This is a genomic window from Paraburkholderia sejongensis (assembly GCF_020880815.1).
GTDB classification, from domain to species: Bacteria; Pseudomonadota; Gammaproteobacteria; order Burkholderiales; family Burkholderiaceae; genus Paraburkholderia; species Paraburkholderia sejongensis.
This window is the reverse complement of record NZ_JAJITD010000003.1, coordinates 341,326-456,668: the sequence shown is the minus strand read 5'-3', so window position 1 is coordinate 456,668 and position 115,343 is coordinate 341,326. Positions and strand designations below refer to the sequence as shown.

General features: G+C 64.2%; 96 protein-coding genes and 4 pseudogenes (2 of these 100 only partly in view). 41 read left to right on the top strand and 59 right to left on the bottom strand.

The genetic code is table 11. The features are described 5' to 3' along the window. Positions 1-145, top strand: partial view of a methyl-accepting chemotaxis protein gene (locus LJ656_RS08215; protein ID WP_230508767.1) — the end only. The gene continues 1,424 nt to the left of window position 1, outside the view; the window shows 145 of its 1,569 coding nt (coding positions 1,425-1,569); the start codon falls outside the window, past its left edge; its stop codon occupies positions 143-145. A 61-nt stretch (positions 146-206) separates the two neighbouring features. On the opposite strand, the gene LJ656_RS08210 is transcribed toward LJ656_RS08215, so the two are convergent. The 4 genes from LJ656_RS08210 to phbB form a co-directional block, all read right to left on the bottom strand. Further along, complete coding sequence (locus LJ656_RS08210) at positions 207-437, bottom strand: hypothetical protein (protein ID WP_230508766.1); 231 nt, start codon at positions 435-437, stop codon at positions 207-209. Positions 438-718: 281 nt separating this feature from the next. Further along, positions 719-3,688, bottom strand: coding sequence for a hybrid sensor histidine kinase/response regulator (locus tag LJ656_RS08205; RefSeq protein WP_230508765.1), 2,970 nt, complete (start codon positions 3,686-3,688; stop codon positions 719-721). Between the two features lie 86 nt (positions 3,689-3,774). After that, positions 3,775-4,368 (bottom strand): ParB-like protein, encoded by a 594-nt coding sequence (locus LJ656_RS08200; protein WP_230508764.1) that lies wholly within the window; start codon positions 4,366-4,368, stop codon positions 3,775-3,777. 149 nt (positions 4,369-4,517) lie between these two features. Next, positions 4,518-5,261, bottom strand: coding sequence for an acetoacetyl-CoA reductase (phbB, locus tag LJ656_RS08195; protein ID WP_230508763.1), 744 nt, complete (start codon positions 5,259-5,261; stop codon positions 4,518-4,520). Between the two features lie 672 nt (positions 5,262-5,933). Here phbB and LJ656_RS08190 point away from each other — a divergent pair. Next, a pseudogene (locus tag LJ656_RS08190) lies at positions 5,934-7,939 on the top strand (putative bifunctional diguanylate cyclase/phosphodiesterase). A 76-nt stretch (positions 7,940-8,015) separates the two neighbouring features. On the opposite strand, the gene LJ656_RS08180 reads toward LJ656_RS08190, so the two are convergent. Further along, on the bottom strand, positions 8,016-9,683 hold the full coding sequence (locus LJ656_RS08180) for an alpha-amylase family protein (RefSeq protein WP_230508761.1): 1,668 nt from the start codon (positions 9,681-9,683) through the stop codon (positions 8,016-8,018). Positions 9,684-9,730: 47 nt separating this feature from the next. Between LJ656_RS08180 and LJ656_RS08175 the strand changes: the two genes are divergently transcribed. Further along, on the top strand, positions 9,731-11,305 hold the full coding sequence (locus LJ656_RS08175; protein ID WP_230508760.1) for an alpha-amylase family glycosyl hydrolase: 1,575 nt from the start codon (positions 9,731-9,733) through the stop codon (positions 11,303-11,305). A gap of 42 nt (positions 11,306-11,347) precedes the next feature. On the opposite strand, the gene LJ656_RS08170 is transcribed toward LJ656_RS08175, so the two are convergent. Then, entirely contained in the window at positions 11,348-11,569 is a 222-nt protein-coding gene (locus tag LJ656_RS08170; RefSeq protein ID WP_230508759.1) for an FmdB family zinc ribbon protein, read from the bottom strand. A 210-nt stretch (positions 11,570-11,779) separates the two neighbouring features. On the opposite strand from LJ656_RS08170, the gene LJ656_RS08165 reads away from it, so the two are divergent. Continuing rightward, positions 11,780-12,280 (top strand): NUDIX domain-containing protein, encoded by a 501-nt coding sequence (locus LJ656_RS08165; protein ID WP_230508758.1) that lies wholly within the window; start codon positions 11,780-11,782, stop codon positions 12,278-12,280. A gap of 39 nt (positions 12,281-12,319) precedes the next feature. Here the strand turns inward: LJ656_RS08165 and LJ656_RS08160 are convergent, their stop codons facing one another. The 5 genes from LJ656_RS08160 to LJ656_RS08140 form a co-directional block, all read right to left on the bottom strand. Continuing rightward, positions 12,320-13,000, bottom strand: a complete 681-nt coding sequence (locus LJ656_RS08160; protein ID WP_230508757.1) for a DUF4410 domain-containing protein — start codon at positions 12,998-13,000, stop codon at positions 12,320-12,322. A 63-nt stretch (positions 13,001-13,063) separates the two neighbouring features. Then, positions 13,064-13,477 carry a hypothetical protein gene (locus tag LJ656_RS08155; protein ID WP_230508756.1) on the bottom strand — a complete coding sequence of 138 codons (414 nt, stop codon included), beginning with the start codon at positions 13,475-13,477 and terminating at the stop codon, positions 13,064-13,066. Positions 13,478-13,584: 107 nt separating this feature from the next. Next, on the bottom strand, positions 13,585-15,024 hold the full coding sequence (locus tag LJ656_RS08150) for an MFS transporter (RefSeq protein ID WP_230508755.1): 1,440 nt from the start codon (positions 15,022-15,024) through the stop codon (positions 13,585-13,587). Between the two features lie 73 nt (positions 15,025-15,097). Beyond that, positions 15,098-16,246 carry a CaiB/BaiF CoA transferase family protein gene (locus LJ656_RS08145; RefSeq protein ID WP_230508754.1) on the bottom strand — a complete coding sequence of 383 codons (1,149 nt, stop codon included), beginning with the start codon at positions 16,244-16,246 and terminating at the stop codon, positions 15,098-15,100. Positions 16,247-16,253: 7 nt separating this feature from the next. Next, complete coding sequence (locus LJ656_RS08140) at positions 16,254-17,201, bottom strand: hydroxymethylglutaryl-CoA lyase (RefSeq protein WP_230508753.1); 948 nt, start codon at positions 17,199-17,201, stop codon at positions 16,254-16,256. Between the two features lie 132 nt (positions 17,202-17,333). Between LJ656_RS08140 and LJ656_RS08135 the strand changes: the two genes are divergently transcribed. After that, positions 17,334-18,245, top strand: coding sequence for a LysR substrate-binding domain-containing protein (locus LJ656_RS08135; RefSeq protein WP_230508752.1), 912 nt, complete (start codon positions 17,334-17,336; stop codon positions 18,243-18,245). A gap of 62 nt (positions 18,246-18,307) precedes the next feature. On the opposite strand, the gene LJ656_RS08130 is transcribed toward LJ656_RS08135, so the two are convergent. Then, positions 18,308-19,081 (bottom strand): IclR family transcriptional regulator domain-containing protein, encoded by a 774-nt coding sequence (locus LJ656_RS08130; protein WP_230508751.1) that lies wholly within the window; start codon positions 19,079-19,081, stop codon positions 18,308-18,310. A 107-nt stretch (positions 19,082-19,188) separates the two neighbouring features. Between LJ656_RS08130 and LJ656_RS08125 the strand changes: the two genes are divergently transcribed. From LJ656_RS08125 to LJ656_RS08115, 3 genes are all read left to right on the top strand, one after another. Continuing rightward, positions 19,189-20,034, top strand: coding sequence for a shikimate dehydrogenase family protein (locus tag LJ656_RS08125; RefSeq protein WP_329958832.1), 846 nt, complete (start codon positions 19,189-19,191; stop codon positions 20,032-20,034). A 96-nt stretch (positions 20,035-20,130) separates the two neighbouring features. After that, entirely contained in the window at positions 20,131-21,513 is a 1,383-nt protein-coding gene (locus LJ656_RS08120) for an MFS transporter (RefSeq protein ID WP_230508749.1), read from the top strand. Positions 21,514-21,610: 97 nt separating this feature from the next. Further along, positions 21,611-22,735, top strand: coding sequence for an ATP-binding protein (locus LJ656_RS08115; protein ID WP_230508748.1), 1,125 nt, complete (start codon positions 21,611-21,613; stop codon positions 22,733-22,735). Positions 22,736-22,744: 9 nt separating this feature from the next. On the opposite strand, the gene LJ656_RS08110 is transcribed toward LJ656_RS08115, so the two are convergent. Then, positions 22,745-23,017: a hypothetical protein gene (locus LJ656_RS08110; protein ID WP_230508747.1), complete on the bottom strand. Its 273-nt coding sequence runs from the start codon at positions 23,015-23,017 to the stop codon at positions 22,745-22,747. 253 nt (positions 23,018-23,270) lie between these two features. On the opposite strand from LJ656_RS08110, the gene LJ656_RS08105 reads away from it, so the two are divergent. Both LJ656_RS08105 and LJ656_RS08100 read left to right on the top strand, forming a co-directional pair. Continuing rightward, the gene (locus LJ656_RS08105) at positions 23,271-23,702 is read left to right on the top strand and encodes an HU family DNA-binding protein (RefSeq protein WP_230508746.1); all 432 of its coding nucleotides are present in this window, start codon (positions 23,271-23,273) and stop codon (positions 23,700-23,702) included. 137 nt (positions 23,703-23,839) lie between these two features. Next, positions 23,840-24,673, top strand: coding sequence for an H-NS family nucleoid-associated regulatory protein (locus tag LJ656_RS08100; protein ID WP_230508745.1), 834 nt, complete (start codon positions 23,840-23,842; stop codon positions 24,671-24,673). A gap of 104 nt (positions 24,674-24,777) precedes the next feature. On the opposite strand, the gene LJ656_RS08095 is transcribed toward LJ656_RS08100, so the two are convergent. Next, positions 24,778-24,981 carry a hypothetical protein gene (locus LJ656_RS08095; protein WP_230508744.1) on the bottom strand — a complete coding sequence of 68 codons (204 nt, stop codon included), beginning with the start codon at positions 24,979-24,981 and terminating at the stop codon, positions 24,778-24,780. A 147-nt stretch (positions 24,982-25,128) separates the two neighbouring features. Between LJ656_RS08095 and LJ656_RS08090 the strand changes: the two genes are divergently transcribed. Further along, complete coding sequence (locus LJ656_RS08090) at positions 25,129-26,952, top strand: ABC transporter transmembrane domain-containing protein (RefSeq protein WP_230508743.1); 1,824 nt, start codon at positions 25,129-25,131, stop codon at positions 26,950-26,952. Between the two features lie 187 nt (positions 26,953-27,139). Next, complete coding sequence (locus LJ656_RS08085) at positions 27,140-27,820, top strand: ferredoxin reductase domain-containing protein (protein WP_230508742.1); 681 nt, start codon at positions 27,140-27,142, stop codon at positions 27,818-27,820. 9 nt (positions 27,821-27,829) lie between these two features. Here the strand turns inward: LJ656_RS08085 and LJ656_RS35265 are convergent. Together LJ656_RS35265 and LJ656_RS08075 are read right to left on the bottom strand one after the other, a co-directional pair. After that, positions 27,830-27,931 (bottom strand): annotated as a pseudogene (locus LJ656_RS35265) (hypothetical protein); the annotation flags it as partial. A 15-nt stretch (positions 27,932-27,946) separates the two neighbouring features. Then, positions 27,947-28,861: a LysR family transcriptional regulator gene (locus LJ656_RS08075; RefSeq protein WP_230508741.1), complete on the bottom strand. Its 915-nt coding sequence runs from the start codon at positions 28,859-28,861 to the stop codon at positions 27,947-27,949. A 169-nt stretch (positions 28,862-29,030) separates the two neighbouring features. On the opposite strand from LJ656_RS08075, the gene LJ656_RS08070 reads away from it, so the two are divergent. Together LJ656_RS08070 and LJ656_RS08065 are read left to right on the top strand one after the other, a co-directional pair. Continuing rightward, on the top strand, positions 29,031-30,413 hold the full coding sequence (locus LJ656_RS08070; RefSeq protein WP_230508740.1) for a nucleobase:cation symporter-2 family protein: 1,383 nt from the start codon (positions 29,031-29,033) through the stop codon (positions 30,411-30,413). 91 nt (positions 30,414-30,504) lie between these two features. Beyond that, complete coding sequence (locus LJ656_RS08065; RefSeq protein ID WP_425605913.1) at positions 30,505-30,966, top strand: nucleoside deaminase; 462 nt, start codon at positions 30,505-30,507, stop codon at positions 30,964-30,966. 89 nt (positions 30,967-31,055) lie between these two features. Here LJ656_RS08065 and LJ656_RS08060 read toward each other — a convergent pair whose 3' ends face one another. From LJ656_RS08060 to tssJ, 11 genes are all read right to left on the bottom strand, one after another. Continuing rightward, positions 31,056-31,430: a VOC family protein gene (locus LJ656_RS08060; RefSeq protein ID WP_230508739.1), complete on the bottom strand. Its 375-nt coding sequence runs from the start codon at positions 31,428-31,430 to the stop codon at positions 31,056-31,058. Positions 31,431-31,462: 32 nt separating this feature from the next. Further along, complete coding sequence (locus LJ656_RS08055) at positions 31,463-32,185, bottom strand: helix-turn-helix transcriptional regulator (RefSeq protein WP_230508738.1); 723 nt, start codon at positions 32,183-32,185, stop codon at positions 31,463-31,465. Between the two features lie 225 nt (positions 32,186-32,410). Then, positions 32,411-33,223, bottom strand: a complete 813-nt coding sequence (locus tag LJ656_RS08050; protein WP_230508737.1) for a hypothetical protein — start codon at positions 33,221-33,223, stop codon at positions 32,411-32,413. Between the two features lie 337 nt (positions 33,224-33,560). Then, entirely contained in the window at positions 33,561-34,316 is a 756-nt protein-coding gene (locus LJ656_RS08045; RefSeq protein ID WP_230508736.1) for a hypothetical protein, read from the bottom strand. 69 nt (positions 34,317-34,385) lie between these two features. Continuing rightward, positions 34,386-36,188, bottom strand: coding sequence for a murein transglycosylase A (mltA, locus tag LJ656_RS08040; protein WP_230508735.1), 1,803 nt, complete (start codon positions 36,186-36,188; stop codon positions 34,386-34,388). 70 nt (positions 36,189-36,258) lie between these two features. Beyond that, positions 36,259-38,166 carry a serine/threonine-protein kinase gene (locus tag LJ656_RS08035; RefSeq protein WP_230508871.1) on the bottom strand — a complete coding sequence of 636 codons (1,908 nt, stop codon included), beginning with the start codon at positions 38,164-38,166 and terminating at the stop codon, positions 36,259-36,261. After that, positions 38,163-38,909, bottom strand: a complete 747-nt coding sequence (gene tagF / locus LJ656_RS08030; RefSeq protein WP_230508734.1) for a type VI secretion system-associated protein TagF — start codon at positions 38,907-38,909, stop codon at positions 38,163-38,165. The genes LJ656_RS08035 and tagF overlap by 4 nt, the downstream gene beginning before the upstream one ends. Next, complete coding sequence (tssM, locus tag LJ656_RS08025) at positions 38,906-42,529, bottom strand: type VI secretion system membrane subunit TssM (RefSeq protein ID WP_230508733.1); 3,624 nt, start codon at positions 42,527-42,529, stop codon at positions 38,906-38,908. Before tssM ends, tagF begins: the two co-directional genes overlap by 4 nt. 32 nt (positions 42,530-42,561) lie before the next feature. Further along, entirely contained in the window at positions 42,562-43,842 is a 1,281-nt protein-coding gene (locus LJ656_RS08020) for a DotU family type VI secretion system protein (protein WP_230508732.1), read from the bottom strand. Between the two features lie 50 nt (positions 43,843-43,892). Further along, complete coding sequence (gene tssK, locus LJ656_RS08015) at positions 43,893-45,224, bottom strand: type VI secretion system baseplate subunit TssK (RefSeq protein ID WP_230508731.1); 1,332 nt, start codon at positions 45,222-45,224, stop codon at positions 43,893-43,895. Positions 45,225-45,388: 164 nt separating this feature from the next. Continuing rightward, positions 45,389-45,967: a type VI secretion system lipoprotein TssJ gene (gene tssJ, locus LJ656_RS08010; protein WP_230508730.1), complete on the bottom strand. Its 579-nt coding sequence runs from the start codon at positions 45,965-45,967 to the stop codon at positions 45,389-45,391. A gap of 364 nt (positions 45,968-46,331) precedes the next feature. Between tssJ and LJ656_RS08005 the strand changes: the two genes are divergently transcribed. From LJ656_RS08005 to tssC, 6 genes are all read left to right on the top strand, one after another. Continuing rightward, the gene (locus LJ656_RS08005) at positions 46,332-48,431 is read left to right on the top strand and encodes a CHAT domain-containing protein (RefSeq protein WP_230508729.1); all 2,100 of its coding nucleotides are present in this window, start codon (positions 46,332-46,334) and stop codon (positions 48,429-48,431) included. Positions 48,432-48,534: 103 nt separating this feature from the next. Further along, entirely contained in the window at positions 48,535-50,217 is a 1,683-nt protein-coding gene (locus LJ656_RS08000; RefSeq protein WP_230508728.1) for a ShlB/FhaC/HecB family hemolysin secretion/activation protein, read from the top strand. After that, positions 50,192-55,708, top strand: a complete 5,517-nt coding sequence (locus LJ656_RS07995) for a two-partner secretion domain-containing protein (protein ID WP_230508870.1) — start codon at positions 50,192-50,194, stop codon at positions 55,706-55,708. The genes LJ656_RS08000 and LJ656_RS07995 overlap by 26 nt, the downstream gene beginning before the upstream one ends. 15 nt (positions 55,709-55,723) lie before the next feature. Then, positions 55,724-56,782 (top strand): type VI secretion system protein TssA, encoded by a 1,059-nt coding sequence (gene tssA, locus LJ656_RS07990; protein WP_230508727.1) that lies wholly within the window; start codon positions 55,724-55,726, stop codon positions 56,780-56,782. A gap of 96 nt (positions 56,783-56,878) precedes the next feature. Beyond that, positions 56,879-57,388, top strand: coding sequence for a type VI secretion system contractile sheath small subunit (gene tssB, locus LJ656_RS07985; RefSeq protein ID WP_230508726.1), 510 nt, complete (start codon positions 56,879-56,881; stop codon positions 57,386-57,388). Between the two features lie 42 nt (positions 57,389-57,430). Then, entirely contained in the window at positions 57,431-58,936 is a 1,506-nt protein-coding gene (tssC, locus tag LJ656_RS07980) for a type VI secretion system contractile sheath large subunit (protein WP_230508725.1), read from the top strand. A gap of 86 nt (positions 58,937-59,022) precedes the next feature. On the opposite strand, the gene LJ656_RS07975 is transcribed toward tssC, so the two are convergent. From LJ656_RS07975 to LJ656_RS07945, 7 genes are all read right to left on the bottom strand, one after another. Continuing rightward, entirely contained in the window at positions 59,023-59,802 is a 780-nt protein-coding gene (locus LJ656_RS07975; protein WP_230508724.1) for a PP2C family protein-serine/threonine phosphatase, read from the bottom strand. Positions 59,803-59,845: 43 nt separating this feature from the next. Further along, positions 59,846-61,342, bottom strand: coding sequence for a type VI secretion system-associated FHA domain protein TagH (gene tagH / locus LJ656_RS07970; RefSeq protein WP_230508723.1), 1,497 nt, complete (start codon positions 61,340-61,342; stop codon positions 59,846-59,848). Between the two features lie 25 nt (positions 61,343-61,367). After that, the gene (gene tssH, locus LJ656_RS07965; protein ID WP_230508722.1) at positions 61,368-64,124 is read right to left on the bottom strand and encodes a type VI secretion system ATPase TssH; all 2,757 of its coding nucleotides are present in this window, start codon (positions 64,122-64,124) and stop codon (positions 61,368-61,370) included. A gap of 105 nt (positions 64,125-64,229) precedes the next feature. Next, positions 64,230-65,363, bottom strand: a complete 1,134-nt coding sequence (gene tssG / locus LJ656_RS07960; RefSeq protein WP_230508721.1) for a type VI secretion system baseplate subunit TssG — start codon at positions 65,361-65,363, stop codon at positions 64,230-64,232. Beyond that, complete coding sequence (gene tssF, locus LJ656_RS07955; RefSeq protein WP_230508720.1) at positions 65,339-67,225, bottom strand: type VI secretion system baseplate subunit TssF; 1,887 nt, start codon at positions 67,223-67,225, stop codon at positions 65,339-65,341. The genes tssG and tssF overlap by 25 nt, the downstream gene beginning before the upstream one ends. Positions 67,226-67,243: 18 nt before the next feature. Further along, a complete protein-coding gene (tssE, locus tag LJ656_RS07950; protein WP_230508719.1) occupies positions 67,244-67,750 on the bottom strand; it encodes a type VI secretion system baseplate subunit TssE in 507 nt (168 codons plus the stop codon). A 33-nt stretch (positions 67,751-67,783) separates the two neighbouring features. Next, complete coding sequence (locus LJ656_RS07945; RefSeq protein WP_230508718.1) at positions 67,784-68,380, bottom strand: type VI secretion system tube protein Hcp; 597 nt, start codon at positions 68,378-68,380, stop codon at positions 67,784-67,786. Between the two features lie 180 nt (positions 68,381-68,560). Here LJ656_RS07945 and LJ656_RS07940 point away from each other — a divergent pair, with 180 nt between their 5' ends. The 8 genes and pseudogenes from LJ656_RS07940 to LJ656_RS07905 all read left to right on the top strand — a co-directional run bounded on the left by LJ656_RS07940 (position 68,561) and on the right by LJ656_RS07905 (position 76,620). Then, positions 68,561-69,043, top strand: a complete 483-nt coding sequence (locus LJ656_RS07940) for an Hcp family type VI secretion system effector (RefSeq protein WP_230508717.1) — start codon at positions 68,561-68,563, stop codon at positions 69,041-69,043. Positions 69,044-69,077: 34 nt separating this feature from the next. Beyond that, the gene (locus tag LJ656_RS07935) at positions 69,078-71,420 is read left to right on the top strand and encodes a type VI secretion system Vgr family protein (protein WP_230508716.1); all 2,343 of its coding nucleotides are present in this window, start codon (positions 69,078-69,080) and stop codon (positions 71,418-71,420) included. Positions 71,421-71,445: 25 nt separating this feature from the next. Next, the gene (locus LJ656_RS07930) at positions 71,446-71,988 is read left to right on the top strand and encodes a DUF6484 domain-containing protein (protein WP_230508715.1); all 543 of its coding nucleotides are present in this window, start codon (positions 71,446-71,448) and stop codon (positions 71,986-71,988) included. A 110-nt stretch (positions 71,989-72,098) separates the two neighbouring features. Beyond that, positions 72,099-72,541 (top strand): annotated as a pseudogene (locus tag LJ656_RS07925) (transposase); the annotation flags it as partial. 230 nt (positions 72,542-72,771) lie between these two features. Continuing rightward, a complete protein-coding gene (locus tag LJ656_RS07920; protein WP_230508714.1) occupies positions 72,772-74,025 on the top strand; it encodes a TIGR02270 family protein in 1,254 nt (417 codons plus the stop codon). Positions 74,026-74,333: 308 nt separating this feature from the next. Next, on the top strand, positions 74,334-75,209 hold the full coding sequence (locus LJ656_RS07915; RefSeq protein ID WP_230508713.1) for a hypothetical protein: 876 nt from the start codon (positions 74,334-74,336) through the stop codon (positions 75,207-75,209). A 114-nt stretch (positions 75,210-75,323) separates the two neighbouring features. Further along, a complete protein-coding gene (locus LJ656_RS07910) occupies positions 75,324-75,917 on the top strand; it encodes a DarT ssDNA thymidine ADP-ribosyltransferase family protein (RefSeq protein WP_230508712.1) in 594 nt (197 codons plus the stop codon). Between the two features lies 1 nt (position 75,918). Beyond that, positions 75,919-76,620, top strand: a complete 702-nt coding sequence (locus tag LJ656_RS07905; protein ID WP_230508711.1) for a DarT1-associated NADAR antitoxin family protein — start codon at positions 75,919-75,921, stop codon at positions 76,618-76,620. 30 nt (positions 76,621-76,650) lie between these two features. Here the strand turns inward: LJ656_RS07905 and LJ656_RS35090 are convergent. Together LJ656_RS35090 and LJ656_RS07895 are read right to left on the bottom strand one after the other, a co-directional pair. Beyond that, a pseudogene (locus LJ656_RS35090) lies at positions 76,651-76,818 on the bottom strand (citrate synthase); the annotation flags it as partial. A gap of 206 nt (positions 76,819-77,024) precedes the next feature. Beyond that, positions 77,025-77,756, bottom strand: coding sequence for an SDR family oxidoreductase (locus LJ656_RS07895; protein WP_230508709.1), 732 nt, complete (start codon positions 77,754-77,756; stop codon positions 77,025-77,027). Positions 77,757-77,828: 72 nt separating this feature from the next. On the opposite strand from LJ656_RS07895, the gene LJ656_RS07890 reads away from it, so the two are divergent. Continuing rightward, on the top strand, positions 77,829-78,479 hold the full coding sequence (locus tag LJ656_RS07890; RefSeq protein ID WP_230508708.1) for a TetR/AcrR family transcriptional regulator: 651 nt from the start codon (positions 77,829-77,831) through the stop codon (positions 78,477-78,479). A 126-nt stretch (positions 78,480-78,605) separates the two neighbouring features. Here the strand turns inward: LJ656_RS07890 and LJ656_RS07885 are convergent, their stop codons facing one another. Continuing rightward, complete coding sequence (locus LJ656_RS07885; protein ID WP_230508707.1) at positions 78,606-79,307, bottom strand: glutathione S-transferase; 702 nt, start codon at positions 79,305-79,307, stop codon at positions 78,606-78,608. Between the two features lie 144 nt (positions 79,308-79,451). On the opposite strand from LJ656_RS07885, the gene LJ656_RS07880 reads away from it, so the two are divergent. Next, a complete protein-coding gene (locus tag LJ656_RS07880; RefSeq protein ID WP_230508706.1) occupies positions 79,452-80,027 on the top strand; it encodes a TetR/AcrR family transcriptional regulator in 576 nt (191 codons plus the stop codon). A gap of 17 nt (positions 80,028-80,044) precedes the next feature. Here LJ656_RS07880 and LJ656_RS07875 read toward each other — a convergent pair whose 3' ends face one another. From LJ656_RS07875 to LJ656_RS07865, 3 genes are all read right to left on the bottom strand, one after another. Beyond that, on the bottom strand, positions 80,045-80,944 hold the full coding sequence (locus LJ656_RS07875) for an MBL fold metallo-hydrolase (protein ID WP_230508705.1): 900 nt from the start codon (positions 80,942-80,944) through the stop codon (positions 80,045-80,047). A gap of 182 nt (positions 80,945-81,126) precedes the next feature. Next, positions 81,127-82,014, bottom strand: coding sequence for a LysR family transcriptional regulator (locus LJ656_RS07870; RefSeq protein ID WP_230508704.1), 888 nt, complete (start codon positions 82,012-82,014; stop codon positions 81,127-81,129). A 97-nt stretch (positions 82,015-82,111) separates the two neighbouring features. Then, on the bottom strand, positions 82,112-82,990 hold the full coding sequence (locus tag LJ656_RS07865) for a LysR substrate-binding domain-containing protein (protein ID WP_230508703.1): 879 nt from the start codon (positions 82,988-82,990) through the stop codon (positions 82,112-82,114). Positions 82,991-83,100: 110 nt separating this feature from the next. Between LJ656_RS07865 and trpB the strand changes: the two genes are divergently transcribed. From trpB to LJ656_RS07845, 4 genes are all read left to right on the top strand, one after another. Then, positions 83,101-84,318 (top strand): tryptophan synthase subunit beta, encoded by a 1,218-nt coding sequence (gene trpB / locus LJ656_RS07860; protein WP_230508702.1) that lies wholly within the window; start codon positions 83,101-83,103, stop codon positions 84,316-84,318. Then, positions 84,315-85,118, top strand: a complete 804-nt coding sequence (trpA, locus tag LJ656_RS07855; protein ID WP_230508701.1) for a tryptophan synthase subunit alpha — start codon at positions 84,315-84,317, stop codon at positions 85,116-85,118. Before trpB ends, trpA begins: the two co-directional genes overlap by 4 nt. Positions 85,119-85,343: 225 nt before the next feature. Continuing rightward, on the top strand, positions 85,344-85,979 hold the full coding sequence (gene acuR / locus LJ656_RS07850) for an acrylate utilization transcriptional regulator AcuR (protein ID WP_230508700.1): 636 nt from the start codon (positions 85,344-85,346) through the stop codon (positions 85,977-85,979). Between the two features lie 187 nt (positions 85,980-86,166). After that, a complete protein-coding gene (locus tag LJ656_RS07845) occupies positions 86,167-87,171 on the top strand; it encodes an MDR family oxidoreductase (RefSeq protein WP_230508699.1) in 1,005 nt (334 codons plus the stop codon). Positions 87,172-87,210: 39 nt separating this feature from the next. On the opposite strand, the gene LJ656_RS07840 is transcribed toward LJ656_RS07845, so the two are convergent. The 9 genes from LJ656_RS07840 to msuE form a co-directional block, all read right to left on the bottom strand. Next, complete coding sequence (locus LJ656_RS07840) at positions 87,211-89,229, bottom strand: glycoside hydrolase family 28 protein (protein ID WP_230508698.1); 2,019 nt, start codon at positions 89,227-89,229, stop codon at positions 87,211-87,213. A gap of 372 nt (positions 89,230-89,601) precedes the next feature. Continuing rightward, positions 89,602-90,507, bottom strand: a complete 906-nt coding sequence (locus LJ656_RS07835) for a sterol desaturase family protein (RefSeq protein WP_230508697.1) — start codon at positions 90,505-90,507, stop codon at positions 89,602-89,604. A gap of 233 nt (positions 90,508-90,740) precedes the next feature. Then, on the bottom strand, positions 90,741-91,511 hold the full coding sequence (locus LJ656_RS07830) for an ABC transporter ATP-binding protein (protein ID WP_230508696.1): 771 nt from the start codon (positions 91,509-91,511) through the stop codon (positions 90,741-90,743). A gap of 3 nt (positions 91,512-91,514) precedes the next feature. Continuing rightward, a complete protein-coding gene (locus tag LJ656_RS07825; protein ID WP_230508695.1) occupies positions 91,515-92,879 on the bottom strand; it encodes an ABC transporter substrate-binding protein in 1,365 nt (454 codons plus the stop codon). A gap of 45 nt (positions 92,880-92,924) precedes the next feature. Then, positions 92,925-93,983, bottom strand: coding sequence for a branched-chain amino acid ABC transporter permease (locus tag LJ656_RS07820; protein ID WP_230508694.1), 1,059 nt, complete (start codon positions 93,981-93,983; stop codon positions 92,925-92,927). Between the two features lie 10 nt (positions 93,984-93,993). After that, on the bottom strand, positions 93,994-94,875 hold the full coding sequence (locus LJ656_RS07815; protein ID WP_230508693.1) for a branched-chain amino acid ABC transporter permease: 882 nt from the start codon (positions 94,873-94,875) through the stop codon (positions 93,994-93,996). Positions 94,876-94,886: 11 nt separating this feature from the next. Next, positions 94,887-95,702 (bottom strand): ABC transporter ATP-binding protein, encoded by an 816-nt coding sequence (locus LJ656_RS07810; protein ID WP_230508692.1) that lies wholly within the window; start codon positions 95,700-95,702, stop codon positions 94,887-94,889. After that, the gene (gene sfnG / locus LJ656_RS07805) at positions 95,699-96,805 is read right to left on the bottom strand and encodes a dimethylsulfone monooxygenase SfnG (RefSeq protein WP_230508691.1); all 1,107 of its coding nucleotides are present in this window, start codon (positions 96,803-96,805) and stop codon (positions 95,699-95,701) included. The genes LJ656_RS07810 and sfnG overlap by 4 nt, the downstream gene beginning before the upstream one ends. 47 nt (positions 96,806-96,852) lie before the next feature. Further along, positions 96,853-97,440 (bottom strand): FMN reductase, encoded by a 588-nt coding sequence (gene msuE, locus LJ656_RS07800; protein ID WP_230508690.1) that lies wholly within the window; start codon positions 97,438-97,440, stop codon positions 96,853-96,855. Positions 97,441-97,908: 468 nt separating this feature from the next. Between msuE and LJ656_RS07795 the strand changes: the two genes are divergently transcribed. Together LJ656_RS07795 and LJ656_RS07790 are read left to right on the top strand one after the other, a co-directional pair. Continuing rightward, complete coding sequence (locus tag LJ656_RS07795; protein ID WP_230508689.1) at positions 97,909-99,156, top strand: acyl-CoA dehydrogenase family protein; 1,248 nt, start codon at positions 97,909-97,911, stop codon at positions 99,154-99,156. Further along, positions 99,153-100,280 carry a sigma-54 interaction domain-containing protein gene (locus LJ656_RS07790; protein ID WP_230508688.1) on the top strand — a complete coding sequence of 376 codons (1,128 nt, stop codon included), beginning with the start codon at positions 99,153-99,155 and terminating at the stop codon, positions 100,278-100,280. The genes LJ656_RS07795 and LJ656_RS07790 overlap by 4 nt, the downstream gene beginning before the upstream one ends. A 96-nt stretch (positions 100,281-100,376) precedes the next feature. Here the strand turns inward: LJ656_RS07790 and LJ656_RS07785 are convergent, their stop codons facing one another. The 5 genes from LJ656_RS07785 to badH all read right to left on the bottom strand — a co-directional run bounded on the left by LJ656_RS07785 (position 100,377) and on the right by badH (position 106,355). Beyond that, a complete protein-coding gene (locus LJ656_RS07785; protein ID WP_230508687.1) occupies positions 100,377-101,684 on the bottom strand; it encodes an acyl-CoA dehydrogenase family protein in 1,308 nt (435 codons plus the stop codon). 181 nt (positions 101,685-101,865) lie between these two features. Then, positions 101,866-103,530, bottom strand: a complete 1,665-nt coding sequence (gene aliA, locus LJ656_RS07780; protein WP_230508686.1) for a cyclohexanecarboxylate-CoA ligase — start codon at positions 103,528-103,530, stop codon at positions 101,866-101,868. 48 nt (positions 103,531-103,578) lie between these two features. Beyond that, the gene (aliB, locus tag LJ656_RS07775; protein WP_230508869.1) at positions 103,579-104,730 is read right to left on the bottom strand and encodes a cyclohexanecarboxyl-CoA dehydrogenase; all 1,152 of its coding nucleotides are present in this window, start codon (positions 104,728-104,730) and stop codon (positions 103,579-103,581) included. A 38-nt stretch (positions 104,731-104,768) separates the two neighbouring features. Continuing rightward, positions 104,769-105,551 (bottom strand): 2-ketocyclohexanecarboxyl-CoA hydrolase, encoded by a 783-nt coding sequence (badI, locus tag LJ656_RS07770; protein WP_230508685.1) that lies wholly within the window; start codon positions 105,549-105,551, stop codon positions 104,769-104,771. Positions 105,552-105,587: 36 nt separating this feature from the next. After that, positions 105,588-106,355, bottom strand: coding sequence for a 2-hydroxycyclohexanecarboxyl-CoA dehydrogenase (gene badH, locus LJ656_RS07765; RefSeq protein ID WP_230508684.1), 768 nt, complete (start codon positions 106,353-106,355; stop codon positions 105,588-105,590). 221 nt (positions 106,356-106,576) lie between these two features. Between badH and LJ656_RS07760 the strand changes: the two genes are divergently transcribed. After that, positions 106,577-107,005, top strand: coding sequence for a MarR family transcriptional regulator (locus tag LJ656_RS07760; RefSeq protein WP_230508683.1), 429 nt, complete (start codon positions 106,577-106,579; stop codon positions 107,003-107,005). Between the two features lie 57 nt (positions 107,006-107,062). On the opposite strand, the gene LJ656_RS07755 is transcribed toward LJ656_RS07760, so the two are convergent. After that, positions 107,063-107,974, bottom strand: a complete 912-nt coding sequence (locus tag LJ656_RS07755; protein ID WP_230508682.1) for a LysR substrate-binding domain-containing protein — start codon at positions 107,972-107,974, stop codon at positions 107,063-107,065. A 254-nt stretch (positions 107,975-108,228) separates the two neighbouring features. Here LJ656_RS07755 and LJ656_RS07750 point away from each other — a divergent pair, with 254 nt between their 5' ends. After that, positions 108,229-109,701, top strand: coding sequence for an amidase (locus LJ656_RS07750; protein ID WP_230508681.1), 1,473 nt, complete (start codon positions 108,229-108,231; stop codon positions 109,699-109,701). A gap of 80 nt (positions 109,702-109,781) precedes the next feature. On the opposite strand, the gene LJ656_RS07745 is transcribed toward LJ656_RS07750, so the two are convergent. Continuing rightward, complete coding sequence (locus LJ656_RS07745) at positions 109,782-110,309, bottom strand: GNAT family N-acetyltransferase (RefSeq protein ID WP_230508680.1); 528 nt, start codon at positions 110,307-110,309, stop codon at positions 109,782-109,784. A 137-nt stretch (positions 110,310-110,446) separates the two neighbouring features. Here LJ656_RS07745 and LJ656_RS07740 point away from each other — a divergent pair, with 137 nt between their 5' ends. Both LJ656_RS07740 and LJ656_RS07735 read left to right on the top strand, forming a co-directional pair. After that, positions 110,447-110,935: a cation diffusion facilitator family transporter gene (locus tag LJ656_RS07740; RefSeq protein ID WP_230508679.1), complete on the top strand. Its 489-nt coding sequence runs from the start codon at positions 110,447-110,449 to the stop codon at positions 110,933-110,935. Continuing rightward, positions 110,932-111,384 carry a cation diffusion facilitator family transporter gene (locus LJ656_RS07735; protein WP_230508678.1) on the top strand — a complete coding sequence of 151 codons (453 nt, stop codon included), beginning with the start codon at positions 110,932-110,934 and terminating at the stop codon, positions 111,382-111,384. The genes LJ656_RS07740 and LJ656_RS07735 overlap by 4 nt, the downstream gene beginning before the upstream one ends. A gap of 42 nt (positions 111,385-111,426) precedes the next feature. On the opposite strand, the gene LJ656_RS07730 is transcribed toward LJ656_RS07735, so the two are convergent. Continuing rightward, positions 111,427-111,855, bottom strand: coding sequence for a YciI family protein (locus LJ656_RS07730; RefSeq protein WP_230508677.1), 429 nt, complete (start codon positions 111,853-111,855; stop codon positions 111,427-111,429). Between the two features lie 245 nt (positions 111,856-112,100). Between LJ656_RS07730 and LJ656_RS07725 the strand changes: the two genes are divergently transcribed. Continuing rightward, positions 112,101-112,625 carry a PRC-barrel domain-containing protein gene (locus LJ656_RS07725; RefSeq protein ID WP_230508676.1) on the top strand — a complete coding sequence of 175 codons (525 nt, stop codon included), beginning with the start codon at positions 112,101-112,103 and terminating at the stop codon, positions 112,623-112,625. A gap of 52 nt (positions 112,626-112,677) precedes the next feature. Here the strand turns inward: LJ656_RS07725 and LJ656_RS07720 are convergent, their stop codons facing one another. Next, a complete protein-coding gene (locus LJ656_RS07720) occupies positions 112,678-114,393 on the bottom strand; it encodes a ShlB/FhaC/HecB family hemolysin secretion/activation protein (RefSeq protein WP_230508675.1) in 1,716 nt (571 codons plus the stop codon). Positions 114,394-114,570: 177 nt separating this feature from the next. After that, positions 114,571-115,343 carry the final stretch of a two-partner secretion domain-containing protein gene (locus LJ656_RS07715; protein WP_230508674.1) on the bottom strand. Its footprint extends 1,489 nt past the window's final position, so 773 of the gene's 2,262 nt are visible here — the last part of the coding sequence; the start codon falls outside the window, past its right edge; it ends in the stop codon at positions 114,571-114,573.

Sequence of the window (115,343 nt, the reverse complement as noted above, 5' to 3'; positions counted from 1 at the left end):
GGCGATTACGCATCTGGACAGCGCGACCCAGCAGAACGCCGCGCTGGTCGAGCAGGCGGCGGCGACCGCGCAGCGGCTGATCGACTCCGCGCATGTGCTCGACGAGACGGTGCGGTTGTTTACCGTCGCGAAGGCGCCGGCCTGAACGGCCGGGGGCTTGAACGGACGGCGGCGGGGCGCTCGGACCGCGCCGGTTTCACCGGCCGTCAGCGATGCATCCGCGCCGCACGCGAACTGCGGTGAAGCTCGCGCGCCGAATAGACCAGCACGAACACGCCGGCGAGCAACGCGGCGACCGCGAGCACATCTTCCGCGGGGTCGAGTGCTGCATGCGCATGAAACCACAGCCCCACGCCGGCCACGGTCAAAACCAGACCGAGCAGCAAACCCCACGCGGGGCCCGCCGGAGATGATCTGAGCTTGTGGGACATTTTCATTGCTTCACCTGCCAGTACTTCGAGATGCACGACGCGTTCATTTGCATCGTAGGCGAATAGCAGGTCAGGTTCCGCTATGCACCGAACGAAAGTGGCGAGTTCCCAACGAAAAAGGCGACCGGCCGACGAGCGGCCCGGTCGCAATACGCCTATGGGAACCTTACTGCTACCCCAAATGGGGCACAACCAGTATAAGCAGACGGTGCCGTGAGCAGAGATGTACGAAACGCGGGCCAATCGGACGGACAGCGCAAGTGCTCGACAAGACGGCGGATCGCGGCCTAAACCTCGTCGCTGAAGTCGGCGAGCAGCGCTTCCAAACCCGCGAACGTGTACGGCTTGGGTAAAACCCTGCCGAGGCGATCCGCGCCAGCGCCGATCGCGTGCCCGTACCCAGACGCGTAAATGACGCGCAGCGCGGGTTGCACGGTGACGAGCCGGCGCGACAGCTCGACGCCGTCGATGCCCGGCAGACCGACGTCGGTCAACAGCACGTCGAAGCCGCTCCGTGCGAACAACTCGATCGCTTCTTCGCCGCTCGCGCCCGCTTGCGCCTGATGGCCCATCATTCTGATCAGCTCGACGGCCATCTCGCGCAGGTCCGGCTGATCTTCCACGACGAGTACCCGCAGCGCGCGGCGCGGTGCCGGCGCCGCTGCGGTTTCGGCGGCCGGCGGCGCGACGGGGGCGGGCCCCAGCGGTTTCGCATTCGACAGCAGATGCCTGATCTTGCGCGCCAACTGCTCGCGCCGGTACGGCTTGGTCAGCAGATGCACGCCCGCGTCCAGACGACCGCCGTGCACGATCGCGTTCTGCGTGTAGCCCGACGTGAACAGCACCTCGATGTCCGGCAGCAGCGCCTTCGCGCGTCGGGCCAGATCGGGACTGCGCATCGCGCCGGGCATTACCACGTCCGTGAAAAGAAGGTCGATCGACAGGCCGCTTCTGAGGATCCCCAACGCGCTTTCGGCGTTGTCGGCTTTCAGCACGTGATAGCCGAGTTCGCGCAGCATTTCGACGACCGTCGCCTGGACCGCGAGATCGTCTTCGACGACGAGGATCGTTTCGCAGCCGCCGACCACCGCGGCGGTGACCGGCGGCGCGGTTTGCACCACCGCTTCATGCGAGCGCGGCAGATAGATCTTGATCGTCGAGCCGTGCCCGGGTTCGCTATAGATCTTGAAGTGCCCGCCGCTTTGCTTGACGAAGCCGTACGCCATCGACAGCCCGAGCCCGGTGCCCATACCCTCGGGCTTGGTCGTGAAGAACGGATCGCAGGCCCGCTCGATCACTTCGCGCGTCATGCCCACACCGGTGTCGGAAATCGCCAGCAGCACGTATTGACCGGGCAGCAGATCGTCGTCGGAGGCGACGTAATCGTCGTCAAGCATCGAGTTGCCGAGTTCGATGGACAGCTTGCCGCCGTCCGGCATCGCATCGCGCGCGTTGATCGCGAGATTCAGCACGACGTTTTCGAGCTGGTTCGGATCGACCAGCACGTTCCACAGCCCGCCGGCCAGCACCGTTTCGATCACCACGGATTCGCCCAGCGCGCGGCGCAGCATGTCGTCCATGCCGGTGATCACCGGCGCGAGATTGGTGGCGACCGGCTGCAACGGCTGGCGCCGCGCGAACGCGAGCAGTTGCGACGACAGTTTCGCGCCGCGCTCCACCGCGCTGGTGGCCGTAAGCACACGGTTCAGCGCCGGGCCGTCGTCGCTCAGCTGCGATTGCAGCAGCTGAAGATTGCCGCCGATCACCTGCAGGATGTTGTTGAAGTCGTGCGCAATGCCGCCGGTCAGCTTGCCGATCGCCTCCAGCTTCTGCGACCGTTGCAGCGCGGTTTGCGTATGTTCGAGTTCGCGCGTGCGTTCCTGCACCAGTGCTTCGAGGCTCGTCTGGTAGCGCTGAAGTTCGTCTTGCGCGAGCTTTTGCGCGGTGACGTCGTGCCCCTGCACGAAGATGCCGATCACCTCGCGATCGGGACCGCTGATCGGCTGATAGACGAAATCGAGGAAGCGCGTTTCCAGTTTTGCGCTGTCGCGCGGTTGAATCTTCACCGGTACCGAGGTGCCGACGAACGGTTGGCCGGTGCGAAACACGCGATCGAGCAGTTCGATAAAGCCCTGTTCCGCCACTTCCGGCAATGCGTCCTGAACCCGCCGGCCGATCAATTCGCGTTCGCCGACGAGGCTCCGGTACGCCGAATTGGCCAGCTCGAAGACGTGCTGGCCGGATTTCAGCACGCAAATAAAGCCGGGGGCCTGTTCGAACAGTTGCAGCAAATGCGCCTTGTCGAGATGGAGTTCTCTGACCAGTTGCAGCGTCTGGCTGGTCTCTTCCAGTGCCGCGGTGCGTTCGAGCACGAGCCGTTCGAGCTCTTCCTGCTTGCGTTCGAGCGCCCGCTGCGCGAGCACCTGGTCGGTGACGTCGTTACCCTGCGAGAAAATGCCGACCACCGCGTCGTTGTCGTCGACGATCGGTTGATATACGAAGTCGATAAAACGCACTTCGCCCGATGCGCTTTGTTCGCCCGCGAGCGGATCGACACGCAACGGCAGCGCGCGGCCGACAAAGGCCTTGCCGCTGCGGTACACCTCGTCGAGCAACTCGAAAAAGCCCTGGCCGACGAGTTCGGGCAACGCTTGCCTGACCGGCTTGCCGAGGATGTCGCGAAAGCCCGCGAGGCGGTGATGGGCGCTGTTCTGCAACTGATAGACATGCTCGGGACCGCGAAAGAAACAGACGAATCCCGGTGCCTGTTCGAACAGGCGCAGCAGTTCCTGATACTCGCGGGTGCGCGCGTCGAGCGCGAGTCGATTCTGCTGTTCGGCGTGGCGGCGCGCTTCGTATTCGGCGGTGATGTCGCGTGTGATCTTCGCGTAGCCGATGTGGTGTCCGGCATCGTCGAACAGCGCGTCGAGCACGACATGGGCGCGAAACCGCGAGCCGTCTTTACGTACCCGCCAGCCTTCCGACTCGAATTTGCCTTCACGCGCGGACACCTCCAGCGCGCGGCCTGGCAGGTCGGTTGCGCGATCCTCGGCGGTGTAGAACAGCGAGAAGTGCTGGCCGATGATTTCGGCGGCCGAGTAGCCCTTGATGCGTTCGGCGCCTTCGTTCCAGCTTTTTACGAGGCCCGCCGGCGTCAGCAGATAGATCGCGTAATCCCTCACGCGCTCGATCATGAGCTCGAACTGGCCGTTGCCGGGCGAGCTCGCGCCGGCGACGCTCTGATCATTAACCTGCATGGGTAGGCACCTTGCGCCGACGACTGTCGATTGGGCGCTCATTTTAATGCACGCGCAAGCGATTGCGCCGCGCGGGTGCGAGCCGATTAGCGGCCCTCGCCGAGATAGCCGGGCAGGCCGAGCGCGACCGGCGATTTCGCCAGCGCGACGGCCCGGCTAACGAGCGCGTCGAACTCGGCATCGCTGGCAGGCGGGTCGAACTGTCGACGGAACAGATCCGCCCAACGGAATTCCGCCAATGGAACCTGCGTCTTCTCGTAACCGCCCGCGTCGCGCACGGCCGCCGACAGGCTGCGGAATTCGTCGTCGATCAGGTCCCACACGTGGCGGAACATCTCGGAGTAGGGCACGCGCTGGCCGTGGGCATCGTACGGATAGGTCCAGCGATTGTTTTCGAGGGTGAGCCAGAAATCCGCGCTCGTCAGCGTCGACAGATCTTGCACGAGAACGACGGGCACGGTTTTGATGCCGGCTTGCCATAGTGCGTTGGCGACGTGGTGGTGGTCGATCAGATGCGCAATTTCGCCGGGGCCGTACACGATCGGCACCGGCTTTTCAGCGATCGCCATGTCGAGATCGTGGCCCGACAGCGCGCGGTACTGTTCGGTCTTGCCGCGCACTTCCCTCAGGCCGTGCGTGCATTGAGTCGGTCGTAGTTGCTTGATGTCCAGCGTTTTCATTCGATATCCCCCGGTCGCGGGCCGGCGCGCGCGGACATCTGCTGCCGCGACGCGCCGGCCACTTCAAGTCGTGCAACCGTGCGTTAGCAGGCGGCGTGCCGCGACCGGCCGAACGCGACGCGTGACGCACAACGTGTGAAGCGTCAGGTTCAATGCATGTGCTGGCCGCCGTTGATCGCGATGTTCGCGCCGGTCACGAAGCCGGCGTCGTCCGAGCACAGAAAAGCGACCAGCGCGGCCACTTCTTCAGGCTTGCCCAGGCGCCCCATCGGAATTTGCGGCAGGATTTTCGTTTCGAGGATCTGCTGCGGAACCGCGGTGACCATTCTGGTCGCGAGGTAGCCCGGCGAAATCGTGTTCACGGTCACGCCTTTGCGCGCCACTTCGAGCGCCAGCGATTTGGTAAAACCGTGCATCCCGGCCTTGGCCGCCGCGTAGTTGGTCTGCCCGACCGAGCCTTTCGAACCGTTGACTGACGAAATATTGACGATGCGCCCCCAGCCGCGCGCGACCATCTCTTCGCACAGCGGCTTGGTCATGTTGAACACGGAGTCGAGATTGGTGCGGATCACCGCGTCCCAGTTGACCTTGTCCATCTTGCGCAGCGTCATGTCCTGGGTGATGCCGGCGTTGTTCACCAGAATGTCGACCGGGCCCACGTCGGCGCTGATTCTGGCCGCAACGTGCTGGCAGGAATCGTAATCGGCCACGTCGACTTCATACGCGAGAAAATTGTGGCCCTGCTGTTCCATTTGCGCCAGCCACTCAGCCGCGTGGCGATTGTTCGGCGAGTGTGTGACGACCACCGCATGACCCGCATCGTGCAGTTTGATACTGATTGCCTGTCCGAGGCCGCCCATACCACCCGTCACAACGGCAATTCGCTTCGTCATCCTGTCCATCCGTAATAGTCATAGCTGCGAGGATCATGAAAACCCAATGGCTGCCTCGCACGACCCGCCATTGCGTTGTCGCAACACAGTGCCGGCGCTTTCCTCGTGAGAGGCGTCGGCTTTCTGCGTTGATGCAACTGCGCGGGTTTTTGTAGGCTTTGCTATTGCGCGAAGAGAGTTTCGGCGTACGGCGAGCGACGGCTATTCGCGCCGTGCGCTACCGACAGCCGCCAGAAACGAGCGGCCTGCCTGCAAGTTCCAGTCGGTCAGATTGCGTGCCCATGCGAATGCGTTGTCAGCGGACGCATAAAAGGGCGCGACGACCGCTTCATAGAAGAGCGTCATCGCCGCGGGCGGCAAGGCGTTCGCCGGTTGTGCGCGGCGCGGGGGAAAGTAGATAACGACCTGCATCGGGAAGAGAGATTTTTAGGCTAAAACGAGCGTACCATCCGGCCGCAGTTTTGGGACACTGTCCACAACTTGAGGGATTCGGACAGACCGATGTTTACGGTTGTTGGCGCGGCAGCCAGTGCGTGAAAGTGACGTTTCTTCTGAAGAAATGCACTGAGAACGCAATAAGTAGGGCCGCCTGGGCGTTTTCACTGCGTGGCCGCTCAAGAATGCAAAACGCATGCCGTTATAGCGCGCAAGCGCCGCACGCGCAGCCTCACGATGGCTGTTCCGTCGCGGGCGCGCCACCACCGGCACTGTTGTCAAGCGATGACCCCTCACTCCGTTTTCCGCCGGTTGCGATCGCTGGCTTCGATCCCACGCGGCAACCCCGGGCTACTGACCGCGCAGTTCGACGCGTTCCGGCATCAGATGCCGCTGATGTACCTGATGCTGATCGCCAACAGCTGGGCGCTCGTCATCACGCATTACCGGTGCGCGCCGGCGTGGCTGGTCGTCCACGTGCCCATTGCGTTTACCGGGTTCAGTGCATGGCGGGCGTGGCAATGGGCGCGCTCGAACCGCGTGCGGCCGTCGCTCGCCGTCGCCGAGCGGGCACTGGCGCGCACCAACCGGCTAGCGGTGGCGATGGCCGTCGGCTTCACCGCGTGGGCACTGTCGCTGGCCCGCTATGGCGACGCGTATGCGCAGGCGCATGTCGCGTTCTATATGGCGATTACCGTGATCGGCGTGATCTTTTCGCTGATGCATCTGCGGCCCGCGGCGATTACGGTGGCGATCATCGTCAATGGCGCATTCTTCGTGTTTTTCCTGTTGTCGGAGAACATCGTGTTTCGCGCGATCGCCGTCAATACCGCGCTGGTGTCCGCGGCGATGCTGGTGTTCCTGCTGAACCACTACCGCGATTTCACCCGGATGGTCGACGCGCGCGCGGAAAACGAGCGGCTCGCGAATCTGGACAGCCTGACCGGTCTGCCGAACCGGCGCTCGTTCTTTCACGAACTCGACGCGACCTGCGCGGCGGCGGTGGCGAGTCAGAGCGCGCTCGCGGTCGGCATCATCGATCTGGACGGCTTCAAGCCGGTCAACGACATCCACGGTCATGCGATCGGCGACAAGGTGCTGGAGCAGATCGGCGAGCGTCTCGCACTGCTGATCAGCCCGCGTTTGCGGCTTGCCCGTCTGGGCGGCGACGAGTTCGGGCTGCTGGTCTCGGAGTTCCGTTGCAGCGACGACTTGCTGGCGCTCGGCGAGCGGGTGTGCCGGGTGCTGCGCGAACCGGTCGTCGCCGGCGACGTAGCCGTGCAGATTTCCGGCTCGATCGGCTTCGCGATGTATCCGGACCATTGCTCGACGGCGGTGCAGCTGTATGAGTTCGCCGACTACGCGTTGTATGCGGGCAAGCGCAACCGGCGCGGCAGCGTGGTGATTTTTTCCGCGGCTCACGACGCGGCGATCCGGCGCGCTTCGCTGATCGAGCAGGCGTTGCAGATGGCCGATCTGGAACGCGAACTATCGGTCGTGTTCCAGCCGCTCATCTATATCGCGACGGGGCGCGTGTTCGGTTTCGAAGCGCTGGCGCGGTGGTCGCATCCGGTGCTCGGCAATGTTGCGCCCGACCATTTCATTCCGGTCGCCGAACGGATCGGCGTGATCAGCGCGCTGACCCGCGTGCTGTTGCGCAAGGCGCTCGCCACCGCGTCGCGCTGGCCGCATCCGGTGCGGCTGGCGTTCAATCTGTCGACGCTCGATCTGGCGTCGCGCGAAACGATGTCGGAGCTTCTCGGGCTGATCCGCGACAGCGGTTTCGATCCGTCGCGGCTCGACTTCGAGATCACCGAAACCGCGCTGGCCCGCGAGATCGAGCTGGTGCAGGAGGCGGCCGCGCGGCTGCGGGCGCTCGGCTGCGGCGTGTCGCTCGACGATTTCGGCGTCGGCTATTCGAGCCGTCGTATCTGCATACGCTGCCGCTCGCGAAGATCAAGATCGACCGCAGCTTCGTGCGCGGGATGGACGCGGTCCGCACCAGCCACAAGATCGTGAAGTCGCTGCTCGCGCTAGGTCGCGACATGGGCGTCGAAACCATCGTGGAGGGCGTCGAGACCGACGACGAACTGGCCGCGCTGCGGGCGGCCGGTGCCGAACTGGCGCAGGGATTTCTGTTTGCGAAGCCGGTCGAGCCGGCGCAGACCTGTGCTCTGGCGCACGCGTGTCTGTTGCCGGCAGCGGTGGCCGCGGACGCTGGCGAGGTGGTTGCGCTCGGCTGAGCGTCGCTCGTGCCGAGCGGCGCGGCACAGCGGCGCTTCAAGAGCGGCGCGACCACGCCGCGAGCGGGCCGCGCGGCTACACCTCGGTTCGCCTGAGCAGATAGTCGAGCCCGCCGACCCGGTACCAACGGTAGCCGAACGGCTCGAGCACCACCGTGTGGCGGCCGGCGGCGTCCGGTTCGCTGTGGTCGTCGGACAGCAGATTGATCAGCGGCGCGGTATCCGGCTCGCGCGCGCCGACCCGGCGGAACTTCACCGTGCACGCCGCGGCGCTGAAGTTGTGCAGGAACAGCACCGAGTTGTTGCGCCAGTGGTAACACAGCGCGAGTACCTCGTTGCGCGACGTACGCAGCACTTCGAAGTCGCCCCAGCTGATTTCCGGCACTTCGCGTCGCATCCGGATCATCCGCTCCATCCAGTTCAGAAACGATTGCGGATCGCGTCGCTGGCTCGCCGCATTGACCCGCTCGAAGCCGTAAGCGCCGCCGCTGATCGTCGCGACCGGGGGCTTCGGATGTTCGGTAAAGCCGCCTTGCGGTTCGTCCGACCATTGCATCGGCGTGCGCGCGCATTCGCGCTCGGGCCGGCGCAGGTCGTCGCCCATACCGATTTCATCGCCGTAGCGGATCACCGGCGTCCCCGGCGAGCTCAGCATCAGGCTGTACGCGAGTTCGAGGCGGCGCCGGTCGCCGGCCAGCATCGGCGCGAGCCGGCGGCGGATGCCGCGGTCATACAGCTGCATGTCCGGCTGCGGCGCGAACGCGGCGAACACCGCTTTGCGTTGCGCGGGCGTGAGCCGCCCCAGATCGAGTTCGTCGTGATTGCGCAGAAATACGCCCCATTGCGCGCTTGGCGGCCGCGGCTTCGTCGCCAGCAGCGCGTCTTTCAACGGCTTCGTGTCGGCCGTCGCCAGCGTATAGAAGGTGTGCTGATTGAGGTGGAAGTTGAACATCATCGGCAGGCGCTCGCCAGCGTCGCCGAAATACCGCAGGTCCGTGTCGGGCAGCACGTTCGCTTCCGCGAGGATGATCGCGTTGCCCTCGCGCCATTGCAGAAACTCGCGAAAGGTGCGCAGCATGTCGTATTGCTCGACGGGGCGGCGCACCTTCGGCCCCTTCGTCGCGATGACGAACGGCACGGCGTCCATCCGGAAGCCGGACACCCCCAACTGGATCCAGAAGCCCATGATTTTCAGCAACTCGGCCTGCACGTGAGGGTTCGCGGTGTTCAGGTCCGGCTGAAAATCGTAGAAGCGATGGAAGTACCAGCGTTTGGCCCGCTTGTCGAAACTCCACGTCGATTTCTGCACGCCCGGAAACACGACGCCGCGATTCGCATCGGGCGGCTTGCTGTCGGACCATACGTACCAGTCGCGAAACTTCGATGCGGGATCGCTGCGTGCTGACAGAAACCACGGATGCTGGTCCGACGTGTGATTGACGACGAGGTCGATGATCAGGCGCATGCCGCGCTCGGCGCACGCGTGCGTGAACTCGGCGAAGTCGCCGAGGGTGCCGTACTTCGGGTCGACATTGTAGTAGTCCGATATGTCGTAACCGTTGTCGCGGCCGGGCGACGGGTGAAACGGCATCAGCCAGAGCGTCGTGATGCCGAGCCCTTGCAGATAGTCGAGCCTGCGCATCAGCCCCCGGAAGTCGCCGATGCCGTCGCCATTGGCATCCATGAATGTGCCGACCGACAGGCAGTAGATGATGGCGTTCTTGTACCAAAGGTCGTTGAGCATTGGATTTGCGCGTGACTCCGGGACAATCGATCGTGACGAGGAAGGCAATGTCGAAACTGGTGTGGTGGCAACGCAGCGTGATTTACCAGATCTACCCCCGCTCGTTTCAGGACAGCAATGGCGACGGCATCGGCGATCTGCCCGGCATCCGCGCGCGCCTCGACGAGGTCGCGGCACTCGGTGTCGACGCGATCTGGCTTTCGCCGATCTATCCATCGCCGATGGCCGACTTCGGTTACGACGTCGCGCACTACTGCGATATCGACCCGATCTTCGGCACGCTCGACGACTTCAAGCAATTGATGGACCACGCGCACGCGCTTGGATTGAAGGTGCTACTCGACTTCGTGCCGAATCACTCGTCGGAGCGGCATCCGTGGTTCGTGCAAAGCCGCTCGTCGCGCGACAACCCGAAACGCGACTGGTACCTGTGGCGCGACCCCGCGCCCGATGGCGGACCGCCGAACAACTGGCTGAGCCGGATGGGCGGCTCGGCGTGGGAGTGGGATGCGGCGACCGGGCAGTACTACTATCACGCGTTTCTGCGCGAGCAGCCGGACCTGAACTGGCGCAACCCGCAAGTGCGCCGCGCAATGGACGACGTGCTGCGCTTCTGGCTCGATTACGGTGTCGATGGCTTTCGCGTGGACGTGCTGTGGCTATTGATCAAGGACGCGTGGTTTCGCGACAATCCGCCGAATCCGGCGTACGTGGCAGGTGAGCCGGAGCATCATCGGCAACTGCAAACTTACACGGAAGATCAGCCGGAAGTGCACGAGATCGTCCGTTCGATGCGCGCGACGCTAAACGAATACGGTGAGCGCGTGTTGATCGGCGAGATCTATTTGCCGGTCGCGCAACTGATCCAGTATTACGGCGCGAACGGCGAAGGTGCCGACATGCCGTTCAATTTCCAGTTGCTCAATGCGCGCTGGAACGCGGCGGAACTTGCCGCGACGATCCGCGACTACGACAGCGCGCTACCCGAACACGCGTGGCCGAACTGGGTGCTCGGCAATCACGACAATCCGCGCGTTGCGTCGCGCGTCGGCAACGCGCAGGCGAGGGTGGCGGCGGTACTGCTGTTGACGCTGCGCGGCACGCCCACGCTCTACTACGGCGACGAAATCGGCATGACCGATGGCGTTATCGCGGCGCACGAGGTTCGCGATCCGGCCGAACTGCGGCAGCCGGGGAGCGGCCAGGGGCGCGATCCCGAACGTACGCCGATGCAATGGGATAGCTCGCTGCCGAATGCGGGTTTCAGCTCCGGCCAGCCGTGGTTGCCGATCGCGACCGCGACGAGCGTGTGCGACCAGCAGGGCGACCCGTCCAGCATGTTGTCGTTATACCGGCGTCTGCTGAGTTTGCGGCGCCGCAACGCCGCGCTCGTGCAGGGCGCGATCGGCAATATCGCCGCTGATGGGCAGGTGCTGACTTATGAGCGGTGGTTTGCGGATCAGCGCCTTTTCATCGCGCTGAACATGGGCGATGCGGATGCCGACGTGCAGTCGCGGCCCGGCGTCGCGTTGCTCTCGACGCTGACCGCGCGCACCGGCGTGGTCTTCGTGGCCGGCGCTAATCGGATCGCCGCCGGGGAGGCGGTCATCGTGGCTGTTTGAAGGGTGGTACGCACGCGCTCGCATGGGAGCTGGCAACTTCTTTCAGCGACAGCAGAGGCAGCCGCCGGCGTGGCGCATTCCATAGCTGCCTGCGCCTTCATCCGAAGTCGAAGAGGCGCCGGCGAGGCTCGCGGCTTTCGTGTTCACGTGGCGCGAAGCCTGACGGCCACAGGCCGGACAGCACAGCTCGCTGTCGCGCTCGGCGATCGAACGGCGTGCCTCGAACAGTCCGCAGTCGGGGCATTCGTAGTCGTAGATGGGCATGGTTTAACTATGGTTCGATCGACAGGTTCGAAAACTCGCGCGCAAGCGTCGTGCCACGCAGGGGGCGTGCGTGCGGTCATGACCAGCGGCTACACTACGTGCCAGTGCAAATCGTCTGACAGATGCCGGGATTCCCCGTGGCCCCTCGAACGCGACGAGCCGCATTATTTTCAACTGTCTTTTCAACTGTTACGGTCAAGGAGAGACCTTATGCCTTACGTTGAGCGAACCGATGGAGGTTCGCTTGTCGACGCGCTGTGGCGCGTCGCGCTTCGCGTCGGTTTTCAACTGGCTCGCGCCTGGTGGCACGTTCGGCGGCCGCAGCACGAGGGCGCACTGGTCACAATCTACGTCGACGGCTCGTTGTTGCTGGTGAAGACATCGTATCGCGCCGAGTGGGGGCTTCCAGGTGGAAGTATTCACGCCGGTGAGACGCCTGTCGTGGCGGCGCAGCGGGAAATGGAAGAGGAAATCGGTCTGCCCGCTTATCCGCTGATACCGGCGGGCAGCGTCAGCGGTATCTGGGACGGAAGAAGAGACCGCGTGCATTTCTTCGAGCTGCATCTCGCTAGCCTGCCCAAACTGCGGCTCGATAATCGTGAGATCGTCGCCGCTTATCTGGCCACGCCGGAGGAGTTGCGCAGTTTTTCGCTGACCGCGGCGGTTTCTGCGCATCTGCGTAAAGACACGCGGGTTCGAGCGGACGCGTAGCGGTTAATGACAACAACGGCATGACAACAACGGCGCGTTCTACTTCACCTCACCCCGAAGCTTCTGCACGAGCGCGTCGGCGATCTGCTGAGCGCTCGTTCTGATCGCCGCCTTTTCATCTCGCCCCGACAGCACGACCTTCGCGGCGATCACGTACGGATTGAGCTTGATCACAGCGCCCGGCATATTGCGGCTCGCGCCCGCATCGACGCTTTCATACAAAGGAGACAAATCCGGTGCCGCGAGGCTATCGCAGGACACCGCGACCTGAAACTGGCTCTGGCCCGCGCCCATGCCGACCATCGCGCGACGCATCCGGTTACCTTCGTCGACACTGAGAAACACGCCGCGCACCTGCCAGCCGCTGTGGGGCAGCGGCTCGCCCGGCGTGACCCGGCGCGCGTCGACGCCGGCCTTGTGCAGATCGTCGGTCAGCGACTGCGCCATCAGTTCGACGAGTTCCTGCGCCCGTGCCTGCGGATCATGCTGCTGGCGCAGCGGCCCTTGCGGCAACAGATGACCCACGATGCCGCGCGCACGGTTGGCCGGCCCGTTGTCGGTGGTGACATTGGCGGCGTCGAGATCGAAATCGGCCACATAGACGAGCGCCGGCGCGACCGCCGCCGCGTCAGCGGTCGATGAATCCGCCGCCAGAGATGGTCCCGATCCGGCGCAAACAGATATCGCCAGACCGAGCATTCGCATCCATCGGGACATCATCGCGCACCTCCACGCCTTTTTTACTTCTTGTGCGGTATGCGGCCCGTACGTGGCCCATCCCGCTCAGTCGATCGAACCGCCAGCGCAACTGCCGCAAGAGCGCGCCTTGCCGAGCCGCAGCCGCCCGGCGCTCACGCTCACCTGCGCACCGCATTCGCAGCGGCACACCCACAAACCGTTGCCGGCGTACCGGTCGGTGGTCAACTGGCCGAACACTTCACCGCCGCGCAGCGCGGTCGAGCCGGGCCGCGAGCGCCACACGCGACGCTGCTCGCGGCAGCCGCAATCGCGCATCTGGCCGCGCTCGACCGCATCGAGCCCGGCGGTCAGTTGGCCGCCGCATTTACAACGCCACAGCCACAGATTCGCGCCGCGATATTGAAGCGCGACGAGATCGCCGAAGCCCCGCCCAGCGACATCGCGACGGGGCGGGAACGGCCAGGCGGGCGGCAACGAGGAGGAATTGCGGGGTTTCACGAACGGTAAATGGGAATCGGCAGCCGATTCACAAGCATAACCTGCCTTCGATTCCCGGCGCTTCGGTGCTTTGCCGATACCGCCCGCTCGCTCGATCCATCGCCTGTTCAGCGATTGATTTCCTCGAGCCTGAGCCCGTTCGTCTTCGGACCGAACGCACCGATCGAAATCATCACGATCACCATGCATGCGGTAATGCCGGTGAACACGCCCGGAACGCCGAAGTCGCGCAGCAGGAACGCGATGATGAAGCCCGACATCATGGCCCCGGCGCGACTGGCCGAATACACGATCCCATTCGCGCGGCAGCGGACCGCGGTGGGAAAAAGCTCCGACTGGTAAGCGTGATAGCACACCGAAATGGTTTGGCCGGCGAGGCTGACCAGCACGCCGAACACGATCAACGGGCCGACCGTTTTCATCTGAGCGAACAGCAGCCCGAACACGATGACCGCCAGCGCGCCGCCGACGATCAGCCATTTGCGTTGCACCTTGTCTGCCACGAGCATCGCGAGCAACGGGCCGACGGGTAGCGCGATCGCGATCACCGACGAATACAGCAGACTTTTGGTGACCGTAATGCCTTGCCCGATCAGCAGCGTCGGCACCCAGTTCGCGAACCCGTAATAGCCGATCGCCTGGCAGAAATTGAAAACGATCAGCATGATCAGACGCGAACGGTACGGCGGCTGCAGCAATTCGCTCAACGACGCGCGTCGATGGACGGGCTGCTCGACTGTCGCGGCCGGCGGCGGCAGCGGCCGGCCGAACTGCTTGAGCGCCTTGGCCTCCATTTTCTCGACGATCCGTTCGGCCTTCTGCTCGCGACCGTGCGCTGCGAGCCAGCGCGGACTCTCGGGCACGATGCGCCGAATGATCCACACCAGCAGCGCGCCCAGCGAGCCGAGCAGCACCACCCAGCGCCAACCGTCGATGCCGAACAGCGTGGTCGGCACCAGCCAGTAGGAGAGAATCGCCGCGACCGGCGCGGCGGCGAACATCACCATCTGGTTGAACGCCATCGCGCGTCCGCGCATATGCTGCGGGACGATTTCGGTGACGTAACTGTCGATCGTGACGATTTCGATCCCCACGCCGATGCCGGTAATGAAGCGCCACGCAATCAAACTTTCCGGCGTGCTCTGGAACGCCATGATTGCGGAGCCGAGCGAGTACCAGAGCAGCGAATAGGTGAAGACCGCGCGGCGCCCGAAGCGGTCGGGCAGCCAGCCGAAGCAGAACGTCCCGACGAAAAGCCCGGCGAAAGTCGCGGCGATAAAGCCTGCAATCCCCTGAAAGCCGAAGAACGCCGTGGTGGTGGTTTTCAGCAGGCCGCTTTTGGCCATGCCCGGCGCGATATAGCCGGTAAAGATCAGGTCGTAGACTTCGAAGAAGCCGCCGAGCGAGATCAGTAATACCAGCAGCCACATATAGCCGGTGGCCGGTAAGCGGTCCATGCGCGCCGACAGCATCGCCGCGCTGCGTGACCCGCTGTGGGTGCCGGCGGCCGCGGGCGGCGCGATTTCCGTGGTGATCACACGTTGCATCAATGTCTCCTGAATGTCTCCCGCGGCGGTCTTATTGGCTGCTGTGCGCGTCGGGATGCGTTTGTGCCGATCGTCAGGCCGCGGCCCGGCCGCTCAGACGGGCGAGGATTTCCTGCGTGTGTTCGCCGACCCGCGCCAATGCCTGACGCACGCCGGGCCTGCGTCCGCCCATCAGCAACGGCAGCAGCACGACTTGGGTGGGACCGTCTTCGGTTTGCATCGGCACGAGGCCGCCGCTTGCCTTCAGATGCGGATCGTCGAGCAACTGATCGGGGCGCACGATCGGCGCGTACGGAATACCGGCGGCTTCGAGCTTTGCGGAAAGTTCGCCGGCGCGGTGATGCTTGAGGATGTCGGCGAGGCGCGCGAGCAGTTCCGGCCGTACCGCGACGCGCAGCGCGTTGCTCGCGAATTGCGGCTGCGCCGCGAGATCGGGGCGCTCCAGCACGTCGCACAACGCGATGAACTGTTTGTCGCTGACCGCGCCGATAAAGAGCTGTTCGTCGCCGGCAAGGTTGAAAACGTCGTAGACGCTCCAGGCGGACACCCGCGACGGCATCGGCGGCGGCGGTTCCCTGGTCATCGCGTACTGCTGCATGTGCTGACTGCTCAGGAAGACGCAGTTTTCGAATAGCGCGCTCTGCACTTCCTGGCCGCGCCCGGTCGAGTCGCGTTCGCGCAATGCCGCCAGCACGCCGATCGCGCCGAACATGCCGCCCATGATGTCGTTGACCGAGGTTCCCGCGCGCAGCGGCCGGCCCGCCGGTCCGGTCATATACGACAGGCCGCCCATCATCTGCACGACTTCGTCGAGCGCGAGGCGCTTTTCGTACGGACCCGGCAGGAAGCCTTTGTGCGACACGTAGATCAGCTGCGGATACTTCGTCGATAGCGTTTGATAGTCGAGGCCGAGCTTCGTCATCAGGCCGGGCCGGAAGTTTTCCAGCATCACGTCGCATTGACCGATCAGCTCGACCGCGGCGGCGAGCCCGTCCGGCGTAGTGATGTCGAGCACCACGCTCTTCTTGTTGCGGTTGAACGAGCGGAAAAAGCCGATGCCCAGACCCGGCAGTTTGCGGGTCTTGTCGCCGCCGGGCGGCTCGATCTTGATGACTTCCGCGCCGAGGTCGGCGAGGATCATCCCGCAGGTCGGGCCCATGACCATGTGCGTGAATTCGATCACGCGCACGCCGGCGAGAGGAAGCGGATTCGAGGTGTTCATCGTGGCCTCATGCATTGAGTGTTGCAGTCGGCGCTGGCGCGAAGGTTTTCGGCAAACCCGCGCGCCACAGCGCGCCATGCAGTGTTTCGGAGGAAAGCCAGCCGGCGACTTTCGCGCGCAAGCGCAGCAGGCGCGCGATATCGATGCCGGTCGCAATGCCCATGTCGGCCAGCATGAACGCGAGGTCTTCGCTCGCGGCATTGCCGCTCGCGCCCGGTGCATGCGGGCAGCCGCCGATGCCGGCGAGCGTCGCGTCGAACCGGGTCACGCCGGCCTCGAGCGCCGCATAGACGTTCGCGAGCGCGAGACCGCGGGTGTCGTGGAAGTGGCCGCACCAGAAGCGCTCGCCGGCAAGCGCGCGGGCCTTGCCGAACAGTTCGCGCACGGCCGCGGGTCCGGCGTAGCCGACCGTATCGGCGATGCTCACGTAATCGGCGCCCGCATCGAGCAGTTTTTGCATGCAGCGGAGCACTTCGGTTTGCTCGACCGCGCCCTGGAGCGTGCAGCCGAACGCGGTACCGATCCCGCCTTCGATCAGCGTTTTCGAGCCGGCCGCATCGCGTGCCGCGCGGATGCGGGCGACTTCCGCGATCACTTCGTCGGGCGTTTTGCGCAGATTGGCGACGCTATGCGCGTGACTCGCGGAAAGCGGCACCAGCATCAGATTGGCTTGCGATTCGATTGCGCGTTCGGCGCCTTTCAGATTAGGCACGAGTACAGACACGCGTAGTCCCGGCTGGGTTTTCGCATAGGCGACGAGTTCGGCGGTGTCCGCAAGTTGCGGCAGAAGTCTGGCCGGCACATACGAGCCGACTTCGATCTCGCGTTGGCCGGCCGCATATGCATCGGCGATCCATTCGATTTTTTGTTCGGTCGCAAGAATGCTTTGAATACTTTGCAAGCCGTCGCGCAAACCCACTTCGCGAATGACGACGCTGCTCGGGAAAGCGGGCATAAAGTCTCCTGAATACTGCCGGTCGTGGGCGCCGGCGATGGAGTCACTCTAGGCTTTCCGCAAAAGACATAAAGAGGTATTTTGGAACCGTTAAGATTCCGAAATGGAAAGTCAGGGCAGGCAGACACACCAATGAGAGACATTGATCTGAAAACGCTGAGGCTGTTCGTCGCCGTTTGCGAGTTCCGCAACATGGGCCGCGCGGCCGACGAAGAACATATCGAGCCGTCGGCGATCAGCAAGCGGATCGGCCAACTCGAATCCGACCTCGGCGTGCCGTTGCTCACGCGCTCGCGCCGCGGCGTTCAGCCGACCGCCGCGGGCCTGTCGTTGCTGGAACACGCACGCAACGTGCTGTTTACCATGGACCGGATCGCGAGCGACGTCGCTGCATTCGGCAGCGGTCTGAAAGGCAGCGTCAGCATTTGCGCGACCGCCTCCGCGATTGCCGAAGTGCTGCTGGACGATATCGCCGCGTTCATGCGCGAGCCGGATAACCAGAACATTCGCGTCGATGTCGAAGAGCGTCTGTCGATCGATCTGGTTCGACAACTGCGCGAAGGCGCGGCGACGGTCGGGGTCTGCTGGGACGGCGCGGATCTGGAAGGCCTGCAGCATTTGCCGTATCGGCAGGACCGGCTCGCGCTCGCGGTTTATCCCGGCCATCCGCTCGCGAAGATGAAATCGCTGCGCTTCGAGCAGACGCTCGCTTTCGATCATGTTGGTATGCCGCCGTCGACCGCGGTCCACGCGATGTTGCAGCGGGCGGCCGCCAAAGCGGGGCGCACGGTTTCCTATCGGGTGATCGTGTCGAACTTCGACGCCGCGTTCCGGGTCGTCGCGGCCAGGCTCGGGATCAGCGTCGTGCCGCTGGAGGTCGGCGAAACCTACAAACGGGTTTTCGACGTCGTGACGATTCCGCTGACGGACCCGTGGGCGCGGCGGCGCTTCGTCGTGTGTTTCCGGGAGCTGGAAGCGTTGCAGCCGGCCGCGCGGCGGATGGTCGATCATCTGGCGAGCCGGGCGTCATTAGCCGCTGGCTGAGCGCGCGCAAGCGGAGCATCGGGAGCGCAATCGCCGTCACGCGGCGCGTTGCGCGCTTCTTGTCAGATATCGATGATCGGCCGCAGCAACGCCTGTCCTTCATACAGGTAGCGCAAATGCCGGTCGCGGATATCGGCGAGCGACAGCGACGACACCTGCGTGGTAATGGTCAGACTCGCGCGCATCTGGCCGGCGCGGTTGGTCAGCGGCACGCCGAGAATGCGCATCCCGACTTCGTATTCCTGATCGAGCTCCGCATACCCCTGCTCGCGGATCTGCTCGACGACCGCCTTGATCTCGTCGACCGAGGTCCGCGTAAACGGCGTCAGCGCCTTGCGCTCGACCCGCGCCAGATACGCGTCCACCTCCGCGTCGGGCAGCGAGGCGAGCCACAGGCGGCCGCTGCCGGTGCAATACATCGGCAGCCGGTAGCCCTGGCGGATCGACAGCGACGACACATTCGCGATCCGGCTGCGCACGATATGCACGACCTCGTCGCCGTCGTGCACCGCGACCGACACATGCTCGCGCGTTTCGGCCGCGACCTTTTCGACGATCGGCCGCAGCATCCGCGGCAGCCGCGCGGAGTCCACGTAAGCCTGACCCAGGCGCAGCGTTCGCGCGGTGAGCCAGTACTTGCGGCTGTCGGTTTGCGCGTAGCCGTCATGCACGAGCGTGAGCAGAAAGCGCCGCGCGGCGCTATGCGTAAGACCGGCGAGGCGCGCGACATCGGCGACGCTCAGGCGCGGCGTGTCCTCGGTAAATAGCTGAATGATCGCCAGACCCTTCTGCAAACCGACGATCAGATCGCGCTCGTGAATGAGCGGTGAAGCCATGATTTGGCCTGTAACGCGTAAAAGGGGTGCGATTATCGCATTGCAATTGCGCTAATTGGTCGATCACCCCGATCGCGGCGTTGTCCGCGAACGGGCCGGGTCGCAACATGGGGGCCTTTCGCAATAACCGTCCGGTGCCATTCATGATTAGCGGTACGACCGAGCTGTTGGCCATCGTTGGTTCTCCGATTGCGCAGGTGAAATCCCCGGAGAACTTCAATGCGTGGTTCGCTCGCCATAACAAAAACGCGTCGATGATCCCGATCGATCTCGAGCGCGATTCGCTCGGCCAATTCGTCGCCACGCTGCGCGCATGGCGCAATCTGCGCGGCTGCGTGGTCACCGTTCCGTACAAACACGAGATCGCGAAGTATCTCGACGCGCTGAGCGAACGGGCGCGCTCGCTCGCCTGCGTGAACGTGATCCGCCGCGAAGCCGACGGCACGCTGGTCGGCGACATGGTCGACGGCGACGGCTTTATCAACGCGGCGCGGCGCAACGGCTTCGAAGCGCACGGCAAGCGCGCGCTGATCGTCGGTGCGGGCGGCGCCGGCAGCGCGATCGCGTGGTCGCTGTGCGAGCAGGGCGTCGCCGGCCTGACGCTCGCCGACCTCGATGCGGCGCGCGCGCAGCAACTGGCCGCACTGCTGGCCACGCGCTTCCCGGCGGTGGCGACGACTTTGCAGTTCGATTCGCTCGGAGCGTTCGATCTGGTCGTCAACGCGTCGCCGGCCGGGATGGCCGGCAACGACGCGCTGCCGGTCGCGCAGGAAAAGCTCGCGACGCTGCGCGCCGGCACGCTGGTCGCGGATGTCGTGACGACCCCTGAAATCACGCGCTTTCTGGCGCTCGCTCACCGCGCCGGCTGCCGGATTCAGACCGGTGCCGAGATGGCGATGGGCCAGTTCGGCAACCTCGGCGCGTTCATGAACATCACGCCGCCTGGCGCGTAATCGTCCGTGCCAATGCTCGCTCACCGATGCGTGGGCGGCGCGCGGGCGTGGCCACGGCACTGACTCGAATATCAAACATCAATCAGGAGACCCCAGATGGACATCGAAGGAAAAATCCAGGCGCCATCGCGCCAGCAAACGAGGCGCGCGACCGCGAGCGGCTGGATCGGCTCAGTGCTCGAATACTATGACTTCTTCATCTACGCACAGGCCGCGTCGATGGTGTTCCCGCAACTGTTCTTCCCGCATGGCAACCCGAAACTCGCGATCGTCGCGTCGCTCGCGACTTACGGGGTGGGCTACGTCGCGCGGCCGATCGGCGGCTTCGTGCTCGGGCGCCGCGGCGACACGCACGGGCGCAAGCATCTGCTGTTGCTGTGCATGTTCCTGATGGGCGTGTCGACGTTCGCGGTCGGTCTGCTGCCGACCTATCAGCAGATCGGCATCGCCGCGCCGATCGCGCTGGTCGTGCTGCGTCTGATCCAGGGCTTCGCGGTGGCCGGGGAAATCTCCGGCGCCAGTTCGATGATTCTCGAACAGGCGCCATTCGGGCGACGCGGCTATTACGCGAGCTTCGCGCTGCAAGGCACCCAGGCAGGCCAGATTTTCGCGGCGGCGATCTTCATGCCGCTCGCGTACTGGCTGCCCGCCGATGCGTTCGCGTCCTGGGGTTGGCGCATCCCGTTCCTGCTCAGCGCGTTCGTGCTGGTGGCCGGCTATGTGATTCGCCGCAATGTTCAGGAGTCGCGAGCTTTTATCGACGAAGGCGCGCAGCGTGCACTTCCCGAGTCGCCGATCCGGGTCGCGTTTCGGGAAAGCTGGCGCGACATCGTGCGTATCGCGGTGATGGCGTCGGCCGCGGTGATCGCGATGGTCGCGACGATTTTCGGCGCCGCGTACGCGGTGCAGCCGGCTTACGGGATCGGCTTTCACCCGAACACGTATCTGGTGATACCGCTGGTCGGCAACATCGTCGCGGTGATCGTGATTCCGTTTGTCGGCCGCCTGTCCGACCGGATCGGGCGGCGGATTCCGGTGGTCGTCGGGTCGTTGGGCGCGGGCTTGCTGTCGTATGTCTATCTGTATGCGATCAGCGCGGGCAACGCCCCGCTTGCGATCGTCACCTCGGTGCTGATGTGGGGCATCGTCTATCAGGGCTTCAATGCGGTGTTTCCGAGCTTCATGCCCGAGCTGTTTCCGACCCGTACCCGCGTGTCGGCGATGTCGATCGGGCAGAACGTCGGGATGGCATTGACCGCGCTGCTGCCGTCGCTGTTCGCCGCGATCGCGCCGCCGGGCACGCCGAACATTCCGCTGTTGATCGGCACCGTCACGCTGGTGATCACCGCGGTCGCGGCGCTCGCCGCGTGGACCGCGCGGGAGACCTACCGGACGCCGTTGCACGAGCTGGGCGAGCGTGGGGCGGGGCGCCGCGCGAGCGCGGGTATCGCGCGTGCCGATGCGGTCGAGGCGCGCTGACGACGAGACGCTACAGTCCGATTTCCAAACCGCATTTACGTCGGCGGGCGGCGCCGGTATCATCAGGTATCACCGGTTTTGATACTTCTTATTTCTGATGAAACTCCTTGATACCCCGGCGCCGGACCCGTGGCATTTCGCGCGGCCGGAGCTTGCCGAAGGCTATCTGCAGGCTTTCGGGCTGAAACTATCGTCGGCGCGCGGGCTGTTCGCGCGCCGACGCATGGGCAAGACCGAGTTTCTGCGGCGCGACCTGTTGCCGGCGGCGCTCGAACACGGCTACCTCGTCGCTTACACGAATCTGTGGGACAACCGCTCGTCGCCCGACGTCGCGTTGATCGCCGCACTCTCCGACGCGCTCGCGCCGCAAGGTGTGAAGGCGGTGCTCACGAAACTCGGCAAGCCGGTGCGCAAGATCAAGGCGAGCGCAAAGGTTGCGGGTGCGGAGGGTTCGCTGGAGGCGGAACTCGGCGCGGCCGACGCGGACCGCGCCGGCGCGCTGCGAGAAGTGCTGCGCCAGCTCGACAGGCAGAAAAAGCCGCTGCTGCTCGTGATCGACGAGGCGCAGGTGCTGGCGCGCGCGGAGCACGCCGATTTCGCGCATGCGCTGCGGGCAGCGCTCGACATCCGCAAGGAGCGCATCAAGGTGATTTTCGCAGGCAGTTCGGAGACCACGCTGCGCGAGATGTTCGCGCGCGCATCCGAACCGTTCTACAACTGGGCTGCACTGGAGCCGTTCCCGCTGCTCGGCGACGAGTTCGTCGCATTCACGATCAAGCTGATGAACAGCATGGCGCGTCACCGGCTGACGCTCGCGCAGGGCCGGCTCGCGTTCGAGGAACTGCATCGCACGCCGGAATTTTTCAAGCGCTTCGTCGAGCGTTACATGCTCTACCAGCCGCAGGGCGACGCCGCCGCGCTGGCTCATACCAAAGCGTCGGTGTTCTCGGACGACCATTTTCTGCGGCAATGGAGCGAGCTGAACCGGGCGGATCAGGCGGTGATGACGATGCTCGCGCGCGGCGAAACGGATCTGCACGGCACCGCGAGCCTCGGCAAGCTCGCCGCGGCAACCGGCAAGTCCGCAACCAAAAACACCGCCGCCCACGCGCTGCGGCGGCTGCAAGCGCAGAACTTCGTCACGCGGCTCGGCATGGGCGATTACCGGATCGAAGACGAAGCGTTCGCGGAATGGGTCCGGCGTCGCAAGGAAACGTCGTAGCCGCAAGCGTCAATCCTCGAATGGATTGACGCTGCCTTTCACTTCGGTGCTCAGGTTGTATTCCGAGCGCACGGCTTTCAGCACTGCGTCGATGTCGCGTTCGAAGCCGATCGCGTTGCCGAAGTTCGTCATATTCCAGTTGCAACCGGTCTTGTCGGGCTCCTGCAACTGCGGCCGCGGCACCCGGATTTTCACGCCGTCCTCGACGATTTCCTGCAAGCGATGGATCCGCCGATTGACTTCCTGTTGCAGTTGCGAAGCATTGAGGGTTTTGCGGATCATGCGGGCCTCCTTTCATTTGATCGACGCAGTCTAACGCAGCGAAGGGACGCGAATCGACTCGTTCCGGGCCGGTGCCGGGACCGGGCGGAATAGGGGTTTTCAGCAAAAGTCAGAAAACCGCCTGTTTTAAGGGCTGATCTTCTTGCATAGCGAAACAACCGTTGCTACGCTACCGGTCAGCTTAAGACGGCGCAGTAACGCGCGGCGTCGTGTGCCGTCTTAAGCGGATCTCTCAACCGCAAAGAGGATTTCGATGGCAACGAAGACCGCAACCGCCGCAGCCAAAAAGGCTGCGCCGAAGACCGCAGAGAAGAAACCCGCAGCGAAAAAGGCCGCACCGGCGAAAAGTGCCGCCGCCAGTGCGACGCTGAAGCCTTTGAAAGAACAGTTCACCAAGGCGTCGCTGGCAACTCATGTCGCCACGCAAGCCGGCGTCGAACCGAAGCAGGCCAAGGCCGTGCTTGCCGCTCTCGAAAGCACGATTCTCGGCGCCGTCCATAAGAAAGGGGCGGGCGAGTTCACGCTGTCGGGTCTGCTGAAGATCGGCGTTCAGCAGGTGCCGGCGAAGAAGAAGCGTTTCGGCAAGGATCCGTTCACCGGCGAGGAGCGCTGGTTCGATGCGAAGCCGGCGACGGTCCGCCTGAAGGTTCGTCCGCTAAAGAAACTGAAAGACGCGGCAGCCTGATAAAAGTACTGCGTTCGATAAAAGCCCGCCTTCCGGCGGGCTTTTGTGTATTTGTCCGCGACTAATGCAATCCGGGGTGTTGTATTCGCCGTGCGATGTGGCATAGTGCGGCCCACCATTTTATGCAAAGGAAACATATGGCAACGCTGGCCTCCATTCAGGCGAAAATCGCAAAACTCCAGGCCCAGAAAGAAGCATTGGCGGCGAAAGATTCCGCGAAGGTGATCGGGAAAATACGTAGTCTGATGGAGCAGCATGCGCTGACCATTGCCGATATCGAAGCATCGGTGGGCAAACGCCGTGGCCGCAAACCGGCGGCGAGCGCGCCGGTGCAAGAGGTCGCCGCAGCCCGATACGTCGACCCGAAGACGGGCGCGACGTGGTCCGGCCGCGGTCGCGCGCCGGGCTGGATTGCCGCCGCGAAGGACCGTAGCAAGTTCCTGGTAGCGGGAGCAGCGCAGAAGCCGGCAACCGTGGCGCCGAAAGCGCCGAAGGCCGCAAAGGCCGAGAAGGCTGCAGCGAAAGCGCCGAAGACGGCAAAGGCCGTCAGCGCGCCGCAGGCTGCGATGTATCAGGACCCCAAAACGGGCGCGACGTGGAGCGGTCGCGGCCGGGCACCGGCGTGGATCGCCGGCGCGAAGGATCGCACGAAGTTTCTGATCGCCGCGGCGACGAAGCCGGTAAGCATTCGAAAGGCGCGCGTCGGCAAAGCGGCGGTGGCGAGCCCGGCGACCGCGAAGAAAGTCGCGGACAAGAACGCTCCGGCAAGCAAGCCGGTGGCAAAGAAGGTGTCCGCGAAAAAGGCTGCCGCACCGGCACGCAACAGCACGCCGAAGACGGTCGATGCCGCTCAATCGCCGGTGTCCCGCAAGCCGCGCGCGGCGAAGGCCGTCGTCAAGTCGACGGCTCCGGTAGAAACGGCCGCGCCGCAATCGGCGCCCGAGTCCGTGAGCACGTCCGCCGAAGCATAAGCGTCGTGCAGCGGGCTGCGAACGGTGTTCGCGGCCCGCTGCTGTTCGAAAACCCCGCAGCCTGAAACGCGTAACGGCAACCGCGCAAGCGCACGAGCCGGCGCTTAACGACGTCCGCTGCGGCCCCACACATAGCGGACCCACCGCTGCCATCTGCTTTGCGGCACCGCGCGCGAACGGTGGTCGGCTTGCGTCGCGCGATCGCGCTCGACGCTCTTTTGCACCTGCTCGTGAATCTGCCGCAACGTCATGCCGCCGGGACCTTTCAGTTTGTCGGCATCGTCATCGGAGTCGGGATGGTCGGTCATGAAAGTCGCTCGCTTGCGGATAAGACAGCCCGATCTTGATACGGATGCGCAGCCGCGACAAGCGCGCGGAAAACCGCTAGCACTCTGACTTCGAATCCGCGGGACTGGCACAATCGAGGCGACTCTTCGTGCCGCTCAGGAATCCTCATGTCAGATGTCGCTCAGTCCACCCGCAAGATCAGTCCGCTGTTCGCGCTCTCGCCGTTCCTGCGTCCTTATGCCGGACGCTGGGCGCTCGCGTTCGTGGCGCTGGTGACCTCGGCGGGCGCGACTCTCGCGTTGCCGGTCACGTTCCGCTATCTGATCGACCGCGGTTTCGCCGGCGCGAACCGCGAACACATCGACCGCTATTTCCTCGCGCTGCTGGCCGTTTCTCTGATTCTCGCCGGAGCCACCGCGCTGCGTTTCTATCTGGTGTCATGGCTAGGCGAGCGGGTCACCGCCGATTTGCGCAAGGCGGTCTACGACCACGTGCTGCGGATGAGTCCGCAATTTTTCGAGACCACGCAAAGCGGCGAGGTGCTGTCGCGACTCACCACGGACACCACGTTGATCCAGACGGTGGTGGGCACCAGTCTGTCGCTGGGCTTGCGCAATTTCTTTCTGCTGACCGGCGGTCTCGCGATGCTCGCGATCACGAGCCCGCTGCTATGCGGCTACATCATGGCCACGCTCGTCGCGGTGGTCGTTCCGATCGTCGTGTTCGGGCGGCGCGTGCGGCGGCTTTCGCGCGCGAGTCAGGACAAGGTGGCGAGCGCGAGCGCGCTGGCGGGCGAAGTGCTCAATGCGATGCCGACCGTGCAGTCGTATGCACAGGAGCCGCGCGAGGCGCGGCGCTTCGCCGGCATGGTGGAAGCGGCGTTCGATACGGCGCTCACGCGTATCCGGGCGCGCGCGTACCTGACCGCGGTGGTCATCGTGCTGGTGTTCGCGGCGATCGTTTTCGTGCTGTGGCTGGGCGCGCAGGCGGTGCTCGCCGGGCGCATGACGGCGGGCCAGCTGTCGCAATTCATCCTTTATGCGGTGGTCACCGCGGGCGCAGTGGGGGCGGTCGCGGAAGTGTGGGGCGATCTGCAGCGCGCGGCCGGCGCCACCGAGCGACTGCTGCAACTGCTGGCCGCGCGCTCGCCGGTCGAGCAGGACGAAGCCCCCGTGCAGTTGCCGGCGCGCGGTGACGGCATCCGCTTCGACGACGTCAGCTTTGCGTATCCGTCGCGCCCGGGCAGCGCCGCGCTTGCTGGCTTTTCGCTCGACGTCCGTCCGGGCGAGCACGTCGCGCTGGTCGGACCGTCGGGCGCCGGCAAGACCACGCTGTTCCAGCTGCTGCTGCGCTTTTACGATCCGCAGGGCGGCAGCATTCTGATCAACGGCGTGCCGACCCGGCAGGTGCCGCTCGCGCAATTGCGCCGCGAGATCGGCGTGGTGTTGCAGGAGTCGGTGATTTTTTCCGGCAGCGTGCTCGACAATATTCGCTACGGCGTGCCCGACGCGACGCTCGCCGAAGTGCAGCGGGCCGCGGAAATGGCTGCCGCCGCGGGCTTTATCGATGAATTGCCGCAGCGCTACGACACGTTTCTCGGCGAGCGCGGCGTGCGGCTTTCCGGTGGACAGCGTCAGCGCATTGCAATCGCGCGCGCGATCCTGAAGAATCCGCCAATCCTGCTGCTCGACGAAGCGACCAGCGCGCTCGATGCCGCCAGCGAACGACTGGTGCAACTGGCGCTCGAGAACGCCGCGCAAAATCGCACCACGCTGGTCATCGCGCACCGGCTCGCGACCGTGCAACAAGCGGACCGCATCGTCGTGCTGGACCACGGCCGCATCGTCGCGCAGGGCCGTCATTCAGAACTGCTGCACACCTCGCCGCTTTATGCGCAGCTTGCCGCGCTGCAGTTCGGAGAACAGCCGGGGCCGGCGACGCCGCGCGATGCGGTGCACGATACGGTGCGCGATCGGGTCGGCTCGGCGTGACCGCACGCCCGTTCAATATGGCCGCAGTCGTATAAAAGGCATTCGGCTCGCACATCTTGTCCTCGTGACGGGCTCGTCCTACTCTGAGCTCGAAGGACAGCCCGGCCGTCTGACGCCCGGGCTGTCCGCTCCTTCCGTCGAAAATCCGTTGCCGCTGGCGCGCATCGGTGTACCTATCGGAGATCGCATGCACGAGCACATGACCGCTACGTTCGTCGTTGGAACGAGAGAAATTGCGCAGGGTTATTCCGCTGTGGAAGTGCGGACGTCCGCACGCTCGGCGTTGCCGGCATTCGGCGACGGCGCGTTGGTGGATACGATGCGACGAGGCGCAAACGGCGTGGTCAGAACCTATCCGCTGTGCCGCTCATCGACGCGAAGCGATGTCTACGTAATAGGTATGAGGACCGGCAGTGGGCGCGACAGCCTGGAGCTGACTTTGAAGGACGGCGACGAGATTCTGGTCGGCAAACCGCGCACCACGCCGGTGACGCTTTACCCCGGTGCCCGCTATATTCTGCTCGGCGGCGGAATAGGCATCGCGGCCATCGCGGGAGTCGCGCGCAAGCTCGCTGCAAGTGGGATGGCTTTCGAGTTGCACAACTTCGCCCGCACGCCGCAGCGAGCGGTATTTCGCGCTGAACTGGACAGCGTGCGGGAACATGGGCGGGTCTATCACCACGTTGGATTGTCGGCCGAACAGATCGCGCAAGCGGTGGCGCACGCGCTCGGCCCGACGCACGCCAACTCGCAGGTTTATTGCAGCGGTCCGCCCGCGTTTATGGACTTTGTCCGGCAGCGCGCGACGCAGTGGGTCTACCCGGAAAACGTGCACCGGATCTTGCTGGGTGACAGGACTCGTGCATGAGATCAGGCATTAGCAAAGCACGACGTTCACAGCGAGGCCGCCGCGCGCGGTCTCCTTGTATTTCGCCTTCATGTCAGCGCCAGTCTGCGCCATCGTTCGAATGACCGAATCGCGTCTCGAAGCTCGCTACAGCGTGGTCGCGTTCCCGTTGCGATCCAGCTCATAGACCTTGTGCTCTTGCAGCCGGCGCTTCAACCAGACCCCGGCCTTGCCCAGCAAGCGCGTTTTCAACCAAATCAGATCGACGCCCACCAGCCAGTCGGTGTGCGGATAGGCTTCCAGTTGCAGATCGACGAATTCACCGTCGGCCAGTTCGCGCAAGATCAGCTGGCGCGGCAGCGTCGTCCAGCCCAGCCCTGCACGCGTCATCTCCAGTAGCGCCAGGTAACTCTCTGCCTGCCAGCTGCGCGCCGAATCCAGATACTCTGTGCTGGGAAGCGTGTTGTTGTGCGCGCTGAAGACGAGGCGGCGATGCGAGCGCAGTTCGGCAAACGACACACTCGGCAAACGCGCAAGCGGATGATCGTGACGCGCAATATGAGCAAGAATCAACTTGCCCATCTGTGAGAAACCGAGGTCGCGAGGATACGCCGGCTGCGCAAATGCAACGCCCAGATCCACCTCGCCCTTCAGTAGCAGATCGCTGACGTCGCCATGCATCGGATGGCGAATATCGAGGTCGACGTTAGGAAACTGCTCGGAAAAATCCGTGATGGCGGGCATCAGCGTCTTGTACGGCACCTCGATCGCGAGTGTCAGCTTAGGCTCGACGAGGTCACCAAGCTCGTTCGCGTGGGACTCGAGGTCGAGACACCGCTCCAGGACCAGCTCGACCTCGTTGAGCAGCTTTCGCCCGGCAACGGTCAGCACCGGCAGCTTGCTTGTGCGGTCGAAGAGCGGCAAGCCCCAGTCCACCTCCAGGTTCGCAATCGCCATGCTGATTGTCGATTGCGTCTTGCCCAGACTGCGCGCTGCCGCAGAAAACGAACCGGTCTTCACCACCCGGGAAAACATCTCGAGCTGTTCAAGCGAATAGCGCATTGCCCCATCCACATGTATCGAAAAAAGCGATGGATGATCATTTTGCTCCATCGCGGACGTGATGGATTATGGCGCACGGGCCCACGCATGGCCAGCCGCCTACGCGAGCGATTTACAGCACGCGGCGCGCACGCGCGGGGCCGCATAAACCGAAACAAGGAGAGATTGCATGCGCAGACAAAACACGCATCCGGTGGACGAAATCCTGCCCGCGCGGCAACTCGCGAGCTACGGATTGCAGCACGTGCTGGTGATGTACGCGGGAGCCGTTGCCGTGCCCCTCATCCTCGGTAGCGCGCTTGGCCTCACGCAGCAGCAAATGGTGACGCTCATCAACGCGAATCTGCTGACCTCGGGAATCGCCACACTGATTCAGACGATCGGCTTCTGGAAGTTCGGCGCGCGTCTCCCGCTAATCCAGGGATGCTCGTTCATCGCCATCGCGCCGATGATCATGATCGGCAAGCAATACGGCCTCACCTATGTGTTCGGGTCCGTGATCGCCGCAGGAGCCCTGACGGTTTGCATCGCTCCGGTCTTCAGCCGGTTGCTGTGCTTCTTTCCGCCGGTGGTGATCGGCAGTCTCATTACGATCATCGGCGTTTCGTTGATGCCGGCCGCCGCGATCTGGCTGGGCGGCGGCACTCCCGACGCCGCCGGCTTCGGTTCGCCGGCGAATCTGCTGCTCGGCTTCGCCACGATTGCGGTCACGTTGTTCGTCTACGCGCGCTTCAACGGATTCGTCGGCAATCTTGCGGTGCTGATTGGCCTCGTCGCCGGAACGATCGTCGCGACCGCGTGCGGTATGACGAGCTTCGCGCACGTCGGCGAGGCGTCCTGGTTCGAGATCAGCGCACCGTTCGCCTTTGGCCTCCCGCACTTCGCCGCGACACCGATCCTCGTCATGGCGCTCGCGATGCTGATCATCATGGCGGAAACCACCGGCAACGTGCTCGCGATCGGCACGATCATTGGCCGTCCGTCCTCACAGACGACCCTTGGCAATGCGTTTCGCGCGGACGGTCTTTCGACGATGCTCGGCGGCATCTTCAACAGCTTTCCGTACAACGCATTCACGCAAAACACCGGGCTCATCGCGCTTTCGAATGTAAAGAGCCGCTACGTGGTCGCTTCCGCAGGCGGCATCATGGTGCTGATGGGCCTGTTTCCCAAACTCGGCGCGCTGATCGCGTCGGTGCCGCGTCCCGTGCTCGGCGGGTGCGCGATCGTCATGTTCGGGATGACGACGGTCGCCGGCATTCAGGAGCTCGCGCGCGTGCGGTTCGACGGAACGCGCAACGCGATCATCGTTGCGGTGTCGGTGAGCGTCGGGGTGCTGCCGATGTCGTTCCCCTCGCTGTTCGCCCAGGTGAGCGGGCCTGCGAAGCTGATTCTCGACAGCGGGATCTTCCTGGGCGCCATCACTGCCATCGTGCTCAACATCCTGCTCAACCGCGAACGACGTGACGCCGATGTGGCCGGCACCGCGCATGCAATCGCCGGCAGCGCAGGCAGGCACGCGCATACTGAAGCGCATACCGAAGCGCATTGACCGCTTGATCCTCTTCTTCACTGACCAAAAGGAAGACTCTTCTATGAGCGCAAATACGACAATCGAGCCCGCAACCCTGTGCGATCGCGACATGGCAATCCTGCGCGCGACCATCGAACTGGCCGGCGAGTCGCGCCGCAACGGCCGCCATCCGTTCGCCGCGATCGTGGCGGATGAGCACGGCAACATCGTCGCTTCGGCTGGAAACAATTCGCTGCCGCCGGAAGGCGATCCCACCCAGCATGCCGAACTCGCTGCCGCAGCGAAGGCTGCGCGCCTGCTCTCACCGGAGCAGCTTGCCCGATGCACGCTCTATACGAGCGCCGAGCCGTGCTGCATGTGCGCCGGCGCGATCTACTGGTGCAACATTGGACGCGTCGTCTATGCACTTTCCGAGCATCGCCTGCTCGCACTGACCGGCTCGCACCCCGAAAATCCGACCTTCTCGCTGCCATGCCGCGAGGTTTTCCTGCGCGGGCAGCGGCGCGTCGAAGTGGTTGGTCCGTTGATCGAGGACGAAGCGGAATCGTCGCATCGCGGCTTCTGGATCTAGATGGCGGCAACGTTGCGGCAGGTGGGCGTCCCGAAGCAGTCGCAGATGCCCGTTTGTTTCCAATGACAGTTCAGGGACGGCGGCCTTTCTCAATGGCGGGGTCGAGAAAATATGTTGACGAGATTCCCGTCCGGGTCTCGCAGCAGGAGTGAGCGGTTGCCCCACGGCATCAATGTCGTCGGCATCACGATGGTGGTTCCGCGCGCATTCATCCGTTCGAACACCGCATCAACGTCGTCCACTTCGAACTCGAGGATCGCCGATTGATTGGCCGCGGCAATGGCAGCACCGGCATTGAAAAGCTTGATCAGGTGCTCGGATGAAATCGCAAGTGTCGAGCCCTCGAATCGCATTTCGGCAAATCCATCGGCCGGACGTACGGCTTCGATACCCGACAGCCTTTGATAAAACCTGACCAGTCTTTCGATATCCGGAGTAACAACACGAACCGATGCGAACTTCATTTTGAGCTCCTCGCCAGAAAAAGAGCCCCAGTCTAATGATCGATGCTGTCAGATTCTGGCAGTATGGTGCGACTCGCGACCTGATTGAGCTTGCGCCACTCACGAAGCAGTGTGGAACGCCTCTTGGGGTAGCGTTCCTCGATCTGTTCGACGTTCACTATCCGGTCCGAACGAAAATTCCGAAAATCGGCTCGAAGCTCGCACCAAGCCATCAGCACTCGCGCCTGGTCGAAATACACGAGGGCAAACGGCCAAACGACACGCCGCGAGTGAATACCGCTGCCGTCCACGTAAGTAATTTCGAGCTTGCGCTCTGCGCGGACCGCGGCGCGCAGAAGATCGGCCGAGATTGTGTGGGCAGGTCTCGTCAACGGCGCGCCGACCAGCAGCGAAGATTCCTCCAGTTCGCGACGCAATTGCGCGGGCAGTACGGCGGCTATCTTCGCAAGCGTGCTCAGCGCACCGGACGATAGTGTGTTGTCGCAGCGATCGGCCACCCAGCGCATGCCAAGCACCAAGGCATCGAGTTCCTCTGAGCGGAACATGATGGGTGGCAGCATGAAGCCCGGCTTCATCACATAGCCGATGCCTGGCTCCCCCTCGATCATTGCTCCTTGCGCCTGCAAACTGGCGATGTCGCGATACAGCGTGCGGATGCTCACGTCGAGTTCATCGGCGAGGGTTTGGCCGCTCACGGGACGTCGATAACGACGTAATACTTGCAGGAGTTGAAGGAGACGTTCGGCGCGGGACATGGGTGAATCCTGATATCGGCGTTGGGGAAATCCAACGCCGCGATCCGTTTCTTCAAGCCGAATGCGATCGGTGCGTTCGGGCAAAGATCGCATTGTTGACGATCTGTGCGGCTTTGTCGAACGCCACATTCTGGCTGGCTTTCGAGGGGTGAGCGAGATCGATATGCAAAGTACAACTTGCGTTGCAACGTCGTAGAAATGATCGTTATGGGCAAACCACCTCCGTCACTCGCCGTAACCGCAATCTTCCGCGACCCACCCAAAGCAGCCCGGTTCGCTCGACTCGGCGCCGAGCAAATTGAAGATCAGCAAAATAGCGGTCTGATTCTCCCGCGCTATCGTGATTCCGACCACTTCGCTCAGCCATCGGCCAATCTTGGTTGCTGCAAAATCCGCTGGGCGTGCTGACTTTTTGAGCGTGACACCGAGCTTCACTGCTCGATAGTGATAGGAAGGCACGCGATGACGCGCCGCAATTCCCGATAGCCCACCCTTGCGACCTGAACCCCATCCCAGCGAACCTGCCAGCACGACTCTCTCGTGATGATCAAGGCTATTGATGAATTCCCGCGCAAGACGACGCACACACGGTTCGTCGAGTCCATATTGCATCAGTACGGATTGAACGGGGTCGTCGAGGGCCTGCGCGTGTTGATCGACTTCCTGCCCGATTCCTTCCACCTCTATGGAGATGTCGTGCTGGTGGCTGGCACTTCGCAGGCAATCAATCAAATAGCGCCGGAAGTATGCGCAGACTGCATAATTACTTGAAGGTGCGCTTTCGGGGCAGGCGTTCGAATAGGTGTGGCCGGGTTCGAGTCGAAGCACCTTCGTATAGATGAATTGCGCAACGAGTTCTTCCTTGTCTTCTCTGAGCGATTGCAATTCGAGTGGGTGATAGGGGCGTAGCGCGTCGATCACAAGGCTGTACATCGTGGCCATTTCTTCGCCCGTCAGATGCATTCGCCTTCGCCACAAATCCGAAAGAATGGATGCCTCCTCTCCTCGACTTATCGCGTTTCTTTCTGCAATTTCCATCGCAAGTCTCCTCGAAAGTTTCGTGGAAGTTGTGAGAGAAGTATTGTCGTAAGAGACGGCTTTTTCTAGATCAATCAGCGGCTAGTTTCAAAAAGAGTTGTGTGGATGCAAAAGCGATTCGCGGCCGGTCGGTCGGAGGAGCTGGTTAAGAAACGAGGTATTAATGTCGATGCGGAAATCGGAGCGCAGGCGTGTTCACCTGCATCGATGAAGCGTGCAAATCAAGGAACGCTACGGCTATCCGCCACGCCTTTGAGCGAGGATCGACTCTGGACCTTTTTGCAATCTCCTGGTGAAAGCTCAGCGTGCAAACTGCGCCGGTGCAATTCGCCCGCACCTAACCCACATTGCCGCGCAAGCTCAGCGCCCGCAAGTATTGTCCGGCCACTTCCGATGCACCAAAGTGCACGATGGTCTGATCGACGAGCGCCCAAATGGCGCAACCGCCAAGACGTGCGCGACGGCAGAAGGAAAGATCCTCCGACAGGTACGCGCCGTGTTCCTCGATCGTGTCGAAGAAGCCATAAAAGTCGCCGCTGGGGACGACCGACCTGTATTGTTCCGGCGGTCCGAAACGGGTAGCGAAAGGCCGCGCCGCCTCGAATGCGTCGCGCTGCACGAGCAGAATGCCAGTGCCGATATGTTCGGCTTCGACAAAGCCGTCGACGACCCGGGCGTGGCCGTCCTGATCGCTTTTCACCCGCACGGTGTAGTCGGCATGCTTTTCCAGCCAATCACGCATCGAGAGGCCGCTGTCCGCCGGTTCGATGCGCCGGTTCAGATCGACGCGCCGGTAGGGGTACGCCACGCCCGCGACGCTTTTGTTAGCTATCAGCAGTTTCATCACTGCTTCCGCCGGGAACTGCATGTCGGCGTCGAGAAACAGCAAGTGGGTGAATTGCCCGTGCTCCACGAAATAGTTGGCGAAGAGATTGCGAGCGCGGGTGATGTGAGATGAGCCGACGTGCATCATCTGATATTGCGCGCCGGCTTCAGCCAGGGCTCGCGTCGTGTCGACGAGCGAAAACGCGAAGTTGACGTGCACTTCGTCGCGGGAGGTCGGCACGGCAATCAGGACATTCTTTTGACCCATAGAAGATGGACTCCCAATTTCGCACGCGTAAAGGCGCGGACCCGCTCGGCCGGTCGCCTGCGTTCGGCACTAGTGGCCGCTTTCGACGCATAGGTCGGGGTCGCTCACGACACAATCGAGCGTGGGTGCGACCGCCGCGCCGCGCACGCGTACACGTGACTCCTTGGCCGCGATCTTGAGTCCGTTGGGTAGCAACACCCACATTTGTGCAGGTTGCCGGGTTCTGCTGGCCTGTGCCTGTGCCTGGGGTCCAGAGCCAAAAAAGTAATCGACGCGCACGGCTCCGCGGATCGCGCCGCCAGCATCCTGGGCCATCATGAGGCGCGTGATCGGCGGACCGCCTGGTGTCGCCTCCGAAGTGGTGACGAACACGGGTGCGCCTAGCGGCGTCGTGCGTGGATCGATCGCGGCCGACCGGCCAGCCGAGAGTGGAACTCCAAGCGCGCCGATGGGACCGTTCACCGAATCCGGAATCGGTTTAAAAAAGACGTAACTCGGATCAGAGGTTGCGAACAGATAGTCGATGGGCTTGCCCGATAGGGCGTGACTACTGCCACCGTCCGGTGGGACTTGCGCGGCTTGCTTGACCTGGGGGGCTTTCGGCTGCCCCGCACTGCCAGGCAGGCTCGCACGCTCGGGGCGAACCGCAGGTGTGGCCCCATTGACGAGGTTGAAGCCGCGCAGCAGCGGCGACGCCGGTCCGCTATCGGCTGCACCATCGCCTGTGCCGTCTGCTACGCCGGCGTTCGAGCTCGCGCCTGGCTCCCCATTGCGCAGCAGCGGCGATTGCGGCACATCGTCCAGTGGGGCGTCGCCACTGCCCGGCGCCTGCCCATTCAACTCGCCTTCTTCCATGTCGATCTCAACGCCGCGTACGAGGATCTTACGTCCCTTCGTGCTCGCGCTCGCAAGGGGAGGTTCGAACGCGAAGCCGTTCTGCTCGGCATAGGCCAGCCGCAAAATCGACCCATCGGGCAAGTGGATTCGTCCGGCTCCCTGCAGCTGCATTGAATAGAGCATCGCCGGATCGTCGACATACGCAAGGACCGGCGCGTTCAGGTGCCCACGTTCGATCTCGGCGCGCGAATAGTACGGCACGATGCGATTGCCCGCTTGCCGCAGGCGAAGTTTCTTGTCGCGAATGTCGGGAACGCTGTTGCCTAATTCCAGTGCATAGACGCCTTTTAGATTGCCGCTCGACATTGAGGAAAGCGGAATGACGTTGCGTCCTTCGATGCGTGCGGCGATCGCCGAATCTCGCGCGTTTGGCGGTAGGCGTCGCTGATCGAGAAACAGCATATCCCGCGGCACGCCATAAACCGGGTACACGTAGGCGCCCTCACGCTTGCGGCTGCCGTTGAGTGTCGGCTCGTAGTAGCCGGTGAGCAAGCCGTTCGCGCTCCTGTCGACGTTGAGGATTTGATAGACGGTGAAGTTCTCCTCGAAGAAACGCCGCACCGATGCGGCATTGCGTGCATCGACGCCGCGCGCCGCCGTGCAGGGCGCCGACCATCCTGGCTTGCTGGCGAGCGCGCTACAACTGCGCTTGAACGCCTCCCACGACTGCTCGACTTCGTCAGTGCCCCAGCCTGGCAAGTCGCCGAAACGCACGGGTCGATAGACGGCGTTACGGGTCGCGAAGACCGATGCGGCGCCCGCAACCGCCGATGACGGGGAACTCGAAAGCGGGTAGGCGACGCCGGCGTCGGTGCCGACGGCGGGCGCCAGTTGCGTTGTATTGGCATCGGCCCGGACAGCGGCGGCGCCCGGCGCGGGCTGCCCGGACATCTGGGCCGGCTCGGTGCCGCAGCCAATCAGAGCGGCGCACACCACGCCGGCGAGCGTGGCATGGCGGGTCCGTGTGGTAACCATGATTGTCCTCGTCCGGCAGCGATCCGTTTGGTGCGCGTGCGAGCCCCGCCTGCATCAGAGACGGTCCCGCCTACTTAGACGATCTCACGGCATCGATTTTGAAGGTGACCGCGCCGAACTGCTGCGGGCATGGCGAGTTCCCTTCGCTGCATTGGGCCGTGCCGGCGAACGGCGACGAGATCGGGGTACGCTTCGCGGCGGCGGCTTCCTGCGCGGCGTGCGGCAGGCTCGCAAACACAGAATCGTGCGTCATGCCAAGCTCGGAGAAGTCGCGCGGGGCGAGCGAGATGATGGCAAGGAAATGGTTATCCCCAGGCGGTTCTCCCGCGAGCATCTGCCAGCTCGGGCGCGGCAGAACGAGCCGCTTGCCGGGGGCGATCTGGTTGTCGTGGTCGAGTTCGTTGGGAAAGAGCTGCAGGTACTGATCGGCGGGGTCCACCACAAACACATAAACGTATCCCGCGCGGTTGCTCGTCAGCGAGAAGCGCAGCTTGTCGCGATTGATTACCGCGCGCGGCACCGGGAGATCGACGGTGAGGTGGATGCCGGGGTCGGCGAGCGCCGCGACGCGGGCGAGTTCGCCCGGTGCGGTGAAAGGCGGCAGTTGCGGCAGCGATGATGCCTGCCGCGCTGCATCGGACGTCGCCGATGGGTTCGCCGCCGTGCCGCTCGGCGGCGGCGACTCGGCTTGCCGGGGCGCCGCGGCCTTCGGCACAGCCGGCACGATCAGGCTCGAAGCGCCGGGCACCGCTGCCGATTGCGCAACGCCACGGCCAGATCCCGGCGCGGGTTCATGACCTGGCGTGCGTTCAAACATCAACCACGTCCCCACACCCGCAGCCGCGAGCACGATCACACCCGCGCCGAACCACACGGCACGCCCTTTCGACGAAGCCGCCGTCAAATCGTCGCCTGCGCGCGATGCCCCGTCAGTCCGCTTCGACGGCCCCCCGGCATGCCCGGACGATCCTTCGGGCGCAATGCCGAGTTCCGCGGCGAACTCTCGCGCGGTCTGCGGCCGGTCGGCGGGCATCACCGCGAGCGCGTGATCGACGGCCCGCAAAAATCGCTCCGAGTACCGCCCGGCCGCGAGTTTGGCGAGCGGTCGGTAGTTGTCGCTCACCATGCGCCCGACCGAAGGAGGCGGGGTCCTGCCGGTGATGGCGAAGTACACGAGCGCCGCGAGTGCATAGTGATCGCTCCACGCGCCTTGTTTGAGCGACGGTACTTCGGCGTACTGTTCGATCGGCGCGTAGCCCGGCTTGAGGATTACCGTGAGCGCCTGCGTCATGTCGCCGATGACGCGCCGCGCCGCGCCGAAATCCAGCAGCACGGGACGCTGGCTGCCTTCGAGCAGAATGATGTTGTCCGGCGCAATGTCGCGGTGATAGCAGTTCGCCGCGTGCAGGACCGTCAGCGCATCGAGCAGTGGCGCGAGCAGGTTCTTCAGCCAGCGCTCGTCGGGCGGTTTGCCGCTCGTCTTGAGCGCGTCCTTGAGCGTTTCGCCCTTGTAGTACGGCATGACCATGTACGCCGTGCCATTCGCTTCCCAGAAGCGATACACCTTGACGAGCGAGTGATGATCGAATTGCGCGAGGATGCGCGCTTCGTTAATGAAGCTCTTCAAACCCGCGCGAAAGGTGCCTTCGTGCCGCTCCGATTTCACCCGCACCTCGGTGGCGCTCACACGCGATGCGAGTGCCGCCGGCATGTACTCCTTGAGCGCAACGTGCCGGCCGAGTGAAGTGTCGAACGCGAGATAGACGATGCCGAAGCCGCCTTCGCCGATCAGGCCGGCGATTTCGAATTCGCCGAGTCGCGTGCCAGGCGGCAAGGTGTTGTGTCCGCCCGCAGCCGCTGTCGTTGTCGCCGCGGAAGACGGATCCGCGCTGCCTCGCGCGGCGCTGACGATGACCGTTCGATCACTCTCAGGTGGCGCTTGGCCGGCTGGGTCCGGGACGTCGCCAGGCTCGGTCATGGTTCGTGACTCAGCAGCATGTTGGTGAAGAGCGCGTTGTCCGGCATGGCACGGGTTGGCCAGATCGTGAATTTGCGCTCCACCGGTGCGACCCCCGGTTCTGCTTGCGCGCGTTGCTCGATGCACCAGAGGCTCATGCTCTCGATGCCCGCTTGCCAAAGCGGCGCGATTTCCGTTGCCAGGTGTCCGCGAAACTCCGCGCAAGACGACGCGCTCCACGGCGCGCCGAACACAGGCTGCGGTTCGCGGCACGGCACGGTGGGCACCGGCAAGCCGGCGAGTTGCGCGTCGAACTGTTCGATCGAGTAATCGAAATCGAGTGCGGCGAGCGCCGCCTGCTCGATTGCGCCGAGCCATTGCCAGATCTCGTCAACCTCGCTGGCGAGCGCGGGCGCACCACGTAGGGGCGCCGCGATCGTAAGCGGGAAATGCCGCCCGACGCGATCGACCGATGCCATCAATACGCCGGTCCAGCACTCACGCAGTTCGGGGGCGATCGCGCCCGGCATTGCGAAGAAGTGCCAGACGGGGCAGGTCAGATACACGGAGAGCCAGCGCTCGCCCAGCCGCAGTTTCGTTTCGGCGATACGTTCGCAAAGCCACGTGTCCCACGCCTTCACGAATTCACTCGAGAGCCGTCGCGTGGCGAAGTCGCCGAGCGAGGGCAGCTTGCCGTACCAGCCCGCGACGGCGGCATCGGCAACGTTCGCCGGTGAGGGCATGGGTTCGAGCGCGTCGTTCATAGCTGCGCCGGACAGGAGAACGCATGCAGATCCGCGAGCCGGAACGGATTCTCCACGCTATTCGCGGTGACCTCGAAGCGCGCTTTGCGGCCTTCGACCGTGAAGGTCACGAAGAAGCGCTCCGGCTGCGACGTCGGTTCGATATCCAGTTGGTCGAACATGCGAAACAGCGCCCATGGTCCTTCGAACATGAGGGTGCCCGCGCCGCTCGTCGGCGGTGGCGTGAGTTGCAGGCTCACGCGTCCACTGCCGCGTGTGCCGGGCCACTGAATGGTCGTCGCGACCTGAGGGCCATGTGCGTAGGTCAGCACCTGACCGTCCACGTCGAGCGAGAACTGCAGGATCGATGGGTCCATTTCGATGGGCTTGAACTGCAGTGTCAGCGACGGCGCCTTGCCGCCGGCGTGAAAGAACACGTCGCGGATCGTTGCGGCTCGCTCGAATTGCGCGAGGCCGGCCGGACTGATCTGCGCCTGCGAATCGTCCACTTTCTTGAAAGCCCACGGCTTGGTGGACATATCGACCTCCGCCGCGAGGTGCTTCTGGAAGAAATCGTCGAATTTGCCGCCGGGCGCGAAGAGCGTGCCGAAGTCTTCGGGCAGCACGTCGCTGGCCGACGATTGCCTGAACGGATAGCGTCCGGTCACCGCGCGGTTGCAGAATGCGGAGATCGATTCCTTCAGATCCGCGGAGAGGTTCGCGCGCCGCGCGTCCTGAGTCTCGACCGCGCCCGCGCTGCCGAGATCTACGAGCGCCGCGCGGATCGGCTCGGGCATCCGTTCGGCCTGGGCTCGCAGCTTTGAAGGCACGTCGGACGCGGGTGGCGCGGTTTTCTGCTGCAATGCCTGGTCGGTGGTATTCAGGTACACGTACATATCGTTGATGAGCCCGATGGTCTGCGTGATCGGCGGCGGCTGCCCCTCGGCGGGGCTCGTCACCAGCGCACGCAGGCCGGTGAAGCGGTCGTCGACGATGCTCTCGAGGCGGTTGCCGGACGCCACTGGAGCGATTTTCGTCGGGTCGGGCTCGCCGATGATCTTCAGCAGCTTGTCGCGCGCGGCACTGAGCTTGTCATTGGCCTTGTCGACCACGTTCGCTTCGCCTTCGGGCTTCGCGCCGAGCGTGGTCTGGCGGGATGCCGCGCGCGCGAGCGCCGCGAGCGGCGAATCCGGCGCTGAGAGGATGCGGGCGATCTGCACCGCCTGGGTGAGGCTCGTCGCCCGGGCAATGCGGATGTCATCGAGAAACGCGCTCCAGATGCGCGCGTAATCCTGCAGGTAGAGCAGACGGACATCTTCCGTCAGGCGTTGCATCGTGGCCGGATCGCCGCGCGGCAGGCCGCTCTGGTCGCGAATGCCGAGCACCCATGGCTCTTCGGAAGCCAGTTGCACGGCGACCTGGTCGATCGCCTTCAGGAACGCCCGGTGATAGCCGTCGAACGAGTAGAGGCCGGGCACCCCTTGCGTGAGCGGCGCACCGCTGGCGCGGACGAACACGATTGACGCGTTCGGGCCGCCCGCGCGCGCCACCGTGAACTCGGGATAGTCGGCGCCGACGCCCTGTTGCCGGAGGCGTCCGTAGACCCGCTGAGCGAGCGGATTCGAGGCCAGCATGGTGCGCAATTGCCTGACGAGGCTTTCATCGAACGGCAGGTTCGAATGCACCGCGCCGCGCGCGAGCAGGGCGTCGAGATGGGACTGCAACTGGGCACGCTGTTCGATGCTGACCTCGCGAGGCAGCGTGCGATCCCAGTCGGTCACGATCCAGGCTTTGAGGGCGTCGGCATCCTGATGCTCGGGCTGGTTGAGCATCAGATAGGCCTTTAGCGCTTCGTACGCGTACCCGGTGTTGGTCGCATTCGCGCTGCGCGCCTGCTCCTCGATTCGTGCCGCGAGTTTCGGCAAGAACAGATCGTTCAGCAGCCGCTGATAGGCCAGTTCCGATGCGGCGGCGAACTTGCGTCCTTGCCAGAGACCCCATTGCATCGAGAGCGGCGGACGCTGCGCATCGACTTGCGCGGTCGTTGCAAGATTGCGCACCGAGGAAAGCAGGGGCAGCAGCGCCACCAGGCTCGCATTCGCGGAGGTCGTGCCCGCGGCACTGGCTTGCGCCGCGCGCGCCGCCTGATCGACACCGGCCACATAGGCGCGATTGCTCAGGTAACTTACGCCCCACAGCGTCAGCACGCCGGCTGTGGCGAGCGCGATGACCGCATACGCGGCTAGCCGCCGCAGATGCCGTCGCCTTGCCCACCTGATGTTCGAACCGGCGAGCCCCTGCTCGGCAAACACAACCTCGGTGAGCAGCTTCTCGATGAAGAAGCTGCGCCCGCTCGCCTGGCGCGGCGGCGGCACGCTGCGTTCGACGCCGAACGCGCGCGCGATCGATCCCATCACGCGATCGATCGGCGTGCCTTCCTGCGTGCCGCTCGTGAAGTAGACGCCGCGCACGAACGGCGCATCGTCGTGACGCGACTGCACGAAAGTCGCACGCAGGAACTCCGTGAGGACGGGCTTGAGTGCTGCGAACTGTTGCGGAAAACCGAAGATCGCCGCGCGCTGCGGCAGGCCCGTTTCCGCGTGAAGCCGCTCGGGCATCCGCGCGACGAGCCGCGCTTCCAGCGCGTCGAGTTCCTCGGCGATGCACGCATCGAATCTCTTTGCGGCATCGGTCGCACCGGGTTGATAGGGCAGTGTGAAACCGAAGACCTGCGCACGCTCCTCTTTGGTCATGTCGGCGAAAAACTCGGTGAAGCCGGCGAGCAGATCAATCTTGGTCACCAGCACGTAAATTGGAAAGCGTGCGCCGAATTGCCCGGTCAACTCATGAACGCGCGCGCGCAGCGCGGCGCCCATTTCCTCCATGCTCGCGGGTGTCGAAGCAAGCAGGTCGGACACGCTCACCGTGAGCAGCACGCCGTTGATCGGCTGGCGCGGGCGCGTCTTCCTGAGCAGAGCCAGAAACCCCTGCCAGGCCGCCCGGTCCGCATCGTGATCGCTCTCGTGCGTCGTATAGCGGCCGGCCGTGTCGATCAACACGGCCTCCTCGGTAAACCACCAGTCGCAATTCCGGGTGCCGCCGACACCCTTGATCCGGTCGGTCCCGAAGCGGTCCGCGAGCGGAAAGCGCAGGCCCGACTGAATCAATGCGGTGGTCTTGCCCGAGCCGGGCGCGCCGATGAACATGTACCACGGCAACTGATACAGATATTGTCGGGACGACAGCGCCAGCCAGTCCCGCCAGCCGGGTTTGCCGCCAGCCGCGGTGACGTGCGCCTCGCGCAGGATCGACAACGCTTCGTCGAAGCGTTCGCTCAGTGTCGCGACTTCGGCATCGCCCGGTGCGGGCGGTACCTGCGCGGCAGGCGCGGCGCGCATGGCGAGCCCGTCGGTGAACGCTGCCTGGGTACTTTTGGCACGCCAGGCCGCGAGCAGCCGCCGCAAGATCAGAAGCAGCACCACACAGGCGATCGCGATGAACCGGGCGGTCTCCGATTCGAGCGGGTAATTGTGCGCGATCGACACGAGCGGACCGACGAGCCAGATCACCGCCGCGATCAGGAGCAGGCCCACGATCAGCAGCAGGATCGGATGAAACACGATCGACAGGATTTTCTTCATGTCGGGGTCCGCTGTCGTTGGCGGTGGCCGGCTTATGCGCCAGGTCTCGCAAATAGCGTGACTTCCACGCGCCGGTTGAGCGCGCGGCCGGCCGGCGTGTCGTTCGGTGCGACCGGGTCGGCGTCGCCTTTGCCTTCGGCTTTCAGCCGGGCAGGCGCGACGCTCGCCGCGAGCAGGTCGCGCACCTTGGCGGCGCGGTCCTGCGACAGTTCCCAGTTCGATGGATAGCGCGCCGAACGGATCGGCTGATCGTCCGTGTGGCCAGTGACGAGCACGTTGCCGGGCACGGCGTTGAGCGCCGTCGCGATGCGCTGGATCAGCGGCTTCACACGATCGGAGACGGCCGCGCTGCCGGGCTTGAAAATGCCGTCGCCATGAATCGTGATGACCGAGCGATCGACCTGGTCGCTGACCGTCACGAGGCCGTCGCGGATTTCCGGCGCGAGGAACTCCGCCAGCCTTGGCCTCGCGGCCGGCGTAATGACGATGGGGCGGGTCGCACCAGCCCGGATCGATGCGATCGTATCGAACGCGGGGTCCGACAGACGCCCGAGGCTGAAGCTCATCGCGAGGTACGCGACGGCGAGCACCAGCAGCGCGAAGGCGCCGACGACCCAGACAGGCAGCATCTCGGTGACCCGTTTGCGCGTTGCCGCGACGCCGCGCCAATGTGGCGAAAGGGCGCGCTCCGGATCGCCGCGCTCCTTGCGGACCAACTCGTAGAGGCGTTCGCGCACCGCGTCGAGTGTCTGGCGGCCTTCGCCCGAAATGCGATAGCGGCCCTCGAAGCCGAGCGCCAGCACGACGCTCATCAGTTCGAGCAGTTGCAGGTATTGCGCGGGCTGATGGGCGAGCCGCGCGAGCAACTGGAACACCTTCTCGCCACCCCACGTTTCATTGTGAAACGTCACCAGAAGACTCTGGCGCGCCCATACGCCCGCGCCCCATGGTGTGCCCGATGCCGCCTCGTCGAGCATCGTGCAGAGGATGTAGCGCGCCGCCGTGACATGCTCCGTCACGACACCGCTTGCCCGAGCCTGCGCCTCGAAGCGGCGGATGCCGCGCGCGAGCGCGTCGCGCAGCGCGGTGGAGTCGGCGCACGACGTCATCGCGCGAATCTGTCCGGCCACGCGCAGCAGTGGCGCGCACGCGGCGATCAGCGGATTCGCCGAGCCGCCTTGCACGGACGCCGCGAACACGGCGTCGAGCGTGGGTGCCGCGCCGCCGCTGCCGGAGGCGTCGCCCGCCACGCCAGGCAATTCCATGCCGGTGCCGTCGTGACGGCGTCGCGCGCCCGGGTTCGGCTTGATCATGGTCTGATCGGACTCAAAGCCTGCAAACGGATCGTCGCTCGTCATGGCGGTCACTGGCGAATCGCCCAGAATTCCAGTTCGATCCCGGGAAACTCGCCGGCGATATACATCGCCAGGTTGCCCGTCTGTTCGAGTTCCTTCCACAGATCGCCGCCGCGATCGAGCTCGAAATAGCTGAAGCCCGCGTGAAACGGAATTTGCCGTGGCGCCACCGGCATCGCGCGTAGACCGATGCCCGGCATCGCCAGATTGACGAGGTCGCGAAGACGGTCGGCGGGCGCGAGCTTGGCCTGGGTCGGGAAGCGCACGCGCAGCGTTTCTCCTGGCATCTGCGCATTGACCGCGAGCACGAAGCCGGCTTTCTTGACGAGTTCGAGGTCGTTGATGGTCGCTACGCGCACCCCCGACTTGTGCTGCTGCAACTCGATCGCGACGGCGTCCGGTTCGGGCACCTGCGAAAGAAGCTGCCGCAATTCCCGCATCACCGGCTCGAACGAGGCTTCGAGATCGTCATGGCGATACGGCGGGAAAGCGAGCGCGCGGCGGCGTTCGTCGAAGGTCGCGAGGTCGCCCGCGAGCGCGAGACAGAGCTGATAGACCCGCTCCGGGTGCAGCAGCGGAACGTTCAGCAGGTGTGCGAATTGCGGTTCGAAGCGGTTCAGGGTTTGCAGCAGCAAAAAACCGGCGACCTCGGCGACGCCGCCGCGTCCCGGCTTCGACAGACGCGCGGCGAGCCGCTCGGCATGCTGATGCACGAGGCCGGTGAGTTCCTGCACGTAGCCAAGCAGGCGCGGTTGCGCGAGCGCATGGAGCATCGGCGGAATGTAGCGGGCGTCGAGCAGCACGTGATTATCCGCGCGCCGTTCGGCAACGCGCGCGATACCGATCGTGGCGTACGCATCGGTGGCTTCGTGCGCGAGCATGAGACGCAGATTCGGCATGCCGACGCGCATCTCGGCGACGCGGTCGGTGCTCGTGGTGGTGTCGACCGCGGTGGTATCGGCGGCCACATAGCGCAGGCCGTCGGCGGGACCGCCTTCCACGTCGACTTCCTTCGCGCCGTTGCGCGCGAGCGGCAACGCGAGCAGCACCACTTCGTCGCGCGTGCCGGCTGGGATGTCGAGCGACGTCGGCGCGGGCGCTTCGTCGGGAAACGAGAACGACGTGCCGTCGGGCAGCACGCCGAACGCCGATGTCAACGCAATTTTGCCAAGACCTAGCGCGACCTCGTCGAGCGCGTACGCGACCCAGCCCCACGACCACGCTTCGGTTGCCCGGCCATGTGAGCGGACCAGATGTTCGACGAAGCGGTCGTGCTGCTGAAAATGCTGGGGTTCGAGGAACAACCCCTCGGACCAGATCATGCGTTGGTGCCAGGTCATAGTGGTTCGTAGTGGCAGGCGACACCTCGCACGGCGCGCCCATCCTTAAGAACGATTGATCCGCACGAAATTTGCAAGCGCACCTGCTGCGCGGTCCGCCAGCCGCCGAGATGGATAGCGCGCGATGGCGCCACTCGATGGTGCTCGATCGTGCCCGATGGTGCTTAAGGCGGCCCGATCACGACGTCAGCGGCCCCGACCTTCACGGCGAGCGGCGTCGTCCGGTTCGGCGGCACCGCGGCAGTGGCGCGCCAACGCGAGCGTTCAATGTCGCGGTACGCCGCGACGACCCCGATGAATTTAGTGCCTGGCTGGACAGTCTGTTCGATGCTCCGGCTTTCGCCGGGGCGCAGCAGCAACTCGCTTTTGGCGTTCAGATCGGCGCCAAGCGTTGCCTGGTCCTTGCCGTACAGCGTGAAGAAATCGGCGCTGTCGAACGCGGCCGTCGATTTCAGCTCGTAGACCCGCACCAGAACCGGTGACGGACGTCCGCTACTGTCGGGATTCGCCGACGCGTGCACGGCGAGGCTGATCTTGACCACGGTGGGCGGGGGCGGCGGCGGGGACTTGCATGCGACGCTCAGCATCAGCATCAGCATGAGCATCAACATCAGCGCGAATCCGGGTGCGGGTACCGACGAACGTGCCAACCCCGGCGCAAAGACGTGCAATGCCCGCGCACGACGACCGGCGGTCGAATCAACACTTGGCATGGCGTTTTCCGTCCCGTTCAGATCCGCCACAACGCGCTCCATGTCGCACAAGCACTTCGCGGACCTCGAGCCTGTCAGACACGCAGGGGCACGACATTCGAGCAGTTCCTATACGTCGCGGCCGGTTTGCTAGGAGACGAATCGCTGGAAGGGATTTTTAAATTTGGTCAACTGATTCGTCTATCGGAACAGCAGCACGGTTGAATCCGGGCGGCTTGGAAATACGGTGTCTCGTGGCCGGGCTGCATGCACGTGTCTGACGGCTGTCGTTCCACTATTTCCGACGGAAATGCTCGTGAGTTCTTTCCAGCTTGTCCGGGCGGCTCGACGCTGTTCCCCTGCCGCCATCCCTCATTCATGCGCGTCGACGACGTGGTGCGCGATTGTCGCGAGTTTGCGGGCAATCGTCGGCGTGCTTGCCGCGCTCGCCATTGCCGCAGCCGCATGGGCCCAGGATGCGCCGCTCACGCCCGCCGCAAGACAGGCGCAAGCCCGGGCGCGCGACGCCGAAACGATTCAGTCACTATCGAAGGAAGGCCGCCTGCTGCTCGAGCGGGATCAGGTCAAGCTCGATGGCTACGCCTATTGCAGCATGGCGGTCGCGGCTGCTGAACGAGGTGAATTCAGGGCAAGCATCGAGGCCGCGTCACGCGCATTGCTGGTCGCGCAACGGACCGACAACACGGACCTACTCGCGCTGTCAAAGCGTGACCTTGCGATCGCCTACAGCTACGCGGGCGATCTCGACGATGCGCAACGCTACGCAAACGAAGCACTCGCGGCCGGCGTGAAAAATCCCGTGCAGGTGCTCGCGCCCGTGCACAAGGTGTTGGGCGACATCGCCGCGCGCAAGTCGGATTCCGCCACGGCGATCAGCGAATATCGCGCCGCGCTCGCCACGGCCTCGCCGCGATATCGCCCCCTCGTGCTGCTGTCGCTGACCAACGCGCAGATCGAAGCCGGCGACCCCGCTGCCGCGCGGGCCACCTTCGAGCAAGCGAACGAGGCGCGCGATTCCGTTCTTGCGCCGTTCTATCGGCGTATCGAAGGTAATCTTCTGCTCGCCGAGCGCGAGCCCCGGGAGGCGCTCGCCGCATTCGCAGCCGGTGTCACGAAGAGCGAAGGCGGCGACGCGAGCTATGAAAACCTCTGGGCGCACGAGGGCATGGGCCGCGCCTATCTCGCGCTCGGCGAGCGCGCGCAGGCACGCGCGGCCTGGATGCGGGCGCTCGACGACTCCGAGACGATCCGCGCGCGCTTTCGCAGCGACGAGTTCAAGACGGGACTGTTTGCCGATACGCAGACCGTGTTCGAGGAAACGATTGCCCTCGTGGTCGAAGACGGCGATTACGCGACTGCGTGGGCATTATCGGAACGCAGTCGCGCACGCGCGCTGCTCGACGTGGTGCGCAATCGTCTCGCTGTCGGCGTCGATGCGCAGCAGTTGAACGGCCGTGTGGTATTGCTCGACGAAGTGCGCGCGACGCTGCGCTCGGACGAGGCGATCGTCCAGTTCCACAGCCTGCCGCGCGAACTGATCGTATGGGTCGTGCGCGCTGACGGTCTGAAGGGCATGACGCTGCCGATCTCCCGCAAGGACATGACGCTGGCGGTCAGCGATTTGCGCAATGCGATCATTCGCGGACGTCCACAGGCGCTCACTTACGGAACACGGCTCGACGCGCTACTGATCGAGCCGCTCGGTTTGCGGCCCAACGAGCGGCTCATCATCGTGCCCAACGGTGCGCTGCACTACATGCCCTTTCAGGCGCTGCGCAACGACCACGGTTTCCTGATCGAACGGCATCCCATTGCGCTTGCGCCTTCCGCGAGCGTGGCCGTGCAACTCGTGCACCGGCAGCAAAGCGTGGCGAGCAATCTCGTCGCGTTCGGCAATCCGCGAATCGCACCTGAATTCGACCTGCCGGGCGCCGAGGCCGAAGTGCGTGGCATCGCACCGCTGTTCGGCAAGCAGGAGACGTTTCTGCGCAGCGAGGTGACCCGAACCGCTTTCGGCAACAACGCACCGACCGGCCGGGTCGTGCATGTCGCGACGCATGCGGAAGCCGACACCATCGATCCGCTGCATTCGCGCATTCTGCTCGCGCCCGCGTCACAACCCGCCGACGGTCCCGACTCGCTGCTCGCTGAGGATATCTATAACCTCAAGTTCGACGCCGTCGCACTGGTCACGCTGTCGGCTTGCGAGACGGCGCTCGGGCGCGTCGAACGCGGCGACGAAATCATGGGCTTCACGCGAGCGTTTTTTTATGCGGGCGCATCGGCGCTGATCGTGTCGATGTGGCCGGTATCGGACGAATCGACGGCGCTCACCATGCACACTTTCTATGCGTCGCTGACACGCGGGGACGAAGCGATCGACGCGATGCGCAAAGCGCAGCTTGCCGTGCTCGCCGACAAGAGGTTCTCGCACCCGTTTTACTGGGCTCCCTTCGACCTGATGGGTGGCTGGCGCCTCTCCGTCGCGCACTGAGAACGCTTCCGTGAACGAGCCCCAGCCCCTCAAGCCCCGATCGATCGGGCCTCTGCGCGTGGCGCGAGCTCGCATGCTGACGTGCGCTGCGCGATGTCTGCCGATGACACTGGCGACACTGACATGCGCGACAGGCACGGCGGCCTGGGCGCAACAGCCGCCCGGCGCCGGCACGCAACAGTTCCCGAATGCGGGAACACTGCTCAATCAGCAGGCGCGACCGGAACCGACCGCGCCGCCGACCGGCGCAGCGGGAGCCCTGCCGGCGCCGCCCGCCCCGCCGCCGCCGATTCCCGACGGCAAGACCTTCGAGCTACACAGCGTCCATCTGGTGGGCAACGATACGCTGTCATCCGACATCCTGTTGCCGCTCGTGAGCGGCAAGATCGGCCAGCAGGTTTCGCTCAATGACCTGAACGTGTTGGCGGCGCGTCTCGCGCAGTCCTATCACGACCGCGGATATGCGCTCGCGCAGGTCGTGATCGCGCCGCAGGACGTGACCAACGGCGACGTGACCTTCACCGTGCTCGAAGGCAGGATCGGCCGCGTGAACCTCGAGATGGCGCCGGGCACGCCGATCCGCGAGGATCTCGTGCGCGCGCGGCTCGCCGCGATCCAACCGGGCAAGCCGCTGCTTCAGCGCGACCTCGAACGTACGATGCTGCTGCTGTCGGACCTGCCCGGCGTGCATGTGAGTTCGTCGCTCGAAGCGGGCAGCGTGCCCGGCACCGTCGATCTGACCATCAACCTCTCGCCCGCAAGACGCTGGGAACTCGGTGTCGCGGCGGACAACTACGGCGCGCCGCCTGCCGGCACCGGACGCGTCGGTCTGGTCGGGCGGTTCGCGTCGCCGCTGATGCGCGGCGACAACCTCGACGCGAACCTGCTTGCCGCCCAACGCGGCGACACGTTATACGGCCGCATTGGCTATGACATGCCGATCGACAGCAACGGTACTCGCGCGGGCATCGCTTATTCGCATCTGTACTACTACCTCGGCCAGGAGTTCGCGGCGCTCAATGCGCAAGGCATTGCCGATGTCGTCACCGCGTCGATCTCGCATCCGTTGATCCGCTCGCGCAGCCAGAACCTGCTGCTGCGCGGTGCACTCGAATATCGTTCGCTCAACGACAAGATCGGCATCGCCAGCTTCGAGAATCCGCAGAAGCTTTCGGTCGCGAGTATCGGGCTGTCCTATGAAAGCCGTGATGCGTTTCTCGGTGGCGGCTTCAACAGCGCGGAAGTGGAACTCTCGGTTGCGCATCTGAATATCGATTCGGAGCTGGGCCGCGCGCTCGACGCAGGGCCGGGCGGGCGCAATGCGCAAGGCAACAGCGTGCGCATGACGATGCTCGCGAACCGGCTGAACGCGGTGACGGAGAAGTCGAGCGTGTTCATCGGCATTTCGGGACAGTGGGCTAACCAGAATCTCGACAGCTCGTCGCGCATCGCGCTCGGGGGGCCACATGCGGTGCGTGCTTACTCGCCGTCGGAAGCGGTCGTCGACGAGGCATTGATCGGCACGGTGTCGTATCGCTACGCCGTGATTCCGACGCTCACGCTGTCCGTGTTCTTCGATATCGGGGTTGGGCGCTACAACGCGCGCCCGATTCCGGGCCAGGGCGCCAATACCACGACGCGCAGCGGGCCGGGTCTCGGACTTTTCTGGGTCGGCCCCGCCGGCATCACGGTCGACGCGAGCCTCGCCTGGCGCACGACGCGACCCGACACGACGGGCAACGACAAGCTGCCGCGCCTCTATGTGCAGTTGTCGAAGGCGTTCTGAAGGAGCTGACATGAACGACACCTCCCGCGGCCCGGGCCGGCTTCGCCGCCGGGCCGAAGAACGCGCGCGTCGCAAAGAGGTGCGGCGGGCCCGGCGTGACGGGATCGCGGCGCGTGAGCCGTTCCTGCGGCCGCTTGTGCCACTGATGCCGCTGATGATCCTGCTGGTCGCGCCCGGGGCCAGTGCGTTTCCGGTGGGTGGCCAGGTCGTCAATGGCAGCGTCGCAATCGGCCCGTCGGCCAACAACACGCTGCCGATCACGCAGACGACGGGCCAGGCGATCGTCAACTGGCAAGCGTTTTCTATCGGCGGCAACGAGACGGTCAGTATCAAGCAGCCGAACGCAAGTGCGGTGATGCTCAATCGGGTGATAGGCAACAATCCGAGCGAGATCGCGGGTCATCTGAACGCCACCGGCAAAGTGTTTCTCATTAATCCGGCGGGCATATTGTTCGCGCCAGGGGCGTCGGTCAATGTGGGGTCGTTGGTGGCTTCCACGCTCGGCATGTCAGATAAGGACTTTCTCGCGGGTAACTATCATTTCGTCACGGTGGCGGGGCAAGCGGGCGGCAGTGTCGTCAATCAAGGCTCGATTCAGGCGGCCGATGGCGGAACGGTGGCGATGCTCGGCGCGCGGGTCAGCAACAGCGGCACGGTCAGCGCGAAACTCGGCACGGTCGCGCTGGGCGCCGGCGGCGATATCACGCTCGATTTCGCCGGCGATGGCCTCACGATGCTGAAGATCAACAGCCCGGCGGCGCAGGCGCTGCTCGACAACTCGGGCACGCTCGCCGCCGACGGCGGCCAGGTCCTGATGTCGGTTCAAAGCGCGGACGCGCTCGCTGGCACCGTGCTCAATCAGGAAGGGGTCGTGCGCGCGCAGAGTGTTGCGCAGCGCAATGGGCGCATCGTGCTGGACGGCGGGCCCAATGGCGTCACCCAGGTAGCGGGCGTTCTGGATGCGACGGGAGGCGCGGGGCTCACCGGCGGCCAGATCGACGCGACCGGGCAATACGTCGCGTTGCCGGCGAACGCGACTTTGGACGCGAGCGGCGCCGCGGGCGGCGGCAGAGTGCGCGTCGGCGGTGGCGCGGGTGGCGGGGACCTGGACATTCGCAATGCCCAGGCAATCTGGATGGACCCGACCGCGCAAATGCGCGCCGATGCCCTCCAGGGAGGGGCGGGAGGGCAACTCATCGCATATGGCGCCGAGACTGCGCGGCTTTACGGCACGCTGTCGGCTAAAGGCGGCCCGCAGGGCGGCAACGGCGGGGCGATCGAAACATCGGGACACTACCTTGATACAGCGGGAGCGCAGATCGACGCGTCGGCGCCGATGGGCGTGGCCGGCACGTGGCTACTCGATCCGTTTGACGTGACGATTGGACTTGAGACCACTGGGGGAGCGCTGAGCGGCGGCAGGTTCACTCCCACGTCGGAAGGCGCGACGGTTGCCAACGGCCAGATCGTTGCCGCGCTCAACCAGGGGACCAGGGTCATCGTCACGACGCAGTCGTCCGATCCGAGCGCGACCGATGCCGGCAACATCACCGTCAGCGCACCGATCACGAAGACGACGGGGGGCGCCGCATCGCTGACGCTGGACGCCAGCGGGTCGATTATCATCACGCGCACAGCCAACGGGCCGAACCCGTCGATCACCGCCGAGCCGGGAGACGGCACCACGCCGGGTCCGCTAGACATCGTCTTGCTTGCGAACGGCGCTCAGACGACGAACGGCAGCGCGGCGATCAGGGTGACTGGCGTGGGCGCTGCCGCTGCCGCGTTGCCGGTGAATCTCTGGACGAACGGCGGCAACCTGACGATCGGCGTGCCGGCGGTGACTGGACAGATTAGTCCCAGCGTGGCGCTAACCGACGTCAACCTCGACACGCGTGTCCGTTCAGCGGCGGACGTAGGCGACCCGACTCAGCGGAGCGGCAACCTCGTGATCCACGGCGCGTCGCCGAACGGTACGGCGGTATCCATCAGTGGTTCGATCCTGAACACGACGACGGGGCTGATCGACATCGAGGGCACGGGACCGACGCTAAGCACCGCTGCGCCCGCGCAAGGCGTTGCCATCTCCAGCACGGCCGCCGTCAGGACGACCATCGCGTCGACGACGGGCAACATTCAGATTTTCGGCAGCGGTCACGTGGACCCCGGCGTCCAGATCACGGGGAACAACATTGAACTGCCGACAACGATCAGCACCGGCAGCGGCTCGATCGATTTGCGTGGTGTAAACGACGGACTGCCGAGCACGACCTCGAATATCGACACCTTTTTCCCCGCTGTGTCGCTGGCCGAAACCAATCTGACGGCAACCGGTACGACGCAGATTTCGGTCAGCGGCTCCACATCGTCCGCTGCAAGCGGGATGGGTTTCACGAATGCCAACGTATCGACCGGCACGGGGGGAACGATCGTGCTTCGCGCGTCGAACAATGGAACGGCCACGCCGTTCAGCATCGACGGCACGTCGTCGCTGCTTGCGCCAAACGGTTCACTCGTGCTGGTTCCTGGCAGCGTGAATCCGGTTACGTTCGCTCTCATCGCAAACGACGGCACCGCCATCAGCGTGTTCAGTTCAGGCGCCGGATTCAGCATCCCGCAGTCATTGTTCGATGCCGTTTCCCCGCGAATCGCAAACATCATCGTGGGTTCGTCGACGCAAACCGGTTCGATCACGGTGAACGCGGGCTGTCAGCCCGCAGACGCCACCTGTGCGCCGGGCGCCGCCACGTTCGCATCGAACCTGACGCTCGACAACGCGGGGGCGGGCAGTCAGGGTATCGCGATGCCGGTGGGTGTTTCCGTTGGCGCGCAAACGCTGATGCTATCTTCAGCCGGCGCGGTGACGGGCGGCCCAGTCACCGCCAACAGCCTGGCTCTCAACGGTCCCGGCAGTTTCACGCTCACCAATGCGGCGAATCAGGTGGGCGTGCTTTCCATGGTCGGCACGGGCAAAGTGAACCTGGTGAGTGCGGGGTCGCTAGAGATCGGCGGGACCACCTCGAGCAGGTTCGACAGCGCGTCGAACAGCGTCGTACAGACTTTCACCAGCCAGGAGACGCCGACCGCCGATGTGACCATTACGACAACGGGCACAGCAAGATCCGCAGGTAACATCGATGTCTTCAGTCCGATCCTGAAGAACGACGGGGGCGACGCAACGCTCTCGTTGACCTCGGCCAACTCCATCTTCTTCGCTCCGGCGAGCGCGAAGTCGAGTTCGGGCGCGTTGAATATCACGCTCGACGCGCCGCTATCCATCTCCATCGGCGGTGTCGACAGCAGTTCAGGAGACCGCGTCCAGATCTGGACCAACGGCGGCAACTTCATCGCTGGCACACGGGCTGGCGGTACGACCGGCTTTGACGGCGCAGCGGTCCAACTCGCGCTGGCGGACCTGGATACGCGCGTCGGCGTGACGAGCGGCGCAGCTGGGGTGAACAGCGGTTTTGTCACGATTCATGGAGTCAACAATACGCCGGCCGAGGGCAATGCGGCTGTCAGTGTGGATAGTGCAACGATCAGAACGTCGACGGGCGCAATCGAACTGCAAGGGCAGAGCACCGGACCGGAGCTTGGCTACGGCGTGCTGTTGACGAACGATGTGCCACGGTTCTTCGGTACGCCGGTGGCTTCGATGCTGACGAGCACAAGCGGCAACATCTCTGTCGCGGGTTCCGGGTTCGGCGCGGGCTTCGACGGCGTCGCGTTGTTCGAGGGGTCATCGATCACGACGACGGGAGGCGGGCGCATCGACATGCGCGGCAGCTTCTCCGGGATCGGTCAGGGGAACGCCACCGCAAGCGGGTCGGACAGTTACGGCGTACTGCTCGCGAACGGTTCGATCGCCGCGACGGCGGCCAACAGCACGATCTCCGTTACTGGTTCGACCGTGACGTCCGATGCGGGCATCGGTATCGGCGCGGTTCCCGTACCGCCGGATTCCGCAATCGTGACGGGCCCCGTGACGATCAGCACAGGTCCACAGGGCGTCATCATCCTGCGGTCGGCTAACGACGGCACGGCAACCAGCCTGCTCGGCCGCAGCGCCGCTGGCTCCATTTCAACTCCGGGCGGCGTGCTGATCGCAGCGCCGGCTTCCGTCGATCCCTCGACCTTTGCGGTAACCCCGCAAAACGGCGTGCCGATCACGCTGTTCGCACCCACCGCCGCGGGGCTCGATATCGACCCGGCGACCTATACGACGATCGCGCCGACGCTGAACACGCTCGTGCTCGGCTCGACTACGCAAACCGGTCGCATCACGGTCGAGGGTACCTGTGCCGGCAATGCCGCCACGTGTGCGCAGCCACAACGCCCAACGGTCCTCAGCAACCTGACGCTCGCGAATCCGGCGACGGGCAGCCAGGGCGTCGCACTGCCGTTCGGTGTCTCGATGCCGGGACACACGTTGGCGATCTCGTCGGCCGGCCCCGTGACTGACCCGAACGGCATCGACGCAGCTGGCCTGCTGCTGGCCGGCAATACGAGCTACACGCTGACCGATCCGGGCAACAACGTGGGCAGACTCGCGATAGTCGGTGCACAGGACGTGACCTTCTCGAATCCCGGCAGCTTCGACATCGGCCCATTGATCGCGCAAACCTACGATTCGGCGACCGGAAAAGTGACGACCATCGACGGCACGAACTCGTCGCTGAGCGGCAGTCTCCAGGCGGAATCGACAAACGGCGGGATAGCGCTCGGCATTCCGGGTACGCCAACGAGCGTCAATGCGGGCCGCACGATCGACCTCGTGATGGAAAACGGCGAGTTCGACAACGCCGGCGGCGGCAAACTTGCCGCGGGCAACGCCTGGCATATCTGGGAAGCAAGCTGGCAGGGCGAGACGCGCGGCGGGCTCGATCCGGGTGGCACACAGCCGAATTTCTATGGCTGCGTCTTTCCCGGCACTTGCAACTGGGGCGGCAGCGTAACGCTCGGCAGCAATCATTTCGTTTATGCCGCGCAGCCGACGCTGACGGTCACCATCAACAGCACTAGCCGCCTGTTTGGCGCCGCCAATCCCGCCTTCACGTTTACCGTGACGGGCCTGATCAACGGCGACACCGCAAGCGGGGCCGTCGCGGCCGGCCCGTTCAGCACGCCGGCCAACGCGAACTCGCCGGCAGGTCAATATCCTGTCACCGGCACGTTCACTTCGCTGGTCGGCTACAAGCTGACGGAAGTGCCCGGCACGCTGACGGTCGAACCGATTCCACTCAATAACGGTCGGGTCTTCGATCGCACCGGCTTGCAACCGCTCTTTACCGCGCAGGAGCAGAGTTTCGTCTATGAAAGCAATCTGGGCGGCATCCACGTTTGTGTCGGGTCCAACCAACCGATTCTGGCCCTCCAGCAGCCCGAAGGCGCCGCCGACAAGCTCGCGGTCGAATGGAAGCGGGTGCGCTCGCGGCCGAATCTGAACAGTTGCGTCATCGTCAACGGCCAGCATGGCTGCGACGAATTCTAGCGGCGGAGACGGTCGATGCTCGACGTGGAACATTTGCTCGCCGAAACCGCAACGATGCCCCCGTGCGGCGTCGATCTGGAATACGACGCCGAATTCCTCGAACTCGATGCCCTCGCGAGCGACAAGCCGAAGCGGCAGTTCCAGGAGACGGACGAGGAACCGCCGTGGCGCGACATCATGGAGCGCGCCGCCGCGCTGCTCGACCGGTCGAAGGATCTGCGCGTCGCGCTCATCTACACGCGGGCCGCCTCGCGGGTGGCCGGACTCGGCGGCTTTCACGCGGGGCTGCGCGTGCTCCTCGGCATGCACGAACGCTACTGGGAGAACCTGTATCCGGCGCTCGACGCGGAAGATGCCGACAGCCCCGCCGCCCTGCGTGCGACCGCGCTCACGGCGCTGGGAGATCCCTTTACGCCTTTCAACGATCACTCGACGCTGCTGCACGATCTGCGCGTCGCCGAAGTCTGCCAGGTACCGGGCGACCGGCTCACCGTACGCGACATTTTGATCGCGGCGGGCAAGCTGGACGCACCCGAAGGTGAGTCGAAGCTGACGCTTCAGACTGTGCAGGGTGTGCTGGCCAAGGCGGTCAAGGACGATCCGGTGGCGCTGGCGGACGCACTGGCCTTACCGGAGACCGTCGAAAAACTGGCCAACCGGATGAGCGCATGCTTCGGCGCGGAGGACGCGCCGAGCATCACCATGATGATGGGTGCAGCCCAGAACCTCGCGACCGTGTGCCGTTCCGTGGCGGTGGAGCATGCCGCGGCGGCGCAACCCGACGAGTTCCCGCAGCCCGCTGCCGCCCTTGCCACGGCCGGCGCAGCGGTGGCAAGGCTGGGGCAGCCACCGGCCACCCAGGGCCCGGCCCGGCTTGCGACTCGCGCGGACGCCATCGCGATGCTCGACGCCGTCTGCGCCTTTCTCGAACGCACCGAGCCGACCAATCCGGCGCCGCTGCTGATCCGCCGTGCGCGAGCGCTGATGGAGATGGATTTCATCGCGATCATGCAGGATCTTGCGCCGGACAGCCTTGCGCAGATCCAGCAGATTCTCGGCAAGGAGGCCAAATGATGGGCGCTCAATCAGGTCCGTGCAGCGTGGTTTTTCAATCAATCGCCGCCCGATCGTCTTAGAAAGAGGTGAGTGTCGAAAACGCAGGGAGGGCTTATGGCAACGAGCAGTCAGAAGTTCATCGGCCGCAACCGGGCGCCGCGCGTACAGATCGAGTACGACGTCGAGACTTACGGCAGCGAACGCAAGATCCAGCTGCCGTTCGTGATGGCCGTGCTGGCCGATCTGTCCGGCAAACCCGCCGAGCCGTTGCCGCCGGTCGGCGAGCGAAAATTCCAGGAAATCGACATCGACAATTTCGACAGCCGGATGAAGGCGATGAACCCGCGCGTCGCTTTCCAGGTGCCGAACACGTTGACCGGCGAGGGCAATCTCAGCGTCGACATCACCTTCGAGAACATGGACGATTTCTCGCCGGGCGCCGTCGCCAGAAAGGTCGACGCGCTGAAAAAGCTGCTCGAAGCGCGTACGCAGCTCGCCAATCTCGTCACCTATATGGACGGCAAGACCGGAGCGGAAGAGCTGATCGCGCGCGTGCTCGAAGACCCGGCACTGCTCCAGACGCTCGCTAGCACGCCGCAAAAGCCGGCGACGGCGGCCGAATGAGCCCCGGTTGCGCCGGCGGCGTCCCACTAAAGGGAAACGACCATGTCTGACATTCCGAAGTCCACTGAAACGCCGGCTGAACAGCAGGGCGCGGCACTCGAAGGCATCGATCTCGCTGCACTTCTGAACAAGGAGTTTCGTCCGAAGAGCGATGAGGCGATGAACGCCGTGCAGACCGCCGTGCAGACGCTTGCACAGCAGGCGCTCTCGAAAACCCAGCTCATTTCCGGCGATGCGATCCGCACGATCCAGAGCCTGATTGCGGAAATCGACGCGAAGCTCACTGGACAGGTCAACGAGATCCTGCATCATCCCGACTTCCAGAAACTCGAAGGCTCATGGCGCGGTTTGCACTACCTGATCAACAACACCGAGACGGACGAGATGCTCAAGATCCGCGTGATGAATATCTCGAAAAAGGATCTAGGCAAGACGCTCAAGCGTTTCAAGGGTGTCGCGTGGGACCAGAGTCCGCTCTTCAAGCGCGTATACGAAGAGGAATATGGCCAGTTCGGTGGTGAACCGATCGGCGTGATGGTCGGTGACTTTTACTTCAACCAGAGTCCACCGGATGTCGAACTGCTCGGTGAAATGTCCAAGATCGCCGCGGCGGCGCACGCGCCGTTCATTGCCGCAGCCGACCCGAGCCTTCTGCAGATGGACTCGTGGCAGGAACTGGCCAATCCGCGTGATCTGACCAAGATCTTCGGTACACCGGAATATGCGAGCTGGCGTTCGCTGCGTGAATCGGAAGACGCGCGCTACCTTGGCCTGGCGATGCCGCGCTTTCTCGCGCGGGTGCCCTATGGCGCGCGCACCGCGCCAGTGGATGAATTCGACTTCGAGGAAGAGACCGGCCTGGCCGATCACAGCAAGTATGCGTGGGCCAATTCGGCGTATGCGATGGCGGTCAACATCAACCGCTCGTTCAAACTCTACGGCTGGTGCTCGCGGATTCGCGGGGTGGAGTCGGGCGGCTCCGTCGAGGGGTTGCCGGTGCATACGTTTCCGACCGACGACGGCGGCGTCGACATGAAATGCCCGACCGAGATTGCGATTTCCGATCGTCGCGAGGCCGAGCTTGCGAAGAACGGCTTCATGCCGCTGATTCACCGCAAGAATTCGGACTTCGCTGCCTTTATCGGCGCGCAATCGCTGCAAAAGCCGTTCATCTACGAAGACCCCGACGCCACGGCAAACGCGGCGCTCGCCGCACGACTACCGTATCTATTCGCGTGCAACCGTTTTGCGCACTACCTGAAGTGCATCGTCCGCGACAAGATCGGGACGTTCAAGGAACGCGACGACATGGAGAACTGGCTGAACCGATGGATCACGCAATACGTTGATGGCGATCCCGCCAACTCGTCAGAGATCACCAAGTCGCAGAAGCCACTCGCGGCGGCGGAAGTCAAGGTGCAGGAGGTCGAGGGGGCGCCGGGCTATTACACGTCGACTTTTTATCTGCGTCCGCACTATCAGCTCGAAGGGCTGACGGTATCGCTGCGGCTCGTGTCGCGATTGCCGTCGGCGAAGGCGGCTGCCTGAGGCGGCTGCCTGAGGCGGCCACCTGAGGCGGCCACCTGAGGCGGCCACGCCGGTTGCGTCAACGCCCGCGGTCCGGCGCCGGCGCGCTAGCGCATGTGCAGGACCGTCGTCTGTTGCGGGTCGCCGAGCCACACCGCCGTCGCGGTGAAGTTGTCCTGTCCTGACCGGGCGTTGTCCCTGACCTGTGCAGCGAGCCGTTCGAGCCATGCCGACGGCGACGCCGCGCGACCGATCGCGTCGATCATCGTGGCCTCGTCCACGGACTCCCAGAAGCCGTCCGTGCAAAGAAGGAACGCATCGCCATCGGCGAGCGGGAAAGGTTCGCCCGACATCGCGATCGGAAATTCATCGGCCGTGCCGAGCGCTGAGAACAGCACGTTGCGGCGCGGGTGGTGGCGCACGTCCTGGTTTTCCAGCAGATTCGCGTTGAGCATGCTTTGCACCAGACTATGGTCCTGCGTCTGGACCACGGCCGCGCCGTTGCGAAAGCAATAGAGACGGGTGTCGCCGCAATGTGCCCAGGCGGCGGATTGCGAGAGTTCGTCGATGGCGAGCAGCACCGCGGTCGAACGCATGTGTTCGAGCGCGCCGCCGGTTTCCTGCGCGTCGATGATGGCGTCGTTCGCGCGCAACAGGATCCGCATCAGGTTCGGCGCGCCCAGCGCGATATTCGCGGCGGCCACCCGTTCGAGTTCGGCACAGACCGTGTCGACGACGATGCGCGACGCCGTATCGCCGCCACCATGCCCGCCTGCGCCATCGGCCACCACGCAGCCGAACAGGTGGCCGCGCCGCCATTCACCGTAGGCGTCCTCGTTGCGGCTTCGACCGCCCACATCGCTCACGCTTGCGCTTTGCAGTTGCACGATGTCCTCCGGCGGACGCAGTGTTTCTGGATACGAATCGGGTTCAGCGCTTGCGCTGGTTCAGGCGGTCGATCTGCGCCTCGTAGGCCGCCACGAAGGCCTTGCCGAAAAGCGTGTGGAAGTCGTCGGCGGCTTCGTGCGAAAGCTGGTTGTACAGCTCGTTGAACAGATCCCAGCAGCGTGCGCGACGGTTCAGTTGCGGCAGCAGCGTGTCGAGCAGCGAGTGCTGCGTGAGGCGCGTTTCGATTTTCGCGGGCTCGAAGCGCTCGAACACGCCTTCGAGTGCGGCGCGCATGCCCGCGACAAAGCCGACCTGATGCGCGCGCAGGTCGTCGTAGGCGTCCGACAAGGCCTCGGTGCCCGGCATGAAGCCCCGGGACGGTGGATTCAGCAGATGGGCGAGCGCGGTTTCAACATCCGGCGAGAACTTGAGCGGGTTGTTGCCGGTCGCGACGATCAGCGTCGCGTCGGTGCGCATCTCGCGCTTCGTCGTCGCGCGTGCGCTCAGCAGGTCGAGCGTGCCTTGCGTCGCCTCGCGCAGCAGCGCGCCGACCAGTTGCATGACGGCCGGCGTGAGCGCGTCGAGGCGCACGCCTGGCGCATCGAGTCCGCGCAGGAAGGCGTCGAGGAGCGCGCGCTCGTCGGCCGGACGTGGCGAGGATGGCGCGACGCTCGCGGGCGGCGCGCACGGCGGCGGGCACGGCTCTTCCCGCCGTGCTTCCTGCGGCTGCGCACGCATGCGCGGCAACGGAAACGCGCTGTGCAGTTCCGAGCCCTGATCGGGCTGCGTGGGCGGCGGCGCAACAGGTCGCGCCGGCGAGGTCAGGCTCGCGAACGGATCGCTCGACTGAGCGGTGTTCGGCGCGCTGAGCGGATCGTCGATCGGTGACTCGCCGAAGGGCTGCGAGCGTCGCGAATCGGCACGTTCTCCAGTTGGCAGATCGGCTGCGGGACCCAGGTCGAACAGTTCATCGATCGAGCGGTTCGCAGCGGGATCGTCGAGGCCCAGATCGAAGTCGTCGGGCAAGCCGGAGCGCGTCTCGCGGGGCTGGACGGACGGCTCGCTGCGCGTGCCCGCCGGACGCAGCAGGTCGTCCAGGCCGTCCGATTGGTGCTCGCCGCGCGCGGACGGCGACGGCGCGCCGAAGATGTCCGCGAAAGGATCGTTACCGGGATCCGCCGGCATGGTGGGCGTGGTGGGCAGGGTGGTGACGGTCGGCGGATCATCGTCTTTGACCGCGCAGCGCAACTTATAGCCGCCGATCTGCACTTCGTCGCCTTCCCTGACGATGATTTCCTGACCGGGCTCCAGCGACAAGCCGTTGACGAGCGCCGGATTGCTGCCACGGTCGATCAGTCGATAAAGTCCGTCACGCCAGACGATCTGCGCATGCACGCGCGATACCGTGCGCTCCGGGTCTTCGAGCACGAGGCGGTTCGAGTCCGCCCGGCCGATCGTGCCGCCCGACGTATCGAAAGTGGCGCTGGGAGGTTGCGCACGCGGCTGGCCGTTGAAGGTGATCACGGTGAGCGTCAGCATCGGATGACTCCCGTACGGCTCCATTTCAGTCGAACTGGTAGTGAAAGTCGCCGGCCGTGGTCGACAAACGGATGCGCGCGAGTGTCCGGCCCTCGGTCAGCCTCGTCAGATATTCCGTCGAGATGCGCGGCAGCACCGTGTTGGTGAGCAGCGCGTCGATCACGCGGCCGCCCGATTCGGCTTCGGTGCAGCGCGACACAATGAGTTTGACCGCATCGTCGTCGAACTCGAACGGCACGCCGTGATTCTCGGCGATGCGGCGGCGAATGCGCTCCAGTTGCAGGCGCACGATGTTCGCCATCATCGTGTCGGACAGCGGGTAATAGGGCACGGTAACGACGCGGCCAAGAAGCGCGGCCGGGAACACCTCGAGCAGCGGCTCGCGCAAGGCGGCGGCGAGCGCCGCGGGCGCGGGAGGGCTCGCCGGGTCGCGGCACATGCGCATGATGACTTCCGAGCCCACATTCGACGTGAGCAGGATGATCGTGTTCTTGAAGTCGATATAGCGGCCTTCGCCGTCCTCCATCCAGCCTTTGTCGAACACCTGAAAGAAGATCTCGTGCACGTCGGGATGGGCCTTTTCGACCTCGTCGAGCAAGACGACGCTATACGGACGGCGCCGCACAGCCTCGGTCAGCACACCGCCTTCTCCATAACCGACATAGCCCGGCGGCGCGCCTTTGAGGGTCGAGACGGTATGCGCCTCCTGAAACTCGCTCATGTTGATCGTGATGACGTTTTGCTCGCCGCCGTAAAGCGCCTCGGCGAGCGCGAGCGCAGTCTCGGTTTTGCCCACGCCCGATGTGCCGCACAACATGAAGACGCCGATCGGCTTGTCCGGATTGTCGAGGCGCGCACGCGAAGTCTGGATCCGCTTAGCGATCATGTCGAGCGCGTGGCGCTGGCCGATCACGCGCCGATCGAGCGTGTCGGCGAGATTCAGGATCGCCGCCATTTCGTTCCTCACCATGCGGCCGACGGGAATGCCGGTCCAGTCGGCGACCACCGAAGCGACGACCGCGGCATCGACGCTCGGCATGATCAGCGGGACTTCTCCCTGCAGATCGGCGAGACGGGTTTGCAGTTCGCCGAGTCGGGCAAGCAGTGCTGCGCGGTCGTTGCCTTGCCGGGAGACGGCTTCGGTGCTGGCTTCGGTCGTTCCAGTGGTGTGCGCGGTGCTGCTGCTCTCGCTGCGCGCGTCGTTCGCGCCGACGACAGTCGCGGCCGGGTCGACCGGCTCGCCGCTCGCGCGCAACGCGGCGCGCACGGAGAGCAACTCGTCGACCACTGCCTTTTCGTCGTTCCAGCGTGCTTCCAGTCCTGCGAGCGCCTGATGCTCGCGCGCGAGACTGTCGGCGACTTCCGTCGCTCGCGAGCCGCTATCGATGCCCATGCTCGCTTCGCGTGCGACGATGGCCGCTTCGATGTCGAGCGCGTCGATCCGGCGGCGGCAGTCGTCGAGTTGCGGCGGCGTGGCGTGCTGGCTGACCGCGACGCGTGCGCAAGCGGTATCCAGCAGACTGACGGCCTTGTCCGGCAGTTGCCGCGCGGGAATGTAGCGATGCGAGAGCCGTACCGCCGCTTCGATGGCTTCGTCGAGCAACAGCACCCGGTGGTGCGATTCCAGCGCGGACGCGACGCCGCGCAGCATGCGCACGGCCTTCGCCTCGTCGGGTTCGTGCACTTGCACGACCTGAAAGCGCCGTGTGAGCGCGGGGTCTTTCTCGATGTATTTCTTGTACTCGGCCCAGGTCGTTGCGCCGATGGTGCGCAGGTCGCCGCGTGCCAGCGCCGGCTTGAGCAGATTGGCCGCGTCGCCGGTGCCCGCTGCCCCGCCTGCGCCGATCAGCGTGTGAATCTCGTCGATGAACAGGATGATCGGTGACGCACTGGCCTGCACTTCTTCGACGACCTGCCGCAGTCGCTGTTCGAACTCGCCCTTCATGCTCGCGCCGGCCTGCAACAGGCCGAGATCGAGCGACCATAGCGTGACGCCGCGCAGCAAGGGCGGGACGTCGCCGCGCACGAGACGCTGGGCGAAGCCTTCAACCACCGCCGTCTTGCCGACGCCTGCCTCGCCGGTCAGCAGCGGGTTGTTTTGCCGTCGTCGCATCAGGATATCGATGATCTGGCGGATCTCCCCATCGCGTCCGCTGACCGGATCGAGCTTGCCGTCGCGCGCACGATCGGTGAGATCCGTCGCGTACTTCCTGAGCGCCTCCTGCCTGCCCAGCGCCGCGGGCGCCGGTGCTTGCGCGCTGCCGGACGGCGGGCCGTCGTCGGCGCTGGTCCGGTCTGGTGCGTTTTCCGCGGAGGACGCGAGGATGCTCGCGAAGTTGTCCGAAAGATCGTCGAGCTTGATGCGCTCGAACTGCGGTGAGATGGCGAGAAGGATGTTGCGCAGCCGGGGCGTCTTGAGGATGCCGACCATCAGGTGGCCCGTGCGCACCTGCGTCGCGCCGAACAGCAGCGTGCCGTAGACCCAGCCGCGTTCGATCGCGTCCGTAATGTGCTCGGAGATGTCGGAGATCGAGGTCGCGCCGCGCGGCAGACGATCGATCGATGCGGTCATGTCGCGGGCCAGCACGGCGGTATCGATGTGGTAGTGAGCAATCAGCCGTTGCAGATCGGAGCCGGGCGTCTCTACGATCTGCATCAGCCAGTGCTCCAGTTCAACGTAAGGATTGCCGCGCATTTTGCACAGCACCGTGGCGCTTTCAGCGGACTTGTACCCGAGCGGGTCGAGCTTGCCGAACAAGGCGACACGACTGATTTCCGCCATCGTGAAAGCTCCTTTGAGCAGGAGACGAGCGCTGCCGTGGCACGCCGTCGTCTTATAAGACGGCCAGGTGAGCGGTTTTTTTGAAAGCTGGCGTGAATCGCGACGTCAAAGCGGCACATGCGTATCGGCGGCCAGCGCGAGGTCGGCTGCATCGTGACGCCGATCGTGCTGCGCGAGCCATGCGCAGTAGCCGAGACGTCCATAGCGGCCGAGCGTCGATACCGGCACTTCGTCCGCGCGCAGGATCAGCTTCGCGTCCCATGCCAGTTCGCGGTTCAGATGCTGCCGCACAATGGCGACGAGTGGCGCGAGCGCGTCACCGCCGGGCAGCAGCGCCTCGTACTGTGCGAGCGATAGCGGGCCGATCGCGAGACGAAACTTGTGCTGCCGGTCCCAGACCTGGATGCCGAGCACCGCGCCGCCGCCAAGGCGTGCATGGTTCGAGCGAGCCCGGCTTCGCGCCGCATGCGTGCCGCCCGTGTGCAGCACGGTGCGTTCGGCACGCTCGAGGGGCATCCAGTGTCCGCAAAACGGCTCGACCCGCACCGTCACGCGCAGTAGCGCACCGGCGATTGCTTCGAGCGCTTCGAACGGGCGCGTCTGCATGTTGAGCAGACCCGCAAAATGAAGTCTCGCGAAATCGGACGCCGCGTCGCGCCGACGGCTCGCGTCGTCCGCGAAGCCGATCAGGGAGCCGACATAGAACGCGAAGCGGTCGTCAGGACGATCCATGCTGGTGGCGGGACGTCCCTGCGACCACGCGCGGTAGAACAGCAGCAGGAAGCGGTGCAGGAGCATGTCGAGCATGTGCGCGAACGCGGCATCGCCGTGATGCATGATGCGCTCGCGGGCGAAGTCGGTCAGATGCAGCGGCAATGGACCGTTGGGCCCGAGCAGGCCGAAAAAGCGCTGTGACAGTCGTGGCGCGTGGGTTCGAACCCGTTCGTCGGCGCGGGTCAGCGCGGCGAGCGGCGCCGGCGCGAAGGCGAGCGAGACCTCCTGGGCCAGCCGGATGGGTTCGTCGGCGGGGCGTGAAGCCGTGCCAAGGCGCGGGAGCTGCGCAGCGAGCGCCTCGATCTGACGCATCAACTGAAAAAAGTCGTACTGGTGCGGCGCGGCGGCGACGTGCTCGAAAAGCAACTCGAGCGCGTGCAGCCGCCCGGCTGCGTCGTCGGCGGCGGCAGGGGAGGCGGGCGGCGTGTCGGCGGCCGCGCTCAAAAGATCGGCCGGATTCCGCATCGCGGGGGCGGCCGCAGGATTTCGCCGCGAGTCGTCGTGCGCAGGACCGTCTGCACGAACGAGTTGATCGAAACATAGCGCGCGAAAAAGCGATCGAGCACGCAACCGAGCAGGTAAGCACTACCGCCCTGGAACGCAAACTCCTCGACGTCCAGTTCGATCTGCAGACCGCGCCCGAACGCGATGGGCCCGGGCATCGGCAAGCGCCGGACCACGGGCGTCGTGCGTATCGACAGAACACCCGCGATCTGTCGACGGCTGGCTTCGTCGTTGCCGCGCACGTGCAGCGTCAGCAGCGCGCGTAGCGCCGCCGCGCCTGCTTGCGCGTCGCCGTCATAGAGTGACAGGTAGTGCAGCGATAGCTGGTCTACGAGCCGCCAGCCCTGACCGAAATCCAGACTGGGCGCGGCGGGCGGCGACGGCCGTGTGATACAGCGAACCGATGCCACAGGCGCCGCGATGTCGAGCGCGAAGTCGTTCTGGGTGCCGCCGTACGGCATGAAGACCGGCAGATCGCGATTCGTGCAAAGGGTGTCGAACGACAGTTGCCGCAGATCGCCGCGATAAGGCGCCTCGCGCGGATCGACGATCGACACGAACACCTCGCTGCCGACGTAGTCAGTGCGATAGCCGCTGCGCTTGCGCTCGGCTGGCACGACGCGCGGCTCACGCCGCACAGTGAAATAGGCCGCGTCCTCGGGTCGGTCGGCGAGAAAGTCCGCGTAGAACGGATGAAACGCCTGCTCGCGGTCGTCGCCCGCGCTGTAGCCCGACACGGCCGTGACCGTATGCACTTCGTAGTCGAGTGGACGCGTGCGGTCCGGCACCACATGAAATTCCGCGACGCTATCCGACACGAAGGCGCGGTCCGCATGTTTCGAAAACAGGTTGATCGCGGGCACGCAGTCGAGCAGCAGATGCTCGCGCGACACCACGCGCTCGAGCGCCGCGTCGCCATTCGCGAGCAGGATGGTCAACTCGATTTCACGGGACGCGAACGAGGGCAGCACGGCCGACAGGCCATCGATGACGGCGAAACGAAAGCGTTCGGCAAAAGCGAAGTATTCGTGCAACAACCGGTATCCCTGGAACGCGTTCGGCGTGACGGGCAAAAGTGCTTCGGCGTCGTCGAAGCACGTGCTGCCGACAAGGTCGCCGGCAAGCGTCTCGACTTGCGGGACGGGCCGCTGCGGAGTCGAGACCACGACCGCGAGTGTGCTGCCGGTGACGAATTCGAAGAGCTTCCACGCAGTATCGTCGCCGCCTGCAAAGTAGAGGCGCAAGCTGTCGAGACCGAGCATGTTGAAGCTCAATCCCTCCGCCACCGACAGTCGCAGGCGCAGCGCGCCTTTCACGCGCCTCGCGAGCGCGCGCGTTCCCGGTAGTGTCGTGAGCGGCAAATCGGTGACCTGCGCGAGATAACGCGCGTCGGTTAGTTCGAGCGGCCAGAGGGTCAGGTCGGCGCTCGTTCTGAACTGACACGGCACGGCGTCGCCTGAAGCTCGACTGGCGATCAGCGCCGTGTGGCGCGGGACCGTGAAACCCGTGACGAGATTGGGATTGCCGAGATCGGGCGCGAGCCGGGCGATCAGCATCGACGGGGTCGGACACGCCGACTGTGGCAACACGACCTGCGTCAGATGCTGGGTGAAGCGCGGAAACTCTTCTTCGAGCTTCAGTTGCACGCGGGCGGCCAGAAATGCGCATCCTTCGAGCAGCCGCTCGACATAGGGATCCGCGACCTCGAAGCTGCTCATGCCGAGGCGCGCCGCAATCTTCGGGAACTGCTGCGCGAATTCCGCGCCCATTTCGCGCAGGTGCGCCAGTTCGGTGTTGTAGTGCTTGAGCAGGCGGGGGTCCATGGCGCAGGTATGGAGCAGTCAGCGCAGCAGTTCGGTCACCGTGATTCCCCCTTCTTCGAGGTCGATCTCGGTTTGCAGAGCGAATTCCAGCGGCGCGGGCTGTGCCCACAGCAGCCCCCGGATCACGAGTGAAATCTGGTTGTGCATGTCGAGCACCGGGCGGTCGAGCACCGGCTCGATTTCGATCGACTCGGGCGCGATACGAGGCTCGAAGCGCACGATTGCTTCGCGAATCGCCTGCTCGAGCGCGACTGCATCGACCGTCGAAGCAAAGCCGCCGGACAGGCTGGGCAAGCCGAAGTTCAGCACGGACGTGTACGCGGCCGGATAGTGTTCGGCCGAAATCTCGTTGGAGAGATTGGTCGTGTTGAAAAGCCAGGAGAGGTCCCGCAGTACGCCGGCGCGCAAAGTCCGCCTGGTCAGGAAGCGCGCATCGTCCACCTCGACGCGGCTTTGCGGGTTGTCGTCGATCAGCCGGTCGAGCAGCGACGGTTGCAGATGGTCAGTGGCTTTGGGTTCGGCCATGAGCGCTCCTCGAACACGTGGCGCCGGGCCCGGTCACGTCACCCGCCGTGCGGCGACGTCGAGCGTGTATTTCACTTCAGCGCCGCGGCTGCCGGTCTTCGTTTGCGGTGCGTAGGTCATGGTCAGCGTGCAGGCCGAGATATCGAACATTTCGCACGCCCGCATCAGGCGGGGACTCGTGTAGACATGGTAGTTGCGGATATACGCGTCCTCGAGCTTCATCGACAGGAATTCGATCTGCACGCCGTCGTCCGGTCCACCGGACTTGAAGCACTTGATATGCGCCAGCGCGAGCGGCTCGGCCTGCGCGCACAGCTTTGCGATAGCGGGGGAAGCGGCATCGACCACCTTGATCACGGACAGATCGGTCACGCGCATGTCGTTCGCGTTGAGCGCCTGGCCAGGATGGCAGGTGTCGTAACCCTGGGCCCAGCGCCAGCCGTGAATTTGCATCGGCGTCTCCCAGTTTCCGCGCGGCGGGGCTTCGCCCTTGAGCGGCGTGTTACTGCGCTTCGGGATGATGTGGAGAAACATGTCGTCAGATGCGACGAGCGCGAGCGAGTCGAACTGGTGCAGATATTCCAGTGTGAGACGGCTTGCGGCCTGCGGCAAAGCATCGGAGTTCGGCATCGCCAGGGCCCTCGACGTGGGGTGGTCACTTGCGTGGCCGTTCGACCGGTATCGAAGCAAAGACGGTCGAGCGCATGCGTTTTTGAATACCTGCCGTTTCAAAAATGCGCCGGACGTTTCGTTTACCTAGCAGCGTCGCCAGGGAACCTCAGGGCGTCGGCGTATCACCGGGAGCGAGCCATGCGGACACACGATAGTTTTTTGAAACTAAAAAACATAAAGGGCCAATCGAAACACAAGAAAGCAGAAGACCAGATCGAACTGGTGGGCTGGCAGTGGGGCGTCCAGAACGCGAGTAGTTCATCGACGGCGGCAGGCCTGTCGGTCGGCAAGGCGATCCCCGACGAACTGACTTTCGTCCACGACTACGACACGGCTTCAACGGCGCTGATGATGGCGTGCGCGAAAGGAACCCACCTTGACGATGGCAAGCTGACGGTCTTTGTAGCCGGCGAGGGGCAACAGGAATACCTCACCGTTACCTTGAAGGGGGTGATGGTGACGTCGGTCAAGCACGGGACGACGCCAGAAGGGCTCGTTCAGGAGACCGTGACGCTTGCGTTCCACGACATCGAGTACGAGCACAAGGCGCTGGACGACAAAGGCAAGCCGCAAGCTTCAAGCAAGTGCGGCTGGAACGTCAAGAGCATGGACGTCCGTTGAGTGCGGCACAGGTGCGCCGCCGGAGACACCGATTATGGCCCAGCCCGGGCTCGTCACAATCGACACGCCGCTTGGCGACGATCTGCTGTTCCTGAGCATGCGCGCCACGGCGGAACTGGGGCGCATGTTCAGTTGCGACCTGACGCTGCTGTCGAAGCGCCCGGACATCGATTTCCGGCGCATCCTCGGAAAGCGCATCACGGTGTCGCTGCATGTGCCCAAGCTCAAGCCGCGGATCTTCCCCGGTTATGTCGTCGCATTCAGGCAGACCGGCATGCGGGGCCGCATGCATGTGTATGAGGCCGCGGTCAGACCGTGGCTCTGGTTGCTCACGCGTCGCACTAATTGCCGGATCTTCCAGAACAAGAGCGTCGAGGATATCGTCAAGGCCATTTTCGCGGACCCGGTCTACAAGAGCGTGGACTTCGGCGAGATCAAATGGAAGGCGAACACGCGCAAGCATCCCGCGCGCGAATATTGCGTGCAGTATCGCGAATCCGACTTCAATTTCGTGAGCCGACTGCTGGAGGATGAAGGGATCTATTACTGGTATCAGGATCGCGACGGGAAGGAGTCGCTGATCCTGACCGACACGCTCGCGACCCATGAAAGCGCGCCGGGATGCGAGTCGCTTCCCTACGGCGCGGTACTTGGCGCAGCGCCAGGCGCTGAATACGTGAGCGATTGGAAGACCCGTCGCGAGATCGAGACACATCATTGGGTGATGACCGACTACGACTTCAAGCATCCTTCGCGGCCGCTGCAGAAAAAGGCGGTCAAGAGCATGCCAGGCTTCGATGGGTTCGGGGATCTCGAGCACTTCGACTATCCCGGTGGATATGTCGATCCCGATCATGGCGAAAGCCGGGCAAGGACGCGCGCCGATGAGTGGTGGGCCGAACCGTCATCGCCGGGCGCGGCCGAGGCAATCAACTGGCACCAGGTGGACGCGCGCACCAACAGCATGAGCGTGCGCGTTGGGAGCCTGTTGAAGCTGGAGCGCCATCCACGCTCCGATCAGAACATTGAGTATCTGGTGACGCGCACGCGTTACGAAATCGACCTGGCCGATTACGAAGCATTCGAAGGCAGCCAGTCAAATCGATGCGAATGCTGGTTTTCGGCGATCGACGCGAAACAGCCTTTCGCACCGGCGCGAATCACGCGCAAGCCGTTCGTGCAGGGGCCGCAGACCGCGGCCGTGGTCGGACCTGGAGGGGACGAGATTTACGCCGACAGCTATGGGCGCGTGAAAGTGCAGTTCTTCTGGGACCGCCTCGGCAAGCGCGACGAGAACAGTTCGTGCTGGATACGCGTGTCGCAACTGTGGGCGGGCAAGGGCTGGGGTGCCGTCGCGATTCCACGGATCGGACAGGAAGTAATCGTCGATTTTCTGGAGGGCGATCCCGACCGGCCGATCATTACCGGGCGGGTCTACAACGCTGAGCAGATGCCGCCTTACGAACTGCCCGCGAATATGACGCAATCGGGGATCAAGAGCCGCTCGAGCAAGGGCGGCAGCGGCGCGAACTGTAACGAACTGCGTTTCGAGGACAAGAAGGGTGCCGAGCAGGTATTGCTCCATGCGGAGAAGAATCAGGACATCGAAGTGGAGCACGACGAGACGCATTGGGTCGGGCACGATCGCAAAAGAACCGTGGACCACGACGAGACCACCCAGGTGAAGCATGACTGCTCGAGGACAGTGGGGAACAACGAAACGACTGCGATTGGCGTCAACCGCACCGAGACGGTTGGGGCCAATGAAAAAATCACGATCATGGCTAATCGCACGAAGACAGTCGAGGCGAGCGAGACTTCAACCGTCGCGTTGCAACGGACCCATACCGTAGGGGTCAATGAAACGATTACCGTGGGCGGCGCGCGACAGGTATCGGTGGGAATATTTCAGGCGGTGACCGTAGGCGCGTATCTGGCGGAGACCATTGGGGCACATCACGTCATGACGGTAGGGACGACTCAGACGACGAATGTCGCCGGAGATCAGAAGTTCGTCACCGGCGGGAATCAGTCGACTAGCGTTGCGGGCGATCGGTCGATCGATGTCGCCGGAGGCCAGACTACGACCGTGGCGGCCGACGCGAGCGAAGCCATTAGCGGCGCTCAGACGAGCACGGTCAGCAAGGGGCGCACCACTTCAGTGAGTGAGGATGATGCCCTTAAGGTCGGCAAGAACATCACCATGAATGCGGGCGAATCGTTCACGATTACCACCGGCAGCGCCAGCATCAGCATGAAGAAGGATGGGACGATCGTGATCAAGGGCAAGGACATTACCGTCGATGGCAGCGGCAAGATCAATGCCAAAGCGAGCAGCGATATCGTGATGAAAGGATCGAAGATCTTGCAGAATTGACGAGGCGATGCTGACGGAGGTTTCAATGAGTGGTCGAGACCGGATGGAATATGACGAGTTCGCGCCAGCTAACGAGCCTCGCGAAGACCCGGTACGCAGCACGCGGACACAGCCGTCGCGCAAACCCCGCTTGTCCGGTGCGTTTTCCAGGTTGATGATCGGCGAACTCCTCGCCATCGCCGAAGAGGGGCATACGCCGCTGGTTCGCCATGCCGCTCAGGAAGGAACGGCTGCGCTCGCAGCGCAGACGCTCGTCGATCTGCATGAGGCGCATATAGGATTCCGGGTCGCGCTGCTGTTCGAGGACGCGGATCCTCGGCGGCCGGTGATCATTGGCGTGTTGCACGAAGGTGGTGTTGCGCCGTCCCGTACCGCAGTTGGAAACGTGGAAGTCGATGTGGACGGCGAGCGATTGATCGTGAGCGCGCGCGAGCAGCTGGTGCTTCGTTGCGGCAACGCCTCCATCACGCTCACCAGGGCGGGAAAAGTGCTGATCAGGGGCACGTATGTGTCGAGCCGTTCGTCTGGAGCGAATCGCATCACGGGCGGGTCGGTACAACTCAACTGAAGCCCCCCGATCGGCAGGCGCGCTTCGAGGACGCTCCACGCAGAGCTTCGTGTTCTGTCAGCTCAACCGCGACGCGGTGTAACCGGCCGTTGCGAAGGCGGACCGAGGAGATGGCCAAGGCAATCATCGATGACGAACTGTGGGCGTTGATCGAGCCGCTTTTACCGGCGGCCAAACCCAGGCGCTTCCGGTACCCCGGCCGGAAGCCCGTGGGGGATCGGGCCGCGCTGACCGGCATTCTGTTCGTGCTGAAGAGCGGCATTCGCTGGAGCGATCTGCCCGCCGAAATGGGTTGTGGATCGGGCATCAGTTGCTGGCGCCGCTTACGCGAGTGGCAACGGGCCGGTGTGTGGGATCCGCTGCACGGCATTCTGCTCGCGAAGTTGCGGGCGGCAGACCGGATCGACTTCTCTCGCGTGGCTGTCGATGCGATCTCTGTTCGCTCGGCGGCGCCGAGAAAGCTGGGCCGGAAGTCGCCGGTCGCACACGGTCCGGATGCGCCCGGCGAACCGGCGAGGGCACCGCCTCGACGCCGCCCGCGATCGTGTTGACGGCGTGAGCCGCGGCGGGATCCGGGCAACGTCTATCAATGGGCGCTGTCGCTGGTTCGGTAGCGGAGTGGCGGGCCGCCACGTGGTCGAAGTTTTCGATTTCTAATCTGGCGGGAAAGCCCCTGATCGTCGCGGACGATCGTTGACTCGAGGGCCGTCAAGGCGAGGCCCAAAGTGATCGTTCGTCATCCGGTCGAACCGAGGGGATGGCTCGCGTGGCGAGGGGCTGACGATGGCGACGCCGATCCTCCCGATCGTGTCGAGGCACGTCGAGGACGCGGCGGACCTATGGAGTACGCGTTCGATGCTGGTGCGAGCGCCTCATGTAAAGATCCGCCATATAGGTCGTTTCGATGAACGTATTGCCGCGCACCTCGACGGCATTGCGGTAGCAGGCGAGGTGGGTTGGAAGTTTTGCGAAGCAGCGCTGGCGACAGCGAGCGCGGGCGCGATATTCACGGCAACGGTACGCGCCATTGAAGATGCAAATGAGCCGGCGGTCGAAAAGCTCTTGTCGATTGCGCAGACGCTTCCCGATGCCAGAAAGGGTTTGATCGCCGCTTTTGGATGGGTCAGCGGCCCGCAACTGGTCGGTCTGGTCGGCCGGATGTTGCAATCCGCCAACCCGTTCCGGCGCATGGTGGGCATGGCTGCTTGCGCGATGCACCGCGTCGATCCAGGCAAGCCGCTGGACACGGCGATCGTCGACCCGGCGCCGATCCTTCGTGCAAAGGCATTGCAGGTGGCGGGCGATCTCGGCCGAGTCGATCTTTTGCCATTTTGTATAAGCTCGCTTGACGATACCGATGAGCGATGCCGTTTCTGGGCGGCATGGTCAGGCGTGCTGCTCGGCGACCGGCATGCTGCGCTTGCGAAGCTCGTCGAGTCGGATAGTGGACCGGTATCGCCTGGCCGCAGTCCTCTGCAACTAGCGCTGATGGCTATGGAGCTTCGTGCCGCGCATGCTTTGCTTGCGGAGATAGCGAAGGACCGCGGCCATGTCCGCGATCTGATACGGTGCGTCGCGGCAGCCTGCGACCCCAGCTACGTGCCGTGGCTGATCGGCCTGATGTCTGACTTGCGGCTGACGCGCCTCGCGGGTGAGGCGTTCAGCTGGATCACCGGAGCCGACCTTGCCTGGCTCGATCTCGATCGGAAGCCTCCGGAGAACATTGAAGACGGTCCGAACGATGATCCTCATGACAATCTTGTTGCGCTCGACGAGGATTTTGGGTTGCCGTGGCCCGACTCTGAGAAAGTGGCGCGATGGTGGCACGAAAACGCGCATCGTTTCCAGGCTGGCGGGCGGTATTTCGTCGGTGCGCCGTTGTCAGGGGCACACTGCGTTCAGGTACTGCAGGATGGCTATCAACGGCAGCGAGTCGCTGCGGCGTATTGGAGCTGTCTGTTGCGAGCGGACAGGGTCGTGTTCGATTGCGCGGCACCGTCGTGGCGTCAGCGGCGCTGGCTTGAGCGCGGACGATGAGTGAAATGTTTATGGTGGAGAATCTCATTTCGCCGCGAGGTGTCGCCAAGTCTTTGTGGCCCCAGCGGCGAACCTGTGTGCGCCGTCAACTACCCACTCCGGTAATGCATCTGCAATTGTGCGGAATTCGCATGCATTAACTTGTTCCGTGTTCCTATATACTTCGGCGGCGAAAAGAACCCGGGATATGCAACCTCCGCGCTTCGTGCATACCGGTCACCGCGCGATTCCGGCCAGCGATCGACAAACCCGAGCCGGTAAGTATTCCTTCCTTTGCCGACCACTCTCTCCCGGGGTAACAAGTGATATTGCTGTATCAGCTGTTGATCGTTGCAACGTTGGGTGGTGTACGAGTCATCGCGCCAAAGCAACTCACGACAGCCAGCCTGATCTGGACGGCACTGACGATTTTTAATCTGTTCTGGCCTCCGCTGATCGCGCTGCAGCTGATTGTGATCTGGACCGCCTATGCGATTTTCAAACCGGGCGAGTCTGCATCGAAACAGAATGCACAGCCGTCGTCGCCACCTGCCGCTCCTGCTGCGCCGGTAAAGGCCGCTGCGGCACAATCGAATACTCAAGCCAAGTCTGCCTCTGCCCCGGCTGCGATGCCGGGCAAGTCCATCTTCATGCCGGAGACGATCGATCCGGCGGTCTCGCTTCGGCCCGCGGCGCCGCCGTCGACTGCCGGGCTGGTCCATCAGTTCGCCGAGTTCATCGAGACCGAGGAGGCGGCACAGCGGGCAGCATCGCCGCTGGCTCAGGCCTGCGGCATCGAGCAGATGTATATCAAATACTCGCTGGAGCGTGCTTCACGGCATCTGAAACTGGAGCGAGAATTGGCGTCGCGCGGCGAGGAATTCAGGCAGCAGTACCGGAAAAACTACGACCGGGTCCTCGGTGTGCTGAAGGAGCACAACAGTGAGCGGGAGGTAGAGCACCCGGCATCGCCGTTTGTTTGCATCAGTCTCGCTCAACGCCCGACCGATCCGAACCCATCGATCGATGCCGTCATTCAACGCAAAGTAAATTCGGCTGTCGATCGACATGCGCAGTATCTCGAAGAGCTCGTACTCACGCTGAAAAAGCCCCGCCTGAAGGCTATCTTTGAAAAAGAAATGGTCGATGGGGGGTATGGCGAGATCCTGAAACGCTTTCAACGCTTCGAGGCGGGACTCGATTGACTCAATCTCGCAAACCCCGAGGAGGGCGACGCTTGTACGGCGCCCGTAGCCGCCGTGGCCGAAAGTACTTCGCCGCAAACAATCGAAGAACTGGCGGGCGCGCTGAACATCCCGATGCTCGCGCATTTCACGCGCGCTTCGAACCTGGAGTCGATCCTGACGCACGGCTTGTGTTCGGTAACCAAAGCTGCCGAAATCGGCATCGCGCCGAATATCAACGATGAGCAGCGCCTGGACGGCCGACGGGCCGGCGCGTCGTTGTCGATCGGGTTTCCGAACCACAAGATGTTCTTCAAGTACCGGCAAATGAACCCTCAAGAGCGTTGGGTCGTGCTCGGCATTAATTCCGCCGTGCTGTGGGAGAAGAACTGCGGATTCTGTCAACGCAATGCGGCGGACCATCGAATCAGGGCGCTTCCGCTTGCGAGCCTGACGGGCGTCGCTGCATTTCGCGGGATGTTCGATCAGCTCGATGATCTGCCGAGCCGCGCCGAGCAAAACCTGCAAGCTTTCGATCCGACCGACCCGCAAGCGGAAGTACTGGTGTTCGACGTGATCGAGCCGCAATACATTGAAGCGGTCGCATTCGACAGCCATGAATTGAAAAATGCATTTTCCGCGTCTCTCGGCGACCGTTATGCCGAAGTGTTCGGCGCCGAGACCGGACCGTTCGCGTCGCGCGGCTATTACCGTAAAGGACGAAACTGATTTGATCGCGCAGCGACCCGTTTACATACCGAGCAGCGAAGGACCGTTACTGGTTCACACGGTTGAAATACAGTTCGAGTGGTTTGCCGGACTGTCCGTTTCGCAAAAGCAGCGTTCTATTGATGCGCTGCATACCGCTGCCCAGCCCCGCGTGGGGAGCGGGCAAGTACTCGAAATCTCGACTAAATCCCGGCAGGCGGCAGGTATCGCGGCGAGCGCGTTCAACCTGAAGCTGCGAATGCCGGTCTCCGGGTGCGCGACCAGCGTGGAGAGTGCTTTTCAAGGCAGCAAGGTGTTCGAGAACGGCGGACCGTACACGGATATCCTTGCGATGTCGTCGGTCGATGCGAAGCGGGATCAGCGAATCAAGAATTCCGGGCGGCTCACCGGCTTCCGTTTCATGAACGAAGACTGGCCGCTGGAGCCGCGCACGGCCTTCTACGACTGGCTGTTCATCAGCGCGTTGTTGCAGAACCCGGCATTGGCCGGTCAGTTGCGCGACTACTGCGCGTTCACGGACATCGAATTCAATCCCGCTCGTTCGATCAATTGCCAGGCCTATTCGGCCGCGCTATTTGTCGCGCTCAGTGGGCGCGGGAAACTGACTTCGGCCGCACTGGACCAGGCGACGTTTTTCACTCTGCTCGCGGATTACTCGCCGTTCGTTCGTGACGCCGGCGCAGGGCAGGCGTCGCTGTTCTGACTAGAGGTCTTGAGCGGGGGGACGCAAATGTCACGAATCCACCGCTTTGAACAGCCGGATTTTTTCGAGCGTTGCCGCGTCGAGGGTCCTTTCGGCATCTTCAGCGGGCGGCGCGGCGTCTTCCAGCGCGCGCCCGGTATAGCGGCTGCGCGGCCGGATCACTTTGTCGACGCGCAACTGCTCGATGCAATGCGCGAGCCGCTGCGCGCGGTGGCCGGGGTTGTAGCATCGCACCCCATCAAAAATGTTGATAAATTATGTTATGTCAAATAGAAAAACTACCGTCGCGCCAAGGCTCGCGGCCACCGACATGCTCCCACCCAGCGCCAGGGCCGTTGCGCAAACAAGCGTGCCTCTGCACCGGACCAAGGTCGGACACGCGCTGCCCGACCGCATCGAGCTTCTCACCAAGGCGTCTCACCGTTCGGCTCGACGAACTTGCCGGAGACCGCATCATCGCCAAGCAACGCGTACTTGACCGGCAGCTTTGCGCCTTCTTCGGCGGTCATGAAACCGTTGTGACCGGTCAGATCGGTTTTTACGTAGCCCGGGCTCACGGAATTCACCACGATCGCCGTTTCCTTCAGTTCTTCGGCAAGCTGTACGGTGAGCATGTTGAGCGCCGCCTTGGAAGCGTTGTAGCCGATCAGCCGCGCGGCATAGTAAGGCGATGCCGGATCACCATTGAGCGTCAAAGAGCCTAGCGAACTGGACAGGTTGACGATGCGTGCCGCAGCCGACTGACGCAATAGTGGCAGCATCGCCTGCGTTACAGCCAGGGTGCCGACAAAGTTGGTGTCCAGGATGCGGCGAACAGCATCGGGCGAGGACGAGGTCGGTGGTCCATCCTTTGCATCGACAATGCCTGCATTGTTGACGAGAATATCGAGCCTGCCGTGCTCCGCGCGGATCGTTTCGGCGGCGGCTAGAATGCCCGACGAGTTGTTAAGGTCAAGCAGGACTGACTGCGCCGCCAATCCCTGAGATAAGAGGCTTTTTAGCGCTTCATCGGCCCTGCCGGGATCGCGCGCACCGACAATTACAAAAACTCCGGCTTGTGCAAGCTGACGGGCGATTTCCAGTCCGATGCCTTTGTTGGCGCCGGTGACGAGTGCGATGCGGGTGCTGACGGACATGAATGATCCTTGCTGGAGTTCGGTTTCGGTACGAACAAGATATAAAGAATCGTTTCATTTGAGAATTCGCTTATGGCACCGACACCGCCCACCCACCTAACCCCCCGCAAACAGCCGCGTCAGGCGCGTGCGACGGTAACGTTGAACATCATTTTCGAGGCGACTATTCAGGTTTTGCTGGCCGTTGGCCCGCGCCGTTTGACAACCACGCGCGTGGCTGAGCGGGCTGGCGTCTCCGTGGGAACGCTGTATCAGTACTTCCCTCACAAGCAGGCGTTGTTCTATGGCCTGAACCAGCACTATCTGAATGCGCTGGCCGAAAAAATCGAATACACCTGCAGGACGCTCCATGGCGCACCGATCGGCCAGATGGTCGAAGCGCTTGTGACGACCTATTGGAACGCCAAGACCGAACGTGCTGATGTGACCCGAGTCCTCTACCGATCCGTCGTGGAGCTTGATAACGAGTCTCTGATCGAAGCCTTTGCCGGTCGCGTCGACCCTGCAACTGCGGAGATGTTCGCCAGCGCATCCGATGCTACTTTCACCGATCTGTCGATCGTCAATCTGACACTTCTCACCACAATTTTCGGCACTGTCCGCAGCGTATTCGAGCGCAATCTACCTGCTGATGACGGACGTGCCGTACAAAAGCAGTTAATCCTGATGTGCAATTCCTATCTTGGGCTGGTCAGATCGGCTTCTGACCACAGATCAAAGTGAGAGCCAATCACTAGCCGCCGTTCGCAGTTCTGCGTTCCAGAATTTCTTTAGGGGCTGCAAACCAGCAGGAAGTCGCGATTCCGACCGGTCAGCGCTTTCCTCGCATCACTGAGCCGCCCCGGTCAGTCATGACGCCCGGTTCAGAGTGGTGAACACCGGCTGGTTCCTGACGCTCGGACGCTCCAGCATTCTTGCGTACCAGGCCTGAAGCGCCCGACACTCCTCTGGCACCGGCAGCTTCACAAGCATCGCAAAGATCAAACCGCCGATGACAGTGATATCGGCCATCGAGAAGGTCTCGCCCGCGACATACGGTTGTCTTTTCAGGACTGAATCGAAATAGCGCATACCCCTCAGCGCTTTGTCGCGTTGATGGAACCCCCACTCCGGGTTTTGATACGTCTCGACGTGAGGGCCGAGTCCCGGCGTGCCGTGATGGAAATAGACACTGATGGGGTCGAGCAATTCCAGCTCGGCGCGCTTGCTCATCATGTGGATCACGCCCTTTTCGCGCGGTGTGCTACCGGTGAGCGTGGGCACGCCATCGAGCGCGTCGAGGTATTCGGTGATGGCGGTGCATTCGGCAATACAGGTTCCGTCATTGAGTTCGAGCACCGGCAGCGTGCCCGAGTAATTCTTGCCAGCGATGAAATCGGGCTTTTTGTGCTCCCCCTCGTAAAGATCGACCATCACGAACTGGACGCGCGATTGCAGCCCCTTTTCAGCCAGCGCGATGCGCACGCGTGTCGGATACGGCCCTGTCGGGAAGTCGTAGACCTGCATCATTGGCAGTTGGTCTGCGTCGAAATTGACGGTACTGGAAGTCATTGCGGGGACGCTCCGTAGTCGGTTGCATCGAATTGGGCTGTTTGAAGGACTGATCACCCCATCTACCTAACGTTTGTTAGGTTAACCATAAAAGGTACAATACCGGGTGTCAACACCCATTTCCTGTTTGCGGAGGCTGAAGCAGTGAAGAATGACGCGAGCTCGAACTCGAGAGAGAAAATCCTGGCAGCCGCCACGAGGCTTGCGCAGGCGCACGGCTACGGCGGGTTGAATTATCGTGATCTCGCGGACGAGGTTGGTATCAAGGCCGCAAGCATCTACCACCACTTCGAAAGCAAGGCCGATCTGGGCGCAGCGGTAGCGAGGCGTTACTGGGAGAATTCAGCGGCCGCTCTGGATGAGATGCTGGCCAGATCAAAGGATCCGCTGCGCTGCCTGCGTCACTATCCGGATACCTTCCGCAAGGCGCTCGAGACCGGCAACCGCATATGCCTTTGCAGCTTCATGGCCGCCGAAATCGACGATCTGCCGGAAGTCGTGATGAACGAAGTCCGGACCTTCGCTGACGTGAACGTGGCGTGGCTGAGCAAGGTTCTAACCGCGGCAGCAGTGGTCGATTCGCGGGAGAGCAAACCGCGGGCTAGAGCTATCTTCGCCGCCATTGCCGGCGCTCAGCTCATCGCGAGGAGCCGTTCCGATCTCTCGCTCTATGACGCACTAATCGGAAACTATCGAAAAGCAGGCCTGTTGCCCGCGTAGCCCTCCACCCTCCTTTCTCAACCCTGTCCCCCTGTTGCGCCATTCAGGTAGTGCCAGCCGAAGCCGTTCGGCCCTTTGCGCACCGTCCCAGCCGACGTCTCGGGAAAGTGTGCGGGAAAGACGATCGCACCGCTTTTCGCCGCATGATCGAGCAGGCATTGTCGCGAGGCTCGCGCCTGCGACTGGTCCAGGCAAAACGTCGAATTCCACTGCGGACGATAGACCTGCAGCGGGCTATGCATCACGTCACCGGAGAACAATGCCGTGTGTCCTTGCGTGTGAATCTCGATCGCCATGTGCCCAATGCTGTGGCCCGGCGTCGGCAGAAAGCGAATACCTTCGACTATCTTCTCCCCTGCGTCCGGTATCACGCGGGCCTGCTGCGCTTCGATGACGGGCAGCACGCTGTCCCCGAACACCATCCGGCGCGCTTCGCCGGCCGGTGTGGCGAAGTAGTCGCGCTCGCGCTGGCTGAACACATAGGTGGCGTTTGGAAAGACCGGCACCCAGCGGTTGTCCTGCCAATGCGTGTTCCATCCGACGTGATCGACATGCAGATGGGTCAGCAGCACATAGTCCACTTGCTCGCGCCGGAACCCGGCGGCTTCGAAACGTTCGAGGACGGGGTTGTCGAGTCGGTCGAAAAGCGCACTGAACGGCCGCGCCTTGCCGTTGCCGATCCCCGTGTCGACGACGACGGTCTGACCGTCCAGTTCGACGACCCACAAGTGCGTTTTTAGCGCGACCCGCCGATTCGTGAGGTCGAGGCTGGCCGCTGAAAAGTGCGCTTCCAGCATGCGTTCGCTCGCGGCGTCCCACTCGGGGAACAACACCTCGGGAGCCAGCGCGAAGGACGTTTCGTCGATCCGGGTAATCGTTGCCGCGCCGACGCGCCAGGTGTTGGAAGAGTCTTTCATCGCATGTTTCCTTATCGTCGATGACGAGGCCGTGCATTCTGTGGAGGGGCGAGCCGGCAGGGGGGGGCGCCCCGGTCGCCTTCACTATCGCAGAAGCAAATGCGCGTGCCCAATGCCGTTTTCTGCTGCGGGCGATGCGCTGGAGGCATCACCTTCCACGCGCATCTCGTCGACGTGACACGTCAGGAGGTTGCCCGCCGTAACTGGTCGACAAAACGATCGAGAGCCGCGTTTACTCCGTTTCCGAGGAAACAGAAGTCGAGTAGCAACGGCACCGACAGATCCTGCAGATCGACGAAACGCACGCGCGCCGGTGGCCTGTCGCGATTCGCGGCGTTCACGATCGCAGCGCCCACGCCCGCGCATACGAGCGACAAAATCGCCGTTTCGGTGCTGGCCTCCTGGCGGATGTCGAGCGTCAGACCGCGCGCGGCGCAGGCACTGAGCAATCGATCGTAGTAGGCGGGATACTCGCAACGCGGAAACGCGATGAAAGGCTTGTCCCGCAGCGCCGCCGTGGCGACGGCCCCCTCTTTGCCGAGCGGCCACGCTTCAGGGACGGCCAGCACGACATTCTGTTCGAGCACGCGCACGCTTGCGATTCCATGGGGAAGCACGTCTTCGCGATAGCCGAAGCCACCGTCGAGACGCCCGGCGGCAATCGATTCGAGTTGCTGCGGCGTGTTCATCGGTAGCAGTTCGAGTCTCACGTTCGGGACAGCCTGTTCGAATTCGCGCAACGCGCGCGAGACTGTGCCGCTCCACGCCGCGTTTTCGACGAAACCGACGCGTAATTGCCCATGCAAGCCGGAGCCGATCTGGCGGGCGCGGCGATTGGCGGCGTCGACGCGGGCCAGAATCTCGCGTGCTTCTACGAGGTAGGCTTCGCCCGCGGCCGTGAGCACGAGGCCGCGTCGCGTGCGTTCGAACAACGCCGCCCCGATGGTTTCTTCAAGACTGTGGATTTGCCGCGAGATAGCGGGCTGAGTGACGTGCAATTGTTCGGACGCCGCGCGTACGCTGTGCAATTCGGCGACGGCAATGAAATAGCGGAGATGCCGGAGTTCCATCGTGGGAAGGCCAAGAACGCGGGAGCTTAAGGGAGCCTGGGGGAGCTTAAGGGACCTGAGGGTAAATCATCGAGTATGTTAAACGCCTGCAGCCGGTTCAATCCGATGCCGGTGTTTGCTCGGTTAGCCATTCGCAAAGCTTACGCAACTCCGGCTGCTCCGCGCGCGCCTTCAGCACGCAGTACGCGAACGATGCTCCACAGGCGACAAAACCAAAAGGCGCCAGCAAGCGTTGGCTCTCGATCTCGCGGGTCAACAGCAAGGACGGCGCGACCGCGATACCCAGCCCAGCCGCGGCAGCTTCGAGCATCAGTGGCAGGTGATCGAACTCTCGACCGGTGGTAAACGCAGGATCGTTCAGCCCCTGCGCTTCCATCCATGCCGGCCATGCGTCCGGGTGGGATCTGGTGTGCAGCAGAGGCAGGCCGGCAACGTCGAGCGGCCGGTTAAGGCCCGCGGCCAGCGCCGGTACGCAGACCGGCCCCACCCTATCCTCGAACAGCACGGTGGCGGCAACCGTGCGCGGCCAATCGCGCCCACTGACGATCAAAGCATCGACACGCTGCTTCTCGAGCGCATCGAGTTCGCCACAGGTATGCAGGTGCAAGCGGATCTCCGGATGAGTCGCTTCGAAGCTTGCGAGCCGAGGGATTAGCCAGTTGGCCAGGAAGCTGCTGGGCGCGCCGAGCACGAGTTCGGTTGCCCCAGCCGAACCGGCTATGTCCGCACAGCAGCGTTCCAGCTGATCCAGCGCCTGTCCCGTGGCCGTCTGAAGGCGCTCGCCGGCAGCGGTCAAGCGCACTCCGCCGGCATGCCGCACGAACAGCGGGCATCCGAGCCAGTCTTCAAGCTGGCGGATCTGATGACTGACCGCGCTATGGGTCACACATAGCTCGGCCGCGGCGGCCGAGAGGTTCAGGCTGCGCGCGGCGACGTCGAAGAAGCGCACGGCATTGAGAGATGGCAGACGGCGCATCACTGTTCCAGGGGGTGTGAATTTTTTTTACATCTTACTGCAAGAAATCGTCGCTTCTTACTGCGGTTCCGGCTTGCTACGCTGCAAAAAATTTTCAAAGGAGCGTAGCGATGATCACACCCGGAACCGCTTACACGACTGAAGGACCCGATGCGTTGGGCCAGTTTGGCCGATTCGGCGGCGCTTACATGCCTGAAACGCTGATGCCGGCTCTGCACGAGTTGCGCGGCGTCCTCGCTGGGGCGATGGCGGACCCGGCATTCCGGGGCCGCTATAGACAGCTCCTCACCGATTTTGTCGGGCGGCCGAGTCCCCTGTTTCTCGCCAAAAATCTGACGCGCGAGCTGGGGGGCGCGCAGATCTTCCTCAAACGCGAAGACCTCAACCACACCGGCGCGCACAAGATCAACAACTGCGTCGGCCAGATCCTGCTGGCCGAACGCATGGGCAAGCGCCGCATCATCGCCGAAACCGGCGCGGGTCAGCACGGCGTCGCGACCGCCACCGTATGCGCGCTGTTTCGCATGGAATGCGTGGTCTACATGGGAGCGGCGGATATCGCGCGGCAGGCGCCGAATGTGGCGCGCATGCGCCTGCTCGGTGCCGAAGTGCGCGCGGTCCATACCGGTACCGCGACGCTGAAGGACGCGATGAATGAAGCGCTACGCGACTGGATTACCAGAGTGGACGACACTTACTACCTGCTCGGCACCGGTGCCGGTCCTCACCCCTACCCGCAGATGGTGCGCGACTTCCAGCGCATCATCGGAGAAGAAACCCGCGAACAGCTGTTGGCCCGTTGCGGCCGCCTGCCGGATGCGCTGGTGGCCTGTATAGGCGGCGGTTCGAACTCGATCGGCCTGTTCCACCCTTTTCTCGCCGAGCCTGCGGTGCGCTGCTACGGCGTGGAGGCCGGGGGACTGGGGCTGGCCAGCGGCAAACACGCAGCCTGCCTTTCCGGCGGCCGCCCGGGTGTGCTGCACGGCAACCTGACCTATCTGCTGCAAGACGACGATGGCCAGATCGACGACGCTCATTCCGTCTCGGCCGGACTGGACTACCCCGGCGTCGGTCCCGAGCACGCGCAGCTCTTCGAGTCGAACCGCGTGCAGTACAGGGTGGCGACCGACGACGAAGCGCTGGCCGCTTTCCACTGGCTCACGCGTGGCGAGGGCATCCTGCCGGCGCTGAAGAGCGCGCATGCACTGGCTTTCGCCCGCCGGCTCGTTCCGACCATGACGCCGGAACAGATCGTCGTTGTCGGTCTCAGTGGCCGCGGCGACAAGGATATGGCCACTGTCCTCCATCATCAGGGAGAAACCGTATGAACCGGCTCGACGACATCCTCTCTCGCCTGCGCGAACAACGGCGCAGCGGCCTCGTCTGCTACTTCACTGCCGGCGACCCGGATTTTTCCACCAGCCTCGCCTTGCTGCGCAGTCTCGGCGCAGCGGGTGCCGATGTCATCGAGCTTGGTCTGCCGTTCAGCGACCCCGTGGCCGACGGCCCGAGCATCCAGGCTGCACACCTGCGCGCCCGCGCAGCGGGCCAGACCGTCGCACGTACGCTCGACCTCGTCGCAGCCTTGCGTGAAACGGATGTTTCCACACCCGTGGTTCTGATGGGTTACCTGAACCCGGTGATGCAGTATGGCGTCGATGCGTTTATGTCCGACGCTGCACGTGTCGGGGCCGATGCCTTACTGCTGGTCGACCTGCCGGTGGAACACGCTGCACCGTACCGGGAAAGCGCCCGCGTCGCCGGCCTTCACCTTATCGCCATGACCGCCCCGACCAGCGACGATCTGCGCATTGGTCAGGTGTTGCACGAGGCGAGCGGGTTCGTCTATCACACGGCTGTCGTCGGCACGACAGGAGTCACGCACTGCGTTCCCGCCGAGGTCGGCAAGGCGATCACGCGCGTGCGTCGCCATACGACACTCCCAGTTGCGGCGGGGTTTGGCATCCGCGATGCGGCTCAAGCGCAGGCACTCGCAGGTACTGCCGACTTGATCGTCGTTGGCTCGCAACTCATCGAGCTTCTCGCATCGCAAGGGGTTGAAGAAGTCAGGCAGGCTGTCCGTCGCTATGCCGAGTGTCTTGAAGAGAGATCCACTAGCGTCGGTTAGATGCGGTCGAGTCATTGCTGCCATGAAGGCCAGAATGGCGTGCGGCGCTGTCCAGCACGATGGATTGTATGGAGCCGGATAAGTGCGAGGCATGGTCATGGTTCGCGGAAGACGCTCTGCCGGCAAACCTGTTCGAACCCACACAGCTCTATTTCTCCTTTCAACGAAGTCCTCCGGAAAGTGCTCAGCTTGACTGCCTGAGACACTCGGTCCAATATTCGGCCGATGAACCAGACGATCACACCACCGCGCAAGCGCGGGCGCCCCGCCAAGGAGGCGGGCGACTTTCGGGGAACCCGCGAAGCGCTGCTTGACGCCGGCGTCGCGGCCCTCACCGAAAAGGGTTTCTCGGGCACCGGTATCGACGAAATTCTCAAGTCGATCGGCGTGCCCAAGGGCTCGTTCTACAACTTCTTTGGCAGCAAAGAGGTCTTCGGGGCGGAGCTGATTGCGCGTTACGACGCCTATTTCGTCAAGAAGCTGGACCGCTTCTTCCTCGACGAATCGCGGCCGGCCCTCGCCAGGATCGAAGCTTTCTTTGTCGATGCCGAACGGGGGATGAAGCGGTTTGCGTTTCGGCGCGGTTGCCTCATCGGCAATCTGGGCCAGGAAATGGGCGCATTGCCCGAATCGTTTCGCTCGCAGTTGACCGACGTGCTGCTCGGCTGGCAGCGGCGCACCGCCAAGGTGCTGGAACAGGCGAAGGCCGCCGGTGAAATCGACGCGTCCATTGACTGCGCCGAATGGGCCGCCTACCTGTGGACGGGTTGGGAAGGCGCGGTTCTGCGCGCGAAACTCGAGCGCAGCGCCACGCCGCTGCGCCTGTTCGCCAAGATTTTTCTCGCTAGCATCCAACGCTAGAGCGCCGCGGTCCAGCGAACGGCGCATCGCATTTCACTTCTCCTGTTGACGCGCATTCGCGAAGCGGCTATAAATCCATTTAATTAGACCGGTCACCCCAATTAAATGGACGGCGCCGCAACACCCCGATGCGGGGATACCGGCAAGCCGCGGTCTATTTTTCTTATCGACAGACGACGGAGCGGAAATGCCCAGCGAAACGTTCAACGCCATGGTCCTCAGACAGGACGATCAGAAAAACACGCTTTGCGCAGTCGAGCCGCTCGGCTTCGGCGATCTTCCCAACGAAGACACGCTGGTGAAAATCGACTATTCGACGCTGAATTTCAAGGATGCGCTCGCCGTCACCGGCAAAGGCAAGATCGTTCGACAGTGGCCGCTCGTTCCCGGCGTCGACTTCGCTGGAACGGTGGTCGACACCACGCATCCGCGACTCGCTGCAGGACAACGCGTCGTGCTGACCGGCTGGAGCGTCGGCGAAGCCTGGTGGGGCGGATATAGCCAGTTTCAGAGCGTCCGCGGCGACTGGCTGGTGCCGCTGCCTGAAGGCCTGACAACCCGCAACGCGATGATGGTGGGCACCGCTGGCTTCACGGCCATGTTGTGCGTCGACGCACTGGAAGCCGCCGGCGTTTCGCCATCGAGCGGCGTCGTGCTCGTCACGGGCGCGGCGGGTGGCGTCGGTAGCGTCGCGGTCGCCATTCTGAGCCGGCTCGGCTACACCGTGGCCGCCCTCACCGGCAGTGATGATCCCGCCAGGCATGCGTACGTCGTCGGCCTCGGCGCAAGCAGCGTCGTCGACGGTGAGCAGTGGAAAACGGCCGCCCGCCCGCTGGAAGGCCAGAAGTGGGCTGCGGCCATCGATACGGTCGGCTCAGGCGTCCTCGCCCGCGTTCTGGCCGAGATGAACTACGGCGGCATCGTCGCGGCTTGTGGCCTGGCCGGCGGTGCCGATCTTCCCACCTCGGTCATGCCGTTCATTCTGCGCGGCGTGCGCCTGCTGGGCGTCGACTCCGTCATGGCGCCTATCGAGAAACGAATCCGGGCCTGGGAGCGGCTGACCCGCGATCTGCCTCTCGACGTGCTCGAAACGATCACCCAGAAAACCGTTCGTCTCGACGAGGTGAAATCGGCAGCCGAAGCGATGTTGGCGGGCAAGCTGACTGGCCGGGTCCTCGTCGACGTCAATTGATTCGCCGCTTCAGCAAATCGCTGAAACCAGCCAAAAACATCAACGCGTATCGCTGACCGTTTTATTCATCGTGGTCCCCGCAATCACCGTATTCACGAGCGTGATGTCATGCACGTTGTACGCGTAGATCGGTCCGGGGGTGGTCGATGTCGCCGGCCCCGCGGCGGCCGGTGTGCCGAAGTCGCAATTGGTGATCGTCACGCCGGTGATCGCCGGAATTGCCGGCGCGGGTGCGGGGCCGTTGTAGTCGAACGCGACCGGACCTTGCGCGACGATCGCCTGAAAGCACGAGCCGGTCACACCGTTCAGCGTCACGTTGCTCGCCTTGACGTTCGAGATGTTGACGTTCTGCACCAGCGCCGGCCGCGTGCGGATCGCGTCCTTCGACGGTTGATAGTCGCAGTCGAACGTGATGATGCCGCCTTGCGACGCCGACGGATTCGCCGCGCTGGCGGTGACGACGCCGACGGGGACCGTCGAGTTGATCGGGCTGCCCGCGAGCATGCTGCTGCCGTAGCCCGCGCCCGTGAGACTCACGCCGTTCGGCAACGTGACGTTGTCGACATAGAAGTCCTTCACGAAGCCGCCGCGATTCATGTTCGTCTTGATGCGGATCGCGATGTTCAACGAATTGGTCGCCCAGAACTTATTGAGCATCTGCAGGTTGCGCGCATAGATCATTTGCACGCCGCCACCCATCTCGCTGCCGAGCGTAATGCCGCCGTGACCGCTGTTCATCGTGCAGTTCTGGATCACGTGGTTTTGCGCGGGGCCGTATTGCGTGTCCAGATCCTTGCCCGACTTGATCGCGATGCAATCGTCGCCGGTGTTGAAGACGACGCTGTCGCACAACACCATGTCGCACGCGTCGGGATCGAAGCCGTCGTTGTTCGGGCCGATGCTGTCGACGGTCACCGCGCGGATCACGACGTTCTTGCAATCGGTCGGATGATGCTGCCAGAACGGCGTGTTGATCGTGCGGTAGCTATCCATCAGCACGTTCGTGCAGCCGAGAAACTCCACCATGCACGGGCGCAAATAGTGGCCAAGGCCGAAGATGCGCCGCTCGATCGGGACGCCCGACTCGGACAGGGCGGGCAGATAGTTCTGGTCCTGCTGCCACGGCGTGGCGGGATTGGTCAGTTCGGCGTAAAGCGCGTCGGAGATGCCGGGCACGACCGTTTTCAGATCGACGTTGCTCGCGTTCGCCGTAGCCTGCGACGGCGTCGACGAATTGACGAAGCCATATGCGCCGCTGTTGCCCTTAAAGGTCCACCAGCACGTGCTCGTGTTGCCGCTGCCGGCGAACGGCGTCATCGCCTGGCCGTTGAGCACGGACGTGTCGCCTTCGCCGGTCAGTGCGATATTGGTTTGATTGCGTGCGTAGATGGGCGTGCCGTAGTTCAGGCAATCGTTGGCCTGCCAGCGGCTGTAGTACAGCTTGCCGTTTGCGCCGCAGTCGATCGGCCCGTCCTTGGCGAAATCGGCCGGATTCGGGCTGAAGAAAATCTCGCAGTTGGCGCTCAGATGGAAATTCACGTTGGACAGCAGCACGATCGGGCCCGCGCAATACCAGGTGCCGGCCGGCACGACCACGGTGCCGCCCCCCGCCGCGTTGCAGGCCTTGATCGCCGCGAGGAACGCGGGCTGGCAGTCGAACGAGCCGGGCGCGTGGGTCTGGTCGGCGCCGGTCGAGAGCGGTGACTTCGATGCGTCCGTATACGGGTTGGTCGCCGCGACGACCGCACACGGTTTCGCGCCGTAGTCGGTGACCGGAAATTGACGGCTCGGGAACATCGACGTCGATATTTTCTGCAGTGCGTTGATGATCTGCGTCGCCGAGCCTGCGGGACCCCAGATCGGATCCTGGGCGACCGGCGGCGTGGGGCTGGCCGCCCCGCTCGCGCTCGAATCGACTCCGCCGCCGCATCCACCGAGGACGCTCAGCGCACCAAGACCGCCGAACAGCGGCGCGCCCGCCGAGACGCTCGCCAGCTTGACGAACGAACGTCGCGCTGCGGAAGGAACTTCGGAACGTGTCTGCTGCGTGTCTTTCATTTTGTCTCCGGGCCGGTCTTATCGACGGCTGTAAGCGATCACGGGGGCGCGGGTCGGCTCGCGGGGGCCGTGATTTGGGGAAAGGTAAGGCAACTGATGCGGGCAACTTCTTCGATGAAGATATAGGACATCATATAAAAAAGATGGTGTAAGGCGTGATCAGAAAAACCCGATGTCCGGTCGTTTTCCGTATAAAGCCCATGAGAGCTCCGCCACCCTCTTCGCGTTCACTCTGCCGAGGAGTCTCCGTGTTATATGTCGTCGTATGTGATAGACGGGAAAATCCTGCTGAAATCGCTTTGTAGCCATTGTTGTCTGACATCAATGTGGCGCCGACGCACAGAAGCAGGACCGCCCTTCCCGGACCGCAACTCACCCCCGGCAAGTTCGACTGGACTGTTCGCGCCCGCGGCGCAGTTCTTCCGTCGTTTCCCCTCCCCCGTCGGGCAGCCACCCCGGCGGCTGGATCACGTGATTGATCGCAGTCCACGCACTCTTTGCCTTGACGACATCGCGAATCAGCGTGGCCCAATGCTCGAATTCGACGATGAACGGGTTGTGCGACGTGGTCGGCGTCACGAGACCGTAGCGACACGGTTCGTCCGCGCATTCTTCGACGTAGGTGCCGAACAGCCGGTCGAAGACGATCAGCACGCCACCGTAGTTCGCGTCGAGGTAACTGACGTTCGACGCGTGGTGCACACGGTGCGAAGAAGGCGTATTGAACACATATTCGAACCAGCCGAGCCTGGGAATGTAGGTGGTGTGCAACCAGCCCTGATACATCAGGTTGATGAACAGCGCGAACAGTACGACCTCGGGCTTGACCCCGAGCCATACCAGCGGCGCGAAGAACAGCGTGGATCCGGTCAGTTTGCCGGTCAGGCCCAGACGATATGCGGTTGAAAGCGTCAACTGGTTCGGCGAGTGATGCACGGCGTGCGTGGCCCAGAAGAAGCGCACCCGATGCGACGCGCGGTGATACCAGTAGTAGCAGAACTCCATGCCGATGAAGAGTGCGAACACCATCAGCGCGCTATTGATATCGACGGTAAAAATGCGATGGTCGTAGACGAAGCTGAAAACCGGTGTCGCAACGGAGATCGGCAGCAGCGACAGCAGCCTGCGTCCGGCCAGATCGAACAGTGAAATCCACACCTCGTACCACGCAAACGGTGTGGCCGCACGCTTCATGCGGCTGAGCACGACTGCTTCGATCAGCGAAACGACAACGACGACGCCAGTAAAGGCGAGCACGAGTTTTGTTAAGGATTCCATGACGATGCCATAGGGTGGTGGCGGGAGGTATCGTCTGCGGCGGCGGGTAGTCAGTGCAGCGCATCCGATACGCGCACTGTAGACAGGGTTCTCGTGACTGGCTATGCGAAAGATATTTCGCCGTGTGTCATGGGGCCGAGGCGCCGGCGTGCCCGGGGTTCCCCGCTGTCCGCAGCGGGGGGAAAGCGCGGCAAAGCGGCTTGTCAGGCGGCTGCCGGCCGTCGAGCGTTGCGCTAGCTCACGCGCTCTTCGTCGCGTTGCGCGGCCCGCCCCAGATAGGCATCGCGCAACGTGTCGAGGTCGCGCAATTGCGCGGTGCTGCCGCGCGTAACCACCGTGCCGCTCTCGAGCACGTAGCCGCGGTGCGCATAGCGCAGCGCCACCGCCGCGTTCTGCTCGGCCAGCAGGAAGCTGACGCCGTCGCGATTGAGTGCCGCGACGATTTCGAAGATTTCGTCGACGATTTGCGGCGCGAGGCCCATCGACGGCTCGTCGAGCAGCACCAGCGTCGGCTTGGCCATCAGCGCGCGGCCGATCGCGAGCATCTGCTGCTCGCCGCCCGACATGTAGCCGGCCTGCAACCGGCGGCGCAGCTTCAGGCGCGGGAAGATCGCATAGATGCGGTCGAGGTCCGCCTCGAGCTGCGCGCGCCGGCCGCGCCGCACGAAGCCGCCCAGGCGCAGATTCTCCTCGACGCTCAGGTGAGCGAAGCAACGCCGCCCTTCGAGCACCTGCGCAAGCCCTCGTTCGACCACCCGCCACGGTTCGTCGCGCGCCACGTCGACGCCGCGGAACGCGATCCGCCCCGCGGTCAGTTCGCCGCGTTCGGCGTGCAGCAGCCGCGAAATCGCTTTCAGCGTCGTGGTCTTGCCGGCGCCGTTGCCACCGAGCAGCACAACGATCTCGCCGGCGTCGACATGCAGCGACACGTCGTGCAACGCGACGCTGGTCTGCCGCCATGACACCGCGAGCGAACTCGCTTCGAGCAGTCGGGCAGCGGCCATCGGTTAGCTCTCCTTGCGGCAATCGCGCGGCGTGATGCCCTTTTCTTTCGCGTAAGCATTCGCCGATCTCTCGATGATCGGCCGCAACAGCGTGCGATCGGCCTGGACCCAATCGCTGACGACCTTCCAGTGCTGGCCGTCCCATTGCTGAAAGCGCACCGCTCCGCCGCCTTCGTGGTCCTCGCAGGACAGCTTCAGCGGCTGGACCAGACCCAGCGCGCCGAGCTGCTTCAGACGCGCGTCGTCGAGATTCAGATGTTCGAAGCCCCAGCGGACCTGTTCGCCGGTCAACGGCTTGTCGCCGAATTTTTTCTGCGCGGTGCGCAGCGCTTCGACATTCAGGATGCCGTTCACCACGCCGAGGTTGTAATACACGGTGCCGAAGCGCGCCGGATCTTTCAGGTTGCCGTTGCCCGCCTTGATCACGTACTGGTTGATCGCCTGCAACACCGGATAGTCGGTGCCGGACGGATGGGTCGTGATCGACACGAAGCCTTTCGCCGCGTCGCCCGCGGGCCGCACGTCCTCTTCCGAATTGCTCCAGATATTGCCGATGATGTGATCGGCCGGATAACCGACCTTCTGCGCGCTTTTCAGCGCGACCGGGTTCATCACGCCCCAGCCGCGCAGGATCACCCAGTCGGGGGCGATCTGGCGGATCTTCAGCCATTGCGAGCCCTGCTCGTTGCCCGGATGCGGGACCTCGATCTGCGTGACCGCGAAACCGTATTGTTTCGCGAGCAGATCGACTACCGGTATCGTTTCGCGTCCGTAAGGCGAGCCGTGGTAAAGCACGACGATCTTCTTGCCCTTCAGTTGTTGCAGGCCGCCCGAGCGCTGGCCGATGTAGTTGACGATCGCCGACACCTCGCTATACGGATTCAGTTGCAGCGGGAACACGTACGGGAATACCGCGCCGTCGGTCGAATCGGTGCGGCCGTGATTGATCGTAATCAGCGGCAGTTTGTCGACGCTCGAACGGTCGAGTGTCGCGTACGCGATGCCGACCGACAAGGGATTGGTCGCGGCGGTCGGCGCGCCGTCCGGGCCGCTGTTCTTCAGACGCTCGTAGCACTCGACTCCCTTCTCGACCACGTACTCGGTCTCGCACTCCTTCCACACCAGCTTGACGCCGTTGACGCCGCCGTCGCGCGCATTGATCAACTGCATGTAGTCGATGAAGCCGCCGAAAAATCCGCTGCCGCCGGCCGCGTACGGGCCGACCCGGTAGCTCTGCAACGGAAAGTATTCGGCTTGGCCGCCATGCGCGGGCGAGATCGCGAAGCCGGCGAGCGCGACGCTTGCGGCGAGCGCGCGCAACAGCTTGCCGGGAGCGCGGGTGTTCAATCGTTTGATATGGTTAGTCATGCTGATGTGATCCGTATTGATGAATTGGCCGGAAGCCGGGAAGAATCATGAAAGCTCGTGCGAGCGCGAGGTGGTCCGTTGAGTCCGCTTGCTGCGCGCAACCTGAACCAGCCGCGCGAGACCATCGGGTTCCTTGATCAGAAACACGATAATCAGCATGCCGAAAATGATTTTTTGCAGGTTCTGCAACTGCTCGGCGCCGATGCCGATCTGCGCGAGCGCGGTCGCCGCATTCGACAGCAGGATCGGCAGCAGCACGATGAAGGCCGCGCCATACAGGTTGCCGCCGACACTGCCCATGCCGCCGATAATGATGATGAACAGGATCTGAAACGACAGATTCAGACTGAAGCCGTCCGGCTCGACCGTGCCGAGGTACGCGAATGCCCACAGCGCGCCAGCGATGCCCAGCACGAACGAACTGAGCGCGAACGCCAGCAGCTTGCTGCGGCCGACCGGAATGCCGATTACCCGGGCCGCGATATCCATGTCCCGCACCGCCATCCAGCGGCGCCCGAGTTCGCTGCGCACGACGCTCGCGCCGAGCAGGAACAGCACCGTGACGACGCCCAGCACGAACAGATAGCGCGCGGCCGGCGTATCGATCCGCCAGTGACCGATCGCGAGGCGCGGCGCGCTGAGCACGCCCGACGTGTCGTTGTTCGAGAACCAGCTGACGCGGGTGAACAGCCACACCACGAAAAACTGCGCGGCCAGCGTCGACACGATCAGATAGAAGCCGCGAATGCGCAGGCTCGGCAAACCGAACAGCACGCCGACCGCCGCGCTGACGAGGCCGCCGAGCAGCAGCGCGACCGGCAATGGAAGCAGCGGCAGCCGGACCAGCACGTTATAGGCGGCGTAGGCCCCGACCGACATGAACGCGGCCGAGCCGAGCGACAACTGCCCGGCATAGCCGGTCAGGAAGTTCAGGCCCAGGCCTGCCAGCGACAGAATCAGGAACGGCACGAGAATCGCGCTGAGCCAGTAATCGTTCGCCACCAGCGGGACAGCCACGAACGCGACCAGCGCGAGCCCGAGCGGCGGCAGCCAGCGTTTGAGCTCCGCGCGGCGCGCGTCGAAGGTGGTGCGAGTCAGTTCCATCGTGTCTCCATCAAATGCGTTCGACCGTCGCTTCGCCGAACAGGCCGGACGGACGAGCCAGCAGGAACAGCATCGCGATCACATAAGGGAACCAGTTCTCGATGCCGTCGCCGATCAGCGCGCCGAGATACACCTCGGCGAGTTTTTCGCCGGCGCCGACCAGCAGTCCGCCGACGATTGCGCCGGTGATCGACGAGAAGCCGCCGATGATCAGAACCGGCAGCGCCTTCAGCACCACCAGCGACAGCGAGAACTGCACGCCCAGCCGCGCGCCCCACAGCAGACCGGCGACGAGGCTGACGAAGCCCGCGAGCGCCCAGACGATCGCCCACACCTGTTCGAGCCGCACGCCGACCGCGAGCGCGGCGAGCGGATCGTCGGCGACCGCGCGCAGCTTCAGCCCGAGCCGCGAATAACGGGTCAACGCACTGAGCCCGATCACGAGGACTCCAGCGAGCGCCGCCGCGAACAGGTCGAACTGGCTGACCATTACGCCGCCCACGTGCAACGGTTTGTCGTCGATGCCGAGATCGAGTCCGTGCACCTGCGCGCCCCAGATCAGTTGCGCGGCGCCTTCGAGAATCAGGCTCAGGCCGAGCGTCGCCATGAACAGCGTGATCGGCGGCCGGTTGACGAGCGGGCGCAGCACCAGCCGTCCGGTCAGCAGCGCGATCGCCACCAGCACCGCGAGCGTAATCAGGATCGCGAACCATGGCGCGAGACCGCGTTCGACCAGACACACGTAGGTCAGCGCACCGAACAGCACCAATGCGCCCTGCGCGAAATTGAAAATTCCGGATGCCTTATAAATCAGCACGAAGCCGATCGCGACGACCGAATACATCGTGCCGGCGAGTAGGCCGCCCACCAGCACTTCCAGAAAGAACTCCATCGGATTGCCTCTCAAGCGTGGAGTGCTGCGCGCTGCCGTTCCCGACGGGTGCCGAGATAGGCGGCCAGCACGTCTTCATTGGTGCGCACCTGGGCCGGCGTGCCGTCCGCGATTTTCTTGCCGTAGTCGAGCACCACCACGTGATCGGACAGCCCCATCACGACGCCGATGTCATGCTCGATCAGCACCACGGTCACGCCGAACTGCGTGTTCACGTCGCGAATCGTGCGAGCCATCTGCTGCTTCTCGGCTGCGTTCATGCCCGCCATCGGCTCGTCGAGCAACAGCAGACGCGGCATCGCGGCGACCGCGCGAGCCAGCTCGACGCGCTTTTGCAAGCCGTAAGGCAAGCTGCCCACCGGGTCGTCGCGATACCGTTCGAGCATCAGCGCTTCGATCACCTGACTCGCGTGGCGGCGTTGTTCGGCGTCGTCGCGGCGCGCGCGGCCGACGCGCAACACCTGTTCGATCCAGCCGCTGCGCCGATGCAGACTGCGGCCGGTCAGCACGTTATCGAGCACGCTCATGCGCCGGAACAGCGCGAGGTTCTGAAAGGTCCGTGCGATCCCAAGATACGCGGCGCGGTATGGATCGATATGCCGGTACGCGCGGCCGTCGTAGCGCACCACGCCCTGTTGCGCGCGATACACGCCGTTGATCACGTTCAGCAGCGAACTCTTGCCCGCGCCGTTCGGACCGATCAGCGCGCAGATCTCGCCGCGGGCGACCGCGAAGCCGATGTCGGTGAGCGCGTTGACGCCCTTGAACGACAGCGAGATGTGTTCGAGGGCGAGCAGCGGCGCCGTCGCAGCCGCCGCTTCCGTCATGCGAGCGCCGGCTGACGACGGCTCTCCAGTTCGCGCACCAGCGGCAGCACTTTGGCGCCGAAGTACTCGACCTCCTCGATGAAGTGCAAAAAGCCGGTCAGCACGAGGTCGACACCGATCGCTTTCAGTTCGACGATGCGCTCGGCGATCTGCTGCGGCGTGCCGATCAGATTGGTGCGGAAGCCGTCGTTGTACTGCACCAGATCCTCGAAGGTCGATTTCGCCCAGTTGCCTTCTTTTTCGGGCGATGCGCTGCCGGCCTGTTTGACCGCCTCGCCGAAGGCATGGACCGCTTCCACATGCGCGTTGGCGATGATGTCGTCGAGCACCGCGCGCGCTTCGGCTTCCGTGTCGCGGGCGATCACGAACGCGTTCACGCCGATCCGCACTTTGTGGCCGTTGGCCGCGGCTTTCGCACGAATGTCGTCGATCTGCGCCTTGAGGTTTTCCGGCGTATTGCCGTTCGTGAAGTACCAGTCGGATACGCTCGCCGCGTTGTCGCGGGCCGCGCGCGAACTGCCGCCCTGGAAGATTTCGGGGTGTGGCTTCTGCAACGGCTTCGGACTGAGCGTGTAGTCGTTGAAGCGGTAGAAGTCGCCTTTGAAGGTGAACTTGTCCTGCGTCCAGATGCCCTTGAGCGCCTGAATGAATTCCTTCGAACGACGATAGCGTTCGTCGTGTTCGAGCCAGGGTTCGCCGATCGCGGTGAATTCGCCCTTGAACCAGCCGCTGACGACGTTGATCGCGATGCGGCCATTCGAAATATGGTCGATCGTCGCGAGCTGTTTGGCGACCACCGCCGGATGCCACGGGCCCGGAAGAATCGCGGCGAGTACCTTCAGGCGGGTTGTCGCGTGCAGCAGCGCCTGACTGAACGACACCGACTCGTGCTGATGTTCGGCGCCATAACCGGCGGTGAAGCGGATCTGGCTGAGCGCGTATTCGAAGCCCGCGCGTTCGGCGGTCTGCGCGAGACGCTGGTTGTATTCGAGACTCCAGTCGGTGCGTTGTTCGATCGTGCTGACGACCAGGCCGCCGCTTACGTTGGGAACCCAGTAAGCGAATTTGACGGCGTCTTGCGAGGGGGATGTGGTTTGCGTCATGGAATGAGGTCTCGTCGATACAGGAAGGGAGTCGTTGAGCAGACCGCTCACGCGGCGATCTGCACGTCGCCGTGGCGGCGCGGCCGCTGCGCGATCACCGGCGCGGCACGTTCGATTGCGAGCGCGATGCGCGTGTTCAGCGGTTCGCTGCTGACGCGATAGTCGTGGAAATCGGCTTCGGAGCCGTACACGCCGACCGGCAGCGTGTGCGCCTGGAAGAAGCTCAGCAGCGGCCGCAATTGATGGTCGATCACCAGCGCGTGCCGCTCGCTGCCGCCCGTCGCCGCAAGCAGCACCGGTACGTCGAACAGCGCCTCGTGATGAATCAGATCGAACAGATGCTTGAACAGGCCGGTATACGACGCGCGGTACACCGGGCTCGCGACGATTAGCGCATCGGCGGTTTCGATCGCGCGCAGATGGCTTTCGAGTTCGCCGCCCGCATGGGCCCGCGAAAACGTGTTGCCGAGCGATGCCGAAACCTCGCCGAGATCGACGAGGTGCGTCTGCACTTCGCGTCTTTCGGCGACGAGCGCGCGCTCGAGCCCCTGAAGCAATGCGACGGTGAGCGCGCGGGTTCGCGAAGGTTGCTGCAAGCTTCCCGAAACCGCGACGATACGCAGTGGTGTGGTCATAACTAATCCTCAGTTGCTGATAACGCACCGCGCTTTAGTGGGATCAAACCGGCGGCGGTGCCGGGTCCATCTAAGGCAAGCACTGTGCCAATTGCGCTGCATGTGCGCGCTCGCCTGTGAAAACAGCGGCGCTGACGCCTGCATGGCTGTCGCAACGATCCCCGCGGTATCGATACGCACGGCGCTTCGTTGAGTTATGCAAAGCATATTCAGCGCGCGTATGAACGCCGGACAGCAATCTGCTGACGCGCTGCTGCTGAGCCAGCAGTGTCGCGACCCATCGCGGGCCGATTTAACGGGTTGCCGCTGCGCAAGCAGCATTGGGACTTTGAATATGAGAAATCGATGCTTTCAGGATCGCGGCGGAGATGAAACACTTGCTGCTCGATCAGCACTCGCGACGATCATCGCAACGCGCCCGGCCCGTCATCGGGTCCGCTCGCGACATGCTTCGTCCTGTCCATCCAGATGGCCGACCTCGTCTCCACACCTGCAACGTATGACGCGCCGCATCCGCCTGCGCCTGCGCCGCACCCGAACGGCAACGCCCGCGCGCGCGCCGAGCCGCAGCAGATCGCAGCGGAACTCGCGACGCGTTTCGCGCTGAGCGCGGTCGAACGGGATCAGCGCGGCGGCACGCCGAAAGCCGAGCGCGACGCGCTGCGCGCGAGCGGCCTGCTCGCGCTCAGCATTCCGACCGCTTACGGCGGTCTCGGCGCGAGCTGGCGAACGACGCTCGATGTCGTGCGAATCATTGCCGGCGTCGACGGGTCGCTCGCGCACGTATTCGCGTTTCATCACCTGATGCTCGCGACGGTTCGGCTATTCGGCACCGAGCGACAGTGGGGCTCATGGTTCGAAAAGACCGCGCGTCACGACTGGTTCTGGGGCAACGCGCTCAATCCGCTCGACGATCGCACGCTCAGCCATAGCCGCGACGACTGGCTCGAGTTCTCCGGCCAGAAGAGCTTCTGCTCGGGCGCACTCGATTCGGAAATGCTGATCGCGTCCGCACGCGATGCGCGCACTAATGCGTTTCTGGTGGCCGCGGTGCCGACCCAACGCAGCGGCATCGCGATCGCCGACGATTGGGACAACATCGGCCAGCGTCAGACCGACAGCGGCACGGTGACCTTCGAGCGCGTGCGGGTCGATCATCATGAAGTGCTCGTCGATCCCGGCCCGCTGTCCACGCCGTTCGCATGCTTGCGGCCGCTGATCGCGCAACTGATCCTTGCGCACGTGTATCTCGGCATCGGCGAGGCCGCCTTCGAAGACGCGCGCCGTTACACGCTTAACGAAGCGCGTCCGTGGCCGGCGTCACAACTCGCGAGCGTCGGCGACGATCCGTACATACTCGCTCAGTACGGCGAATTCTGGGTCGGTCTCGAAGCGGTGCGCACGCTTGCCGCGCGCGCCGCCGACCGGCTCGACGACGCATGGGCGCGCGGCCTCGCGCTGAGCGAGAGCGAACGCGGAGAGGTCGCGCTGGCGGTGGCGACCGCGAAGGTTGCCGCCGCGCAGACGGGACTCGACATCTGTACGCGGATGTTCGATGTCGCCGGCGCGCGCGCCACCCACGGCTCGCTGCGGCTCGACCGCTACTGGCGCAATCTGCGCACTCACACGTTGCATGATCCGCTTGCCTACAAGATGCGCGAAATCGGCGAGTGGGCCCTCAAGCGAACCTATCCGACGCCGAGCTTTTACTCATGAACCCTTCTCTCTCCGACGTTTGGGCCGACGCGCTCGCCGCCCCGCCCTCGCCCGCCGGCGCGCTGCCCCACGTGTACAGCCTGCCCAATCCGCGCGGCCTGAGCACGTCGATTCGCGGGCGCGCGCAGGTGTTCGTCGATCCACGTTCTCTCGCGCTGCTGGAACGGGTGCAGATGGTCGCGCCGAGCGACGCGAACATTCTGATTGCCGGCGAGACCGGCACCGGCAAGGAGCTGATCGCCCGCCACGTGCATGCGCTCAGTCAGCGCAAGGACAAACCGTTCGTTGCGGTCAATTGCGGCGCATTCTCCGAGACGCTGGTCGAGAGCGAGCTGTTCGGCCATGAGAAAGGCGCGTTCACCGGCGCGTTCAGCGCCAAGCCCGGCTGGTTCGAAGCGGCGAACGGCGGCACGCTGTTTCTCGATGAGATCGGCGATCTGCCGCTGTCGATGCAGGTGAAACTGCTGCGCGTGCTGCAGGAACGCGAGGTGGTGCGGCTCGGTTCGCGGCAGAGCCTGCCGATCGACGTGCGCGCGCTGGCCGCGACCAACGTGCATCTGCCGCAGGCGGTCGCCGCCGGACATTTTCGCGGCGACCTGTACTACCGGCTCAACGTCGTTCAGCTGGACGTGCCGCGCCTGTGCGAGCGGCCCGGCGATATCCTGCCGCTCGCGCGCTACTTCATCGAAGACTATCGCAGCCGCCTCGGCTACGGTCCGCGCGAGATCGCGCCGCAAGCGGAGCGCAGGCTGCTCGCGCATCGCTGGCCGGGCAATATCCGCGAGCTGGAGAACGTGATCCATCACGCACTGCTGATCGGCCGTCACGACACGTTGCAGGAAGGCGATATGCAGCTTGCCGCGTTCGGCGCGCCCGCCAGCGAGCGGGTGGCCGGTCCCGATGTGTTGCCGGGCGATGCGCAGCAGGCACTCGAGGCCGCGCTGCGCGAGCTGCTGGAAAGCGAGCACGAGCATCTGTTCGAGGACATCGAGAACACCGTGATCAAGGTCGCGTATGAGTACAGCCACCGCAATCAGATTCAGGCGGCGCGGCTGCTGGGGATCAGCCGCAACGTGCTGCGGGCAAGGTTGATTCGCGCGAAGGAGATTGCCGCGCTCAAGTAGCGGCGTGCGCGTTATCGCATCGATGAGTAGCTGAGTAGCTGAGTAGCCGCGCGTCATGCGGCCCGTCCCTACGCGGGCCGCAGTCGTCGATTCGCGCTACGCGGCCGATTGCTCCGCTACCGGTTCCTCCACCGCCGCCGCCGCGCCGCCCGGCCCCGCTCCGATCTGCCACGCATAGGGCGGCTCCGTCCGGTTGATTTCCCAATCGCCGACGATCCGCGCCTTGTAGATCAGCGGGTTGTGCGAGGCCGCGGTGCGCGCGTTACGCCAGTGGCGATCGAGTCGACGGACCTCGCTGGTGCCGGACGCGCTGAGCGCATTGAACAGGTCAGTCGTCGCTTTCAGAATCAGCTCGGTGACGACGACCTGGGCGCGCGCCGAATCGAGTTCGGCCGCGATGTTGGCTTCGTGTTCGGCGTGCGCATCGCCGGCGAAACGGGCCTCGTACGCGCGCTGGGCGGCTTCGGCGGCTTGCACGGTCGCCGCCTCGGCAGCGAACACGCGTGCGCCGATTTCGCCGACCACCTGCTGCACCTGCGCATCGCGCGCCACCGACGGCGCATTGCCGTGACTGAAAATCCGCCGCCGCGCGCGGACCTCGTGCGATACGTCGCGCAGCGCGGCGCGGCCCACGCCGGTCAATACGGCCAGCAGCACGAGTTGATAGAACGCGGTCTGATATTTGAAGCGGGTCGAGAAATCGATGATGTGTTCCGCTTCGACGTGCGCCGAATCGAAACGGGTGGTGCCGCTGCCGGTCGAGCGTTGACCGAAACCGTCCCAGTCGTCGCTGCGGGTGACGCCGGGCTGGTCCGCGCGCACCGCGGCGATCACGTTGCGCCCGTCTTCGTCGAGCTGCGCGAAGACGTCGATCCAGTCGGCGAAAATCGTTCCGGTCGAGTAGTACTTTTCGCCGCTGATGATCCAGCGCTCGCCGTCGCGCGTGACGCGCGTCTGCACCTCGCCGATCGCGACGCTGCCGACTTCGGTCCACGCGTTCCCGACGATCTCGCCCGCGACGAAGCGCGCGAACCAGCGTTCGCGACTGGCGTCGGCGGGCGCATTGAGACGGTCTTCGACGAAAGCGAAATGTCCGCGCAGCGCTTGCGGCAGGTTGGAATCCGCTTCGCCGAGTTCGATCAGCAAGCGGATCAGATCGGGCAACGAAGCGCCGGCGCCGCCGGATTCGACCGGCACCCGCACCGCGCCGAAGCCCGCTTCCTTCAGCCACTGGATCGGCTCGTACGGTAGCGCGCGCCGTTGCTCGCGCTCAAGCGTGCCGGCCGCGATCCGCTCGAAGACCGGACGAAAGCGCGCGGCCAGTTGCTGATAATTCGCACCGCGGGACAGAGACGCCGACGCGGGAATGGATCGTTTTGTTTCAGGTTGACTCAGGGTAGCCATGTGGTCTCCGGGTGAAGGCGAGGCTCGATGGAGCCGCGCGGTTCGCTAACCGTTTGCACATTGCGTACCAGTGAGTCCACCCCGCGCGCAACGCGCGCATCCGGGGCTTTGCGGCCGGCACGCTGCTGTTCAGTCAGCAACGTGCTGGCGCTTCGCTGTTACAGCCGCACGCCGACCCGCGCTACTGCCCCCGCTCCCCATCGCGCAACAGCTCGCGCAGCTTGAACTTCTGCACCTTGCCGGCCGGCGTGACCGGCAGCGCATCGAGCACGAGCAAGCGTTCCGGCAGGTAATGCGCGGCCACCTTGTGCGACTTCAGAAACGCGACGAGCGCCGGCAGATCGAGCGGCTCGCCCGGCCGTGTGACGACCACCGCGCATGCCCGCTCGCCCAGTCTTCGATCCGGATACGCGACGAGCGCCGCCGCCGCGATCGCCGGATGCCGGTACAGCAACGCCTCGATCTCGACCACCGGAATGTTTTCGCCGCCGCGGATGACCACGTCCTTGCTGCGTCCGCTGATGCGGATATAGCCGTGCGCGTCGACGCGCGCGAGGTCGCCGGTATCGAACCAGCCGTCGGCATCGGTCGCGTTCAGATGCTCGCGATGCAGATAGCCGCCGAACGACGAGCACGAGCGCACCAGCAGATGGCCGGTCGCGCCTGCCGGCAACGGTGCGTGCTCGTCGTCGACGATGCGCAGCTCGACGCCGGGCAGCGGCGCGCCGTCGGTCGTGAACGCGCGCTCGTCGGGATCGTCGAGCCCGGTCAGCGTGACGGCGCCCATCTCGGTCATCCCCCAGGCCGACACGATCTTCGCGCCGAGCGCCGCGCGCGCCTGTTCGACCAGCGGCCCCGGAATCGGCGCGCCGGCACACAGGAAGGTCCGCAAGCTCGGCACGGCCGCTTGCGTTTCATGCACGCTCGCCGCCAGATCGGTCAGGAATACTGTCGATGCCATCGTGAAGGTCACGCTTTCGTCGCGGATCGTCTGAACCGCTTGCGCGGGCTGCCAGATATCCTGCAACACCGCGCGGGCGCCGAGCACGATCGGCATCATCAGCCCATACATGAAGCCGGTTTGATGCGCGAGCGGCGACGCCATCAACACGACGTCGTCCGCGCTCAGGCGCATCGCGTCGGCATACGGGACGATATTGGACAGCAGCGTGTTGGCCGTATGCATCACCCCTTTCGGCTCGCCGGTGGTGCCCGACGTATAGAGCAATTGCGTAACGTCATCGGGACCCGGACGATTGCGGGTCAGGATTTCGCGCGCATCCGCATCGCGCTCCCATTGCGGACCCGACAGCAGCGCTTCGAAACTGTTCGCGGCGGGTTTGCCGTCCGTTTCGCCGCCGACCACCACGACCTCGCGCAGATGCGGCAACTGCCGGCCAAGGCCCGCGATCATCCGCTCGTAGTCGAAGCCGCGAAACCGCTTCGGCACGATCATGATCTTGCTGCGGCTGTGGTTCAGCATGAACGACAGCTCGCGCTCCCGAAAAATCGGCATCAACGGATTGATCACCGCGCCGATGCGCGAGCAGGCCAGATAGGTCAGCGTGAACTCCCACCAGTTCGGCAATTGCATCGACACCACGTCGTTGCGTTGCACGCCGAGCCGCGCGAGACCGACCGCGATCCGGTCGGCCAGCGTCGCCATTTCGCGGTAGGTGAAGCGCGTGGCGGTGCCGTCCTCCAGCCGCATCGCGCTAAGCGCGAGCTGGTCGGGACGGGTCGTGAGACAGGCGTCGAGCGCGTCGTTGATGGTGCGCTCGGGCCACCACCCGCGCGCGATGCTCGTCTGCCGTCGCGGCGCGATCAGAACCGGGTCGAACTCCATGCGTGCGTCTCCGTTTTGTTATGGATGCCTGAGCAAGGATGCATGGGTTCAGGCCGGTACCGCGTCGCGCCCCGCGCGGGTGCGGGCGATGATCGTCTTCATGATCTGCGCGGTGCCGTCGCCGATCTGGAAGCCCAGCACGTCGCGCAGGCGTTGCTCCAGCGGACCGCGATCGTAGCCGCCGTGGCCGAACGACAGCAGGCATTGGTGCACGACGTCGTACGCGAGTTTCGGGCCCCACCACTTGCACATCGCCGCCTCGGCGGTGTGCGGCAAGCCGCGATCCTTCAGCCACAGCGTTTGTAGACAGAGCAGGCGCGCGGCCTCGACCTGGGTTTCGAAATCGGCGAGCGGATGCGACACGCCCTGAAACGCCGACAGCGGCTTGCCGAACGCTTCGCGCTGGGCGACGTAGTCCCAGGTTTCTTCGAGGCTGACTTTGGCGACCGCCAGCACCTGCAAGCCGATCAGCGCGCGCGAGAAGTCGAAGCCCTGCATCACCTGCACGAAGCCCTGCCCTTCTGCGCCGAGCAGATGGTCGACCGGCACTCGCACGTTCTCGAAGAACAGCGAGCCGCGGCCGATGGCGCGTTGGCCGTGACAGTCGAAGCGGTTGCGGGTGATGCCCGGCAGATCCATCGGCACCAGCAATGCGGACACGCCGCGCGCGCCCGCTTCGACACTGCCGGTGCGCGCGAACACGACCGCCGCATCGGCCTGGTCGGCGGCGGAAATCGAGGTCTTCTCGCCGTTCAGCACATAGTGGTCGCCGACCCGTTCCATCCGCAGACGCAGGTTCGCCGCATCCGAGCCGCCGCGCGGTTCGGTCAGCGCAATCGCGAACAGTGCGGTGCCTTGCGTGAGTTTTTCGAGCCACGGCCGCGCGATTTCGGGCGCCGCGTGCTGCGCGAGAATCTGGCCGTTGAGCGACGCGAGCAGGTTGATGTACGACAGGCTCAGATCGGCGCGCGCGATTTCCTCGTGGATCACGCCGGCCGCGAGGCAGCCGGTCCCCTGGCCGCCGTACTGCTCGGGCAATTCGGGCGCGATAAAACCCATCTGGCCCATCTCGCGCATCAGGTCGCGGTCGAGCGTGCGAGTCTTGTCGCGTTCGAGAAATCCCGGCGCGACGCGTTCGCGCGCAAACCGCCGCGCATGTTCGCCGAGCGCGACGAGGTCTTCATCGAGGTAGGGATTCATCATGGCTCCTGGCGCTCGTGGTCGGCTTGTTTCCCGTCTTATTTCGCGTACTTGCGGAACTCGGGCTTGCGCTTTTCCTGGAAGGCCTTCACGCCTTCGCGCGACTCTTCGGTGTCGTAGTAGAGCTTCAGCGCGTACATGCCCATGCCCGCGATACCCGCCTGATGCGCGGTGTCCATGTTGAACGAGCGCTTCGCGATCGCGATCGCGGTCGGGCTCTTTTCCATGATCTCGTCGCACCACTTCTGCACTTCGGCGTCCAGTTGTTCGTGCGGCACGACCGCGTTGACGAGGCCCATCGCGAGCGCCTCGCTGGCCGGGTAGCGGCGGCACAGATACCAGATCTCACGCGCCTTTTTCTCGCCGACCACGCGCGCGAGGAACGCGGTGCCGTAGCCGGGGTCGACCGAGCCGACCTTCGGGCCGGCCTGCGCGAACACCGCTTTTTCCGACGCGATCGTGAAGTCGCAAATCGTGCACAGCACGTTGCCGCCGCCGACCGCGAAGCCCTGCACGCGCGCGATCACCGGTTTGGGCACGTCGCGAATCGCGTTGTGCAACTCTTCCATCGGCAGGCCGATCGTGCCGCGGCCATCGTACTGCCCTTCGTGCGACGACTGATCGCCGCCGGTGCAGAACGCGCGCTCGCCCGCGCCGGCCAGCACGATCACGCCGACTTCGCGCGCGTAGCCGGCCTTGTTCAGCGCGTGAATCAGTTCATCGCAGGTGCGGCCGCGAAACGCGTTCATCTTCTCCGGACGGTTGATCGTGATCCACGCCGCGCCGTTGCGCACTTCGTAAAGGATGTCTTCGTAGTTCATCGTCACTTCCCTGGTAATGTGAATTCAGCCGTGAATTCAACCCGCCATGGTCAGGCCGCCCGACACGCTGAGCACCTGGCCGGTGATGTAGCCGGCGTCGTCGCTGGCGAAGAACACCACCGCGCCCGGCAGGTCGTTGGGCTGGCCGATGCGGCCGAGCGGAATCGAGCGCTGGAACGCTTCCATCAGCTTCTCGGGGTTGCCGGCGCCTTCCTTGTATTCGGCGAACAGCGCGGTATCGGTCGGGCCGGGGCACACGACGTTCACGGTGATGCCGTGGCGCGCATGCTCGCGCGCGATGGTCTTCGAAAACGATACGAGCCCGCCCTTGCAGGCCGCGTACACCGCTTCGCCCGACGAGCCGACCCGCGCCGCATCCGATGCGATATTGACGATGCGCCCGGCCTTGCGCTGCACCATGCCCGGCAGCACGGCGTGATGCATATGCAGCGCGCCGGTCAGATTGATCGCGATCAGCCGCTCCCATTGAGACGGTTCGGTCTTGACGAACGGCCTGAAGACGTCCCAGCCGGCGTTGTTGACCAGCACGTCGACCGGGCCGAGTCTCGCTTCGGTGGCCGCGACGGCCGCGTCGACATCCGCGCGCTGGGTGATATCGCAGCGCAGTGCTTCGGCTTGGCCGCCGGCGGCGCGAATCGCGCCGACCACTTTTTCGGCGGCCTCGATCGAGAGGTCCAGCACCGCCACCCGCGCGCCTTCGGCCGCGAAGCGCCGGCAGGTCGCCCCCCCGATCCCGCCACCGCCGCCGGTCACGATGACCGTCTTGCCTTCGAGTCTTTGCACAATCGTCTCCGTCGGTTGTCAGGGTTACCATTGGCGCTGCGAAGAAATCGTCCGCACCGCCTAGATATGTAAATATATTGACGTATAGTAGGCGGCGTGAGCGGCGACTACAAGAACGGCGGTATCAGGAGAATCCCTTGGTCAAGCAGCGAAAAAATGACGTATCGGTGAAGCTGGAACTGGCTAACCGGCTCTTTTTCCGGTTGTACCAGTGTGCAAATATGTTGCATAAAACCGGCACGCGAGCAGTGGAAGCGGAGGGGCTGACCACCCAGCAATGGGCGGTGCTGGGCGCGCTATCGCGGCCCGAAGCGGAGCACGGGATGAGTGTCGGCGGACTGGCCAGCTATCTGATGGTGAGCCGGCAGAATCTGTCGGGGCTGATCAGCCGGATGGAGCGCGACGGCCATCTGAGCGCGACGGCCGACGGCCAGGACCGCCGCTCGCGCCGGATCACGATGACGGAGTCAGGCCGCAAGCTGTGGGTGCAGCAGGCGACGCCGAAGATCCACGACTACTACGAGCAGGTGCTGAGCAATTTTTCGACGGACGATGTCACGCATACGTTGCACTATCTGCTCAAGCTGCTCGACAACATGAAGCGGCTCGATGAGGGCGGGAAAGATGCCGAGGGGAGCGAGGAGGATTGATCGGAAGCGTTTATTGTCCGTCGCAGGGCGACCCGGTACTCACCCAATGCCGCGCCCTCATCCTCCTTCAAACGGCGGCAACGCCGCCACCGCTTCCGCAAAGCAATCGATCAGATAATCGCAAGCCGCCGTATTCAACGCATCACGCCGCGACACGATCCCGACAGTCACCTGCGGTAAACTCTCCGCGACCGGAATCGCGACCACCGCCGCGTTGAACCACGGCGATTCGAGAAAGCTCTGCGGGCAGCACGACAGCAGATCGCTGTTGGCCGACATCGAAAAACTGCCGCTGAACGAGCTGCACTCCATCACCACGCGCGGCGCGCCCGCGCCCATATCGACGAAGTAATCCTGCAGCACTCGCCCGATGCTTTCCGGCGTCGTGTTCAACATCCATTGCGCGCCGCCGAGTTCGAAGATCGAGCGGGCGTCGGCGAGCGGATGGCCCTTGCGCGCGGAGATCATCAGCCGTGCTTCGAGCAGCGGCCGGAACTGGAATTCGTTCGACAGTTTGCTGTCGTCGAGCACCACGATCGCGAAGTCGAGCGTGCCGTCGCGCACGCCGGCCATCGCCTGGGTGAGAAAGCCTTCGTGCACCGACAGCCGCGTCGTCGTCATGCGCTGTCTGAACATCCGGATCGCGCGCGGCAGGTACTTCAGCGATATCAGCGGGGTCACCGCGCACGACACTACGCCGCCTTCTGTTCCCGAGAGCCGGTAGACGTCGTCGCGCGCATGCTGCATCTCCGCGAGGATCAGTTTCGCGCGCGTATAGATCGCGCGGCCGAACGGCGTCAGTTGCGCGCCGCGCGCGCTGCGCGCGACCAGCGTCACGCCGAGGTCCTGTTCGAGTTCGCGGATCGCCTTGGTGAGGGCCGGTTGCGACAGACAGACGGTTTTCGCCGCTGCGCGCAGGCTGCCATGCTCGGCAATCGCGACGAGCGCGCGTAGCTGGTTGTGCTTCAAGTCTGGAAATCCGCGATGAATAACGAACAGATGCCCGGAGCAACCTCCAGGCGCAAGAACGGGCCATGTTACCGCAGAGCCCCTGCCCGGACCATGCGGCATAGCCCGAATTTCGACGGATCCCCGCACGCGCGATAACCATCTGTTATCACGATCAGAAAAAGCAAAGCGGTGACTTTATTTTGTCCTCCTAGACTCTTGCTGTCGCCGCGCCGCCGCTCTTCTTTCCACCTGTCCCGACGGAATAAACCGCCATGTACGACACGCCGAATACCGCTTGTTCCGCTACCGCTCATCGCGCCACCGGCATCGACTCGTTATGCGAACTGTCCGCGCTCGCGTTGCTCGACCTGCAACGCAAGCGCGAAGTGAGCGCGGTCGAAATCCTCGACGCTCACCTCGCCCGCATCGACGCGGTCAATCCGCAAATCAACGCGCTCGTCACGCTCGGCGATAGCGAGCAATTGCGCGCCCGCGCCCGGCAGATCGACACGCGCTGGGCGGCCGGCGAATGGCAAGGCGTGCTGCACGGACTGCCGGTGTCGCAGAAAGACCTGACCGCGACGGGCGGGGTGCGCACCACCTATGGTTCGAAAGTGTTCGAGCATCACGTGCCCGAGCGGAGCGCGCTGGTCGCGCGGCGCTGCGATGCGGCGGGCGCGCTGATGATCGGCAAATCGAACACGCCCGAATTCGGCGCCGGCTCCCACACGTTCAACGACGTGTTCGGCGTCACCCGCAACCCCTGGGATCCGAGCAAGTCGGCGGGCGGCAGCAGCGGCGGCGCGGCGGCCTCGCTCGCAGCCGGGATGAATCCGCTCGCGTGCGGCAGCGACATGGGCGGTTCGCTGCGCAATCCGGCTGCGTGGAACGGCGTCGTCGGTCTGCGGCCGTCGCCGGGCCGGGTGCCGCGCGCGCCCGATCTGAACGGCTGGGCGACGCTCGGCGTCGACGGTCCGATGGCGCGCAACGTCGCCGACACCGCGCTGCTGCTCAGCGCGATCGCGGGTCCGAGCGGCGAAACCGCGACCGAACTCTACGAGCCCGGCGCAACTTTCGCGCGGCCGCTGGAGCGCGATTTTCGCGGCGTGCGGGTGGCGTTCTCGGAGAGTCTCGCGGGGCTCGCGGTGGACCCGGAAATCCGCCGCACGGTACACGCGCAGGCGGCGGTGTTCGAAGCGCTCGGCTGCGAAGTCGTGTTCGCCGACCCGGACCTCGCGGACGCCGAGGAAGTGTTCCGGATCGAGCGCGCGTGGATGATCGGCACGCTGGTCCAGCAACTCGACGCCGACGCGCAGTCGCTGCTCAAGCCCGAGATCGACGACGAATGCCGGCTGCACCGCTCGCTGAGCGCGGCCGATCTCGGTCAGATGTTCGTGCGCAAGAGCGCGTTGTTCCAGCGGATGCGCGCGTTCACGAACGAGCATCCGTTCTACGTGCTGCCGGCCACGCAGATGCATCCGTTCGACGCGTCGCTGCGCTGGCCCGCGTCGTTCATGGGCGAGCGCTATACGTCGTACATCGACTGGATGCGAATCTGCTGGTATCTGTCCGTGACCGAAGCGCCGGTGCTCGCGGTGCCGTGCGGCTTCAGCGCAACGGGGTTGCCGATCGGCATGCAGATCGCCGGCCGCTATCGCGACGACTGGGGCGTGCTGCAACTGGGCCATGCGTACGAGCAGGCGGCCGCGCATAGCCGGGTACGGCCGCCGCTGACCGGCGCGTAACGGCGCATAACAGCGCGGCGGCAGCAGTTCCGAGGTGCCGCGCGCGCCGCCGCTTCGTTGCGAGCGGCGGCGCGCCGAAGTCAAAGGGGGTTAGCCGCGTCCGGCGTCGGACGCGAATCGAGCGTCAGTTGCATGAACGCGAGATCGAGCCACTTGCCGAACTTCATGCCGACTTCGTTCAGCCGGCCGACGTGCGTGAAGCCGAGCTTTTCGTGCAGCTGGATCGAACCGGTGTTGTTCGCCTCGATGCCGGCGACCATCACATGTTTGCCGATCGCGCGCGCCCGTTCGATCAGCGCCTCCATCAGCGCCCGGCCAATCCCCTTGCCGCGCGCGTCGCCATGCACATACACCGAATGCTCGACGGTGTGACGATAGCCGTCGAACGCGCGCCAGTCGCCGAACGATGCGTAGCCGAGCGTCACGCCCTGCTCGTCGAGCGCGACCAGCACCGGATAGCCGGCTTTCTGACGATCCGCGAGCCATGCCGCGCGGTTCGCGAGATCGACCACCTTGTCGTTCCAGATGGCCGTCGTGTTGGCCACCGCGTCGTTGTAAATCGCGGTGATACGTTCGAGATCGGGCGCGCCCGCGTCGCGGATTTCCATGGTGAAGACTCCCCAGTCGGTCTACTATATTGCCGCGATGGTACACGATAATGGACGGCCCGAGCGGTCTGCATCTTGCTCGTTATGGTCCAAGCTCGGGAACCGCGCCGGTTCGATACCGACGAGGAGAACGACTCATGAGGGGCAAGGCCGGGCGCCACGCGTCAACCACGCCTCGCGCGATCTATTACGCGCTCGCTTCGAATCTCGCGGTCGCGGCCTGCAAGTTCGGCGCCGCCTTCTACACCAACTCGGGAGCCGCGTTCGCCGAGGCGGTCCACTCCAGCGTCGACTGTCTGAACCAGCTTGCGCTGCTGTTCGGCCATCGCGCGGCGCGCGCCGCGCCCGACGAGCAACATCCGCTCGGTTTCGGCCGCGAGACCTATGTGTACGGGATGCTGGTGGCGATGCAGCTGTTTATCGGCGGGGGCGTTGCGTCGATCGCGTTCGGCATTTATCGGGCGGTGCATCATTCGGCGCTCGAACACCCGCTGCTGGCGATCGGCGTGTTGTGCGCGTCGGGCGTGATCGAGGCGTTCGCGCTCAGAGCGTCGATTCGCACGATCGACCCGCGCCATCGCGCCAAAGGGCTGCTGCACTGGTTCAAGGAAAGCGGCCGGCCGTGATGCTGTCGGTCAGCGAGGACGTCGCCGCGCTCGCCGGCGTGCTGGTGTCGCTGCTCGCGCTCGGCATTGCCGTGCTGACCGGCGATCCGCTTTACGATGCGCTCGGCAGCATCGGCGTCGGTCTGGTGCTGATGGCCACCGCGCTGTTCTCGATGCGCGAGATCAAATCGCTGCTGGTCGGCGAAGCGGCGCACCGGCACATCCGCGAAGAGATGCACGCGTGGCTGGAAGCTCGTCCCGAAGTTCGACGCATCGTCAGTCTGATCGCGCTGAAGTGGTCGGACGATCTGGTGATCGCGATTCAGGCCGAGCTCGAACCGCAGCGCAGCGCGAGCGAGCTGGTGCGCACGATCGACCGGCTCGAGAACGACCTGAAGCAGCGCTTCCCGGCGGCGCGATGGATCTTCTTCGAGCCCGAGTTGCGGGAGCACGGCCGCGAGCCGTTGTAGCCGGCGGCTCGCGTGTTCTGGTGCCAACGACGACGAACAGGCTCAGCGCGTTTGCGCGTCGATCTGTTGCCGCAGGTGCTTTTCCTGTTCCTGGAGCTCCGGCGTGAAAGCCTCGCCGAAATCCGCGGGTTCGAAAAAAGGCCGGATTTCGATGTCCGAATCGCTGACCATCGGATTCGGGCAACGCTTGACCCACTCGATTGCTTCGTCCATCGACTTCACCTGCCACAGCCAGTACCCGGCGATCAGCTCCTTGGTTTCGGCGAACGGGCCGTCGATCACGGTGCGCTCCTTGCCCGAAAACCGCACGCGCACGCCGGCCGAACTCGGCTTCAGCCCGTCGCCGCCCTGCATGATCCCGGCGTTGACCAGTTCCTCGTTGTATTTGCCCATCGCCTCGATGAGCTCCATGCTCGGCATCTGCCCGGCTTCGGATTCGGGGCTTGCCTTGACGATCACCATGACACGCATTCGGTTTCTCCTTTGACGTCGATATCGTGTGAAGGCTCCCGCGCCTTCCGGGACTACGACGAATGATCGGATCAGAAATCGACACGCGCAAGTCGGGACGACGCTCGGCGTCACGCAACTTTGCGTCGGGCACAGCTGATGCGTCGATTCCGATGTCGCGGCCGCGCGTACGGCGCCTGGATCGAAGTTCGCGCGCGCGGCGGCGCGGCGGTTTACCAGGCGACGTTTCTTCAAGGAGGCCAGCCATGAATCAACCCGATCAACCCATCAGCGAATCCGGCGCGCCATCCGCGCGCACCAGCAGCGCGCCGGCCTACGGCCCGGGCCCTGACGTAATGGCCGCGGCGACGCTCGCGGGCCGCACCGTACTGAGCGCGGACGGCGACGACGTCGGCAAGATCAAGGACATCATGCTGGACGTGCGCGGCGGCCGGATCGCGTACGCGGTGCTGGCGAGCGGCGGCTTTCTCGGCATCGGCGGCAAGCTGCTGGCGATCCCGTGGCCGTCGCTGACGCTTGACACCGCGCGCGACTGGTTCGTGCTGTCGGCGTCGACCGAGCAGGTCCGGCAGGCGCCGGGCTTCGACAAGGACCACTGGCCGGCGATGGCCGACCCGGACTGGGCGACCCACGTGCATGCGTACTATCACGCGCGTCCTTACTGGATCCGGCGTGCGGAAGCGCCGCTCGACGAACGCGGCGATCTGCGCATCGGCGAGAGTGTCGGCGACGCACCGGACTCGCCGGAGCGCGGCGATGTGAAGCTATAGCAACGGCGACGAAGATCGCGGTCGGCGCGCGCCACCACCTGAGTGCGTCGTTTCAAGTCCCGATCGACAGATAAACGAGCACCGTCGGCGACTTCGAACCGCCCGGGGACGGCGCGCGCAACGGCGCGCCATAGGTGCAGCGCAAATCGACATGGCGCGACCAGCGAAAGCGCAGTCCCGCGCCGACACCCGCGAGCAGTCCCGGATTGTTCTCGGCCGGCTGATCGATGCGGTTCCACACGTGCCCGGCATCGAAAAAGACGAACGGTTGCACGACGGCATCGCTCGCGCCGAACGCGATCGCCGGCGCGCGCAACTCAGTCTGCAAATTCCAGCCGCGATCGCCGAGCACGACATACGGGTCGTAGCCGCGCACGCTCGATTCGCCGCCGAGCCCCATCTCTTCGCTCGGCAACAAGGTATTGGGCGTCCACTGGAACACGCCGTTCGCCGACAACGTGAAGCCGGCGCCCAGCGCGACGCCGCCCGCCGCGCTCAGTTGCAGGTACGTATAGCGGGCGGTCGCGCCCTGACGGGCGGCGTTGAACGCGGCATCGCGATTGTCGCGGTCGAACGCGCCGGGACTCGCAACGAGCGTCGCCGACGCATGCGCGGTCCCCGTTGCGGTCGGCTTGCTGATGTCGTACGTCAGCAGAAACTGATGAATATGGGTGTTCGAATTGAACACCTGAAAGCCGCCGAATTCGAGGTCGTTGTTGCTGCGCTTGTAGTCGTAGCCCAATTGCAGCAACTGGGTCGTGTCGGTGATGCCCGGCAGCCGCAGGTCGTAGCGGAAACTGAGCTGCGCGGAGATGCCGGTTTGCCCATACGCATCGGGCAGCCGCGGTGCGCTTTGCGCATACACGCCGAACAGTTCGATGCTGTCGAGCCACGGCAGCGGCGCGGTGTAGCTCAGCGCATGCGCGGTAAAACGGGTGCGATTGCTGTGGCCCGCAGTCTCCGGATTGCCACTGAAGATGTCGTCGCTGGCTGTGAATTGATAGGCAATCTGCTGATCGAGACCGAACAGATTGCCGTAGCCGAGGCCCGCAAAAAAGCGGTTGCGGCCGAGGTCGGGCACGCCCGCGTTGTCGTATCCGAGGTTCGCGCGCAGCGGCAGGCGGTCTTCCGTTTGCAGCAGTACGTCGGTCGTATTCGGGGCGTCGCCGGGCGCGAACACCGCATCGACGCGCCGGTATGGATTCGCGTTGAGCACCGCGAGGCCCAACGACACGTCCGACTGCGGGATCGGTGCGCCGGCCGCGAGCGGCATCTCGCGTTCGAGCAGCGCGCTCGAAAAATAGCGGTTGCCGCTTGCGCGAATCCGGCCGAGCTTGAATTGCGCAACGTCGATCCGCACCACGCCCGCGCTGACATCCTGCTCGGGGACGTAGACATCGACGAGCGGTTGACCCGCCGCCCGGTAATGCTCGATCACCGCACGGCGAATCTCGGCGAGTCGGCCGAAACTCAGCGGTCGATCGAGGTCGGCCGCGAACTGCTGGAGGAACGCGGCATCGAGTACCGGCAGTGCGTCGGCGACGATACGTTGCTGCGGGGTCGGCGCTGCCGCGCTTGCTGTCGCGCTTGTTGCCGATGTCCCCGCGGCTTCGAACACGAGTCCCGCGAGCCGTTCGACCGCGATCCGCCCGGCGTCGGCCGGGGCCGGCGCCGAAGGTTGCGCCGGCGCGGCGCGCGGCGCTTGCGGCGCGGGTTGCGGAGCGACATCGCGCCATGCCTGGGCCGCGGCGGGCGCGCCATGCAGCAATGCCGCGACACATGGCAGGACGCGCAGCCAACAAAGATGGCTCGCCGCCCGCGTGCGGCGATTCAGGCGGGACTGCGGCGTCGCATGTGCGTGGTGCTTCCTGTTATGCAAGCTCAGCCCGCCGTTGCGGTATTGATCGCGTTGAGCGTGCCGAGCGCGACTCGCGGGTCCGGAGCGTCATTCACCCGCCGCCTGCCGCAATACCGGATGCGTCGCGCCCGCCGGCATCAGCCACACGCCGTTCGGTCCGAAGTCGTAGCCGGCGAAGCTTGCGGTGTTGCTCATTTGCGCGGTCGTCAACCCGTTCGCGGCCGGCAGGTCGTTACTGCCGCTCGCGGCCTGGCCGCTCGTCTCCGTGTTCCAGTACACGTCGGGCGCGACGCTGCCGCTGCCGAATGCGATCAGGCCGTGGGTCGGCATGCGGCGCGTTCCCACCGCGCCAGTCGAAAACGACTGGCTGATCGTGCCGTCGTTGACGCCGACGAGGCCGCCGCCGAAGCCGGTCGAGAAGACCGGGTCGATCGCACCGGTCGCGTACGACTGCGTGATCGAGCCGCGGTTATAGCCGACCAGTCCGCCGTTCGCGCTGGAGCCGGAGACCGTCGCGCTGCTCCACGAGCGCTCGATGGTGCCGTCGTTGACGCCGACGAGGCCGCCGAACGTCGTGCTGTCCTGGTAGATCTCGCCGGCCCGCCCGCTCGTATGCGCATTGGCGATCACACCCTCGTTCACGCCGGCGAGAATCCCGCTGCCTTGGGAGCTTTCCCGCACCGTGCTGTTTTCCACCCCGACGTTGCGCAGCACACCGCCCTGACCGACCACGCCGAACAGACCCGACGAGTGGTCCTGATAATAATCGGTGATCTGGAAGGTCGCGTTCGACAGCGTATGCGACATGCCGTCGAACTGGCCGGTAAACGCCGTGGTGTGATTGCCGATCGGCGTGAACG

Excerpts from the sequence above, each read along its gene's own strand:
- LJ656_RS08210 (WP_230508766.1), bottom strand. The coding sequence starts at position 437 with ATGAAAATGTCCCACAAGCTCAGATCATCTCCGGCGGGCCCCGCGTGG.
- LJ656_RS08205 (WP_230508765.1), bottom strand. The coding sequence starts at position 3,688 with ATGCAGGTTAATGATCAGAGCGTCGCCGGCGCGAGCTCGCCCGGCAAC.
- LJ656_RS08200 (WP_230508764.1), bottom strand. The coding sequence starts at position 4,368 with ATGAAAACGCTGGACATCAAGCAACTACGACCGACTCAATGCACGCAC.
- phbB (WP_230508763.1), bottom strand. The coding sequence starts at position 5,261 with ATGACGAAGCGAATTGCCGTTGTGACGGGTGGTATGGGCGGCCTCGGA.
- LJ656_RS08180 (WP_230508761.1), bottom strand. The coding sequence starts at position 9,683 with ATGCTCAACGACCTTTGGTACAAGAACGCCATCATCTACTGCCTGTCG.
- LJ656_RS08175 (WP_230508760.1), top strand. The coding sequence starts at position 9,731 with ATGTCGAAACTGGTGTGGTGGCAACGCAGCGTGATTTACCAGATCTAC.
- LJ656_RS08170 (WP_230508759.1), bottom strand. The coding sequence starts at position 11,569 with ATGCCCATCTACGACTACGAATGCCCCGACTGCGGACTGTTCGAGGCA.
- LJ656_RS08165 (WP_230508758.1), top strand. The coding sequence starts at position 11,780 with ATGCCTTACGTTGAGCGAACCGATGGAGGTTCGCTTGTCGACGCGCTG.
- LJ656_RS08160 (WP_230508757.1), bottom strand. The coding sequence starts at position 13,000 with ATGATGTCCCGATGGATGCGAATGCTCGGTCTGGCGATATCTGTTTGC.
- LJ656_RS08150 (WP_230508755.1), bottom strand. The coding sequence starts at position 15,024 with ATGCAACGTGTGATCACCACGGAAATCGCGCCGCCCGCGGCCGCCGGC.
- LJ656_RS08145 (WP_230508754.1), bottom strand. The coding sequence starts at position 16,246 with ATGAACACCTCGAATCCGCTTCCTCTCGCCGGCGTGCGCGTGATCGAA.
- LJ656_RS08140 (WP_230508753.1), bottom strand. The coding sequence starts at position 17,201 with ATGCCCGCTTTCCCGAGCAGCGTCGTCATTCGCGAAGTGGGTTTGCGC.
- LJ656_RS08135 (WP_230508752.1), top strand. The coding sequence starts at position 17,334 with ATGAGAGACATTGATCTGAAAACGCTGAGGCTGTTCGTCGCCGTTTGC.
- LJ656_RS08130 (WP_230508751.1), bottom strand. The coding sequence starts at position 19,081 with ATGGCTTCACCGCTCATTCACGAGCGCGATCTGATCGTCGGTTTGCAG.
- LJ656_RS08125 (WP_329958832.1), top strand. The coding sequence starts at position 19,189 with ATGGGGGCCTTTCGCAATAACCGTCCGGTGCCATTCATGATTAGCGGT.
- LJ656_RS08120 (WP_230508749.1), top strand. The coding sequence starts at position 20,131 with ATGGACATCGAAGGAAAAATCCAGGCGCCATCGCGCCAGCAAACGAGG.
- LJ656_RS08115 (WP_230508748.1), top strand. The coding sequence starts at position 21,611 with ATGAAACTCCTTGATACCCCGGCGCCGGACCCGTGGCATTTCGCGCGG.
- LJ656_RS08110 (WP_230508747.1), bottom strand. The coding sequence starts at position 23,017 with ATGATCCGCAAAACCCTCAATGCTTCGCAACTGCAACAGGAAGTCAAT.
- LJ656_RS08105 (WP_230508746.1), top strand. The coding sequence starts at position 23,271 with ATGGCAACGAAGACCGCAACCGCCGCAGCCAAAAAGGCTGCGCCGAAG.
- LJ656_RS08100 (WP_230508745.1), top strand. The coding sequence starts at position 23,840 with ATGGCAACGCTGGCCTCCATTCAGGCGAAAATCGCAAAACTCCAGGCC.
- LJ656_RS08095 (WP_230508744.1), bottom strand. The coding sequence starts at position 24,981 with ATGACCGACCATCCCGACTCCGATGACGATGCCGACAAACTGAAAGGT.
- LJ656_RS08090 (WP_230508743.1), top strand. The coding sequence starts at position 25,129 with ATGTCAGATGTCGCTCAGTCCACCCGCAAGATCAGTCCGCTGTTCGCG.
- LJ656_RS08085 (WP_230508742.1), top strand. The coding sequence starts at position 27,140 with ATGCACGAGCACATGACCGCTACGTTCGTCGTTGGAACGAGAGAAATT.
- LJ656_RS08075 (WP_230508741.1), bottom strand. The coding sequence starts at position 28,861 with ATGCGCTATTCGCTTGAACAGCTCGAGATGTTTTCCCGGGTGGTGAAG.
- LJ656_RS08070 (WP_230508740.1), top strand. The coding sequence starts at position 29,031 with ATGCGCAGACAAAACACGCATCCGGTGGACGAAATCCTGCCCGCGCGG.
- LJ656_RS08065 (WP_425605913.1), top strand. The coding sequence starts at position 30,505 with ATGGCAATCCTGCGCGCGACCATCGAACTGGCCGGCGAGTCGCGCCGC.
- LJ656_RS08060 (WP_230508739.1), bottom strand. The coding sequence starts at position 31,430 with ATGAAGTTCGCATCGGTTCGTGTTGTTACTCCGGATATCGAAAGACTG.
- LJ656_RS08055 (WP_230508738.1), bottom strand. The coding sequence starts at position 32,185 with ATGTCCCGCGCCGAACGTCTCCTTCAACTCCTGCAAGTATTACGTCGT.
- LJ656_RS08050 (WP_230508737.1), bottom strand. The coding sequence starts at position 33,223 with ATGGAAATTGCAGAAAGAAACGCGATAAGTCGAGGAGAGGAGGCATCC.
- LJ656_RS08045 (WP_230508736.1), bottom strand. The coding sequence starts at position 34,316 with ATGGGTCAAAAGAATGTCCTGATTGCCGTGCCGACCTCCCGCGACGAA.
- mltA (WP_230508735.1), bottom strand. The coding sequence starts at position 36,188 with ATGGTTACCACACGGACCCGCCATGCCACGCTCGCCGGCGTGGTGTGC.
- LJ656_RS08035 (WP_230508871.1), bottom strand. The coding sequence starts at position 38,166 with ATGACCGAGCCTGGCGACGTCCCGGACCCAGCCGGCCAAGCGCCACCT.
- tagF (WP_230508734.1), bottom strand. The coding sequence starts at position 38,909 with ATGAACGACGCGCTCGAACCCATGCCCTCACCGGCGAACGTTGCCGAT.
- tssM (WP_230508733.1), bottom strand. The coding sequence starts at position 42,529 with ATGAAGAAAATCCTGTCGATCGTGTTTCATCCGATCCTGCTGCTGATC.
- LJ656_RS08020 (WP_230508732.1), bottom strand. The coding sequence starts at position 43,842 with ATGATCAAGCCGAACCCGGGCGCGCGACGCCGTCACGACGGCACCGGC.
- tssK (WP_230508731.1), bottom strand. The coding sequence starts at position 45,224 with ATGACCTGGCACCAACGCATGATCTGGTCCGAGGGGTTGTTCCTCGAA.
- LJ656_RS08000 (WP_230508728.1), top strand. The coding sequence starts at position 48,535 with ATGACACTGGCGACACTGACATGCGCGACAGGCACGGCGGCCTGGGCG.
- LJ656_RS07995 (WP_230508870.1), top strand. The coding sequence starts at position 50,192 with ATGTGCAGTTGTCGAAGGCGTTCTGAAGGAGCTGACATGAACGACACC.
- tssA (WP_230508727.1), top strand. The coding sequence starts at position 55,724 with ATGCTCGACGTGGAACATTTGCTCGCCGAAACCGCAACGATGCCCCCG.
- tssB (WP_230508726.1), top strand. The coding sequence starts at position 56,879 with ATGGCAACGAGCAGTCAGAAGTTCATCGGCCGCAACCGGGCGCCGCGC.
- tssC (WP_230508725.1), top strand. The coding sequence starts at position 57,431 with ATGTCTGACATTCCGAAGTCCACTGAAACGCCGGCTGAACAGCAGGGC.
- tagH (WP_230508723.1), bottom strand. The coding sequence starts at position 61,342 with ATGCTGACGCTCACCGTGATCACCTTCAACGGCCAGCCGCGTGCGCAA.
- tssH (WP_230508722.1), bottom strand. The coding sequence starts at position 64,124 with ATGGCGGAAATCAGTCGTGTCGCCTTGTTCGGCAAGCTCGACCCGCTC.
- tssG (WP_230508721.1), bottom strand. The coding sequence starts at position 65,363 with ATGCGGAATCCGGCCGATCTTTTGAGCGCGGCCGCCGACACGCCGCCC.
- tssF (WP_230508720.1), bottom strand. The coding sequence starts at position 67,225 with ATGGACCCCCGCCTGCTCAAGCACTACAACACCGAACTGGCGCACCTG.
- tssE (WP_230508719.1), bottom strand. The coding sequence starts at position 67,750 with ATGGCCGAACCCAAAGCCACTGACCATCTGCAACCGTCGCTGCTCGAC.
- LJ656_RS07945 (WP_230508718.1), bottom strand. The coding sequence starts at position 68,380 with ATGCCGAACTCCGATGCTTTGCCGCAGGCCGCAAGCCGTCTCACACTG.
- LJ656_RS07940 (WP_230508717.1), top strand. The coding sequence starts at position 68,561 with ATGCGGACACACGATAGTTTTTTGAAACTAAAAAACATAAAGGGCCAA.
- LJ656_RS07935 (WP_230508716.1), top strand. The coding sequence starts at position 69,078 with ATGGCCCAGCCCGGGCTCGTCACAATCGACACGCCGCTTGGCGACGAT.
- LJ656_RS07930 (WP_230508715.1), top strand. The coding sequence starts at position 71,446 with ATGAGTGGTCGAGACCGGATGGAATATGACGAGTTCGCGCCAGCTAAC.
- LJ656_RS07920 (WP_230508714.1), top strand. The coding sequence starts at position 72,772 with ATGGCGACGCCGATCCTCCCGATCGTGTCGAGGCACGTCGAGGACGCG.
- LJ656_RS07910 (WP_230508712.1), top strand. The coding sequence starts at position 75,324 with ATGCTCGCGCATTTCACGCGCGCTTCGAACCTGGAGTCGATCCTGACG.
- LJ656_RS07895 (WP_230508709.1), bottom strand. The coding sequence starts at position 77,756 with ATGTCCGTCAGCACCCGCATCGCACTCGTCACCGGCGCCAACAAAGGC.
- LJ656_RS07890 (WP_230508708.1), top strand. The coding sequence starts at position 77,829 with ATGGCACCGACACCGCCCACCCACCTAACCCCCCGCAAACAGCCGCGT.
- LJ656_RS07885 (WP_230508707.1), bottom strand. The coding sequence starts at position 79,307 with ATGACTTCCAGTACCGTCAATTTCGACGCAGACCAACTGCCAATGATG.
- LJ656_RS07875 (WP_230508705.1), bottom strand. The coding sequence starts at position 80,944 with ATGAAAGACTCTTCCAACACCTGGCGCGTCGGCGCGGCAACGATTACC.
- LJ656_RS07870 (WP_230508704.1), bottom strand. The coding sequence starts at position 82,014 with ATGGAACTCCGGCATCTCCGCTATTTCATTGCCGTCGCCGAATTGCAC.
- LJ656_RS07865 (WP_230508703.1), bottom strand. The coding sequence starts at position 82,990 with ATGCGCCGTCTGCCATCTCTCAATGCCGTGCGCTTCTTCGACGTCGCC.
- trpB (WP_230508702.1), top strand. The coding sequence starts at position 83,101 with ATGATCACACCCGGAACCGCTTACACGACTGAAGGACCCGATGCGTTG.
- trpA (WP_230508701.1), top strand. The coding sequence starts at position 84,315 with ATGAACCGGCTCGACGACATCCTCTCTCGCCTGCGCGAACAACGGCGC.
- acuR (WP_230508700.1), top strand. The coding sequence starts at position 85,344 with ATGAACCAGACGATCACACCACCGCGCAAGCGCGGGCGCCCCGCCAAG.
- LJ656_RS07845 (WP_230508699.1), top strand. The coding sequence starts at position 86,167 with ATGCCCAGCGAAACGTTCAACGCCATGGTCCTCAGACAGGACGATCAG.
- LJ656_RS07840 (WP_230508698.1), bottom strand. The coding sequence starts at position 89,229 with ATGAAAGACACGCAGCAGACACGTTCCGAAGTTCCTTCCGCAGCGCGA.
- LJ656_RS07835 (WP_230508697.1), bottom strand. The coding sequence starts at position 90,507 with ATGGAATCCTTAACAAAACTCGTGCTCGCCTTTACTGGCGTCGTCGTT.
- LJ656_RS07830 (WP_230508696.1), bottom strand. The coding sequence starts at position 91,511 with ATGGCCGCTGCCCGACTGCTCGAAGCGAGTTCGCTCGCGGTGTCATGG.
- LJ656_RS07825 (WP_230508695.1), bottom strand. The coding sequence starts at position 92,879 with ATGACTAACCATATCAAACGATTGAACACCCGCGCTCCCGGCAAGCTG.
- LJ656_RS07820 (WP_230508694.1), bottom strand. The coding sequence starts at position 93,983 with ATGGAACTGACTCGCACCACCTTCGACGCGCGCCGCGCGGAGCTCAAA.
- LJ656_RS07815 (WP_230508693.1), bottom strand. The coding sequence starts at position 94,875 with ATGGAGTTCTTTCTGGAAGTGCTGGTGGGCGGCCTACTCGCCGGCACG.
- LJ656_RS07810 (WP_230508692.1), bottom strand. The coding sequence starts at position 95,702 with ATGACGGAAGCGGCGGCTGCGACGGCGCCGCTGCTCGCCCTCGAACAC.
- sfnG (WP_230508691.1), bottom strand. The coding sequence starts at position 96,805 with ATGACGCAAACCACATCCCCCTCGCAAGACGCCGTCAAATTCGCTTAC.
- msuE (WP_230508690.1), bottom strand. The coding sequence starts at position 97,440 with ATGACCACACCACTGCGTATCGTCGCGGTTTCGGGAAGCTTGCAGCAA.
- LJ656_RS07795 (WP_230508689.1), top strand. The coding sequence starts at position 97,909 with ATGGCCGACCTCGTCTCCACACCTGCAACGTATGACGCGCCGCATCCG.
- LJ656_RS07790 (WP_230508688.1), top strand. The coding sequence starts at position 99,153 with ATGAACCCTTCTCTCTCCGACGTTTGGGCCGACGCGCTCGCCGCCCCG.
- LJ656_RS07785 (WP_230508687.1), bottom strand. The coding sequence starts at position 101,684 with ATGGCTACCCTGAGTCAACCTGAAACAAAACGATCCATTCCCGCGTCG.
- aliA (WP_230508686.1), bottom strand. The coding sequence starts at position 103,530 with ATGGAGTTCGACCCGGTTCTGATCGCGCCGCGACGGCAGACGAGCATC.
- aliB (WP_230508869.1), bottom strand. The coding sequence starts at position 104,730 with ATGAATCCCTACCTCGATGAAGACCTCGTCGCGCTCGGCGAACATGCG.
- badI (WP_230508685.1), bottom strand. The coding sequence starts at position 105,551 with ATGAACTACGAAGACATCCTTTACGAAGTGCGCAACGGCGCGGCGTGG.
- LJ656_RS07760 (WP_230508683.1), top strand. The coding sequence starts at position 106,577 with ATGTTGCATAAAACCGGCACGCGAGCAGTGGAAGCGGAGGGGCTGACC.
- LJ656_RS07750 (WP_230508681.1), top strand. The coding sequence starts at position 108,229 with ATGTACGACACGCCGAATACCGCTTGTTCCGCTACCGCTCATCGCGCC.
- LJ656_RS07745 (WP_230508680.1), bottom strand. The coding sequence starts at position 110,309 with ATGGAAATCCGCGACGCGGGCGCGCCCGATCTCGAACGTATCACCGCG.
- LJ656_RS07740 (WP_230508679.1), top strand. The coding sequence starts at position 110,447 with ATGAGGGGCAAGGCCGGGCGCCACGCGTCAACCACGCCTCGCGCGATC.
- LJ656_RS07730 (WP_230508677.1), bottom strand. The coding sequence starts at position 111,855 with ATGCGTGTCATGGTGATCGTCAAGGCAAGCCCCGAATCCGAAGCCGGG.
- LJ656_RS07725 (WP_230508676.1), top strand. The coding sequence starts at position 112,101 with ATGAATCAACCCGATCAACCCATCAGCGAATCCGGCGCGCCATCCGCG.